Source organism: Pseudomonas chlororaphis subsp. chlororaphis (genome assembly GCF_003945765.1).
Lineage (GTDB): Bacteria > Pseudomonadota > Gammaproteobacteria > Pseudomonadales > Pseudomonadaceae > Aquipseudomonas > Aquipseudomonas chlororaphis.
Genome location: NZ_CP027712.1, coordinates 5,019,379 through 5,132,206 on the forward strand (window position 1 = coordinate 5,019,379; position 112,828 = coordinate 5,132,206).

The 112,828-nt window shown below is 62.7% G+C and carries 112 protein-coding genes, 4 tRNA genes and 1 riboswitch (2 of these 117 running past the window's edge); of the genes, 58 read left to right on the forward strand and 58 right to left on the reverse strand.

The window, feature by feature from the left end:
• Together C4K27_RS22485 and C4K27_RS22490 are read right to left on the reverse strand one after the other, a co-directional pair.
• Positions 1–119, reverse strand: partial view of a glutathione S-transferase family protein gene (locus tag C4K27_RS22485; RefSeq protein WP_053262219.1) — the 5' portion only. 484 nt of this gene lie to the left of the window's left edge; only the first 119 of its 603 coding nucleotides appear in the window; it begins with the start codon at positions 117–119; its stop codon lies beyond the left edge, outside the window.
• 12 nt (positions 120–131) lie between these two features.
• Entirely contained in the window at positions 132–1,298 is a 1,167-nt protein-coding gene (locus C4K27_RS22490) for an aminotransferase-like domain-containing protein (RefSeq protein ID WP_053262220.1), read from the reverse strand.
• Positions 1,299–1,379: 81 nt separating this feature from the next.
• On the opposite strand from C4K27_RS22490, the gene C4K27_RS22495 reads away from it, so the two are divergent.
• The 3 genes from C4K27_RS22495 (at position 1,380) to C4K27_RS22505 (ending at position 4,181) form a co-directional block, all read left to right on the forward strand.
• Entirely contained in the window at positions 1,380–1,814 is a 435-nt protein-coding gene (locus C4K27_RS22495) for a MarR family transcriptional regulator (protein WP_007932281.1), read from the forward strand.
• A 327-nt stretch (positions 1,815–2,141) separates the two neighbouring features.
• Complete coding sequence (locus C4K27_RS22500; protein WP_009045053.1) at positions 2,142–3,491, forward strand: NCS2 family permease; 1,350 nt, start codon at positions 2,142–2,144, stop codon at positions 3,489–3,491.
• A gap of 63 nt (positions 3,492–3,554) precedes the next feature.
• On the forward strand, positions 3,555–4,181 hold the full coding sequence (locus C4K27_RS22505; protein ID WP_007921780.1) for a LysE family translocator: 627 nt from the start codon (positions 3,555–3,557) through the stop codon (positions 4,179–4,181).
• 184 nt (positions 4,182–4,365) lie between these two features.
• On the opposite strand, the gene uraH is transcribed toward C4K27_RS22505, so the two are convergent.
• Complete coding sequence (uraH, locus tag C4K27_RS22510) at positions 4,366–4,719, reverse strand: hydroxyisourate hydrolase (RefSeq protein WP_023966464.1); 354 nt, start codon at positions 4,717–4,719, stop codon at positions 4,366–4,368.
• A 420-nt stretch (positions 4,720–5,139) separates the two neighbouring features.
• On the opposite strand from uraH, the gene puuE reads away from it, so the two are divergent.
• The 10 genes from puuE (at position 5,140) to C4K27_RS22560 (ending at position 14,308) form a co-directional block, all read left to right on the forward strand.
• Positions 5,140–6,066, forward strand: coding sequence for an allantoinase PuuE (puuE, locus tag C4K27_RS22515; RefSeq protein ID WP_053262221.1), 927 nt, complete (start codon positions 5,140–5,142; stop codon positions 6,064–6,066).
• Entirely contained in the window at positions 6,063–6,578 is a 516-nt protein-coding gene (gene uraD / locus C4K27_RS22520; RefSeq protein WP_009045056.1) for a 2-oxo-4-hydroxy-4-carboxy-5-ureidoimidazoline decarboxylase, read from the forward strand. The genes puuE and uraD overlap by 4 nt, the downstream gene beginning before the upstream one ends.
• 77 nt (positions 6,579–6,655) lie before the next feature.
• A complete protein-coding gene (gene alc, locus C4K27_RS22525; RefSeq protein ID WP_053262222.1) occupies positions 6,656–7,651 on the forward strand; it encodes an allantoicase in 996 nt (331 codons plus the stop codon).
• A 147-nt stretch (positions 7,652–7,798) separates the two neighbouring features.
• On the forward strand, positions 7,799–8,302 hold the full coding sequence (locus C4K27_RS22530) for an ureidoglycolate lyase (protein ID WP_007921785.1): 504 nt from the start codon (positions 7,799–7,801) through the stop codon (positions 8,300–8,302).
• Positions 8,303–8,353: 51 nt separating this feature from the next.
• Positions 8,354–9,673 carry a urate hydroxylase PuuD gene (locus tag C4K27_RS22535; protein WP_053262223.1) on the forward strand — a complete coding sequence of 440 codons (1,320 nt, stop codon included), beginning with the start codon at positions 8,354–8,356 and terminating at the stop codon, positions 9,671–9,673.
• 178 nt (positions 9,674–9,851) lie between these two features.
• Positions 9,852–11,210 (forward strand): nucleobase:cation symporter-2 family protein, encoded by a 1,359-nt coding sequence (locus C4K27_RS22540; RefSeq protein WP_053262224.1) that lies wholly within the window; start codon positions 9,852–9,854, stop codon positions 11,208–11,210.
• Positions 11,211–11,355: 145 nt separating this feature from the next.
• Positions 11,356–12,141, forward strand: a complete 786-nt coding sequence (locus C4K27_RS22545) for an outer membrane protein OmpK (protein WP_053262225.1) — start codon at positions 11,356–11,358, stop codon at positions 12,139–12,141.
• 1 nt (position 12,142) lies between these two features.
• Complete coding sequence (locus C4K27_RS22550; RefSeq protein ID WP_124298129.1) at positions 12,143–12,529, forward strand: hypothetical protein; 387 nt, start codon at positions 12,143–12,145, stop codon at positions 12,527–12,529.
• Complete coding sequence (locus tag C4K27_RS22555; RefSeq protein ID WP_053262226.1) at positions 12,526–13,311, forward strand: outer membrane protein OmpK; 786 nt, start codon at positions 12,526–12,528, stop codon at positions 13,309–13,311. Before C4K27_RS22550 ends, C4K27_RS22555 begins: the two co-directional genes overlap by 4 nt.
• A gap of 142 nt (positions 13,312–13,453) precedes the next feature.
• Positions 13,454–14,308: a pirin family protein gene (locus tag C4K27_RS22560; RefSeq protein ID WP_053262227.1), complete on the forward strand. Its 855-nt coding sequence runs from the start codon at positions 13,454–13,456 to the stop codon at positions 14,306–14,308.
• Positions 14,309–14,336: 28 nt separating this feature from the next.
• Here C4K27_RS22560 and C4K27_RS22565 read toward each other — a convergent pair whose 3' ends face one another.
• Positions 14,337–15,509: a patatin-like phospholipase family protein gene (locus tag C4K27_RS22565; RefSeq protein ID WP_009045063.1), complete on the reverse strand. Its 1,173-nt coding sequence runs from the start codon at positions 15,507–15,509 to the stop codon at positions 14,337–14,339.
• Between the two features lie 193 nt (positions 15,510–15,702).
• On the reverse strand, positions 15,703–16,635 hold the full coding sequence (locus C4K27_RS22570) for a lipid A biosynthesis lauroyl acyltransferase (RefSeq protein WP_038576968.1): 933 nt from the start codon (positions 16,633–16,635) through the stop codon (positions 15,703–15,705).
• Between the two features lie 121 nt (positions 16,636–16,756).
• Between C4K27_RS22570 and minC the strand changes: the two genes are divergently transcribed.
• From minC to C4K27_RS22610, 9 genes are all read left to right on the forward strand, one after another.
• Complete coding sequence (minC, locus tag C4K27_RS22575) at positions 16,757–17,494, forward strand: septum site-determining protein MinC (protein WP_009045065.1); 738 nt, start codon at positions 16,757–16,759, stop codon at positions 17,492–17,494.
• Between the two features lie 166 nt (positions 17,495–17,660).
• Positions 17,661–18,473, forward strand: coding sequence for a septum site-determining protein MinD (minD, locus tag C4K27_RS22580; RefSeq protein WP_007928664.1), 813 nt, complete (start codon positions 17,661–17,663; stop codon positions 18,471–18,473).
• A complete protein-coding gene (gene minE / locus C4K27_RS22585) occupies positions 18,473–18,727 on the forward strand; it encodes a cell division topological specificity factor MinE (protein ID WP_007928666.1) in 255 nt (84 codons plus the stop codon). Before minD ends, minE begins: the two co-directional genes overlap by 1 nt.
• A 103-nt stretch (positions 18,728–18,830) precedes the next feature.
• On the forward strand, positions 18,831–19,466 hold the full coding sequence (locus tag C4K27_RS22590) for an RluA family pseudouridine synthase (RefSeq protein WP_007928667.1): 636 nt from the start codon (positions 18,831–18,833) through the stop codon (positions 19,464–19,466).
• A gap of 157 nt (positions 19,467–19,623) precedes the next feature.
• Positions 19,624–20,460 carry a hypothetical protein gene (locus tag C4K27_RS22595; protein ID WP_007928668.1) on the forward strand — a complete coding sequence of 279 codons (837 nt, stop codon included), beginning with the start codon at positions 19,624–19,626 and terminating at the stop codon, positions 20,458–20,460.
• Between the two features lie 105 nt (positions 20,461–20,565).
• Complete coding sequence (locus tag C4K27_RS22600; RefSeq protein WP_053262228.1) at positions 20,566–21,855, forward strand: M18 family aminopeptidase; 1,290 nt, start codon at positions 20,566–20,568, stop codon at positions 21,853–21,855.
• Positions 21,856–22,053: 198 nt separating this feature from the next.
• On the forward strand, positions 22,054–22,230 hold the full coding sequence (locus C4K27_RS31300) for a hypothetical protein (protein ID WP_007927853.1): 177 nt from the start codon (positions 22,054–22,056) through the stop codon (positions 22,228–22,230).
• 78 nt (positions 22,231–22,308) lie between these two features.
• The gene (locus tag C4K27_RS22605; protein WP_009045069.1) at positions 22,309–24,465 is read left to right on the forward strand and encodes a mechanosensitive ion channel family protein; all 2,157 of its coding nucleotides are present in this window, start codon (positions 22,309–22,311) and stop codon (positions 24,463–24,465) included.
• Between the two features lie 108 nt (positions 24,466–24,573).
• A complete protein-coding gene (locus C4K27_RS22610; RefSeq protein ID WP_053262229.1) occupies positions 24,574–25,920 on the forward strand; it encodes an amidohydrolase in 1,347 nt (448 codons plus the stop codon).
• Positions 25,921–25,974: 54 nt separating this feature from the next.
• Here the strand turns inward: C4K27_RS22610 and phnR are convergent, their stop codons facing one another.
• Complete coding sequence (gene phnR / locus C4K27_RS22615; RefSeq protein ID WP_009050226.1) at positions 25,975–26,688, reverse strand: phosphonate utilization transcriptional regulator PhnR; 714 nt, start codon at positions 26,686–26,688, stop codon at positions 25,975–25,977.
• A 352-nt stretch (positions 26,689–27,040) separates the two neighbouring features.
• On the opposite strand from phnR, the gene C4K27_RS22620 reads away from it, so the two are divergent.
• The 6 genes from C4K27_RS22620 (at position 27,041) to C4K27_RS22645 (ending at position 32,345) form a co-directional block, all read left to right on the forward strand.
• The gene (locus C4K27_RS22620; RefSeq protein WP_053262230.1) at positions 27,041–28,108 is read left to right on the forward strand and encodes an ABC transporter substrate-binding protein; all 1,068 of its coding nucleotides are present in this window, start codon (positions 27,041–27,043) and stop codon (positions 28,106–28,108) included.
• A gap of 124 nt (positions 28,109–28,232) precedes the next feature.
• Entirely contained in the window at positions 28,233–29,039 is an 807-nt protein-coding gene (locus C4K27_RS22625; RefSeq protein WP_053262231.1) for an alkaline phosphatase family protein, read from the forward strand.
• Positions 29,018–29,881: an ABC transporter permease gene (locus tag C4K27_RS22630; RefSeq protein WP_164523771.1), complete on the forward strand. Its 864-nt coding sequence runs from the start codon at positions 29,018–29,020 to the stop codon at positions 29,879–29,881. Before C4K27_RS22625 ends, C4K27_RS22630 begins: the two co-directional genes overlap by 22 nt.
• Entirely contained in the window at positions 29,868–30,668 is an 801-nt protein-coding gene (locus tag C4K27_RS22635; RefSeq protein ID WP_053262232.1) for an ABC transporter permease, read from the forward strand. Before C4K27_RS22630 ends, C4K27_RS22635 begins: the two co-directional genes overlap by 14 nt.
• On the forward strand, positions 30,665–31,654 hold the full coding sequence (locus C4K27_RS22640; RefSeq protein WP_053262233.1) for an ABC transporter ATP-binding protein: 990 nt from the start codon (positions 30,665–30,667) through the stop codon (positions 31,652–31,654). Before C4K27_RS22635 ends, C4K27_RS22640 begins: the two co-directional genes overlap by 4 nt.
• 37 nt (positions 31,655–31,691) lie before the next feature.
• On the forward strand, positions 31,692–32,345 hold the full coding sequence (locus tag C4K27_RS22645) for an HAD family hydrolase (protein ID WP_009045076.1): 654 nt from the start codon (positions 31,692–31,694) through the stop codon (positions 32,343–32,345).
• Between the two features lie 111 nt (positions 32,346–32,456).
• Here the strand turns inward: C4K27_RS22645 and C4K27_RS22650 are convergent, their stop codons facing one another.
• The gene (locus C4K27_RS22650) at positions 32,457–33,419 is read right to left on the reverse strand and encodes a zinc-binding dehydrogenase (RefSeq protein ID WP_053262234.1); all 963 of its coding nucleotides are present in this window, start codon (positions 33,417–33,419) and stop codon (positions 32,457–32,459) included.
• Positions 33,420–33,557: 138 nt separating this feature from the next.
• Here C4K27_RS22650 and C4K27_RS22655 point away from each other — a divergent pair, with 138 nt between their 5' ends.
• Positions 33,558–35,642, forward strand: coding sequence for a carboxy terminal-processing peptidase (locus C4K27_RS22655; RefSeq protein WP_164485204.1), 2,085 nt, complete (start codon positions 33,558–33,560; stop codon positions 35,640–35,642).
• A 133-nt stretch (positions 35,643–35,775) separates the two neighbouring features.
• The gene (locus C4K27_RS22660; protein WP_053262235.1) at positions 35,776–37,602 is read left to right on the forward strand and encodes a bifunctional diguanylate cyclase/phosphodiesterase; all 1,827 of its coding nucleotides are present in this window, start codon (positions 35,776–35,778) and stop codon (positions 37,600–37,602) included.
• Here the strand turns inward: C4K27_RS22660 and C4K27_RS22665 are convergent.
• From C4K27_RS22665 to C4K27_RS22685, 5 genes are all read right to left on the reverse strand, one after another.
• Positions 37,538–37,969 carry an SEL1-like repeat protein gene (locus C4K27_RS22665; RefSeq protein ID WP_053262236.1) on the reverse strand — a complete coding sequence of 144 codons (432 nt, stop codon included), beginning with the start codon at positions 37,967–37,969 and terminating at the stop codon, positions 37,538–37,540. The two genes, C4K27_RS22660 and C4K27_RS22665, sit on opposite strands and share 65 nt — an antisense overlap.
• Positions 37,970–38,341, reverse strand: coding sequence for a hypothetical protein (locus tag C4K27_RS22670; protein ID WP_007927825.1), 372 nt, complete (start codon positions 38,339–38,341; stop codon positions 37,970–37,972). It abuts the gene before it with no gap.
• Complete coding sequence (locus tag C4K27_RS22675) at positions 38,338–38,679, reverse strand: helix-turn-helix domain-containing protein (RefSeq protein WP_081002342.1); 342 nt, start codon at positions 38,677–38,679, stop codon at positions 38,338–38,340. The genes C4K27_RS22670 and C4K27_RS22675 overlap by 4 nt, the downstream gene beginning before the upstream one ends.
• Before the next feature lie 106 nt (positions 38,680–38,785).
• Positions 38,786–39,241, reverse strand: coding sequence for a YkvA family protein (locus tag C4K27_RS22680; RefSeq protein ID WP_053262237.1), 456 nt, complete (start codon positions 39,239–39,241; stop codon positions 38,786–38,788).
• A 289-nt stretch (positions 39,242–39,530) separates the two neighbouring features.
• Positions 39,531–40,244, reverse strand: coding sequence for a BamJ family beta-barrel-assembly machinery protein (locus C4K27_RS22685; RefSeq protein ID WP_007927823.1), 714 nt, complete (start codon positions 40,242–40,244; stop codon positions 39,531–39,533).
• A gap of 259 nt (positions 40,245–40,503) precedes the next feature.
• Here C4K27_RS22685 and C4K27_RS22690 point away from each other — a divergent pair, with 259 nt between their 5' ends.
• Positions 40,504–42,312 (forward strand): di-heme-cytochrome C peroxidase, encoded by a 1,809-nt coding sequence (locus C4K27_RS22690; protein ID WP_053262668.1) that lies wholly within the window; start codon positions 40,504–40,506, stop codon positions 42,310–42,312.
• A gap of 28 nt (positions 42,313–42,340) precedes the next feature.
• Positions 42,341–43,477, forward strand: coding sequence for a catalase family protein (locus C4K27_RS22695; protein ID WP_053262238.1), 1,137 nt, complete (start codon positions 42,341–42,343; stop codon positions 43,475–43,477).
• Between the two features lie 129 nt (positions 43,478–43,606).
• Here C4K27_RS22695 and C4K27_RS22700 read toward each other — a convergent pair.
• The 4 genes from C4K27_RS22700 to C4K27_RS22715 all read right to left on the reverse strand — a co-directional run bounded on the left by C4K27_RS22700 (position 43,607) and on the right by C4K27_RS22715 (position 44,136).
• Positions 43,607–43,683: transfer RNA gene (locus C4K27_RS22700), tRNA-Asp, on the reverse strand.
• Positions 43,684–43,702: 19 nt separating this feature from the next.
• Positions 43,703–43,778 (reverse strand) — tRNA-Val (locus C4K27_RS22705).
• Positions 43,779–43,964: 186 nt separating this feature from the next.
• Positions 43,965–44,041 (reverse strand) — tRNA-Asp (locus C4K27_RS22710).
• Positions 44,042–44,060: 19 nt separating this feature from the next.
• Positions 44,061–44,136, reverse strand: a tRNA-Val gene (locus C4K27_RS22715).
• A 160-nt stretch (positions 44,137–44,296) separates the two neighbouring features.
• Between C4K27_RS22715 and rdgC the strand changes: the two genes are divergently transcribed.
• The 3 genes from rdgC (at position 44,297) to sugE (ending at position 46,744) form a co-directional block, all read left to right on the forward strand.
• Positions 44,297–45,217: a recombination-associated protein RdgC gene (gene rdgC / locus C4K27_RS22720; RefSeq protein ID WP_009045083.1), complete on the forward strand. Its 921-nt coding sequence runs from the start codon at positions 44,297–44,299 to the stop codon at positions 45,215–45,217.
• Positions 45,218–45,342: 125 nt separating this feature from the next.
• Positions 45,343–46,308, forward strand: coding sequence for a bile acid:sodium symporter family protein (locus C4K27_RS22725; protein ID WP_053262239.1), 966 nt, complete (start codon positions 45,343–45,345; stop codon positions 46,306–46,308).
• A 118-nt stretch (positions 46,309–46,426) separates the two neighbouring features.
• Positions 46,427–46,744 carry a quaternary ammonium compound efflux SMR transporter SugE gene (gene sugE, locus C4K27_RS22730; protein WP_007927818.1) on the forward strand — a complete coding sequence of 106 codons (318 nt, stop codon included), beginning with the start codon at positions 46,427–46,429 and terminating at the stop codon, positions 46,742–46,744.
• Between the two features lie 64 nt (positions 46,745–46,808).
• Here sugE and C4K27_RS22735 read toward each other — a convergent pair whose 3' ends face one another.
• The 3 genes from C4K27_RS22735 to C4K27_RS22745 form a co-directional block, all read right to left on the reverse strand.
• On the reverse strand, positions 46,809–48,683 hold the full coding sequence (locus C4K27_RS22735) for an MFS transporter (RefSeq protein WP_053262240.1): 1,875 nt from the start codon (positions 48,681–48,683) through the stop codon (positions 46,809–46,811).
• Between the two features lie 84 nt (positions 48,684–48,767).
• Positions 48,768–49,916: a TDT family transporter gene (locus C4K27_RS22740; protein WP_053262241.1), complete on the reverse strand. Its 1,149-nt coding sequence runs from the start codon at positions 49,914–49,916 to the stop codon at positions 48,768–48,770.
• A 151-nt stretch (positions 49,917–50,067) separates the two neighbouring features.
• Positions 50,068–51,273, reverse strand: coding sequence for an MFS transporter (locus C4K27_RS22745; RefSeq protein WP_053262242.1), 1,206 nt, complete (start codon positions 51,271–51,273; stop codon positions 50,068–50,070).
• A 91-nt stretch (positions 51,274–51,364) separates the two neighbouring features.
• Between C4K27_RS22745 and C4K27_RS22750 the strand changes: the two genes are divergently transcribed.
• Together C4K27_RS22750 and C4K27_RS22755 are read left to right on the forward strand one after the other, a co-directional pair.
• Complete coding sequence (locus tag C4K27_RS22750) at positions 51,365–51,910, forward strand: TetR/AcrR family transcriptional regulator (RefSeq protein WP_053262243.1); 546 nt, start codon at positions 51,365–51,367, stop codon at positions 51,908–51,910.
• 199 nt (positions 51,911–52,109) lie between these two features.
• Positions 52,110–55,580: a hybrid sensor histidine kinase/response regulator gene (locus C4K27_RS22755; protein ID WP_009045089.1), complete on the forward strand. Its 3,471-nt coding sequence runs from the start codon at positions 52,110–52,112 to the stop codon at positions 55,578–55,580.
• A 15-nt stretch (positions 55,581–55,595) separates the two neighbouring features.
• Here the strand turns inward: C4K27_RS22755 and rmuC are convergent, their stop codons facing one another.
• Entirely contained in the window at positions 55,596–56,963 is a 1,368-nt protein-coding gene (gene rmuC, locus C4K27_RS22760; protein WP_162235141.1) for a DNA recombination protein RmuC, read from the reverse strand.
• A gap of 175 nt (positions 56,964–57,138) precedes the next feature.
• Positions 57,139–57,462, reverse strand: a complete 324-nt coding sequence (locus tag C4K27_RS22765) for an SEL1-like repeat protein (RefSeq protein ID WP_009045091.1) — start codon at positions 57,460–57,462, stop codon at positions 57,139–57,141.
• Between the two features lie 937 nt (positions 57,463–58,399).
• Between C4K27_RS22765 and C4K27_RS22775 the strand changes: the two genes are divergently transcribed.
• The 3 genes from C4K27_RS22775 to C4K27_RS22785 all read left to right on the forward strand — a co-directional run bounded on the left by C4K27_RS22775 (position 58,400) and on the right by C4K27_RS22785 (position 60,813).
• Positions 58,400–58,624 carry a hypothetical protein gene (locus C4K27_RS22775; protein WP_007927809.1) on the forward strand — a complete coding sequence of 75 codons (225 nt, stop codon included), beginning with the start codon at positions 58,400–58,402 and terminating at the stop codon, positions 58,622–58,624.
• 274 nt (positions 58,625–58,898) lie between these two features.
• The gene (locus tag C4K27_RS22780) at positions 58,899–59,381 is read left to right on the forward strand and encodes a hypothetical protein (RefSeq protein WP_007927808.1); all 483 of its coding nucleotides are present in this window, start codon (positions 58,899–58,901) and stop codon (positions 59,379–59,381) included.
• A gap of 145 nt (positions 59,382–59,526) precedes the next feature.
• Positions 59,527–60,813: an OmpP1/FadL family transporter gene (locus tag C4K27_RS22785; protein ID WP_053262245.1), complete on the forward strand. Its 1,287-nt coding sequence runs from the start codon at positions 59,527–59,529 to the stop codon at positions 60,811–60,813.
• Positions 60,814–60,886: 73 nt separating this feature from the next.
• Here C4K27_RS22785 and C4K27_RS22790 read toward each other — a convergent pair whose 3' ends face one another.
• The 14 genes from C4K27_RS22790 to cobO form a co-directional block, all read right to left on the reverse strand.
• On the reverse strand, positions 60,887–61,438 hold the full coding sequence (locus C4K27_RS22790; protein WP_053262246.1) for a glutathione peroxidase: 552 nt from the start codon (positions 61,436–61,438) through the stop codon (positions 60,887–60,889).
• 30 nt (positions 61,439–61,468) lie between these two features.
• Positions 61,469–61,630 carry a hypothetical protein gene (locus C4K27_RS31305; protein WP_007927805.1) on the reverse strand — a complete coding sequence of 54 codons (162 nt, stop codon included), beginning with the start codon at positions 61,628–61,630 and terminating at the stop codon, positions 61,469–61,471.
• Positions 61,627–62,829: an MFS transporter gene (locus C4K27_RS22795; protein ID WP_053262247.1), complete on the reverse strand. Its 1,203-nt coding sequence runs from the start codon at positions 62,827–62,829 to the stop codon at positions 61,627–61,629. Before C4K27_RS22795 ends, C4K27_RS31305 begins: the two co-directional genes overlap by 4 nt.
• Before the next feature lie 51 nt (positions 62,830–62,880).
• Entirely contained in the window at positions 62,881–63,285 is a 405-nt protein-coding gene (locus C4K27_RS22800) for a MarR family winged helix-turn-helix transcriptional regulator (RefSeq protein WP_007927803.1), read from the reverse strand.
• A gap of 82 nt (positions 63,286–63,367) precedes the next feature.
• Positions 63,368–64,099 carry an adenosylcobinamide-GDP ribazoletransferase gene (locus tag C4K27_RS22805; protein ID WP_053262248.1) on the reverse strand — a complete coding sequence of 244 codons (732 nt, stop codon included), beginning with the start codon at positions 64,097–64,099 and terminating at the stop codon, positions 63,368–63,370.
• Between the two features lie 2 nt (positions 64,100–64,101).
• On the reverse strand, positions 64,102–64,677 hold the full coding sequence (gene cobC / locus C4K27_RS22810; RefSeq protein WP_053262249.1) for an alpha-ribazole phosphatase family protein: 576 nt from the start codon (positions 64,675–64,677) through the stop codon (positions 64,102–64,104).
• Complete coding sequence (cobT, locus tag C4K27_RS22815; protein WP_053262250.1) at positions 64,674–65,729, reverse strand: nicotinate-nucleotide--dimethylbenzimidazole phosphoribosyltransferase; 1,056 nt, start codon at positions 65,727–65,729, stop codon at positions 64,674–64,676. The genes cobC and cobT overlap by 4 nt, the downstream gene beginning before the upstream one ends.
• Positions 65,726–66,247, reverse strand: coding sequence for a bifunctional adenosylcobinamide kinase/adenosylcobinamide-phosphate guanylyltransferase (cobU, locus tag C4K27_RS22820; protein WP_053262251.1), 522 nt, complete (start codon positions 66,245–66,247; stop codon positions 65,726–65,728). Before cobU ends, cobT begins: the two co-directional genes overlap by 4 nt.
• 61 nt (positions 66,248–66,308) lie before the next feature.
• Complete coding sequence (locus C4K27_RS22825; RefSeq protein ID WP_053262252.1) at positions 66,309–67,760, reverse strand: cobyric acid synthase; 1,452 nt, start codon at positions 67,758–67,760, stop codon at positions 66,309–66,311.
• Positions 67,757–68,749, reverse strand: a complete 993-nt coding sequence (gene cobD / locus C4K27_RS22830) for a threonine-phosphate decarboxylase CobD (RefSeq protein WP_053262253.1) — start codon at positions 68,747–68,749, stop codon at positions 67,757–67,759. Before cobD ends, C4K27_RS22825 begins: the two co-directional genes overlap by 4 nt.
• The gene (cbiB, locus tag C4K27_RS22835) at positions 68,742–69,650 is read right to left on the reverse strand and encodes an adenosylcobinamide-phosphate synthase CbiB (protein ID WP_007927792.1); all 909 of its coding nucleotides are present in this window, start codon (positions 69,648–69,650) and stop codon (positions 68,742–68,744) included. Before cbiB ends, cobD begins: the two co-directional genes overlap by 8 nt.
• Complete coding sequence (bluB, locus tag C4K27_RS22840; RefSeq protein ID WP_053262254.1) at positions 69,647–70,297, reverse strand: 5,6-dimethylbenzimidazole synthase; 651 nt, start codon at positions 70,295–70,297, stop codon at positions 69,647–69,649. The genes cbiB and bluB overlap by 4 nt, the downstream gene beginning before the upstream one ends.
• Entirely contained in the window at positions 70,294–71,619 is a 1,326-nt protein-coding gene (locus C4K27_RS22845; protein WP_053262255.1) for a cobyrinic acid a,c-diamide synthase CobB, read from the reverse strand. The genes bluB and C4K27_RS22845 overlap by 4 nt, the downstream gene beginning before the upstream one ends.
• Positions 71,616–72,227 carry a cob(I)yrinic acid a,c-diamide adenosyltransferase gene (gene cobO / locus C4K27_RS22850; RefSeq protein ID WP_053262256.1) on the reverse strand — a complete coding sequence of 204 codons (612 nt, stop codon included), beginning with the start codon at positions 72,225–72,227 and terminating at the stop codon, positions 71,616–71,618. Before cobO ends, C4K27_RS22845 begins: the two co-directional genes overlap by 4 nt.
• A gap of 80 nt (positions 72,228–72,307) precedes the next feature.
• Positions 72,308–72,543, reverse strand: a riboswitch (cobalamin riboswitch).
• A gap of 163 nt (positions 72,544–72,706) precedes the next feature.
• Here cobO and C4K27_RS22855 point away from each other — a divergent pair.
• Positions 72,707–73,288, forward strand: a complete 582-nt coding sequence (locus C4K27_RS22855) for a hypothetical protein (protein ID WP_053262257.1) — start codon at positions 72,707–72,709, stop codon at positions 73,286–73,288.
• 72 nt (positions 73,289–73,360) lie between these two features.
• On the forward strand, positions 73,361–74,680 hold the full coding sequence (locus C4K27_RS22860; protein ID WP_053262258.1) for a PQQ-dependent sugar dehydrogenase: 1,320 nt from the start codon (positions 73,361–73,363) through the stop codon (positions 74,678–74,680).
• A gap of 2 nt (positions 74,681–74,682) precedes the next feature.
• Here C4K27_RS22860 and C4K27_RS22865 read toward each other — a convergent pair whose 3' ends face one another.
• From C4K27_RS22865 to C4K27_RS22890, 6 genes are all read right to left on the reverse strand, one after another.
• Entirely contained in the window at positions 74,683–75,345 is a 663-nt protein-coding gene (locus tag C4K27_RS22865) for an O-methyltransferase (RefSeq protein ID WP_053262259.1), read from the reverse strand.
• A gap of 29 nt (positions 75,346–75,374) precedes the next feature.
• The gene (locus C4K27_RS22870) at positions 75,375–75,908 is read right to left on the reverse strand and encodes a C40 family peptidase (RefSeq protein WP_007927778.1); all 534 of its coding nucleotides are present in this window, start codon (positions 75,906–75,908) and stop codon (positions 75,375–75,377) included.
• A 165-nt stretch (positions 75,909–76,073) separates the two neighbouring features.
• Complete coding sequence (locus tag C4K27_RS22875; protein WP_025805656.1) at positions 76,074–76,697, reverse strand: C40 family peptidase; 624 nt, start codon at positions 76,695–76,697, stop codon at positions 76,074–76,076.
• Between the two features lie 213 nt (positions 76,698–76,910).
• Positions 76,911–77,615 (reverse strand): DnaA regulatory inactivator Hda, encoded by a 705-nt coding sequence (gene hda, locus C4K27_RS22880; protein WP_007898944.1) that lies wholly within the window; start codon positions 77,613–77,615, stop codon positions 76,911–76,913.
• A gap of 228 nt (positions 77,616–77,843) precedes the next feature.
• On the reverse strand, positions 77,844–78,917 hold the full coding sequence (locus C4K27_RS22885) for an AI-2E family transporter (protein ID WP_007927776.1): 1,074 nt from the start codon (positions 78,915–78,917) through the stop codon (positions 77,844–77,846).
• A 36-nt stretch (positions 78,918–78,953) separates the two neighbouring features.
• On the reverse strand, positions 78,954–79,985 hold the full coding sequence (locus tag C4K27_RS22890; RefSeq protein WP_037004936.1) for a DUF2066 domain-containing protein: 1,032 nt from the start codon (positions 79,983–79,985) through the stop codon (positions 78,954–78,956).
• Positions 79,986–80,373: 388 nt separating this feature from the next.
• Here C4K27_RS22890 and purM point away from each other — a divergent pair, with 388 nt between their 5' ends.
• From purM to C4K27_RS22910, 4 genes are all read left to right on the forward strand, one after another.
• Entirely contained in the window at positions 80,374–81,432 is a 1,059-nt protein-coding gene (gene purM, locus C4K27_RS22895) for a phosphoribosylformylglycinamidine cyclo-ligase (protein WP_007927774.1), read from the forward strand.
• Between the two features lie 11 nt (positions 81,433–81,443).
• Positions 81,444–82,094, forward strand: coding sequence for a phosphoribosylglycinamide formyltransferase (gene purN, locus C4K27_RS22900; RefSeq protein ID WP_053262669.1), 651 nt, complete (start codon positions 81,444–81,446; stop codon positions 82,092–82,094).
• 8 nt (positions 82,095–82,102) lie between these two features.
• Entirely contained in the window at positions 82,103–82,816 is a 714-nt protein-coding gene (locus C4K27_RS22905; RefSeq protein ID WP_007927772.1) for a DUF3108 domain-containing protein, read from the forward strand.
• A gap of 329 nt (positions 82,817–83,145) precedes the next feature.
• Entirely contained in the window at positions 83,146–83,334 is a 189-nt protein-coding gene (locus C4K27_RS22910; protein WP_016702508.1) for a hypothetical protein, read from the forward strand.
• Between the two features lie 94 nt (positions 83,335–83,428).
• On the opposite strand, the gene C4K27_RS22915 is transcribed toward C4K27_RS22910, so the two are convergent.
• The 7 genes from C4K27_RS22915 to C4K27_RS22945 all read right to left on the reverse strand — a co-directional run bounded on the left by C4K27_RS22915 (position 83,429) and on the right by C4K27_RS22945 (position 91,762).
• Positions 83,429–83,968: a DUF2058 domain-containing protein gene (locus tag C4K27_RS22915; protein WP_007927770.1), complete on the reverse strand. Its 540-nt coding sequence runs from the start codon at positions 83,966–83,968 to the stop codon at positions 83,429–83,431.
• A 27-nt stretch (positions 83,969–83,995) separates the two neighbouring features.
• A complete protein-coding gene (gene mazG / locus C4K27_RS22920) occupies positions 83,996–84,829 on the reverse strand; it encodes a nucleoside triphosphate pyrophosphohydrolase (protein WP_053262260.1) in 834 nt (277 codons plus the stop codon).
• Between the two features lie 112 nt (positions 84,830–84,941).
• Positions 84,942–87,185, reverse strand: coding sequence for a GTP diphosphokinase (gene relA, locus C4K27_RS22925; RefSeq protein ID WP_053262261.1), 2,244 nt, complete (start codon positions 87,183–87,185; stop codon positions 84,942–84,944).
• Positions 87,186–87,305: 120 nt separating this feature from the next.
• Positions 87,306–88,658, reverse strand: coding sequence for a 23S rRNA (uracil(1939)-C(5))-methyltransferase RlmD (gene rlmD / locus C4K27_RS22930; protein ID WP_053262262.1), 1,353 nt, complete (start codon positions 88,656–88,658; stop codon positions 87,306–87,308).
• On the reverse strand, positions 88,658–89,560 hold the full coding sequence (gene cysM, locus C4K27_RS22935; RefSeq protein WP_053262263.1) for a cysteine synthase CysM: 903 nt from the start codon (positions 89,558–89,560) through the stop codon (positions 88,658–88,660). Before cysM ends, rlmD begins: the two co-directional genes overlap by 1 nt.
• 80 nt (positions 89,561–89,640) lie before the next feature.
• Positions 89,641–91,053, reverse strand: a complete 1,413-nt coding sequence (locus C4K27_RS22940) for a sensor histidine kinase (protein ID WP_053262264.1) — start codon at positions 91,051–91,053, stop codon at positions 89,641–89,643.
• The gene (locus C4K27_RS22945) at positions 91,040–91,762 is read right to left on the reverse strand and encodes a response regulator transcription factor (protein WP_053262265.1); all 723 of its coding nucleotides are present in this window, start codon (positions 91,760–91,762) and stop codon (positions 91,040–91,042) included. Before C4K27_RS22945 ends, C4K27_RS22940 begins: the two co-directional genes overlap by 14 nt.
• Positions 91,763–91,982: 220 nt before the next feature.
• Here C4K27_RS22945 and C4K27_RS22950 point away from each other — a divergent pair, with 220 nt between their 5' ends.
• From C4K27_RS22950 to C4K27_RS22965, 4 genes are all read left to right on the forward strand, one after another.
• A complete protein-coding gene (locus tag C4K27_RS22950; protein ID WP_053262266.1) occupies positions 91,983–94,736 on the forward strand; it encodes a response regulator in 2,754 nt (917 codons plus the stop codon).
• Positions 94,737–94,802: 66 nt separating this feature from the next.
• Positions 94,803–95,792, forward strand: coding sequence for a 2-hydroxyacid dehydrogenase (locus tag C4K27_RS22955; protein WP_053262267.1), 990 nt, complete (start codon positions 94,803–94,805; stop codon positions 95,790–95,792).
• A 90-nt stretch (positions 95,793–95,882) separates the two neighbouring features.
• On the forward strand, positions 95,883–96,320 hold the full coding sequence (locus C4K27_RS22960; protein WP_009050281.1) for a hypothetical protein: 438 nt from the start codon (positions 95,883–95,885) through the stop codon (positions 96,318–96,320).
• The gene (locus C4K27_RS22965) at positions 96,317–96,721 is read left to right on the forward strand and encodes an META domain-containing protein (RefSeq protein ID WP_053262268.1); all 405 of its coding nucleotides are present in this window, start codon (positions 96,317–96,319) and stop codon (positions 96,719–96,721) included. Before C4K27_RS22960 ends, C4K27_RS22965 begins: the two co-directional genes overlap by 4 nt.
• Positions 96,722–96,835: 114 nt before the next feature.
• On the opposite strand, the gene C4K27_RS22970 is transcribed toward C4K27_RS22965, so the two are convergent.
• Positions 96,836–97,300, reverse strand: coding sequence for a TlpA disulfide reductase family protein (locus tag C4K27_RS22970; RefSeq protein WP_007931800.1), 465 nt, complete (start codon positions 97,298–97,300; stop codon positions 96,836–96,838).
• Positions 97,301–97,428: 128 nt separating this feature from the next.
• Here C4K27_RS22970 and arsC point away from each other — a divergent pair, with 128 nt between their 5' ends.
• Genes arsC through C4K27_RS22985 form a run of 3 tightly spaced genes read left to right on the forward strand, consistent with a single transcriptional unit; the run spans position 97,429 to position 98,802 of the window.
• Positions 97,429–97,782 carry an arsenate reductase (glutaredoxin) gene (gene arsC / locus C4K27_RS22975; RefSeq protein WP_007931799.1) on the forward strand — a complete coding sequence of 118 codons (354 nt, stop codon included), beginning with the start codon at positions 97,429–97,431 and terminating at the stop codon, positions 97,780–97,782.
• Positions 97,779–98,384, forward strand: coding sequence for an NAD(P)H:quinone oxidoreductase (wrbA, locus tag C4K27_RS22980; protein WP_007931797.1), 606 nt, complete (start codon positions 97,779–97,781; stop codon positions 98,382–98,384). Before arsC ends, wrbA begins: the two co-directional genes overlap by 4 nt.
• Complete coding sequence (locus C4K27_RS22985; protein ID WP_053262269.1) at positions 98,377–98,802, forward strand: DUF2069 domain-containing protein; 426 nt, start codon at positions 98,377–98,379, stop codon at positions 98,800–98,802. Before wrbA ends, C4K27_RS22985 begins: the two co-directional genes overlap by 8 nt.
• A 96-nt stretch (positions 98,803–98,898) precedes the next feature.
• Here the strand turns inward: C4K27_RS22985 and C4K27_RS22990 are convergent, their stop codons facing one another.
• Both C4K27_RS22990 and ttcA read right to left on the reverse strand, forming a co-directional pair.
• A complete protein-coding gene (locus C4K27_RS22990) occupies positions 98,899–99,570 on the reverse strand; it encodes a DNA-3-methyladenine glycosylase I (RefSeq protein ID WP_009045127.1) in 672 nt (223 codons plus the stop codon).
• 76 nt (positions 99,571–99,646) lie between these two features.
• Positions 99,647–100,471, reverse strand: a complete 825-nt coding sequence (ttcA, locus tag C4K27_RS22995; RefSeq protein WP_007931792.1) for a tRNA 2-thiocytidine(32) synthetase TtcA — start codon at positions 100,469–100,471, stop codon at positions 99,647–99,649.
• Between the two features lie 279 nt (positions 100,472–100,750).
• Between ttcA and C4K27_RS23000 the strand changes: the two genes are divergently transcribed.
• A complete protein-coding gene (locus C4K27_RS23000) occupies positions 100,751–101,353 on the forward strand; it encodes a Yip1 family protein (protein ID WP_007931790.1) in 603 nt (200 codons plus the stop codon).
• Between the two features lie 144 nt (positions 101,354–101,497).
• Positions 101,498–101,989 (forward strand): SprT family zinc-dependent metalloprotease, encoded by a 492-nt coding sequence (locus C4K27_RS23005; RefSeq protein ID WP_053262270.1) that lies wholly within the window; start codon positions 101,498–101,500, stop codon positions 101,987–101,989.
• 15 nt (positions 101,990–102,004) lie between these two features.
• Here C4K27_RS23005 and C4K27_RS23010 read toward each other — a convergent pair whose 3' ends face one another.
• Together C4K27_RS23010 and C4K27_RS23015 are read right to left on the reverse strand one after the other, a co-directional pair.
• Entirely contained in the window at positions 102,005–103,186 is a 1,182-nt protein-coding gene (locus tag C4K27_RS23010; protein WP_053262271.1) for a CaiB/BaiF CoA transferase family protein, read from the reverse strand.
• A 151-nt stretch (positions 103,187–103,337) separates the two neighbouring features.
• Positions 103,338–104,672 (reverse strand): dicarboxylate/amino acid:cation symporter, encoded by a 1,335-nt coding sequence (locus C4K27_RS23015; protein WP_007931783.1) that lies wholly within the window; start codon positions 104,670–104,672, stop codon positions 103,338–103,340.
• Between the two features lie 346 nt (positions 104,673–105,018).
• On the opposite strand from C4K27_RS23015, the gene C4K27_RS23020 reads away from it, so the two are divergent.
• Complete coding sequence (locus C4K27_RS23020) at positions 105,019–106,017, forward strand: AraC family transcriptional regulator (RefSeq protein ID WP_053262272.1); 999 nt, start codon at positions 105,019–105,021, stop codon at positions 106,015–106,017.
• A gap of 9 nt (positions 106,018–106,026) precedes the next feature.
• Here the strand turns inward: C4K27_RS23020 and C4K27_RS23025 are convergent, their stop codons facing one another.
• From C4K27_RS23025 to C4K27_RS23035, 3 genes are all read right to left on the reverse strand, one after another.
• Positions 106,027–107,373, reverse strand: coding sequence for an ATP-binding protein (locus tag C4K27_RS23025; protein ID WP_007931779.1), 1,347 nt, complete (start codon positions 107,371–107,373; stop codon positions 106,027–106,029).
• On the reverse strand, positions 107,370–108,047 hold the full coding sequence (locus tag C4K27_RS23030) for a response regulator (protein WP_007931776.1): 678 nt from the start codon (positions 108,045–108,047) through the stop codon (positions 107,370–107,372). The genes C4K27_RS23025 and C4K27_RS23030 overlap by 4 nt, the downstream gene beginning before the upstream one ends.
• 118 nt (positions 108,048–108,165) lie before the next feature.
• Positions 108,166–108,768, reverse strand: a complete 603-nt coding sequence (locus C4K27_RS23035; RefSeq protein ID WP_007931772.1) for a hypothetical protein — start codon at positions 108,766–108,768, stop codon at positions 108,166–108,168.
• A gap of 144 nt (positions 108,769–108,912) precedes the next feature.
• On the opposite strand from C4K27_RS23035, the gene C4K27_RS23040 reads away from it, so the two are divergent.
• Both C4K27_RS23040 and C4K27_RS23045 read left to right on the forward strand, forming a co-directional pair.
• Complete coding sequence (locus tag C4K27_RS23040; protein ID WP_053262273.1) at positions 108,913–109,704, forward strand: dienelactone hydrolase family protein; 792 nt, start codon at positions 108,913–108,915, stop codon at positions 109,702–109,704.
• 103 nt (positions 109,705–109,807) lie between these two features.
• Complete coding sequence (locus C4K27_RS23045) at positions 109,808–110,533, forward strand: 4'-phosphopantetheinyl transferase family protein (protein ID WP_053262274.1); 726 nt, start codon at positions 109,808–109,810, stop codon at positions 110,531–110,533.
• 27 nt (positions 110,534–110,560) lie between these two features.
• On the opposite strand, the gene C4K27_RS23050 is transcribed toward C4K27_RS23045, so the two are convergent.
• Positions 110,561–112,171, reverse strand: coding sequence for an ATP-binding protein (locus C4K27_RS23050; RefSeq protein WP_007931766.1), 1,611 nt, complete (start codon positions 112,169–112,171; stop codon positions 110,561–110,563).
• Positions 112,168–112,828, reverse strand: partial view of a winged helix-turn-helix domain-containing protein gene (locus C4K27_RS23055; protein WP_053262275.1) — the 3' portion only. The gene runs 65 nt beyond the window's last position; the window shows 661 of its 726 coding nt (coding positions 66–726); the start codon falls outside the window, past its right edge; it ends in the stop codon at positions 112,168–112,170. The genes C4K27_RS23050 and C4K27_RS23055 overlap by 4 nt, the downstream gene beginning before the upstream one ends.

Below are 112,828 nucleotides of genomic sequence, written 5' to 3' on the forward strand. Positions count from 1 at the left end.
TGCGTATCCCCGTTCAAGATGTCCACGGCGTGCCACTCGTAAGGCAGGCCCAGCAGATTGAGCATCAGCTTGACCTTGTAGCAGTTGCCGGACCGGTAATCCCCATAAACCTTGTACATGGCCCTCTCCCCTTAGGCTGCCTGTGCAGCCTGTGCTTGACGTACCACGGTGGCCAGCCGCTTGAGACCTTCGTCCAGACGCGCCGGATCGATATGACTGAAATTCAACCGCAGGTGACCTGGATTGCGGTCCGGCTCGGAGAAGAAGGGTTCGCCCGGCATGAATGCCACGTCCTGCTCCAGCGCCGCTTTCAGCAAAGTGCGGGTGTCCAGCGGCTGTTTCAAGGTCAACCAGAAAAACAGCCCGCCCTGGGGCACCTGCCAATCGGCCAGATCGCCGAAATGACGTTGCAGGGCGGCCTGAAAACCATCGCGGCGCACCCGGTAGAAATCACGCAATTCGCCCAGGTGCCGCTGGTACTGCTCGGTACCTATCCATTGCAGCGCCTGCCATTGGCCGACGCGGTTGGTGTGCAGGTCCGCCGATTGCTTCAACCGCAGCAGATGGGGAAACAGGTCCGGGCTGGCGATCAGGTAACCGACCCGCAACCCTGGCAGCAGGGTCTTCGACACCGTGCCGGTGTAGATCCAACTGGCCTTGCGCAGGCGCCCGACAATAGGCGTGGCGTTGCCGCCATCGAACGTCAGTTCGCGGTAAGGCTCGTCTTCGATCAGGGTCACTCCGAACTCGTCGAGCAGCGCCGCCACGGCATCGCGCTTGGCCTCGCTGTAACGCACCGCCGAAGGATTCTGGAAGGTCGGGATCAGGTAGATGAACGCAGGACGATGCTGCTCCAGGCAGGCGCGCAATTGCGCCAGATCCGGCCCATCGGCCTGAAGCTGCACGGTCAGGCAATCGGCGCCGAACAGCTGAAAGATCTGCAGTGCCGCGAGATAAGTCGGCGCTTCCAGCATGATCTCGGTGCCCTTGTCGATGTACAGCTTGGCCGCCAGATCGAGGGTCTGCTGGGAGCCGCTGACCACCAGCACCTGGCTGGCCTCGCACGGCACGCCCAGCGCCCGGGCCTGTGCCGCCAGGGCCTCGCGCAGCTGTGGCTCGCCTTCACTCATGCCGTATTGGCCCATGGACACCGGCATCGCCTGCCAATCGATCTTCGGCAGCATCGCTTCGGCGGGCAGGCCTCCGGCGAACGACATCACTTCCGGACGCTGCGCGGCGGCAAGGATTTCACGGATCAGTGAGCTTTTAAGACGCGAAACACGTTCGGAGAAGGCCATGAGGTCACCGGTAGCAAAGGCGGAGGAAAATACGTCAAACTGCTTGACCGAAATTACGCCGACTTTCGCAGATACGTCAATATGCTTGACCTTAAAAACCAGACCACCCAACAAGCCGCCATGGAAGCCTTCTTCTTTGGTTACCAGGCGTTCACCGCCAAGGCCGACGAAATGCTCGAGCGTCGCGGCCTGAGTCGCGTGCACCAGCGCATCGTGTTTTTCATCGCCCGCTATCCGGGGCTGAGCGTGAAAGAACTGCTCACGGCACTGGGCGTGAGCAAGCAGGCGCTGAATATCCCACTGCGCCAATTGATGGAGATGCACCTGGTCAACAGCGTTGCCTCGCAGAGTGACAAGCGCAAACGCCTGCTGGAGCTGACAGAAGACGGCGCGCGCTTTGAGCAATCGCTGCGGCGCGAGCAGGTCAAGCTGCTGCAACGGGTATTCGCCGAGGCCGGCGAAGCGGCAGTGGATGGCTGGCTGGCGGTGAACAAGGCTCTGGGCGAAAACCGCTGACACCAAAGCCCGCGAGCACGCAACGGTCGTCAACCTGCATACCCGATACTTCTGCAGGACCGCGTCAGCCCCATTACGACCGCTGCGCGCTCGATCGCAGGCTGCGCCAGCGGCTACAGGGCATATAGCCTTTCTGGCGGACTTTTCGCACACAACCTAAAAAACATTATTTGCTTTCTTTGTATACAAAAGCATAATTCGCCACGTGCGAGTCCTGACCTAAAGGTCAATAAAAGCCCGCAAGCCTTACATGCCTCAAAGAGCCGCTGCCCACCCTCACGTGCCCGGCTCTGGAAAAAATAATAAAACTCTTGAGGAGTACTCGCTGTGGAAAGCCGCAAATCCGAAGCCCCTACGCTGGAACTCTCGCCGCCGCTGAACAGTGGCTGGCTGGAGCGCATCTTCAAACTCAGGTTGCATGGCACCACGGTGAAGACCGAGTTGATCGCCGGTCTGACGACCTTCATCACCATGGCCTACATCATCTTCGTCAACCCCAACATCATGGCCGACGCCGGCATCGACCACGGCGCGGCCTTCGTCGCCACCTGCATCGCCGCCGCCCTGGGTTGCCTGTTGATGGGGCTATACGCCAACTGGCCGGTAGGCCTGGCGCCCGGCATGGGGCTGAACGCCTTTTTCACCTACACCGTGGTCGGAACCATGGGTTACAACTGGGAAACCGCCCTCGGTGCAGTGTTCGTTTCCGGCGTGCTGTTCATGTTCCTGACCTTCTCGCGGATCCGCGAATGGCTGCTCAACAGCATTCCGGCCAGCCTGCGTTTTGCCATGGGCGCCGGCGTGGGTTTGTTCCTGGGGCTGATCGGTTTGAAAACCGCAGGCATCGTGGTCGATAGCCCGGCCACCCTGATCAAGCTCGGCTCCCTGCGCGAACCCGGCCCGCTGCTGGCGGCGGTCTGCTTCCTGATGATTGCCGTGCTCAGTTATCACCGGGTGTTCGGCGCGATCCTCATCAGCATCATCACCGTGACCCTGGCCGGCTGGGGCCTGGGCCTGGTGCACTACGAGGGCATCATGTCGGCCCCGCCGAGCCTGGCACCGACCTGGATGGCCATGGACGTGGCCGGGGTGTTCAACGTCAGCATGATCAGCGTGGTGCTGGCCTTCCTCTTCGTGCACATGTTCGATACCGCCGGCACCCTGATGGGCGTGGCCCAGCGCGCCGGCCTGGTCAACCCCGACGGCAAGATCGAGAACCTTTCCCGCGCCCTGAAGGCGGACAGCGCCTCCAGCGTCTTCGGTGCGGTGGTCGGCGTTCCGCCCGTGACCAGCTACGTGGAAAGTGCCGCGGGCGTTGCCGCAGGTGGTCGGACTGGTCTTACCGCAGTGACCGTAGGTGTGCTATTTATCGCAGCCATGTTTTTCGCACCGCTGGCTGGCATGATCCCCGCTTATGCCACCGCCGGCGCGCTGATTTATGTGGCGATGCTGATGATGGGCGGCATGGCCCACATCGATTGGGAAGAGGCCACCGACAGCATCCCGGCGATCGTGACCGCCATCATGATGCCGCTGACCTTCTCAGTCGCCGACGGTATCGCCCTGGGCTTCATCACCTACGTGGCCTTGAAGGCCGGGACGGGCAAGTACAAGGAAATCTCCATCAGCCTGTGGGTGCTGTGCGCGATCTTTATCGCCAAGTTCATTTTCTTGTAGGTACATCGGTTTCAAACGGCCTCACCCCGTCGGGTGAGGCTTTTGCGCATAAGGAGAAAGGCAATGAGCGTGGAAACCTGGCTGCTGTTCAGCGGCGCAGCACTGGTGGTGATCCTGATTCCGGGCCCGCTGTCCCTGCTGATGATCAGCAACAGCCTGAATTACGGTTTGCGCCGGTCCTACCCGGCGTTTCTCGGCGGCGTGTTTGCCTCGATCTGCCTGCTGAGCGCCTCGGCCCTGGGCCTGGGCGCCCTGCTGCTGGCCTCGGAACAGCTGTTCAGCGCCCTGAAAATCGTCGGCGCGCTGTACCTGTTCTATCTCGCCTGGCAAAGCTGGCAGCAATCGCGGCAGCCGTCTCATGGCGCCGAAGTGCCCGAGGCCGCACCGAAACCACGCTTTCGCGCACTGTTCGGGCGCGCTTTTGTGCTGGGTGCCAGCAACCCGAAAGACATTCTGTTCTTCGCCGCGTTTCTGCCGCAGTTTCTCAGCGCCGAGCAGCCCTTCCTGCCCCAGCTGCTGATCATGATCGCCACCTGGACCGTACTCGACCTGCTGTGCAAGCTGGCTTACGGCCTGGGTGCCCACGGTGCGGCGCGCTACCTGCGCAGCGGCAAGGGCCAGAGCTGGTTCAACCGGGTCAGCGCCGGGCTGTTCAGCGGCGCCGGTGCCGCGTCGCTGTTGAGCCGCTGAAAGCATTGCGGGCAAGCCTCGCTCCTACAGAAGCCAATCCTGTAGGAGCGAGAGGGCGGCGATCCGACTTGCCCGCGATAGCGTCCTCACAAGCACCACCTTTCTGGGGACGAAAAAAAGCCCGCAGTGTGAGCGGGCGAAAGACCAAAGAAGCTATTTGCGCAGGCTTCGTGGGGGGAAAGTCCTAGCTTCCTCTGTAGGTCGAATAGCTGTAGGGCGAGATCAGCAGCGGTACGTGGTAATGCTCCTGCTCGGCCGAGATGCCAAAGCGCAGCACCACCACATCGAGAAACGCAGGTTCGGGCAGTTGTACGCCGCGGGCACGGTAGTAATCACCGGCATGGAATTGCAGTTGGTAAACCCCGGTGCGGTAGTCATCACCTTGCAGCAGCGGCGCATCGCAACGGCCGTCGCTGTTGGTCAGGGCACTGGCGACCAGTTCCAGCTGCGTACCTTCGACCCGGTACAACTCGACCTTGATGGCGCTGCCTGGGCAGCCATGCGCGGCATCCAACACGTGTGTAGTCAAACGTCCCATTGATTCTGCGTGTCTGTGCGCGCTCACACGTCCAGACCTCGCGCCTCCTGAAGTCAGTTGATAAGGAGACCGCACCGTTTCGGAGCACGAAAGGATGCGGCGAGGAATTTATTAAGACACTTTTCAAAAAAATTGTACACAATAAAAATCACCCATTTCCGGGTACTTCGAGCAAGCCCCCGTATTCCCTTGATCAGCGGCTACACCATGAGGACAGAAGACTTTTCATCCATTAGCTGACCAACCAGGCAGGTTTCTTGCAGTACCCAGGCATGAACACAATCGATGAAAAATGCAAAAAATCGGGCTTACAAACCGAATGAAAAGTTGTATACAATCAGCCCATCGCTGTGACGCCAGCCTGTCCTTCCCCCCAGGCCCCGCCACGCCACCGTTATCACGATAAGAAGGAAGACTGCAGTGAGCGCTGACTACCCACGCGACCTGATCGGTTACGGCTCCAACCCTCCTCACCCTCACTGGCCGGGCAATGCCCGCATCGCCCTGTCGTTCGTGCTCAATTACGAAGAAGGCGGCGAGCGCAATATCCTGCACGGCGACAAGGAGTCGGAAGCCTTCCTTTCGGAAATGGTCGCCGCCCAGCCCCTGCAGGGCGAACGCAACATGAGCATGGAATCGCTGTACGAGTATGGCAGCCGTGCCGGCGTCTGGCGGATCCTCAAGCTGTTCAAGGAATTCGACATTCCGCTGACCATCTTCGCCGTCGCCATGGCCGCCCAGCGCCATCCGGACGTGATCCGCGCCATGGTCGAGGCCGGCCACGAGATCTGCAGCCACGGCTACCGCTGGATCGACTACCAGTACATGGACGAAGCCCAGGAACGCGAGCACATGCTCGAAGCGATCCGCATCCTCACCGAAATCACCGGTGAGCGCCCGCTGGGCTGGTACACCGGCCGCACCGGCCCGAACACCCGGCGCCTGGTGATGGAAGAAGGCGGTTTCCTCTACGACTGCGACACCTACGACGACGACCTGCCCTACTGGGAAGCCAACAACCCGACCGGCAAGGCGCACCTGGTGATCCCCTATACCCTGGACACCAACGACATGCGTTTCACCCAGGTCCAGGGCTTCAACAACGGCGACGACTTCTACCAGTACCTCAAGGATGCCTTCGACGTGCTGTACGCCGAAGGCGCCGAGGCGCCGAAGATGCTGTCCATCGGCCTGCACTGCCGCCTGATCGGCCGCCCGGCGCGCCTGGCCGCCCTGAAGCGTTTTATCGAGTACGTTAAAGGTCACGATCAGGTCTGGTTCACCCGCCGCGTGGACATCGCCCGCCACTGGCAGCAAACCCATCCGTTCCCGGGGGCGGCGAAATGAGCACCTTCCAAACCCTGAAACCCTCGACCCTGAGCCGCGACGCCTTCGTCAAAGCCTTCGCCGACATCTACGAACATTCGCCATGGGTTGCCGAAAAGGCCTTCGACCTGGGCCAGGATGCCTCGATCGACCGGATCGACGTCCTGCACCAGCGCATGAGCGACATCCTGTTGAGCGCCGACCACCAGAGCCAGTTGGCCCTGATCAACGCTCACCCGGACCTGGCCGGCAAAGCCGCCGTCCAGGGGCAACTGACCGCGGCCAGCACTGAAGAACAGTCTGGCGCGGGTATTCACCAATGCACGGCCGAAGAGTTCCAGCGCTTCACCGAGCTGAACGACGCCTACAAGGCCAAGTTCAAGTTTCCCTTCATCATGGCGGTAAAAGGCAGCAACCGGCATCAGATCCTCGCGGCGTTCGAAGCCCGCATCCACAACTCGGTGGACACCGAATTCAGGTGCGCGCTGGCGGAGATCAACAAGATCGCCCTGTTCCGATTACTGACTCTCTAGCAAGCCTGGCCCGAGTACAAAACGTGCCCAGGGCCCTGCAAGCATCCCAAGCCACTCTATAAAGGCAGACAAGAAGAATGAAAGCTTACGCCGTACCTTTCGAGAAGTTCGTCAACCTGGCCGACGCCCGCCTGGGCACCAAGATCATCTCGGTGACCGATGACTGGTTCGCTGACGCCAACCGTCTGTTCCAGCCGACCCCGGCCGTATGGAAGGAGGGCGTTTTCGATGACAACGGCAAGTGGATGGACGGCTGGGAGTCGCGCCGCAAGCGCTTCGAAGGCTACGACAGCGCGGTGATCCGCCTGGGTGTGCCTGGCCAGATCAAAGGCGTGGACATCGACACCTCATTCTTCACCGGCAACTTCCCGCCGTCGGCCTCCCTGGAAGCCTGCTTCCTGGCCCAAGGCGAACCGAATGAAAACACCCAGTGGGTGGAAGTGCTGTCGGCCGTCGAGCTGCAAGGCAACAGCCACCACTACCACGAGATCAGCAACGACCAGGCGTTCAGCCACCTGCGCTTCAACATCTACCCGGATGGCGGCGTGGCCCGCCTGCGCGTGTATGGCATTCCGTACCGCGACTGGTCGGCGGTCGGCGACAACGAGCAGATCGACCTGGCAGCCGCCCTCAACGGCGGCCGCGCCCTCGCCTGCTCCGACGAACACTTCGGCCGCATGAGCAACATCCTCAACCCGGGCCGCGGCATCAACATGGGCGATGGCTGGGAAACCGCACGCCGCCGCACGCCAGGCAATGACTGGGTGATCGTCGCCCTGGGCCATCCGGGCGAGATCGAGAAAATCATCGTCGACACCCTGCACTTCAAGGGCAACTACCCGGACAGCTGCTCGATCCAGGGCGCCTTCGTCAAGGGCGGTACCGACAGCCAGATCGAAACCCAGTCGCTGTTCTGGCGTGAACTGCTGCCGAGCCAGAAGCTGGAAATGCACGCCGAACATACCTTCGCCGAGCAGATCAAGGCCCTGGGCCCGATCACCCATATCCGCCTGAACGTGTTCCCGGACGGTGGTGTCAGCCGCCTGCGGATCCTGGGCAAGGTCGCTCGGTAATGCCGAGCCTGTAGGAGCGAAGCTGGCTCGCGATAGCGGTTGTCCGGTCGACACCTGCTGTCCGGTCTGACGCCATCGCGAGCCAGCTTCGCTCCTACAAAAAACATACTGACCGAAAAACCGAATTCACAGATTAAGAAGAACAGCATGCGCACATTGATGATCGAACCGCTGAGCAAAGAAGCCTTCGCCCCCTTCGGTGACGTGATCGAAACCGACGGCAGCGATCACTTCATGATCAACAACGGTTCGACCATGCGCTTCCATCGTCTGGCTACCGTGGAAACCGCCACGCCGGACGACAAGGCGATCATCAGCATCTTCCGCGCCGACGCGCTGGACATGCCCTTGACCGTCCGCATGCTGGAGCGCCATCCGCTGGGCAGCCAGGCTTTCATTCCGCTGCTCGGCAATCCCTTTCTGATCGTGGTCGCGCCACTTGGCGATGCACCTGTATCGGGCTTGGTCCGCGCCTTTGTCAGCAATGGCAGGCAGGGCATTAATTACCATCGCGGCGTCTGGCACCACCCGGTGCTGACGATCGAAAAGCGGGATGACTTCCTGGTGGTTGATCGCAGTGGCACAGGCAATAACTGCGATGAGCATTTCTTTGAAGAGGATGAGTGTTTGATCCTCGCCCCCCACCAATAAGAGAAGGTCTGATCACCCGAAAACAAGGGTGACAGGCGAGAGGTAAAGACTGTGGAAGCACATCTGTTGGAATGGCTCAACCTGAGCGTGCGTTGGGTTCACATGATCACTGGCGTGGCCTGGATCGGCGCGTCGTTCTACTTCGTCTGGCTGGAAAACAACCTCAATCGCGTCAATCCCAAGGACGGCCTGTCGGGCGACCTCTGGGCAATCCACGGTGGCGGCATCTATCACCTGGAAAAATACAAACTGGCCCCACCGTCCATGCCGGAAAACCTGCACTGGTTCAAATGGGAAGCCTACTTCACCTGGATGTCGGGGATCGCCCTGCTGTGCCTGGTGTTCTACTACAACCCGATGCTCTACCTGGTAGCGCCCGGCAGCGGCCTGACCGGCCCTGAAGGCGTGGCCATCGGCATCGGTTCGCTGATCGCCGGCTGGTTCGTCTACGACTTCCTCTGCGACTCGCCCCTGGGCAAGAAACCCGCCCTGCTCGGCTTCATCCTGTTCGTGCTGTTGATCGCCGCGGCCTATGGCTTCAGCAAGGTGTTCAGCGGTCGCGGCGCCTACCTGCACGTCGGCGCCATCATCGGCACCATCATGGTCGGCAACGTGTTCCGCATCATCATGCCGGCCCAGCGCGCGCTGGTGGCCGCCATCGCGGAAAACCGCACGCCGGACCCGACCCTGCCGGCCAAGGGCCTGCTGCGTTCGCGCCACAACAACTACTTCACCCTGCCCGTGCTGTTCATCATGATCAGCAACCACTTTCCGAGCACCTACGGCAGCCAGTACAACTGGTTGATCCTGGCCGGGATCGCGGTGCTGGCGGTGCTGGTGCGTCACTACTTCAACACCCGCCACGACAGCCACAAGTTCGCCTGGACCCTGCCGGTCGCCGCCCTGGGCATGATCTGCCTGGCCTACGTCACCGGCCCCGCGCAAATGGCCAACAGCCCGGAAGTGGCCAAGGCCCCAGCGAAGATCGAGTACCAGCCACTGCCGGAAACCGCCATCGGCGGCGGCGCCAAGCCTGAAACCGCAGCGGCTCCAGCAGCTCCGGCGACTCCCGAAGTGGCTCCGGCACAAGCGTCCACGGCGGCCCAGGGCCCGACCTTCGACAAGGTGCACAACGTGATCCAGGAACGTTGCACCGTCTGCCACTCGGCCAAGCCCACCAGCCCGCTGTTCAGTGCCGCGCCGGCCGGCGTGATGTTCGACACCCCCGAGCAGATCAAGCTCCAGGCCCCACGGATCCAGGCCCAGGCAGTCGCCAGCCAGATCATGCCGCTGGGCAATATCACCCAGATGACCCAGCAGGAACGTGACCTGATCGGCGCCTGGATCAACCAGGGGGCGCGCACCAACTAGTACCGCGGTGCCTGACGACCGCTATCGCGGGCAAGCCTCGCGCCTACAGCATGTGTGTTGCTTCTGTAGGAGCGAAGCTTGCTCGCGATCAACCGCCACGCGGTTGGCCTGCTGCAAAAAAGCTGTTCGCAACCACACAGCTTTCTAATCACAAGAATAAGAAGATCCGAGGTGTTGCATGTCCGCGTTAACCGAACCGCGCATCCCCGACGCACCCGCCATTGCGCGACTGCCTCTTTTGCAACTGATCCTGGTCGGGTTGCAGCATGTTCTGCTGATGTACGGAGGCGCCATCGCGGTGCCACTGATCATCGGACAGGCCGCGGGTCTGAGTCGCGAAGAAATCGCCTTCCTGATCAATGCCGACCTGCTGGTCGCCGGCATCGCCACCCTCGTGCAATCCCTCGGCATCGGCCCCATGGGCATTCGCATGCCAGTGATGATGGGTGCCAGCTTCGCCGCCGTGGGCAGCATGGTCGCCATGGCCGGCATGCCGGGCATCGGCCTGCAGGGGATCTTTGGTGCGACCATCGCCGCCGGTTTCTTCGGCATGCTCATCGCGCCCTTCATGTCCAAGGTGGTGCGCTTCTTTCCGCCACTGGTCACCGGCACCGTCATCACCTCCATCGGCCTGTCGCTGTTCCCGGTCGCGGTGAACTGGGCGGGCGGCGGTAGCCACAATGCCGAGTTCGGCTCCCCCATCTACCTGACCATCGCCGCGCTGGTGCTGGGCACCATCCTGCTGGTGCATCGGTTCATGCGCGGTTTCTGGGTGAACATTTCCGTGCTGATCGGCATGGGCCTGGGCTACGTGCTCTGCGGCCTGATTGGCATGGTCGACCTCAGCGGTATGGCCCAGGCGCCCTGGGTGCAGGTGGTCACTCCGCTGCATTTCGGCATGCCGCAGTTCCATCTGGCGCCGATCCTTTCGATGTGCCTGGTGGTGGTGATCATCTTCGTCGAGTCCACCGGGATGTTCCTCGCCCTGGGGAAAATCACCGGCCAGGAAGTCACCCCGCGCATGCTCCGCCGTGGCCTGCTGTGTGATGCCGGCGCCTCGTTTTTCGCCGGTTTCCTCAACACTTTCACCCACTCTTCGTTCGCCCAGAACATCGGCCTGGTGCAGATGACCGGCGTGCGCTGCCGCTCGGTGACCATAGTCGCCGGCGGCCTGCTGATCGTGCTGAGCCTGCTGCCCAAGGCGGCTTTCCTGGTGGCCTCGATTCCCCCGGCGGTACTGGGTGGCGCGGCTATCGCCATGTTCGGCATGGTGGCGGCGACCGGGATCAAGATCCTCCAGGAAACCGATATCGCCGACCGGCGCAATCAACTGCTGGTGGCGGTGAGCATCGGCATGGGCCTGATTCCGGTGGTCCGTCCGGAATTCTTCGCCCACCTGCCCCTGTGGATGAGCCCGATCACCCACAGCGGAATCGCCATGGCCACCCTCAGTGCGCTGGCCCTGAACCTGCTGTTCAACATTCTGGGCGGCACCGAACGGGCCGCCAGCAACGCCCGACACGCCCACCAGCATTGAAGCCTGGACGGGGCGGCCCGACAGCCGCCCCTGCTTGACCGTCGATACCCGAAATACACGCACGACAGGCAGACCCGGCACCGCGCCCGGTCGCAGTCGGCGGCTGCCTGCGCCTTGACAATAAAAACAAACAGGGAGCAACACGATGAGACATGCACACGCACGCCTGCTGCTCGGCAGCGCACTGCTGGCCACGACCCAGGTCATGGCCGGCGACCTGCTGCTGTGGCAGACCAACAGCCTGACGTACCTGTACGGCAAGAACTTCGCGATCAACCCGTCGATCCAGCAGACGGTGACCTTCGAGCACGCCGACCGTTGGAAATACGGCGACACCTTCCTATTCGTCGACAAGATTTTCTACAACGGCGAGGAAGACCGTAACAAAGGCCCCCACGCCTTTTACGGCGAGTTCAGCCCCAGGCTGTCGTTCGGCAAGATCCTCGACCGCTCATTCGCCTTCGGTCCGGTCAAGGATGTGTTGCTGGCCATGACCTACGAATATGGCGAAGGCGACAGCGAGGCCTATCTGATCGGCCCCGGTTTCGACCTAGCCCTTGCGGGCTTCAACTATTTCACCCTGAACTTCTATCGCCGCCAGACCGAAGGCCCGCGCCCCGGCGACGGTGTCTGGCAGATCACTCCCTCCTGGTCCTACAGCATCCCGCTGGGCCGTTCGAACCTGTTGATCGACGGCTATCTGGACTGGGTGGTGGACAACGACCGGAACGACCGCGGTACCTACCACGCCAACCTGCATATCAATCCGCAGATCAAATACGACCTGGGCAAGGCCCTGCGCCTGGGCGAAAAGCAGCTGTATGTCGGTCTCGAATACAGCTACTGGAAAGACAAATACGGCATTCAGGACAGCGCCAACCTGGACACCAATCAGAACACCGCCAGCCTGCTGGTGAAGGTGCATTTCTAGAATGACCGGCAAACGTGCCCCAAAGTTGTTTCAAGTGCGCTATTGCAGAGCACTTGAGCAAGGCCGTGGGAGTCAGTATTCTCCGCGGCCGCCTGAATCCGGTGAAAAAAAAAGCCCGGATTTAAAACCTGACCGGAAAGCCAACTTATCCCGGCCTCCGGAAAGTACCAAGGCGTACCGAGTTAAAACCGAATTCACTCTCGATCGACTGTATTCGTACAGGCGCGCGGGAGTTTTTGCGCTTTTTTTTCGCCTTGGCTCAGCTCTTGCTATCAGCAACAAAGCTGACCGATCGGATGATTTTTCAGCCACTAAAAGGTGCCACACCAGAGCACCGGCTTTTAAAGAAAAACGTGGAACCACTTACTTTTTGGGAGCAACCGAATGAACCGCATCTGTAAAGGCCTGATGCTTGCCGGATCCTTGCTGGCAGGGGCCCAGGCCACCGCCGGCGACCTGCTGCAATGGCAAAACAACAGCCTGACCTACCTCTACGGCAAAGACTTCACGATCAACCCGCAGATCCAGCAAACCGTGACTTTCGAACATGCCGATGCCTGGAAGTACGGCGACAACTTCCTGTTTATCGACAAGATCTTCTACAACGGTAAAAAGGACGGCAACGTCGGCCCGAACACTTATTACGGCGAGTTCAGCCCGCGTCTTTCGTTCGGCAAGATCTTCGATCAGAAGTTGGAGTTCGGCCCGATCAAGGATGTATTGCTGGCCATGACTTACGAGTTCGGCGAAGGCGATAACGAGTCCTACCTGATCGGTCCGGGCTTCGACCTGGCAATCCCCGGGTTCGATTACTTCCAGTTGAACTTCTACAACCGCCAGACCGAAGGCAGCCGTGCCGGCGACAATGTCTGGCAGATCACCCCGGTCTGGTCCTACACCATTCCCGTGGGCCGTTCGGACATCCTGATCGACGGTTTCATCGACTGGGTGGTGGACAACGACAAAAACTCCAAAGGCGAGTACCACGCCAACCTGCACATCAACCCGCAGATCAAGTACGACCTGGGCAAGGCGCTGAAACTGGGCGACAAACAGTTGTATGTGGGTATCGAGTACGACTACTGGAAGAACAAGTACGGGGTCAAGGACACCCCCTACTTCGACACCGACCAGAACACCGCCAGCCTGCTGCTCAAGTACCACTTCTGATGCAGTGAGCGCCGTTCCCGTGCGGGTCGCGGGAACGGATTACATCGAATAAATCGATAGCAACGCGCCGATATTCGCAACCATCGATCAGTTGAGCTGGCATAGCATGTCGCTCATCCCAACCTGATCAGGAGTTGCATCGATGACTCAATTTCGCACAGTACTCAGCGTCCATACCGGCCAGCCCGCTTCGGACGGCGCCGGCGTCAGACTGACCCGGGTCTTCGGTGGCCAGGGTGTCGAGCGCTTCGACCCGTTCCTGATGCTCGATGAATTCGGCTCGGAAAACCCCGACGACTACATCGCAGGCTTCCCGCCCCATCCCCATCGCGGCTTCGAAACCGTCACCTACATGCTCGAAGGCCGCATGCGCCACGAGGATCACCTGGGCAACGTCGGCCTGCTGGAAGGCGGTGGCGTGCAATGGATGACCGCCGCCAAGGGCATCATCCACAGCGAGATGCCGGAACAGGAAGAAGGCGTGATGCGCGGCTTCCAGCTCTGGCTGAACCTGCCGGGCAAGCACAAGCTGGACAAGGCCGGCTACCGAGACATTCAACCCCAGGACATCCCCCGCCTGACCACCGCCAATGGCGTGGAAGTGGTGGTGATCGCCGGCCGCTTCGATGACGGCCAGGCGCAGCAGACCGGCGCCGTCGAACGGCCGGACACCGAGCCCCACTACTTCGACCTGCGCCTGCCTGCGGGCGCCAGCATCAGCCCGCGGCTGCCTGCAGGGCATCGGGCCCTGCTGTATGTCTATGAAGGTCAGATCGACCTGCCCGGGCATCCGCAACCGGTCGCCAGCAGCAAGCTGGTGCGCCTGTCCGACCAGGGCGAGATTCAGTTGAGCAGTGCCGACGGCGCCCGTGTGCTGTTGATTGCCGGCAAGCCGCTGGGCGAGCCGATCGTGCAGTACGGACCATTCGTGATGAACACCCGGGAAGAGATCGAGCAGGCGTTGCGGGATTTTCGCGATGACAAGCTGACGGCCTGAGCATTGCCCTTAGAAACGCGATGTTCTTTCAGGCCGTCGCGACCTCTGCCGCCAACCCCAGGAACCGCCGCAGCTCGTCGCGCTTGGCCAAGGCATCGCTGCGCCCCAGCTCGATCAATTCGCTGCAATACCCCGCCTCGAACAGCAGGTAACTCAAGACCCCGGCACCACTGGTCTTGGTCGCCCCCGGCCCGCGCAGGAACAGGCGCAATGCCGCCGGCAGCTCATGCCGGTGACGCGCGGCGATCTCGTCGATCGGCTGGCTGGGGGCGATCACCAGCACCTCCACCGGCGCCACGCCCAGGGTACGGACGGGCGTGCCCGAAGGCAGCAGATGACTGAACTGGTTGAGTCGCTGCAAGAGCTCGATGTCGCTCTCCAGGCTATCAATGAACGTACTGTTGAGCATGTGGCCACCGATCTGCGCCAGCGTCGGCTGCTGCCCGGTGTAGCTGCGTTGCTGGGGCGCCTGCGGATCGATGCCACGGGGGTTGCCGCTGACCCCGACCACCAGCACCCGGCTGGCCCCCAGGTGCAAGGCCGGACTGATGGGCGCCGATTGCCGCACCGCGCCGTCGCCGAAAAACTCCTGGTCGATTTTCACCGGCGCGAACAGCAGTGGAATCGCCGAGCTGGCCAGCAAGTGTTCAACCGTGAGTTCGGTGGGCAGGCCGATACGCCGATGGCGCAACCAGGCCTCGATGGTGCCGCCGCCCTGGTAGAAGGTCACCGCCTGGCCCGATTCATAACCGAAGGCCGTGACCGCCACCGCCTGCAGATGCTTTTGCGCAATGGCATGACGAATACCGGACAGCTGCAATTTATCGTTCAACAACTGCCGCAGCGGCGAGCTGTTGAGCAACGCCACCGGCACTTGCGCGCCCAGGCCGAGCAGGCTGTGGCCAACGAACCGGGTGGCCTGGCGGATCACCCCGGGCCAGTCGCTGCGAATCACCTGATGGCTGCGAAAGCCCTGCCAGAACGCCGTGAGACGCTCGATGGCCGCGGTGAAATCCAGCGCGCCGCTGGCCAGGCTGACCGCATTGATCGCCCCGGCCGAGGTCCCGACTATCACCGGGAAGGGATTGCTCGCCCCCGCCGGCAGCAATTCGGCAATCGCCGCCAGCACCCCCACCTGATATGCCGCACGAGCCCCGCCGCCGGAAAGAATCAATCCTGTGACCGGTTCCGCTGGGCTCATCGCTACACTCCATGGCGCTGATAAAGGGCTTTCAATCTAGGCTCTGTACGAAAAGTGGCTACACTCGGCCATGCTGCGTTAAAAACAGGCTCGGAATGCTCATTTAGGCCCCTAAACTCCGCTTCCTCGCCTGTTTTTGCCTTGCCTGACCTTCGCTCGCCGACTTTTCGTCCTAGAGCCTAACGCGATAAATTCAACCGCGCTTCTTATACAGCTTCGGCTCGCCTGGCGGACGGCTCTTGAAGCGCCGATGCGCCCACAGATACTGCTCCGGACACTCGCGCAGCACACCTTCGATCCACTGGTTGATGCGCAGGCAATCGGCCTCTTCGGTCTCACCCGGGAAATCCTGCAACGGCGGGTGAATCACCAGCCGATAACCACTGCCATCGGCCAGCCGCTGCTGAGTGAAAGGCACCACCAGGGCCTTGCCCAGCCGGGCGAACTTGCTGGTGGCGGTGACCGTCGCCGCCTGGATGCCGAACAGCGGCACGAACACGCTCTGCTTGGCGCCGTAATCCTGGTCCGGTGCGTACCAGATGGCCCGCCCGGCGCGCAGCAGCTTGAGCATGCCGCGCACGTCTTCACGCTCCACCGCCAGGGAATCCAGATTGTGCCGCTCGCGGCCACGACGCTGGATGAAATCGAACAGCGGGTTCTTGTGCTCGCGGTACATGCCGTCGATGGTGTGCTGCTGGCCCAGCAAGGCGGCGCCGATCTCCAGGGTGGTGAAGTGCAGGGCCATGAGGATCACGCCCTTGCCTTCCAACTGCGCCTGCTTGAGATGCTCCAGGCCTTCGACATGGGCCAGGCGCGCCAGGCGCGGCTTGGACCACCACCAGCTCATGGCCATTTCGAAAAAGGCGATGCCGGTGGAGGCGAAGTTTTCCTTGAGCAGGCGCTTGCGCTCGGCGGCGGACTTTTCGGGGAAACACAGTTCCAGGTTACGCTTGGCGATCCGCCGACGCTCACCGGCCACCCGGTACATCAGCGCGCCCAGGGCACGGCCGATCCACAGCAGCAACGGATAAGGTAGCTGGACCACCAGCCATAGCAGGCCCAGGCCCAGCCACAGCGGCCAAAAACGGGGATAAAGAAATGCAGCTCGAAAACGCGGGCGATCCATTACAGATTCCGGACAGACAACAAGGTCGCGCATTCTACATCGGTTCGACCCGGCTTGCGGCCCGCGGGCGTTCTCGTTATAAGTCTCGGCACTTTTAGTGACAAGCCGCTTTATGCCGACCATGAGCCAAACCGAATCGCAAGACCTGGATCCTGTGTTCCAGTTGAAGGGCAGCATGCTGGCCATCACCGTGCTGGAACTGGCCCGCAACGACCTCGAGGGCCTCGATCGCCAACTGGCGGCGAAGGTCGCGCAAGCCCCGAATTTCTTCAGTAACGCCCCGCTGGTGCTGGCGCTGGACAAGCTGCCGGCCAGCGAAGGCGCGGTCGATCTGCCCGGCCTGATGCGCGTCTGCCGTCACCATGGTCTGCGCACCCTGGCGATCCGCGCCAGCCGCATCGAAGACATCGCCGCGGCGATCGCCGTCGACCTGCCCGTGCTGCCGCCTTCCGGCGCCCGGGAACGGCCGCTGGAACCGCAGGAAAACGAAGCCCGGAAAAAGCCTGAAAAGCCGCCTGAGCCGACCATCAAGCCCACCCGCATCATCACTTCGCCAGTACGCGGCGGGCAGCAGATCTATGCCCAGGGTGGCGATCTGGTCGTGACCTCCTCGGTCAGTCCGGGTGCGGAACTTCTGGCCGATGGCAACATCCATGTATACGGCCCGATGCGCGGTCGAGCGCTGGCCGGGGTCAAGGGAGATACCAAGGCACGGATTTTCTGTCAGCAATTGAGCGCTGAACTGGTGTCCATCGCCGGCCAGTACAAGGTTTCCGAGGACCTGCGGCGCGATCCGTTGTGGGGTGCCGGGGTCCAGGTCAGCCTGTCGGGTGACGTGTTGAACATCACACGTCTTTAACGGATACTGCCGCATTTTCCAAGCATCTCTAAAACGTAGCGAATACGGCTCAAACGAAGTAGGAGCAGGTGTTAACCGACCTCCAGCCAAGGCTGTCCGACTGCAGTAGTTTTCAAGAGATGTTTTTCAGGGGCTAAAAGTCCTTTTTCCTTAGGGGTGAAACACCTTGGCCAAGATTCTCGTGGTTACATCCGGCAAGGGTGGTGTGGGTAAGACCACCACCAGCGCCGCTATCGGTACCGGCCTCGCTCTGCGCGGCCACAAAACAGTCATCGTCGACTTCGACGTCGGCTTGCGTAACCTCGACCTGATCATGGGTTGCGAACGTCGCGTGGTGTATGACTTCGTCAACGTGGTCAACGGCGAAGCCAACCTGCAGCAAGCCCTGATCAAAGACAAGCGCCTGGAAAACCTCTACGTACTGGCCGCCAGTCAGACCCGCGACAAAGACGCGCTGACCCAGGAAGGCGTGGAAAAAGTGCTGATGGAGCTCAAGGAGACCTTCGAATTCGTGGTCTGCGACTCCCCGGCCGGTATCGAGAAAGGTGCTCACCTGGCCATGTACTTCGCCGACGAAGCGATTGTCGTGACCAACCCGGAAGTTTCCTCGGTACGTGACTCCGACCGCATGCTGGGCCTGCTGGCCAGCAAGTCCAAGCGCGCGGAGAACGGCGAAGACCCGATCAAGGAACACCTGCTGCTGACCCGCTACAACCCTTCGCGTGTCAGCAACGGCGAAATGCTTGGCGTCGAAGACGTCAAAGAGATTCTCGCAGTAACGCTGCTGGGCGTGATTCCAGAATCCCAGGCAGTACTCAAGGCTTCCAACCAAGGCGTTCCGGTGATTCTCGATGACCAGAGCGACGCCGGCCAGGCGTACAGCGATGCTGTCGACCGTCTGCTGGGTAAAACCGTGGAACACCGGTTCCTTGATGTTGAGAAGAAGGGATTCTTCGAGCGCCTGTTTGGAGGTAGGTAATGAATCTTTTTGACTTCTTTCGTGCCAGCAAAAAAGTAAGCACCGCGTCGGTAGCGAAAGAGCGTCTACAGATCATCGTGGCGCATGAACGCGGCCAGCGCACTACCCCTGATTACTTGCCTGCCTTGCAGAAGGAACTGGTGGAAGTCATCCGCAAGTACGTCAATATCGGGTCCGATGACGTGCATGTCGCCCTGGAAAACCAGGGCAGCTGCTCGATCCTGGAACTCAATATCACCCTGCCTGATCGCTGATCGATTCGGCTGGAGCCACGGCGGCTCGGTCCCTCGGTTTTTCTGCTCCTGTAGAAGCCGGGTCGATCGAGCCGCCGTTGGCGTTTGTTACGAGGCTGTTTTAATGCCGCTGTCGAATATCCGCATCATTCACCAGGACGCCGCCGTCCTGGTGGTGGACAAGCCCACCCTGCTGCTCTCCGTGCCCGGCCGGGCCGATGACAACAAGGATTGCCTGATCACCCGCCTGCAGGAAAACGGCTACCCGGAAGCCCGTATCGTCCATCGCCTGGACTGGGAAACCTCCGGCATCATCCTGCTGGCCCGCGACCCCGATACCCATCGCGAACTGTCCCGGCAATTTCACGACCGCGAGACCGAAAAAGCCTACACCGCCCTGTGCTGGGGCCAGCCGGAACTGGACAGCGGTAGCATCGACCTGCCACTGCGCTACGACCCGCCGACCAAACCGCGGCACGTGGTGGATCACGAATTCGGCAAGAACGCCCTGACCTTCTGGCGAGTGCTGGAACGCTGCGGCGACTGGTGCCGCGTCGAGCTGACCCCGATCACCGGGCGCTCGCACCAGTTGCGGGTGCATATGCTGTCCATCGGCCACCCGCTGTTGGGCGACGGCCTGTACGCGCATCCGCAAGCGCTGGCCGCCTGGCCACGCCTGTGCCTGCACGCCAGCATGCTCAGCTTCACCCATCCGCAGAGTGGCGAACGCCTGCGCTTCGAGTGCCCGGCACCATTCTGATCGAGAGCGGCCACCGTAGCGAAACGCCCCTCGATTGAGGGGCATACAGACGCGGAAAAATCTGATCAAAAATGAAGATTAATCTGAACAATTTGTTATGAATTTGTGAAAATAATATTAAAATAGTGGCTATTCGACATTAAGGCAGGAAGCCCTCGTGCTCAGCAGTCAGCCATTTCAACGCGATTACCCTTTCACCTTCTGCTTTCTGAATACCACCCTGCACCTTCGCGAAAAACCTTCGGCAGACGCCTGCACAGCCCTCGAACAACTCATCCGCCAACGTCACGCCCACAAACAGACCCGCGCCAGCACCCCCTTGGCGACCGGCGAGACACCGCTGTTCGCCAAGGTGCAGCCCCTGGATACGCTCAAGGCGAAAGTTCGCGTCACCCTGGGCAAGCCCCAGCGCAACGGCCGCTTCGACTGGCCGCTGGAAGAGCTGATCAACACCGTCGAAGCCCAGCGACGCGGCGTACAGATGTCCGACCTTGAAGGATTCGGCTATACCCGCGATCGCCTGGGGCTGGTACAGGAATACTTCATCATTACCCGCCTGCTGGATGATTACGTCGACGGCGTACAGTGGTTGCGCAACAACCCGGACAAGATCGAGCCTTTTATCCGCGATGCATTCGGCCTGCTGCACTCCCTCGCGCAAAAGAACATCACCCACATGGATTTCTGGGCTGGCAACATCATGATCAGCCCCCAGGCTCCGCTCAAGGCCATCGACTTCGAGAACTGCTTCGCGACCATCACGCCCCATGCCAGCGAAACCCTGGGTTTTCAGTTGGGGTTCTTCTATCGCCGCGAAGTCTACAAACTGATCACCGAAGCGCAGTACGACGCGCTGGTGGAGGAATACCTCGATCAACTGCCGGGCATTTGCGCAGAGAAATTCAATGAGGTTTACCAGGCCAGCAAGCATGAATATGTGGGTCGCAAGCAACGCCGCGAAGTGTTCCTCAAAGGCAACCTGATCACCGGTTGAGCCGTTTTCCCTGCCGCGATGAATGTTGTCTCCCTCAACGGCATTGCGCCTGCAATGCCGCGAGCCGATACGGTAAACTCGCGCCACTGCTGTCTGGAGTTACTTATGCGCGAAGAGTTGAACCAGGGCCTGATCGACTTCCTCAAGGCCTCCCCTACCCCTTTCCATGCAACCGCCAGCCTCGTACAACGCCTGGAGGCCGCGGGCTACCAGCGTCTCGACGAGCGCGAGCCGTGGACCACCGAAGCCAACGGTCGCTACTACGTCACCCGCAATGACTCCTCCATCGTGGCCGTCAAGCTGGGGCGGCACTCGCCTCTGCAAGGCGGGATCCGCATGGTCGGCGCGCACACCGACAGCCCGTGCCTGCGGGTCAAGCCGCAACCTGAGCTGCAACGCCAGGGCTTCTGGCAACTGGGCGTGGAAGTCTATGGCGGCGCCCTGCTGGCGCCCTGGTTCGACCGCGACCTGTCGTTGGCCGGCCGCGTCACCTTCCGCCGCGACGGCAGGGTTGAAAGCCAGCTGATCGACTTCAAGGCGCCCATCGCGATCATCCCCAACCTGGCGATTCACCTTAATCGCGAAGCCAACCAGGGCTGGGCCATCAATGCCCAGACCGAGTTGCCGCCGATCCTCGCGCAATTCGCCGGCGACGAGCGGGTCGACTTCCGCGCGGTGCTGACCGACCAGCTGGCCCGCGAACACGGCCTGAACGCCGATGTGGTGCTCGATTACGAGCTGAGCTTCTACGACACCCAAAGCCCGGCGGTGATCGGCCTGCACGGCGACTTCATCGCCGGCGCGCGCCTGGACAACCTGCTGTCCTGCTACGCCGGCCTGCAAGCCTTGCTCAACGCCGACACCGAGGAAACCTGCGTGCTGGTCTGCAACGACCACGAAGAAGTCGGCTCCTGCTCGGCCTGTGGCGCCGACGGCCCGATGCTCGAACAGACCCTGCGCCGCCTGCTGCCCGAAGGCGACGAATTCGTGCGTACCATCCAGAAGTCGCTGCTGGTCTCGGCCGACAACGCCCACGGCGTGCACCCCAACTACGCCGACAAGCACGATGCCAACCACGGCCCGAAACTCAACGCCGGCCCGGTGATCAAGGTCAACAGCAACCAGCGCTACGCCACCAACAGCGAAACCGCCGGTTTCTTCCGCCACCTGTGCATGGCCGAGGAAGTGCCGGTGCAAAGCTTCGTGGTGCGCAGCGACATGGGTTGTGGCTCGACCATCGGCCCGATCACCGCCAGCCACCTGGGCGTGCGCACCGTGGATATCGGCCTGCCGACTTTCGCCATGCACTCGATCCGCGAACTGTGCGGCAGCCACGACCTGGCCCATCTGGTGAAGGTCTTGAGCGCGTTCTACGCCAGCCGCGATCTGCCGTAAGCTCCATGTAGCCGCTGCCGCAGGCTGCGACAAGCCCGAAGGGCTTCAGCGATCCCAAGATCCTGCGCCTGTTTTTACAGGTGATCGCAGCCAGCGCCAGCGGCTACAGGGTGCCGAAGCATTTCTGATGCACATCAACCCGAACCTCGCCAAAGCCACCTAGACTTAGGACTATCCCCTTCCGACAAGGCTGTCGCCATGATCTCGATGTCTTCGTTCCACGCCATGCTCATTCCCATTCTCTCGGGAATGATCCTGTTGGCCATCGGCTACAACTTCCGCGACAAGAACGCCGGCATCTTCAGCATGTGGGCCGGTATGCTGCTGATCCTCGGCACCGTGATCTACAAGATCCTCGCCAAACTCGCCGAATAAATCCGCCGTCCAGGCTCGCATTGGTATTGGCTGCCTCGTACACTCGGTCGATCCGCTTTTTCTGAGGTTGACCGCCCAGTGTTTGCTCGTCTTTCCGTTCTGCCCTACTGCCTGTTTCTCTGTCTCCTGACACTGTTGCCGCTGTCATCGGCCCAGGCAGTGGGTTTACCGGGCCTGCTCAACAGCGGCAAAACCCAGCCGCAAGCCGAGCAGCCCCTGGGGCAGTCGCTGGATGAAGTGATCAAGTCCCTGGAAAACGACCAGCAACGCACCCAGTTGCTGACCGACCTGAAAAAACTCCGCGACGCCACGAAGAAGGCCCAGACGCCCGCCGAAGAAGGCGTGCTCGGCCTGATCGGCGGCACCCTGTCCAGCTTCGAAAAACAGTTCTCCGGCGCCGACAGCCCGATCACTCGCTGGTCGAACGAATTCGATCAGGCCCAGGATGAACTGGCGGCCCTGATGCTGCCGGCCAGCGAATGGCTGCCGATCATCTTCGCCTTCGCCCTGATCCTGATGGTCTGGAGCCTTCTCGCCGCGGCGCTGATCTGGCTCAGCCACCGCCTGCGCGAGCGTTTCGGCCTCACCGAAGAACTGCCGCAACACCCCAAGACCTGGGACCTGCTGCGCTTCGCCCTGCGCAAACTGGGGCCCTGGCTGATCGCGTTGATCATGACCGTGTACATGACCTACAAACTGCCGTCGTCCCTGGGCAAGGACCTGGCCATGGTCCTGGCTTATGCGCTGGTGGTCGGCACCTGCTTCTCGGCAATCTGCGTGATCGCCTTTTCCGTGCTGGACGGTCCGAACCGTCACCGCGCGCTGTACATCCTGCGTCGCCAGGCGTTCCGGCCGTTGTGGCTGATCGGCAGTTTCGCCGCCTTCGGCGAGGCCTTGAGCGACCCACGGTTGATCGCCAGCCTGGGCAGCCACCTGGCGCACACCGCAGCCACCTTCGCCAATGTGATGGCGGCCTTGTCCACCGGGGTGTTCATCCTGCGTTTCCGCCGGCCGATCGCTCACCTGATCCGCAACCAGCCGCTGTCCCGCCGCCTGACCCGCCGCGCCCTGAGCGACACCATCGAGATCATCGGCACCTTCTGGTACCTGCCAGCGCTGGTGCTGGTGGCCATTTCCCTGTTCGCCACCTTCATTTCCGCCGGCGACACCAGCACCGCCCTGCGCCAGTCGCTGATCTGCACCGTGCTGCTGGTGCTGTGCATGGTGATCAACGGCCTGGTGCGCCGCCATTCCCTCAAGCCCCAGCGCGGGCACAAGCGCCACGCCCTGTATTCCGAGCGTCTCAAAGGCTTCTTCTACACCCTCGCCCACCTGCTGGTGTGGCTGGTGTTCATCGAACTCGGCCTGCGGGTCTGGGGCATGTCGCTGATCCGCTTCACCGAAGGCGACGGCCACGAAATCAGCGTCAAGCTGTTCAGCCTCGGCGGTACCCTGCTGTTCGCCTGGCTGATCTGGATCCTCAGCGACACCGCGGTGCACCACGCCCTGACCCGCTCGCGCAAAGGCCTGGCCAATGCCCGGGCACAGACCATGATGCCGCTGATCCGCAACGTGCTGTTCGTGGCGATCTTCATCATTGCCCTGATCGTCGCCCTGGCGAACATGGGTATGAACGTCACGCCACTGCTGGCCGGTGCCGGGGTGATCGGCCTGGCCATCGGTTTTGGCGCCCAGTCGCTGGTGGCCGACCTGATCACCGGCCTGTTCATCATCATCGAGGACTCCCTGGCCATCGACGACTACGTGGATGTCGGCGGCCATCTGGGTACCGTCGAAGGCTTGACCATCCGCACCGTGCGCCTGCGCGACATCGACGGCATCGTGCACACCATCCCGTTCAGCGAAATCAAGAGCATCAAGAACTACTCCCGGGAGTTCGGCTACGCGATCTTCCGGGTGGCCATTCCGTACAACATGGACATAGACGAAGCCATCAAACTGATGCGCGATGTCGGCCAGAAGATGCGTACCGACCCGCTGCAACGGCGCAATATCTGGTCGCCGCTGGAGTTCCAGGGGGTGGAAAGCTTCGAGTCCGGCAACGCGATTCTGCGCGCCCGCTTCAAGACCGCGCCGATCAAGCAATGGGAAGTGTCGCGAGCCTTCAACCTGTCCCTCAAGCGTCACCTCGACGAAGCCGGAATGGACCTGGCCACGCCACGCATGAGCGTGCAGGTGATCACCGCCGGCGGCGGGCCCCAGCAAGAGGAGTAAGGCGTCCGGCCGCGTCTCGGCAAGGGCGCGGCCGCACTCTCCAGGGTTGGGGTGGTCACAGGTTCTGGCACCTGAGCAGCACAACACTAATCATGGAGAGAGTCCCCTATGCAGCTATCCGCTATCGCCCAAGCCTGCCTGATCGGCGTCCTGGCCTTGTCCGGCCAGGCCGCCAACGCTGTCGACGACAGCGCCATGGAACAGGCCCGCCAGCACATCGCCGAACAGGCCAAAGCCCTGGAGCCAGCACTGCTGGAAACCCGTCGCGATATCCACGCCCACCCGGAACTCGGCAACACCGAACAGCGCACCGCACAGCTGGTAGCCACGCAATTGCGCGCCCTGGGCCTGGAGGTCAAGACCGGCGTCGCCCGCACCGGCGTGATGGCGGTGCTCAAGGGCGCCCTGCCCGGCCCCACCGTGGCCTTGCGCGCCGATATGGACGCTCTGCCGGTCAAGGAAGTCGCGGACCTGCCGTTCGCCTCCAAGGCCAAGGGGCGCTACCTGGACAAGGAAGTGGACGTCATGCACGCCTGCGGCCACGACGCCCACACCGCCATCCTGCTGAGCACGGCGAAAATCCTCAGCGACATGCGCGAGCGCCTGCCCGGCACCGTGGTGTTCTATTTCCAGCCCGCCGAAGAAGGCCCGAGCGATTTCATCCCCGACGGCAAGAACACCTGGGGCGCGAAGATGATGGTGCAGGAAGGCGTGATGCAATCGCCCAAGCCGGACGCGGTGTTCGGCCTGCATGTCTGGGCCGGGATTCCGGCCGGACGCATCGCCTACCGCCCGGGCCCGACCCTGGCCAGCTCCGACGACCTGCGCATCAGGATTCTCGGCAAGCAGACCCACGCCGGCCGCCCCTGGGACGGCATCGACCCGATCACGGTCGGCGCCCAGACCGTCGTCGGGCTGCAAACCGTGGTCAGCCGCCGCACCGACATCTCGTCGTTTCCCTCGGTGGTCAGCATCGGCACCATCAACGGCGGCACACGCTACAACATCATCCCCGAGTCGCTGGACATGAGCGGCACCATCCGCTCATACGACTACGGCATTCGCCAAAAGCTGCACAGCGATGTGCGCCAGACCGTGGAAAAGATCGCCGAAAGCGGTGGCGCCAAGGCCGAGGTGAGCATCATCGAGAAGTACGACCCGACCATCAACGACCCGGCCCTGACCGAAAAGATGCTGCCGAGCCTGCGCTGGGCGGCCAAGGACGATGTGGTGCAGGGCCCGCTGGTGGGGGGCGCGGAAGACTTTTCCTTCTATGCCAAGGAGGTGCCGGGGCTGTTCGTGTTTCTCGGCGTGACACCGCGGGACCAGGACATGGCCAAAGCCGCGCCGAACCACAACCCGGGGTTCTTTGTCGATGAATCGGCGCTGGTGGTGGGCGTGCGTACCCTGGCGTCATTGACCACGGATTATCTGTTTGCCGGGGCCAAACCTTAAGGACTGGCCCCTGGCGTCATCGCGAACAAGCTCGCTCCCGCACCGGGAGCGGGCTCAGACCACATCGACACCGACATGGATCGCGTCGTGGCGCCAGAACTCCAGGTCGCAGTCGATCAGGCGCTGGTGCTGGTCGTAATTGACCCGGGCAATCCGCAACCCGGGGCTGCCGGCCGAAACCTTCAACGCCGCCGCGGCCTCCACCGGCAAGGAGGTCGGCACGATCTCGAAGCGCACCCGCCCGTAATGCAGGTCGTAGTGCCGGGCATACAGCTCGGTGATCGACTGGTTCAGGTCGAACTCGAGAATGCCCGGGAAGTACTGCGGATTGAGGTAGTGCTCGACATACAGCACCAGACGCTCGTCGATGCGTCGTACCCGACGGATCTGGATCACACTGGACAGCGCCGGCAGTTGCAGCCAGGCACAGACCGCCGCTGAAGCCGGTTGCAGGCGCGCCGAAATCATCTCGGTCGACGGCACGCGCCCCTGGGCGCTGACCATCGCGTGAAAATGACTGCGCTGCATCAGGTTGTAGGCCAGCCGTGGCGGCGAGACAAACCAGCCGCGCCGCTCCTCGCGGTAGATCTGGCCCTGGGCCTCCAGCTGCAACAAGGCTTCGCGCACGGTAATCCGCGTAGTGCCGAACAACTCGCTGAGCTTGCGCTCGGCCGGCAGCTTGCTACCGGGTGCCAACAACCCGTGATCGATCTGTTCCTGCAGGACCTGCCCAATGGCTGTCACCGCCTTGACTGCCTCTTCGCGCATCAACGTTACCTATCTGGACTAGACCAGCACTGTTTCAGGGCAAAACGTGCCTGGGAAAAAGGCACTCAACCTTCACCGAGAGCCTAGGCACTGCATATGACTGGCAGATGACAACGCCGCCAAATCGCTGTGCCAGACACCTGCAATTGGCTGGCCAAGTCCTTTCATATCAGCTGTTTAGCCCTGGGCTACGCTTATCTCGCAGACCCGTGCCTGACACTCGCAAACGCCTTGCAGGACTGATGCCGACATCAAAGTGTCATCCAGCCGGCTTAAATTGGCTCAGGTATTGCTGACCTAGACCAACAACGTTAGACAAACACAGCGTTGAACACGCCCAAAGGAGCTTCGGATGAAACAGTTTTTCCTGGCATCACTGTTAGGCTCGACCATCGCCCTGTGCACCGCCGCCATGGCCGCCGATACCGACTTGAAGACCCTGGAAGCCGCGGCGAAAGCCGAAGGCGCCGTCAACAGCGTCGGCATGCCCGACGACTGGGCCAACTGGAAAGGGACCTGGGAAGACCTGGCCAAGCATTACGGCCTCAAGCACATCGACACCGACATGAGCTCGGCCCAGGAGATCGCCAAGTTCGCCGCCGAGAAAGACAACGCCAGCGCCGACATCGGCGACGTGGGCGCGGCCTTCGGCCCGATCGCGGTCAAGCAGGGCGTGGTCCAGCCTTACAAGCCAAGCACCTGGGACCAGGTCCCGGACTGGGCCAAGGACAAGGACGGCAACTGGGCGCTGGCCTACACCGGCACCATCGCCTTCATCATCAACAAGAAGCTGCTGCACGGCTCCGAAGCCCCCAAAAGCTGGGCCGACCTGGAGAAAGGCAAATACAAGGTCTCCATCGGCGACGTGAGCACCGCCGCCCAGGCCGCCAACGGCGTGCTGGCCGCGGCCATCGCCAAGGGCGGCGATGAAAAGAACATCCAGCCGGCGCTGCTGATGTTCGCCGAGATCGCCAAGCAGGGGCGCCTGTCGCTGGCCAACCCAACCATCGCCACCATGGAAAAGGGTGAAGTGGAAGTCGGCGTGGTCTGGGACTTCAACGGCCTGAGCTACCGCAACAAGATGGTCAACAAGGACGACTACATCGTGCTGATCCCCTCGGACGGTTCGGTGATCTCCGGCTACACCACCATCATCAACAAATACGCCAAGCACCCGAACGCGGCCAAGCTGACCCGTGAATACATCTTCAGCGATGCCGGCCAGATCAACCTGGCGCGCGGCAATGCCCGTCCGATCCGCGCCGAACACCTGACCCTGCCCGCCGAAGTCCAGGCCAACCTGCTGCCCAACGAGCAGTACAAGAAAGTCACGCCGATCAAGGACGCCGACGCCTGGGAGAAAACCTCCAAGGGCCTGCCACAGAAATGGCAGGAAGAAGTGATCATCAACATGCAGTAATGCTGCATCCGTAGGAGCGAGCTTGCCCGCGATACAGGCACTGCGGTCTGTCTTAAACCGCAGTGAAGCCATCGCGGGCAAGCTCGCTCCTACAGGGCTGTTCTGTCTTGCGGAGTCCTCCCCCATGTCACACAACGTCATCCTTGTCGTGCTCGACGGCCTCAACCATGAGGTCGCCCGCCACGCCATGGGACACCTTCAGGCCTACGTCGGCGCGGGACGCGCAGCGCTATACAAGCTGGAATGCGAACTGCCGGCCCTGTCCCGACCGCTCTACGAATGCATCCTGACCGGGGTGCCACCGATCGACAGCGGCATCGTGCACAACAACGTCTCGCGCCTGTCCAACCAGCGCAGCATTTTCCACTACGCCAGCGCCGCCGGGCTCGGCACCGCCGCCGCGGCCTATCACTGGATCAGCGAGCTGTACAACCGCTCGCCGTTCAACCCGGCCCGGGACCGGCATACCGACAACAAGAAGCTGCCGATCCAGCATGGGCATTTCTACTGGAACGACCACTACCCCGATTCCCACCTGTTCGCCGACGCCGAACACCTGCGGTTGCGCCATGCGCCGAACTTTCTCCTGGTGCACCCGATGAACATCGACGACGCCGGGCACAAGCACGGCCTCGACAGCCCGCAGTACCGCAACAGCGCACGCTCGGCCGACATCATCCTCGCCGATTACCTGCAAGGCTGGCTCGACACCGGCTACCAGGTGCTGGTGACGGCCGACCACGGCATGAACAACGACCGTTCCCACAACGGCCTGCTGCCGGAGGAGCGGGAAGTGCCGTTGTTCGTTCTCGGCGATGCGTTCAGCTTCAGCCCCGTCGCCACGCCGGATCAGACCGAGTTGTGCGGCACCATCTGCGAGTTGCTCGGCGTGCCCCACGACAAACCTGTATGCCGGGAGTTGCTGAAGTGAATGCATTCACCCGCGGCAAATGGCTGGCAATCCTGTGCCTGCTGCCGTTTGCCCTGTTCTTCATCGTGTTCCAGATCGCCCCGCTGCTCTGGGTGCTGATCAACAGCCTGCAATCGGAAGAGTTCGGCTGGGGCCTGGCCAATTTCAACAAGATCTTCAGTTCCAGGTTCTATCTGCAAGCCATCCAGTACAGCCTGGAGATCAGCTTCTGGTCGAGCGTGTTCGGCATCGTCATCGCGATTCTCGGCAGCTACTCGCTGCGCCGGGTCGACTCGAAGCTGCGCAACTTCGTCAACGCCTTCGCCAACATGACCAGCAACTTCGCCGGCGTGCCCCTGGCGTTCGCCTTCATCATCCTGCTGGGCTTCAACGGCAGCATCACCATCATGCTCAAGCAGGCGGGGATCATTCAGGACTTCAACCTGTACTCCAAGACCGGCCTGATCATCCTCTACACCTACTTCCAGATCCCCCTGGGCGTGCTGCTGCTCTACCCGGCCTTCGATGCCCTGCGCGAAGACTGGCGCGAGTCCGCGGCACTGCTTGGCGCCAGTGGCTGGCAGTTCTGGCGCCACATCGGCCTGCCGGTGCTGACCCCGGCGCTACTGGGGACCTTCGTCATCCTGCTGGCCAACGCCCTGGGCGCCTATGCCACGGTCTATGCACTGACCACCGGCAACTTCAACGTGCTGCCGATCCGCATCGCCGCCATGGTTTCCGGCGACATCTCCCTCGACCCGAACATGGCCAGCGCCCTGGCCGTGGTCCTGGTGGCGCTGATGACCCTGGTGACCATCGTCCATCAGCTGCTGTTGAAGAGGAGCTACCATGTCTCGCGCTGAACCCGGCTCCGCCGCCCTCTATCACCGGGTCGTGGTGTACCTGCTGTTCGCCATTCTCCTGCTGCCTCTGGCCGGGACCCTGATCTACTCCATCGCCAGCAACTGGTCGGCGACCATCCTGCCCAGCGGCTTTACCTTCAAGTGGTACATCCAGCTGTGGAGCGACCCGCGCTTCCTGCACGCCTTCGGCCAGTCGCTGCTGGTCTGCGTCGGCGCCCTGATCCTGTCGGTGGTGCTGATCCTGCCGCTGCTGTTCGTGGTGCACTACCACTTCCCAAGGCTCGATGCGCTGATGAACATCCTGATCCTGCTGCCGTTCGCGGTGCCGCCGGTGGTGTCCTCGGTGGGCCTGCTGCAACTCTACGGTTCGGGACCGTTCGCCATGGTCGGCACACCGTGGATCCTCGTCGGCTGCTACTTCACCGTGGCCCTGCCGTTCATGTACCGGGCGATCACCAATAACCTGCAAGCGATCAACCTGCGCGACCTGATGGACGCCGCCCATCTGCTGGGCGCCAGTACCTGGCAGGCGGCTTTCCTGGTGGTGCTGCCGAATCTGCGCAAGGGCCTGATGGTGGCCCTGCTGCTGTCGTTCTCGTTCCTGTTCGGCGAGTTCGTGTTCGCCAATATCCTGGTGGGCACCCGCTACGAAACCCTGCAGGTCTACCTGAACAACATGCGCAACAGCAGCGGCCACTTCACCAGCGCGCTGGTGATTTCCTACTTCTTCTTTGTGCTGGTTCTGACCTGGGCCGCCAACATCTTGAACAAGGACAAAAGCCAATGAGCTTCGTCAGCGTCCAACACCTGCAGAAAAATTACAGTGGCACCCCGGTGTTCAGCGACATCAACTGCGAAATCCACAAGGGCGAATTCGTCACGCTGCTCGGCCCGTCCGGCTGCGGCAAGTCCACCCTGCTGCGCTGCATCGCCGGCCTGACCCCGGTGGACGCCGGCAAGATCCTCCTCGACGGCCACGACATCGTGCCCCTGAGCCCGCAGAAACGCGGGATCGGCATGGTGTTCCAGAGCTATGCGCTGTTCCCCAACATGACCGTGGAGCAGAACGTGGCGTTCGGCCTGCGCATGCAGAAGGTCAACGCCGACGAGAGCCACCAGCGCGTGCTCGAAGTCCTGCGCCTGGTGGAACTGCACGACTTCGCCAGCCGTTATCCCCATCAACTGTCCGGGGGCCAGTGCCAGCGCGTGGCCCTGGCCCGTTCGCTGGTGACCCGCCCGCGCCTGTTGCTGCTGGACGAGCCGCTGTCGGCGCTGGACGCGCGGATCCGCAAGCACCTGCGCGAACAGATCCGGCAGATCCAGCGCGAACTGGGGCTGACCACGATTTTCGTCACTCACGACCAGGAAGAAGCCCTGACCATGTCCGACCGCATTTTCCTGATGAACCAGGGCAAGATCGTCCAGAGCGGCGACGCCGAGACGCTCTACACCGCACCGGTGGATGTGTTCGCCGCCGGCTTCATCGGCAACTACAACCTGCTGGATGCCGAGAGCGCCAGCAAGCTGCTGCAGCGGCCGATCAACGGGCGTATCGCGATTCGCCCAGAGGCCATCGAACTGCGCAAGGACGGCGAACCCGACGCACTGATCCGCAGCCACAGCCTGCTGGGTAACGTGATCCGCTACCGGGTCGAGGCCCGTGGCGTGGAACTGGTGGTGGATGTGTTGAACCGCTCGCCGGACGATCTGCACCCCGACGGCCAACGCCTGGCACTTTCCATCGATCCCACGGCCCTCTGTGAGGTAGCCTGATGACTTTGACGCAGACGATTAAGAGAGAGCGGTACTAATGGCCCTGGCAATTTTTGATCTGGACGAGACCCTGATCCACGGCGACTGCGCCACCCTCTGGAGCGAACAGATGGGGCGCCTGGGCTGGGTCGACAGCGAGTCTTTCATGCGCCGCAACAACGAGCTGATGGACGCCTACAGCCACGGCAAGCTGGCCATGGAGGAGTTCATGGCCTTCAGCCTGGAACCGATGGCCGGACGCACCCCGGAAGAGGTCGGGCACCTGGTCGGCCCCTGGGTCGAGGACGTGATCGAACCGATCATTTTCAGCGACGCCTGCAAAGCCATCGCCGCCCACCGCAAGGCCGGCGACCGGATCCTGGTGATCTCGGCCTCGGGCACTCACCTGGTCCAGCCCATCGCCGAACGCCTGGGCATCGATGAAGTCCTGGGGATCGAGCTGGAGGTCCTGCACGGGGTCTACAGCGGCAATACCCTGGGCACCCTGACCTACCGCGAAGGCAAGGTCACCCGCCTGCTGGAATGGCTGGATGCCGAAGAAGAAAACCTCGAAGGCGCGAGCTTCTATTCCGACTCGCGCAACGACCTGCCATTGCTGCTGAAGGTCGACTACCCCCATGTGGTCAACCCGGACCCGGTGCTGCGCGAACACGCAGAAAAGGCCGGCTGGCCGATTCATCAGTGGAAATAAACGCCTCTGTAGCCGCTGCCGCAGGCTGCGATCGCCCACAACGTGGGCGCAAGATCTGAAGATCGCCGAAGCCCTTCGGACTTATCGCAGCCTTCGGCAGTGGCTACAAGATCATGCCAAGGTCTCGTCGATCAGCAGCACCAGCTTGCCCGACACCTGGTTGGTCGCCAGCTCGGCAAAGGCCGCTTCGGCGTCCTTGATCGGGAAGGTCATGGCCAGCTGCGGGCTCAGGCGCCCTTCGGCGAACAGTGGCCAGACATGCTGGCTGAGGTCGCTGAACAGATCGGCCTTGAACTGCTCGTCGCGGCTGCGCAAGGTCGAACCCAGCAACTGGATGCGCTTGCCGAGGATCTGCGCCAGGTCCAGTTGGGCCTCGCGCCCGCCCATCAAGCCGATCAGCACCCAGCGCCCGTCCAGGGCCAGCAGCTTGACGTTATGCGCGGCATAGTTGGCGCCGACCGGATCCAGGATCACATCGAACGGCCCGAAATCCCGCAGGCCTTCCAGGCCGTCGGTGCGCACCACGCCGCCCTGGGCCCCCAGCGCTTCACAGTAGGCCAGGCGGTCGCCGGAACCGACGCTGACCCAGCATGGGTTGCCAAACGCCTTGCACAACTGGATCGCGGCCGAACCGACACCACTGGCGCCGGCGTGCAGCAGGACCTTCTCCCCCGGCTTGAGGGCCGCCAGCTGGAACAGGTTCAGCCAGGCGGTGCTGTACACCTCGGGCAGCGCCGCCGCTTGCGCCAGGGACAGCCCTTCCGGCACCGGCAGGACATGACGGGCATCGACCACCACTTCCTCGGCCATGCCGCCCCCGGCCAGCAGCGCGCAGACCCGATCGCCGACCTGCCACGCAGAGCCCGGGCCGACCTCGCTGATCACCCCCGAGCACTCAAGGCCCAGCACCTTGCTGGCGCCCGGTGGCGGCGGATAGAGCCCGGCTCGTTGCAACAGGTCGGCCCGGTTCAGTCCCGCGGCCGCCACGCGGATTCGCACTTGTCCTACGTCGCACGTCGGACTGGGCTCTTCAACCCACTCCACATGACCTTCAACGCCTTGCAATGCTTTCACAGTGCCTCCATAGTGAGTCTGGACTGAGCCCGGAGCTGTAGCACCGGGCTTTTTGCATTATGCGACCGGTCCTTGTGGAACCGGCGACTTCAAAGACGGCCTAATATGCGTTATCAATTGCCCCCGCGTCGAATCAGCATGAAGCATTTGTTCCCCAGCACCGCCCTCGCTCTTTTCATTGGTCTCGGTCTGCTGCCGATGTCGACCAATACGTTCGCAGCCAATAGCTGGGACAAACTTCAGCCGGATCGCGACGAGGTAATTGCCAGCCTCAATGTCGTCGAGCTGCTCAAGCGTCATCACTACAGCAAGCCACCGCTGGACGACGCGCGCTCGGCGATCATCTATGACAGCTACCTGAAGCTGCTGGACCCGTCGCGCAGCTACTTCATGGCCAGCGACATCGCGGAATTCGACAAGTGGAAAACCCAGTTCGACGACTTCCTGAAAAGCGGTGACCTGAACGCCGGCTTCATCATTTACAAACGCTACCTGGACCGCGTCAAGGCGCGCCTGGACTTTGCCCTGGCCGAGCTGGGCAAAGGCGTCGACAAATTCGACTTCACCACCAAGGAGTCCTTGCTGATCGATCGCAAGGACGCGCCGTGGCTCAAGACCACCGCGGAACTCGACGACCTGTGGCGCAAGCGCGTCAAGGACGAAGTCCTGCGCATGAAGATCGCTGGCAAGGAACCCAAGCAGATCCAGGAAACGCTGACCAAGCGCTACAAGAATCAGCTCGCCCGCCTGGACCAGACCCGCGCCGAAGATATCTTCCAGGCGTACATCAACACCTTCGCCATGTCCTACGACCCGCACACCAACTATCTGTCGCCGGATAACGCGGAGAACTTCGACATCAACATGAGCCTGTCGCTGGAAGGCATCGGCGCCGTGTTGCAGAGCGACAACGACCAGGTCAAGGTCGTGCGCCTGGTGCCAGCCGGCCCGGCGGACAAGACCAAGCAGGTGGCCCCGGCGGACAAGATCATCGGCGTGGCCCAGGGCGACAAGGAAATGGTCGACGTGGTCGGCTGGCGCCTGGACGAAGTGGTCAAGCTGATCCGCGGTCCGAAAGGCTCGGTGGTGCGCCTGGAAATCATCCCGGCGAGCAACGCGCCGAACGACCAGACCAGCAAGATCGTCTCCATCACCCGCGAAGCGGTGAAGCTGGAAGAGCAGGCGGCGAAGAAGTCGATCCTCAACCTCAAGCAGGACGGCAAGGACTACAAGCTTGGGGTGATCGAGATCCCGGCCTTCTACCTGGACTTCAAGGCCTTCCGTGCCGGCGATCCGGACTACAAGAGCACCACCCGTGATGTGAAGAAACTGCTGACCGAGTTGCAGAAAGACAAGGTCGACGGCGTGGTCATCGACCTGCGCAACAACGGCGGCGGTTCCCTGCAGGAAGCCACCGAGCTGACCAGTCTGTTCATCGACAAGGGCCCTACCGTGCTGGTGCGTAACGCCGACGGCCGGGTCGACGTGCTCGAAGATGAAAACCCTGGCGCCTTCTACAAAGGGCCGATGGCGCTGCTGGTCAACCGTCTCTCGGCCTCGGCCTCGGAGATTTTCGCCGGTGCGATGCAGGACTATCACCGTGCCCTGATCATCGGTGGCCAGACCTTCGGCAAAGGCACCGTGCAGACCATCCAGCCGCTCAACCACGGCGAGCTGAAACTGACCCTGGCCAAGTTCTACCGGGTTTCCGGGCAGAGCACCCAGCATCAGGGCGTGCTGCCGGACATCGATTACCCGTCGATCATCGACACCAAGGAAATCGGCGAAAGCGCCCTGCCCGAAGCCATGCCATGGGACACCATTCGCCCGGCCATCAAGCCGGCGGTGGATCCGTTCAAGCCGTTCCTCGCGCAGCTGAAATCCGAGCATGACGTGCGCTCGGCCAAGGACGCCGAGTTCGTCTTCATCCGCGACAAGCTGGCACTGGCCAAGAAGCTGATGGCGGAAAAAACCGTCAGCCTCAATGAAGCCGAACGTCGGGCACAACACGCCGACATCGAGGCCAAGCAGCTGACGCTGGAAAACATCCGCCGCAAGGCCAAGGGTGAAGAGCCGCTCAAGGAGCTGAAGAAAGAAGACGAGGACGCCATCGCGGCCGCCGATCCGGACAAGACCAAGCCGGAAGACGACGCTTACCTCAGCGAAACCGGGCGAATCCTCCTCGATTACCTGAAGCTCAACACCGCGGTCGCCAAGCACTGAGATGATGGCAATTTAATGCTGACGCTCCTCGGAGCGTCATCAAACAGTCATCATTCTGTCGTGAAATAAAGGACCGGGCGCTGCTCTTGAATCAAGGGCGCGCCCGGTCCTTTTTTTATCGACAGAGATCGCCATGACCACGACCGAACAGCTGAGTGCCTTGAGCTCAATCCTGGCTCAAAGCGGTTTGCACAGTCTGTTCCAGCCGATCATCTGTCTCTCTAAACGGCGCATTCTCGGCTACGAAGCCTTGACCCGTGGTCCGTCCAACAGCCCGCTGCACTCCCCTGTCGCCCTGTTTGCAGTGGCCCGCCAGGTCGGACGCCTCAACGAGCTGGAAATCGCTTGCCGCCAGAGCGCCTGCAAGGGGTTCAGCGAGCAGCAGTTGCCCGGCAAACTGTTCCTCAACGTCTCCCCGGAATCGCTGCTGGAGGCTGCCCACCAGCCCGGGCGGACCCTGCAATTGCTGCAAGACTTCGGTATTCCGCCGAGCCAGGTGGTGATCGAACTCACCGAGCAGACGCCAATCGATGACTTCCAGCTGTTGCACAATGCGCTGCATCATTATCGGGACATGGGTTTCTCGATCGCCCTGGACGACCTCGGCGCCGGTTATTCGAGCCTGCGCCTGTGGTCCGAGCTGCGCCCGGACTACGTAAAGATCGACCGGCACTTTATCGACGGCATTCATCAGGATGCCCTCAAGCGCGAGTTCGTCGGCTCGATCCTGCAAATTGCCAAGGCCTCCCGGGCCCAGGTGATCGCCGAGGGCATCGAAGTGGCGGAAGAGCTGGAGGTGCTCACGGAAATGGGCGTGGACCTGCTGCAGGGTTACCTGCTCTGCCGCCCCCAGGAACATCCGCCCCGCGATGGCCGCAACCTGCTGCCCAAGCGCGAAAGCACTCCCGCGACGCTCAACGACGAAGGCAGCGACCTCAGTGCCCTGCTCAACGAACAACCGGCGGTAGCACGCGACATACCGACGGCCACGGTGCTGGAAGCCTTCCGTCGCCAGGCCAACCTCAACTCGCTGGCGGTGCTCGACGAACAGGGCCAGCCCTGCGGCATCGTGCACCGCCATTCGTTGTCCGATGCCCTGCTCAAGCCCTTTGCCACCGACCTGTTTGCCCGCAAGCCCATCAGCCGCCTGATGAACGATGACTTTCTCGCGGTAGAGATCAGCCAGTCGCTGCAACAAGTCAGCCGCCTGATCACCAGCCGTGCCCGGCAACGGATCGAAGAGGATTTCATCATCACCCTCAACGGTAGCTACCTGGGCCTGGGGCGGGTGATCGATGTGCTCAAGCTGATTACCGAGCTGAAGATCCAGCAGGCGCGTTATGCCAACCCGTTGACCCTGCTGCCTGGCAACGTGCCGATCCAGCAATGCCTGACCCACCTGCTGCAACAAGGACGGGAATCGCTGATCTGTTACGTGGACATCGACAGCTTCAAGCCCTTCAACGATATCTATGGCTACGGCCGTGGTGATGAAGTGCTGTTGTGCCTGGCGCAGTGCCTGAATGACCGGGTGGACCCCAGCCGCGATTTCGTCGGCCATATCGGCGGCGACGACTTTCTCCTGGTATTGGGCCCCGAGGACTGGCAAAAACGCCTGAACCAGCTGCTGGACGACTTCCATGGCCAGTGCCGGCGTTTTTATCGCAGCGAACACCTGGAAGCCGGCTGCTTCATCGCCCCCAACCGCCAGGGCATTCGCCAGGAGTTCGCCTTGCTGTCACTGTCCATTGGCGTGGTGCACCTGTATCCACAGGCCTGTGGACAACTCGATGCCAGCCAGTTGGCCGAGCTGGCCTCGCAAGCCAAGCACCACGCCAAGAATGTGCCGGGCTACAGCATCCATGTGATCGACAGCCGTCAGATGGCAGACGGCTTTACGGCTGACGCGGACCGGCTAGCGGATCCGGTGTACTCGACTGATTCAGCTGCGCCAGCTTGACCTCGGCCAGGGGATGCCCGGCTTTCGCCGCCAGGGTCCACCAACGGGCAGCTTGCGCCGCATCCGCGGCCTTGCTGGGCGAACCGGCCAGGCTGATGACGCCCATCTGATAGGCCGCCTTGGCGTCCCCGGCCAAGCCGGCAAGACGTAACAGGCGTATGCCTTCTTCGCGAGCCCCCAGCCCCTGGCCACGAAAGGTCAGGATATGGCCATAAAAGCTCTGTGCGTCGACGTCCCCCAGGTTCGCCATGCGCGCCAATTGCCCCTCCAGCCAATGCCAGCCCCGGGGTTGACGCACAAACCAGGGCCAATGAAACAACCGGCGAGCCAGCCAGTAGCCGGCTCGCGCCTTGAGGCGCCAGAACACTCAGGCCTCCACCGACTCGGGGTATTCGTACTCGAACACACGAACCACTTCCGAGGCGTGCCACGACGCGGCCGCGACCCCATCGGAAGGCCCGGAAAAACGCCCGAGGCGCTCCGCACACTCGAAAAAACCGGTGCGCGGCAATCGACTCGCCCCCTGGCTGATCACCAGCGAACTGCGCAACGGCTGCTCCGCACGCGCGTCCAGCGCGGCCAGGTGCTCAAGGGCCGCCGTCAGGGTCTGCATGGCGGGGCTGGGTAGCTGCAAGCGCTCAAGCAGAGCGCGATAGGTCAAAAGATGGCGTTGCCGACGGGCCTGGTCGAGTTCCCCCAACAGGCCATCCCAATGTTGACGACTGATCCTTACGCTCACGATTCATCCCTCCAACCCGGAACCGTCAATTCCCAGGCCAGGCTACGGCGTATAGCGGCGTCGGGTTGACGCTCACCGCTTTCAATCATGGCCAGATATGACGGACTGATACCTACCGTACGGGCAAGCGCCTCAATGGCGATGCCCTTGGCTTCACGCAAACTGCGAAGTTGATCCAGACCTGGAAGCGGCTGGTCGGCTGTGGTCGCGACAGGCCCCCTGGCTTCTCGCGGAGATTGTTCGGTAATACCTGCGGCTTTTAGCAAAGCCTGATACTGAGCCCATGGCAGAACCGCATATTCGGGCTCGCCATCGCGTGCAATTATCTGAATATCCATTACTACCCCGTAGGACGACACATAACGAGTCGGACTTTTCCTTATGAAGTGTAATCCTAACAGTCACTAAGGTCGCGGGGGCATCGTTGTATGGATCCGAATTCACTCAGTTTTTCTTCGGGCCTTCCAATTGCAGTTGTTCCGGGGTGTCAGGCAAACGTTCCACTACCGCCAGCTTCTCCGGTTGCTGGCGATTGCGCCAGGCGCGAAAGGCGTTGAGTTCGCCGTCCAGGGTTTTCATGATCCAGGCCAGAACGGCGATATCGTCGAGCATGCCGAACATCGGCAGGAAGTCCGGGATGGCATCCAACGGGCTGAGGAAGTACATCAGGCCCGCGACCACCGACAGCAGTGCCTTGGGGCTGATGGCGCGGTACTCGCCACGCCAGTAAGCCAGGCACAGGGCCTGCAGCAGGCGCAGATCGTCCTTGAGCTTGCCAAGACGGCCGCCTTGCAAGGCGCCTTTGCTGGCCACGGCGAACAACAGGGTCGGCAGTCGGCCACGGCTGAGCAAGCGGCCGGCCAGGGGCAGGAAGCGGGCAAAATTCCAGGGTGCTTTCATCGTCACTCCCACTGAAATGTTATCCACACAAATTGTGGATAACCTTGTGAACAGAGCCGCTTTTCACAGCTGAAAGCCCCGTTTTACAAGGGCTCGGCTCAGATCGGGCGTTTTTTACTCACATAAAAAAACCCATAATTTCATTGACTTGGCAGCCTCATGCGGCTAGCCGCAACACGTGCTGTTAAGACTATGCCTTATGCCGTGGGTTCGCATTTTTTCCCGGACCAACGACCAGATACGACAACGCCCCGTAAGGACGGGGCGTTGTCATTGAACCAGACGAAGATTACTTGGCGTCGTCTTGTTTCGCTGGATCCTTGATACCCAGCAGTTCCAGCTCGAACACCAGAACCGAGTTGGCCGGAATGGCCGGGCTCGGGCTCTGTGCGCCGTAGGCCAGATCGCTCGGGATGTACAGTTTGTACTTCTCGCCGACGTGCATCAGTTGCAGGCCTTCGACCCAACCCGGAATCACGCCGCTGACCGGCAGATCGATCGGGCTGCCGCGCTCGACCGAGCTGTCGAACACAGTGCCGTTGGTCAGGGTGCCGGTGTAGTGAACGGTCACCACGTCGGTCGGCTTAGGCTGGGCGCCATCGGCTTTTTTCAGCACTTCGTACTGCAGGCCGGAGGCGGTAGTGGTCACGCCAGCCTTCTTGCCGTTTTCTTCGAGGAATTTCTTGCCGGCTGCTGCCGACTCTTCGCTGATCTTGGCCATGCGCTCTTCAGCACGCTTTTGCAGCGCAGCGAAGGCTTCGACCAGTTCGTCGTCTTTCAGCTTCTGTTCTTTCTTGCCGATGGCATCTTCGATGCCCTGGGCTACCGCTTTGGAATCCAGGTCATCCATACCTTCCTGGGCAAGGCTTTTGCCCATGTTCAGGCCGATACCATAGGAAGCTTTCTGCGCCGGGGTTTTCAGCTCCACGCTGGTCTGCGAGTCACAACCCGCGAGTACCAGGCTAACCAGGGCTACCGCCGCCGCTAACCGATGCTGTTTCATGCTATTTCCTTGTTCATGCGCCTAAAGGGCAATCGAGTAAAGCCGCGAGCTTATCAGGCGGCCACGACCAATGGCTACCGGCATGAGAGCCGGATTAGCCCGATAAGTTCACGTGTTTAAAAGCATTTCGCCAGCCATTACAACAAGCGCGGGAAAGAACACCCCGACCGCAAAGTAACGACAGCGGACGTAATGGCCACTTGCCCGGCAGTTTGCCCTTGAGGCATAAGAGAGCCACAACTCGACAAGGATGTTTATCTTGCGCCTCTTATCCCGTGTTTTGCTCTTGATCCTCGCCCTGATCGGCGTCGCCCTGGCCGTGGTCCTGTATTACGTGGCCAATCCGAAATTGCCCGACTATATACCCGCCCGGCAGGTGCACTATCAGGATCAATGGAGCGCCGCCGACCGCCAGACCTATTACTTCACCCCCCAGGGCACTCAGGTGAAGGGCCTGCGTTATGAGTGGTTCGCCGCCCTGGAACTGCCCTTCTCCACGCAACGCTTCGCCGCGCCGCAGTACCTGGCCCGCTTCGGCTTCCTGGTGGATCCGGCGCAGCAGGCCAGCGCCGATAACCCGGAGAACCTGCCGGTCGGCTTCACCCGCCATCAGAACCCTGGCAGCCCGCAGCAGTACCTGGACATCACCTGCGCCGCCTGCCACACCGGCGAGCTGCGCTACAACCAACAGGCCCTGCGGATCGACGGCGGTTCGGCACAACATGTATTGCCCTCCAGCGTGCCCACCCTGCGCGGCGGCAGCTTCGGCCAGGCCCTGGTCGCCAGCCTGGCGTCGACCTATTACAACCCGTGGAAATTCGAGCGCTTCGCCCGCAACGTGCTGGGCCAGGGCTACGACGCCGAGCATGAACAACTGCGCAAGGACTTCAAGGCGTCGCTGGACACCTTCCTGCACGTCGCCTGGAACGACACTCACCGCGGCCTCTATCCCACCGAGGAAGGCCCCGGACGTACCGATGCCTTTGGCCGGATCGCCAATGCCAGCTTCGGCGACGCCATTTCCCCCGACAACTATCGGGTAGCCAACGCACCGGTGGACTATCCGCAGCTATGGGACATCTGGACCTTCGACTGGGTGCAGTGGAACGGTTCGGCCCAGCAACCCATGGCCCGCAATATCGGCGAGGCGCTGGGTGTAGGCGCCACCCTGAACTTCTTCGATGCCCAGGGCCAGCCGCTCAAGGGCGATGCCCGATACGCGTCGAGCGTTCGGGTGCGCGACCTCAACCGCATCGAAGAAACCCTGCAACGACTGAAACCGCCGACCTGGCCCGAAGATTTGTTCGGCAGCATCGACAAGCCCCTGGCGGCCAAGGGGCGAGCGCTGTTCGCGGAAAACTGTGCAGGTTGCCATGTCCCGCCGGTCACCGAGGTCAACGGGCGCCCGGTACAACAACTGAAGATGCTGCCAGTCGCGGTGATCGGCACCGACCCGAATACGGCCAACAATATTGCCGATCAGCGTTACGACCTGAGCGCGCTGCAATGGGACGCCACCGAACTGGCGCAATCGAATGTCCAGTTGCACCCCACACCCACTGAGCCGCTGGACATGCGCCAGCTGTCAGCGGCCAAGGGCCTGGCCTATGTCACCGCCTTCGTTGAGGAGCGCGCCTACCGGGATGCCCAGGTGACCCCGGCGGAACGCCCGCGACTCGACGGCTACGGCTTGCCGATCGGCGTCCGCGAACTGCGCGCCTACAAGGCCCGGCCGCTGGCCGGGGTATGGGCTACCCCGCCCTTCCTGCATAACGGCTCGGTGCCCAGCCTGTATCAGTTGCTTTCGCCTCAGGACGAACGCGCCAGCACCTTCTATAAAGGCACCTTCGAATACGATCCGAAGCATCTGGGCTATCGTACCGAGCCGTTCAAGAACGGCTTCCTGTTCGATACCAGGATCAGCGGCAATCACAACAGCGGCCATGAATTCCGTTCGGGCAAGCGTGGCGACGGGGTGATCGGCCGCCTTCTGCAACCCGAGGAACGCTGGGCCCTGCTGGAATACTTGAAAGTGCTGGGCGGGCCGCTGGAGGCGCAACTGCCATGACCCTGGCCCTCATCGAAAGGACGGTTTCATGCTGATCACCTTATGGCTGCGCATAGGGGCGCTGCTGCTCAAGACACTTCTGCTGCTGGTGCTGATCGCCCTGCTCGGCTGGGCGCTGAGCAGCGCCTGGTCGATCTGGCGCTACCAGGGGCCGGTTTCGACCGAAGAACAGGTCCCGCCCGGCGAAGCCGCCATGACCCAGGACATCATCCAGACCGCCGTGCGCATCGTCGATCAGCACCGGGATAACACCCGTTACCTGCGCGACGCCCACGCCAAGGCCCATGGCTGCGTAAAGGCCGAGGTCCAGGTGCTCGAGCAACTGGCGCCGCCGTTGCGCCAGGGCGTGTTCGCCGAACCCGGCAAGACCTGGCAAGCCATGGTGCGGCTGTCCAACGGCAATGCTTATCCACAGTTCGACAGCATTCGTGACGCGCGCGGGATGGCGATCAAGTTGTTGAATGTGCCCGGCACCCAGCTATTGAAGGAACAGCAGGGCCGTGGCGAGCAGGATTTCGTGATGTTCAATCATCCGAACTTCTTCGTCAGCGATGTCGCCGAGTACCGGCAGAATGTCGCCGCGCAGGCGGACGGAAAAAAGGTCGGAGCCTTTTTCCCCGGCTGGGACCCACGCACCTGGCAGGTCCGCCACCTGTTCATTGCCTTGGCCACCCTGTCACCGCCCCCGGCCAGCCCGACGCAAACCCGCTATTTTTCGGTTTCGCCCTACAAGTTCGGCAGCGCCAACGCCAAGTTCCGCGTCGCACCGGCCCCCGACAGCTGCCCGGTGTACAACCTGCCCGCACAAAACCAGGCCCAGCCCAACTTTCTACGCAACGCCCTGAACCAGCAGTTGTCGACCGATCGCGTGCCGGCCTGCTTGGTATTGCAGGTGCAGCGCCAGGACCCAAGCCACTACATGCCCATCGAAGACACCAGCATCGAATGGCGGGAAAGCGATGCGCCCTTCGAAACCGTGGCGCGGATCAAAATTCCTGCCCAGGACTTCGATACCCCGCGGCAGAACCTGCAATGCGACAACCTGTCCTTCAACCCCTGGTTCGGGCTGGAAGCGCACCGCCCCATCGGCGGCATCAACCGCCTGCGCAAGGCGGTGTACGAAGCGGTCAGTGACTACCGGCACAGCCGCAATGCCGAGCAGTGATCCAGAAACGAAAAAAGCGGCCCGCGGGCCGCTTTTTTGGGGAACATTTACATACTCCAGATAGCAAAAAGCCCGCGTGAGCGGGCTTTCTGTTATGAGCTGGCGTTCAGTGTTCCAGATCATCGAATATGGCGCAGCGGACGGGACTCGAACCCGCGACCCCCGGCGTGACAGGCCGGTATTCTAACCGACTGAACTACCGCTGCGCGTAGCGTTGAAAGCAAGTGGTGGGTGATGACGGGATCGAACCGCCGACCCTCTGCTTGTAAGGCAGATGCTCTCCCAGCTGAGCTAATCACCCTTTACCTTCGTTGCGGGGCGCATTATTACACATAAATTCATAACGTGCTGATTTAAATAACAAAATTATCAAAAAAAGCTGAATTTCAATGTATCGGGCGCCTCGCGCGGAACACAGGCACAAAAAAGCCCGCGTTAGCGGGCTTTCTGTGATGACCTGGCGTTCAGTGTTCCAGATCATCGAATATGGCGCAGCGGACGGGACTCGAACCCGCGACCCCCGGCGTGACAGGCCGGTATTCTAACCGACTGAACTACCGCTGCGCGTAACACTGAAAGCGAATGGTGGGTGATGACGGGATCGAACCGCCGACCCTCTGCTTGTAAGGCAGATGCTCTCCCGGCTGAGCTAATCACCCTTCACGTTCGGTGTGGCGCGCATTCTACGGAGCGCCCCCTACTCTGGCAAGCACTTTTTAAAATAATTTTTTCAGGCCTTCCAAAGGCTTAGCGGAGGGTTGGCCTATGGAGCTGCGCGGAGAATAATGCCCCCCTTTGTATAAAGGAGAGATTCACCCCATGTGGTTCAAGAACCTGCTTATCTATCGCCTGACCCAAGATCTGCCCTTTGATGCTGAGGCGCTGGAAACCGCACTGGCCACCAAACTGGCGCGTCCATGTGCAAGCCAGGAGTTGACCACTTACGGTTTCGTCGCGCCATTCGGCAAAGGCGAAGATGCGCCGCTGGTCCACGTCAGCCAGGACTTCCTGCTGGTCGCCGCGCGCAAGGAAGAACGTATTCTGCCTGGCAGCGTGGTGCGCGACGCGGTCAAGGAAAAGGTCGAAGAGATCGAAGCCGAGCAAATGCGCAAGGTCTATAAAAAGGAACGCGATCAGATCAAGGATGAAATCATCCAGGCATTCCTGCCGCGCGCCTTTATCCGCCGCTCCTCGACTTTCGCCGCCATAGCGCCGAAACAGGGCCTGATCCTGGTCAACTCGGCCAGCCCGAAACGCGCCGAAGACCTGCTCTCCACCCTGCGCGAAGTGCTTGGCACCCTGCCGGTGCGTCCGCTGACCGTGAAGACCGCGCCGACCGCGATCATGACCGACTGGGTGAAAACCCAACAAGCCGCCGACGACTTCTTCGTGCTCGACGAGTGCGAGCTGCGCGACACCCATGAAGACGGCGGCATCGTCCGTTGCAAGCGCCAGGACCTGACCAGCGAAGAGATCCAGCTGCACCTGAGTACCGGCAAGGTGGTCACCCAATTGTCCCTGGCCTGGCAGGACAAACTGTCCTTCATGCTCGACGACAAGATGACGGTCAAGCGCCTGAAGTTCGAAGACCTGCTGCAGGATCAGGCGGAGCAGGACGGCGGCGACGAAGCCCTCGGCCAGCTGGATGCCAGCTTTACCCTGATGATGCTGACCTTCGGCGATTTCCTCCCGGCGCTGTTCGAAGCCCTGGGTGGCGAAGAGATTCCACAAGGCATCTGACCTTGTAGCAGCCTGCTTGCTGGCGACGGGCCGCCTCCGGCCTTATCGTCAACCCGCTCGCTCCTGCAGGAGCACCACAGACGCCACCGCTTTCGGTGGCGTTTTCATATAAGAAGGAACAGGCCATGCGTGCACTGGCAGCATTAAGTCGTTTTGTCGGCAATACCTTTGCCTACTGGGTTCTGATTTTCGCGGTGGTGGCGTTCTTGCAGCCAGACTGGTTCATCGGCCTCAAGGGCGCCATCGTGCCGCTGCTGGGCCTGGTGATGTTCGGCATGGGCCTGACCCTGAAGCTCGAAGACTTCGCCGAAGTCGCGCGCCACCCGTGGCGTGTGGCCCTGGGCGTGGTCGCGCACTTCGTGATCATGCCAGGCGTGGCCTGGTTGCTGTGCCAGGTATTCCACCTGCCGCCGGAAATCGCCGTCGGCGTGATCCTGGTCGGCTGCTGCCCAAGCGGTACCTCGTCCAACGTCATGACCTGGCTGGCCCGCGGCGATCTGGCGCTGTCGGTGGCGATCGCCGCCGTCACCACCCTGCTGGCGCCGCTGCTGACGCCGGCCCTGATCTGGCTGCTGGCCTCGGCCTGGCTGCCGGTCTCGTTCATGGAGTTGTTCTGGTCGATCCTGCAAGTGGTACTGCTGCCGATCGTGCTCGGGGTGATTGCCCAGCGTGTGCTTGGCGACCGGGTACGGCATGCGGTGGAAGTGTTGCCGCTGGTATCGGTGGTCAGCATCGTGATCATCGTCACCGCGGTGGTGGCCGCCAGCCAGGCGAAAATCGCCGAGTCCGGCCTGCTGATCATGGCCGTGGTGATGCTGCATAACAGCTTCGGTTACCTGCTGGGCTACTTCACCGGCCGCCTGTTCAAGCTGCCGTTGGCGCAACGTAAATCCCTGGCCCTGGAAGTCGGCATGCAAAACTCCGGCCTCGGCGCCGCCCTGGCCAGCGCGCACTTCTCGCCGCTGGCGGCGGTGCCGAGCGCATTGTTCAGCGTCTGGCACAACATTTCCGGGGCGCTGCTTTCCACTTGGTTCCGCCGCATGAGCGAAAAGGACGACCGCGCACTGGTTGCCCAGCAGGCGAGCGACTGAGGAGAAACCTTGATCCCCGGATTAATGATGGGCACTATACTGCGCAACGCGGGGACGACCCCGCGGCTCGATCGAGTCATTAATCTGGGGACGACCCCGTCAATCGATGGAGGTCATCATGTCCTGGATCATTCTGTTTTTCGCCGGCCTGTTCGAAGTGGGCTGGGCCGTCGGCCTCAAGTACACCGACGGTTTCAGTCGCCCTCTCCCCACCGCCCTGACCATCGCCGCCATGGCGGTCAGCCTCGGCCTGCTGGGGCTGGCCATGAAGGAACTGCCGCTGGGCACTGCCTATGCCATCTGGACCGGAGTCGGCGCGGTCGGCACGGTGATCGCCGGGATCATTCTGTTCGGTGAGTCCATGGCGCTGTTCCGCCTGGCCAGCGTCGCACTGATCATTACCGGGCTGATCGGCTTGAAGGTCAGCGCGGCCTGATACAAGCAAACGCCCCAACAAAAACGCCCACAACTCTGTGGGCGTTTTTATAGGCGCTGGAAACCTAGCGCACGCTACCGCGCAGCTCACCGACCAGGGTTTGCAAACGGGCCGGTTCGGCACTGTCGGCGGTCACGGCCGAACCCGCCACCAGGGTCACTCGCGACCACAGGCGACGGAACAGTCCCTTGCTTGGATCGCGGCTGAAAAAGCTGCCCCACAGCCCCCGTAACGCCAGCGGAATCACCGGTACCGGTGTCTCTTCAAGAATCCGCGTCAGCCCGCCCTTGAACTCATTGATCTCGCCATCGGCGGTCAGCTTGCCTTCCGGGAAGATGCACACCAGCTCGCCATCCTTGAGGTAGCGGGCAATCTGGGTGAACGCCCTTTCGTAGATCTGGATATCCTCGTTGCGCCCGGCAATCGGAATGGTCCCGGCGGTACGGAAGATGAAGTTGAGCACCGGCAGGTTGTAGATCTTGTAATACATCACGAAACGAATCGGCCGCCGCACCGCGCCGCCGATCAGCAAGGCATCGACGAAGGACACGTGATTGCACACCAGCAACGCCGCACCTTCGTCCGGGATCGCCTCCAGGTTGCGGTGCTCGACCCGGTACATGGAATGGCTGAGCAGCCAGATCATGAAACGCATGCTGAACTCGGGGACGATCTTGAAGATGTAGGCGTTGACCGCGATGTTCAGCAGCGACACCACCAGGAACAGCTGCGGGATCGACAGCTTGGCCAGGCTCAGCAAGACGATCGAGACGATCGCCGATACCACCATGAACAGCGCGTTGAGAATGTTGTTCGCGGCAATCACCCGCGCCCGCTCGTTCTCCGGGGTCCGCGACTGAATCAGTGCATACAGCGGCACGATGTAGAAACCACCGAAGATGCCCAGGCCGAGAATATCGATCAGCACCCACCAGGCGTGGCCATAACCGAGTACCTCGAGCCAGCTGTACCCCGCCTCGCTTGGCGCAATCCCGCCGGAATGCCACCACAGCAGCAGGCCGAACACCGTCAGGCCGAACGAGCCAAAAGGCACCAGGCCGATCTCGACCTTACGCCCCGAGAGTTTCTCGCACAGCATGGAACCGGCGGCGATGCCCACCGAGAACACCGTGAGGATCAGCGTGACCACTGTCTCGTCGCCGTGCATCCACTCCTTGGCATAGGCCGGAATCTGCGTCAGGTAGATCGCCCCGACAAACCAGAACCACGAGTTGCCGACGATCGAGCGCGACACAGCCGGCGTCTGCCCCAGGCCCAAGCGCAGGGTGGCCCAGGACTGGCTGAAGATGTTCCAGTTCAAGCGCATGTCCGGGGTGGCCGCCGCGGCCCGGGGAATGCCCCGGCTGGCGAGGTAACCGAGCACGGCGACGGCAATGATCGCCGTCGAGACAATCGGTGCGTAATGGGCGGAGGACATCATGATCCCGGCGCCTATGGTGCCGGCGAGAATCGCCAGGAAAGTGCCCATTTCCACCAGGCCGTTGCCCCCCACCAGCTCTTCCTCCCGTAGCGCCTGGGGCAGGATCGAATATTTCACCGGGCCGAACAGCGCCGAGTGGGTGCCCATGGCGAACAGCGCCAGCAGCATCAGCGACAGGTGATCGAAGACAAACCCCACCGCCCCCACGGCCATGATCACAATCTCGCCGAGCTTGATCAGGCGGATCAACGCGTCCTTGGCGAATTTCTCGCCGAATTGCCCGGCCAGCGCCGAGAACAGGAAGAACGGCAGGATGAACAGCAAGGCGCAGAGGTTGACCCAGATCGAGCGGTCTCCCTCGATGGCCAGCTTGTAGAGAATGGCGAGGATCAGCGACTGCTTGAAGATGTTGTCGTTGAACGCACCGAGGGACTGAGTAATGAAGAATGGCAGGAAACGCCGCGTACGAAGCAAGGTGAACTGTGAGGGGTGACTCATCTTCCATGTCCCTGAGTGGCTTGGATGCTGTTATTGGATTATCGATCTTCGATCCAGGCCACAACCTTACCTAAAGTTCGCGGATTATTTCGCTAATCCTGCGATGCAAGGCGAAACGAACAACTCGCCACGATAAGCGCCCTGCAGCGTGCGCTTGCCCACCACCAGCCACATCAGTGCCAGCGCCAGGACCAACAGGCTGCCGAACACCGCGAAAAACGTCAGGTTCAGGGTGCTGGCCAGTTTCAAGGTGGTCAGGGCATAGACCCCCAGCGGGAAGGTGAACCCCCACCAGCCGAGGTTGAATGGAATGCCGTCGCGCAGGTAACGCAGGGTGATCAGCAGCGCCGTCAGCATCCACCACAGACCGAAACCCCACAGGGTGATACCGGCCACCAGGCCCAGGCCCTCGGCGATTTCGCCCATTGCGGCCATGCCGTTGGCGGCGAAGATCGCTGGAGCGTCCGCGCCCAGCAGCAACATGCCCAGGGCCCCCGTGCCGATCGGCCCCAGGGCCAGCCAGCTCGAGGCAGCCATGCTTTCGTGAGGCAGCTTATGCAAGGCCATGCGCAGCAGGAGAATGGTCAGGATGCTGAAAGCCACCGGTAGCGAGAAGGCCCAGAGCACATAGCTGGTCACCAGCATCACCAGTTGCGAATGCGCGTCTACCAGATGCGGCGCCAGCAGCCCGCCACTGGCGGCAGCGACTTCGGCCGCGACCACCGGCAATAGCCAGACCGCGGTCATCTGGTCGATACGGTGCTCCTGGCGGGTGAACATCATGTAGGGAATCAACACCCCGCAAGCCAGCGACAGCGCCACATCCAGCCACCACAGCAGCTCGGCCAGCTGCACCACGCCGTCACCCCAGCGCGGTACGCCGAACAGCAGGAAACCGTTGATGATGGTGGCCAGGCCCATGGGGATGGTGCCGAAGAACATCGAGACCGTGGAGTGCCCGAAAATCCGCCGGGCCTCGTCGAAGAACATTACCCAGCGTGCCGCATAGGCCGCGCTGAACACCACGAACAGCCCGATGGTGAACAGCCACAGCCCCTCGGCCAACAGGTGCAGGCCCGGGATCCGCAGCGGCAACTGGGCCAGCGCCAGGGCCAGCACGCCGGTGCCCATGGTGGCGGCGAACCAGTTGGGGGTGAAATGGCGGATGGCTTCGCGAGGATGTTGCAGCTGGCTCAAGGACCGTCCGGTTCTGAGGGTATTGGGGCATGTCATGGTGTGATCTCCTGTCCTCCGATGAGGTGGAGCCCATGGTAGAACCGAATCGAATATCTATATAACGAGTAATTTCTCTATCTGTTATCTATTTTGCAAATATAAGAGCTAGACACTGCCTGCGTTTCAACCACCGGCATCCGCGTCGCGCTCAACTCTCTTGCGCGACGCAGGCCTTGGCGGTTCGCTGACGCAGCAACCCCAGCAAAGCGCCTAGGGACAACAGGATCAACACCGCGCCATAACCATCGGTGGTCGCGATCAGGCCGAAACTGCGCGTCAGGTTTCCTGCCAGCAGGGATGGCAGGCAGAACGCCAGATAACTCAGGACATAAAACGCCGACATCAACCCTGCCCGCTCATGGGGCAAGGCCAGCGGCATCACACTGCGCAGAGCGCCGAGGAACCCGGAGCCAAAACCTCCGCCCGTGACCAGGGTGCCGAGGAAGAACAGCGGCAGGCTGGCGGTGTGCACGGCGATGAGGATCAGGCTGATGCCGACGGCCAACAGGCTCGCGCCCAACCGCAAAACCTTGTCGGCCGGACGATGGCGCAGGGAAACAATCATCAGGGCACCGCTCAGCGTCAGCACCGCCACCAGGCCGCCGCCGATCAGGTTCGAGGTCGAGCCCGTCGCAGCGCGCACCAGCGATGGCGCCAATGACAGAAAGAACCCACCCACGGCCCACACCGCCACATCCACCGGTAACGCCAACCACAGCGCCCGTCGCGCCTGGGGCGGTACATGCAGCGAGGGCCGCAGGGAAGCCCAGACACCGGCCTGGGCAGTGACCGTCTCCGGCAAACGCCAGACGTACAGCGCCTGGGCGACAAACAGCACCAGCAGCAACCAGTAGGCCAGTTGCAGCGGCAACGGCGCATATTCCACCAGCAAGCCGCTGCCCATCGCCCCGCACGCCATGCCCAGCAAGGGCGCCACGCTGTTGACCAACGGCCCCTGTTGGCGGTCGGTATCCAGCAGCGCCGCCCCCAGCACACTGGTGGCCATGCCGGTCGCGAAGCCCTGCATCACCCGGGCAGCAATCAGCCAGGCCACGCTGTCGGCCTGGATGAACAGCAGCATCGCCAGTATGTCCAGCAGCAGCGCCACAAAGATCACCGGCTTGCGCCCCAGATAGTCCGAAAGCGAGCCCACGGTCAGCAGCGCCGCCAACAGGCTCAAGGCGTAGACGCCGAAGATCAGGGTCAAGGTCGCCGACGAGAATTGCAGCACCTCCTGATACAGGTGATACATCGGCGTCGGCACACTGGAAGCGGCGAGAAAACTGAGTAAGGTGATCGCCAGAAACAACAGTCTGGAACGGTTTGACCGTGAAGAGTCGACACTACTGGACATGGGCACGCTCCATTAAAGCTAATTTTTTGCTTTTGCGGAGTGTGCTACCGCCTCGCTCTTAAAGCAAATTCTTTGTGTTAAGGTTCGATCCATGGCTATTAAAGAAGGTTTACGCCCGGGCGGGCGCAGTGCCCGGGTGCAGGAATCCATCCACTCGGCAGTCAGGGAACTCCTCGAAGAACAGGAGCGCTCGACCCTGACCGTGCCGCAAATCGCTACCCGCGCCGGCGTTACGCCCTCGACCATCTACCGGCGCTGGGGCGACCTGTCGGCACTGCTGGCGGATGTCGCCCTGGAACGCATGCGCCCGGACAGCGAACCGGCCGCCACCGGCAGCCTGCTCGGCGACCTGCGGGCCTGGGCCGAACAGTACCTCGATGAAATGAGCTCCGAACCCGGGCGCAACATGATGCGCGACGTGCAATGCAGCAGCACGCCCGGCTATTGCGTGAGCATTCTCAGCGGGCAATTGCAGATCATCCTCGACCGTCACCGGCACAGCGAGGCGGCCCTGCCCAGCATCGACCGGCTGTTGAACATGCTGGTGGCGCCAACGGTGTTCCGCATCCTGTTCGCCGCGCAACCGCTTGAAGTGCAGGAACTGCATGAACTGATCGACATCGCGCTGCGGCCTTGAGGCTGCCCTCGCGCCGACCGGTTCCGAGCCACCTTCCATAGGCGCGCGCCTTCCGCGATAAAATCTGACAGGCAGCCCTCTTCCCCCTGCGACACCTGGCCGCGCCAATACCTTGGTCGACACTGACGAACCCCGAACATCGTGCGAGACTGTCTGACCGGGCTGAAGCGCCCGGCGCGCCTTTATGTTCGGAGTTTCCATGTCGCTGTCCAGCGGGCTGATCGCCATCGTCGCCCTGGCCTATATGGCCATCATGTTCGCCATCGCCTTTTACGGTGACCGTCGCAGCGCGCCCTTGCCGCCGCGGGTGCGTGCCTGGGTGTACAGCCTGTCGCTGGCGGTGTATTGCACCAGCTGGACCTTCTTCGGCGCCGTCGGCCAGGCCGCCGAGCAACTCTGGTCGTTCTTGCCAATCTACCTGGGGCCGATCCTGCTGCTGGTACTCGCACCCTGGGTCCTGCAAAAGATGGTGATGATCAGCAAGCAGGAAAACATCACCTCCATCGCCGACTTCATCGCCGCGCGCTACGGCAAGTCCCAGACCCTGGCGGTGGTGGTGGCGCTGATCTGCCTGGTCGGCGTGCTTCCTTATATTGCCCTGCAGCTCAAGGGCATCGTGCTTGGCGTGGACCTGCTGATCGGCGCGGGTGCCGATACCATGGGCACCCGCGCCCAGGACACGGCGCTGATCGTGTCGCTGATCCTGGCGCTGTTCACCATCGTCTTCGGTACCCGCAACCTCGACGCCACCGAGCACCACCGCGGCATGGTGCTGGCGATTGCCTTCGAATCCCTGGTCAAGCTGCTGGCCTTTCTCGCGGTCGGCGCCTTTGTCACCTATGGCCTGTACGACGGTTTCGACGACCTGTTCAGCCAGGCCATGCTCGCCCCGCGCCTGGAGCAGTACTGGGAAGAAACCATCAACTGGCCGTCGATGGTGGTGCAGACCGGCGTCGCCATGATGGCGATCATCTGCCTGCCGCGGCAGTTCCACGTCACCGTGGTGGAGAACATCGAACCCCAGGACCTGCGCCTGGCCAAGTGGGTGTTTCCCGCCTACCTGGCCCTGGCCGCGCTGTTCGTGGTGCCGATCGCCCTGGCCGGGCAGATGCTGCTGCCCAGCTCGGTGCTGCCGGATTCGTTCGTCATCAGCCTGCCCCTGGCCCAGGCCCATCCAGCCCTGGCCGTGCTGGCCTTCATCGGTGGCGCGTCGGCCGCCACCGGCATGGTGATCGTCGCCAGCGTGGCCCTGTCGACCATGGTCTCCAACGACATGCTGCTGCCCTGGCTGCTGCGCCGGCAGAGTGCCGAACGGCCTTTCGAAGTGTTCCGCCACTGGATGCTCTCGGTGCGCCGGGTCAGCATCGTGGTCATCCTGCTGCTGGCCTATGTCAGCTACCGCCTGCTGGGCTCCACCGCGAGCCTGGCGACCATCGGCCAGATCGCCTTCGCCGCGGTGACCCAACTGGCCCCGGCCATGCTCGGCGCGCTGTACTGGAAGCAGGCCAACCGCCGCGGCGTGTTCGCCGGATTGGCGGCCGGTACTTTCCTGTGGTTCTACACCCTGGTCCTGCCGATCGCCGCCCACAGCCTGGGCTGGTCGCTGAGCAGCTTCCCGGGCCTGGCCTGGCTGCACGGCAACCCGCTGAACCTGCCGATCACACCCTTGACCCAAGGTGTGGTGCTGTCGCTGGCCGGCAACTTCACCCTGTTCGCCTGGGTCTCGGTACTGTCGCGTACCCGGGTTTCGGAGCACTGGCAGGCCGGGCGCTTCATCGGCCAGGAAATCAGCGGCCGCCCCAGCGCCCGCTCGATGCTGTCGGTGCAGATCGACGACCTGCTCAAGCTCGCCGCGCGATTTGTCGGGGAAGAACGGGCCCGCCAGAGCTTCATCCGCTTTGCCTACCGCCAGGGCAAAGGCTTCAACCCCAACCAGAACGCCGACGGCGAATGGATCGCCCACACCGAACGCCTGCTGGCCGGCGTGCTCGGCGCATCGTCCACCCGCGCGGTGGTCAAGGCCGCCATCGAAGGGCGGGAGATGCAGCTCGAAGACGTAGTGCGCATCGCCGACGAAGCCTCGGAAGTGCTGCAATTCAACCGGGCCTTGCTGCAAGGCGCGATCGAGAACATCAGCCAGGGCATCAGCGTGGTCGACCAGTCCCTCAGACTGGTGGCCTGGAACCGTCGCTACCTGGAGCTGTTCAACTACCCGGACGGGCTGATCAGCGTCGGCCGGCCGATCGCCGACATCATCCGCCACAACGCCGAACGAGGCCTGTGCGGGCCGGGCGAGGCCGAAGTGCATGTCGCCCGCCGCCTGCACTGGATGCGTCAGGGCCGCGCCCACACCTCCGAACGGCTGTTCCCCAATGGCCGGGTGATCGAGCTGATCGGCAACCCGATGCCCGGCGGCGGCTTTGTCATGAGCTTCACCGACATCACCCCGTTCCGCGAAGCCGAGCAGGCCCTCACCGAGGCCAACGAAGGCCTGGAGCAGCGGGTCGCCGAGCGGACCCACGAACTGTCGCAACTGAACGCCGCGCTGACCGAGGCCAAGGGCACCGCCGAGGCCGCCAACCAGTCCAAGACGCGTTTCCTGGCGGCGGTCAGTCACGACCTGATGCAACCACTGAATGCCGCCCGGCTGTTCTCTGCCGCCCTCTCCCACCAGGACGACGGTTTGTCCGCCGAAGCCCAGCAATTGGTCCAGCACCTGGACAGCTCCCTGCGCTCTGCCGAAGACCTGATCAGCGACCTGCTGGACATCTCCCGCCTGGAAAACGGCAAGATCAATCCGGAGCGCAAGCCGTTCGTGCTCAACGAACTGTTCGATACCCTGGGGGCCGAATTCAAGGTGCTGGCGCAGGAGCAAGGCCTGAAATTCCGCCTGCGCGGCAGCCGTCTCAGGGTCGACAGCGATATCAAGCTACTGCGCCGGGTTCTGCAGAACTTCCTGACCAATGCCTTCCGTTACGCCAAGGGGCCTGTGTTGCTGGGCGTGCGCCGCCGCGGCAACCAGCTGTGCCTGGAAGTCTGGGACCGTGGACCGGGGATTCCACTGGATAAGCAGCAAGTGATCTTCGAAGAATTCAAACGCCTCGACAGCCACCAGACCCGCGCCGAAAAAGGCCTGGGCCTCGGATTGGCGATCGCCGACGGGCTGTGTCGCGTGCTCGGTCACGGCCTGCAAGTACGCTCCTGGCCGGGCAAGGGCAGCGTCTTCAGTGTCAGCGTGCCTTTGGCCAAGGCGGCCGTCAGCGCACCGAGGCAGGTGGCCGAACTCAACGGCCATCTGCTGTCCGGCGCCCAGGTGCTGTGTGTCGACAACGAAGACAGCATCCTGATCGGCATGAACAGCCTGCTCAGCCGCTGGGGCTGCCAGGTCTGGACCGCGCGTAACCGCGAAGAATGCGCGGCGTTGCTCAATGATGGCGTGCGCCCGCAACTGGCATTGGTGGACTATCACCTGGACGATGGCGAAACCGGCACCGAGGTCATGGCCTGGCTGCGTACCCAGTTGGGTGACCCGGTGCCAGGCGTGGTGATCAGCGCCGACGGGCGCCCCGAGATGGTCGCCGAGGTGCACGCCGCTGGGCTGGACTACCTGGCCAAGCCGGTGAAGCCCGCGGCGTTGCGGGCGCTGCTGAGCCGGCACCTGCCGCTCTGATAGCCCGCTCTCGAATCAATCCGGCAGTTCAAGCAACGCGCCGTCGGCATCGGTCATCGCCCGCTCCAGCAGGTCCGCCGGCAGGCTCTTGCTGGCACGCGCCCCGAGCAACCGCAGTTGTTCGCTGCGGCTGACCAGGTTGCCACGCCCCTCGGTCAGCTTGTTGCGCGCGGCGCTGTAGGCCTTGTCCAGTTGCTGCAGGCGATTGCCGACTTCATCCAGATCCTGAATGAACAACACGAACTTGTCGTACAGCCAACCGGCGCGTTCGGCGATTTCCCGGGCGTTCTGGCTCTGCCGCTCCTGCTTCCACAGGCTGTCGATCACTCGCAGGGTAGCCAGCAAGGTGGTCGGGCTGACGATCACGATATTGCGGTCGAAGGCTTCCTGGAACAGGTTGGGCTCGGCTTGCAAGGCAGCGGAAAAAGCTGCCTCGATGGGCACGAAGAGCAAGACGAAATCCAGGCTGTGCAAGCCTTCCAGACGCTTGTAATCCTTACCGGCCAGGCCTTTGACGTGATTGCGCAAGGACAGTACGTGCTGCTTCAGCGCCGCCTGGCCGATCACTTCATCGTCCGCCGCGACAAACTGCTGGTAGGCGGTCAGGCTGACCTTGGAGTCCACCACCACCTGCTTGTCGCCGGGCAGCATGATCAGCACGTCGGGCTGGAAACGCTCGCCGTCGGGCCCTTTGAGGCTGACCTGGGTCTGGTACTCACGACCCTTCTCCAGGCCGGCATGCTCCAGTACCCGCTCGAGAATCAGCTCACCCCAGTTGCCCTGGGTTTTCTGGCCCTTGAGCGCGCGGGTCAGGTTAGTCGCCTCGTCGCTCAAGCGCAGGTTCAGCTGTTGCAGGCGCTCGAGCTCCTTGCCGAGGGAAAAACGCTCGCGCGCTTCAGCCTGATAACTCTCTTCGACCCGCTTCTCGAAGGACTGGATGCGCTCCTTGAGCGGGTCGAGCAATTGTCCGAGACGCTGCTGGCTGTTCTCGGCAAAACGCTGCTCACGCTCGTCGAAGATCTTGCCCGCCAGCTCGGCGAACTGCGCCCGCAGCTCGTCCCGCGATCCTTGCAGGTCGCTCAGGCGCTGCTGGTGGCTTTCCTGCTGCTCGCGCAACTCGGCATTCAATGACGCGGCCTGGGCGTCCAGGCGCCGCAGTTCGGCTTCCTTGTTGGCCCGTTCAAGGTTCCAGGCGTGGGCGGCATCATGGGCGTTGTCGCGCTCGATCTGCAACAACTCGACTTCCCGGCGCACCGCCGCCAGGTCGGCCTGCTTCACGGCATTGGCCTGGCCCAGGTCGCTGATCTCGTCGCGGCAGGCATCCAGTTGGGCGTTCAAGCCATCCTGCGCCAGCAACGCCGTGGCCAGGCGCTCCTCCAGCAGGGACAGTTCGGTTTGGCGGGAGCTCAGACGGCGTTGCAGTTGCCAGGCGAGCGCCACCAAGGGCAATGCCGCGCCTGCCAGACCGAGCAGTACGCTGGTCAAGTCCATAGCCATAGCCACTCCAGACAGTGAAATAAAGCTTGAAGGTTAACCAAGGGACCGAGGCTTGGACAGCTCAGTCTTCGATCTGGCCAAGCTCCAGCTGGGCGCGGCGATCGCCAGCCCGTGCCGCCTGGCGCAGCAGGTCATGGCCGATCCGCCGATCGCGGGCGTTGCCGCATTCGCGGCACATCAGTTGGCCAAGACGGCTCTGCGCCGCCACTACCCCTTCCCGGGCAGGCTGCTTGAGCAAACGCCCGGCAAAATGCTTGACGTTCCGGTTATCACCCAGGCGCGGGCTGTCGAGCAGCCACATGGCCACACGTAACGAAAAACGCTTGGGCTCGGTAACACTGGAAGAGGCAGAGGTAACAGAAGGTGACACTGAGCGAAACTTCATAAAGCACTGTAGGGCAGATCGGAGGGCGCGCCACTCTACTCCTTTTTTCACACGCGTAAAGTCGAAAAAACTCGGCACGCCCGTACTAGAGCAAGCGCTTGGGACAATCCACAGAAGCTGTGGATAACTCAGTGGACAACCACCCTACAAGTCTCCGAAAGCCGCATGGGACGGGGCCCGCAGTCAAACTGACGATTTTTTCACCAGTAAAAAAAACCGATGTTTTTCATTGACTTAAATTTTCATCGCAGGCATTGGAGGGCTCGACAGGTGAGGTGACAGGCCGGTGACAGTCCGCGCAACTATTGTGCACAAGTACCCTTGATCCGGTTATATCGGTGCACCTTTTTCGCCCATTCACGGGAGAACAGCAGCGAAGACCCAAGCTCCAGTAACAACTTTCTGCTCAACTACGGTGGAAAGGCCGGCCTCGTTCACGACCTCGCCCCTGTGACGCTCATAACCATTTTGCCTAACACACTTGCACCAGCTACATCAATCCGTTATCATCCACAGCGTTAGTACCAAGCTGAAAGTCAATTCTGGTCGAACAAGTCCCCCGGTTCAGCTTCCCTGAAGAGAAGTTTCTACCGACTACATGGGATCGACCACCTCGCTGGTTTCCAGGTAAAGCTTTCGCCGACACTGCCTTTGAACACATTGCAAAGGATGTCGCGAAGCCCTTTTTACTCTGACCGAACCAACCTGCAAATTGATCAGGATCTTCACCTGGGGCCCAGAACCTTAACCCCGGCTGTGATTGCCTGCCCTCCTAAGTACCTACCTGCCAGCCCTAGCGCGCACTTGATAAAGCGCTTCCAACTGGCTGCTTTGTTCCAGTCGGGTTCTTCGTTCGACCAATGGTGGTCGGCGTTACTGGAACGTTTTAACGTTGCACGGTTCTTAACCGTGTCATTTGTAGGAACACCCAATAACTATGTCTACTCAAATCCAGACTCAGGATGCCATTCGCACCCTTACCAATGCTTTTGCTCCAATGAACTGCCTGATCATGGCCGCTCGCAAAGGCTGCTTCAGCTTCACCCTGGTCAACGAACACGGTATCGCTCGTCACAGCGAACGCCTGTACCCCGATCAGTATTCCAGCGCCGAGCCGCTGCAAGCGGTGATCGAGCGCACCCGTCAGGCCCTGACCGCCTGAGACGCCAGAGCGCTGAAAAACCCGAAGCCCCGCCTGAATAGCGGGGCTTTTTATTACCTGTTATTTCGATTTTCCCGCCTTCGGCTAAAGCACCATCCGGTATAACGGTTATAACAGGAAGCCGGAAATATTTTAAAAACAGGCCTTTACAGCAACGATATGACACTACACTTCAACTCAAGCGGCATGATCCGCTTCCGGCGAGCCTGACCGATCCATCGCTGCCAAGCTCCCCCATCAGGCCTCGCCGGCCACTTCACGCTTCGAGGGCTTTATGGGTATTGCCGCCAGCGAACTGTGCCGCTACGTGATCCGCCCGACCCTGATCTATCTGGGCAATCACAGTCGCACCGCAGAATCATTGCTGCTAGGCATCGCCGCCAGTCAATCCGCCCTCGGCTCCGCCCTGCACGACCGCAGAGGCCACGGCCTCTACCGCATCGCCGAACCCCGCCACCAGGCACTCTGGGACCACTATCTGGCCCTGGACCCGGAACGCGCCAGCCTGGTTCGCGGCCTGGCCAGCCAGCATGCATTCCTCAGCGGGCCGCATCTGGAACTGACCGTCAACCTGCGTTATGCCACCGCCATCGCCTGGCTGCTGGTAGAAGAGCAGAACACCCCGCTCCCCGAAGCCGATGACCTGGTCGGCATGGCTCGTATCTGGAAGCAGATCTTCCAGCCACAAGGACGTCTGCGGGACTTCGCCGATGCCTGGCAGACCTGTGTTGCGCCACTGAATCAGGTCGCCTGCTGACCGGACTTTTTGCAAGATCGCGCAAACAACCGCAATTCTGGTCGGATTGTCCTACAAAACCGCTCTATCTCAAGCCATACAGCCTATAGCGTTGAGGAGGAAATGTTGGTAATTTTCGCTCCGGTGATCACCAGGAGTTCTAATAATGAAAAAAGTAATACTCAAAACCAGTCTTAGCCTTGCCGTTGCCATGGCATCCACCCAACTTTTCGCAAGCGGCTTTGCCCTGAACGAACAAAGCATCAGCGGCATGGGTACTGGTTTCGCCGGTCGATCCTCTGCTGCCGACGATGCAAGCACAGTTTTTGGTAACCCTGCCGGTATGTCGCGCCTGAAACGCCAGCAAGTCACTGGCGGCCTCGCGGCCATCGACGCGTCCACCGATATCAACGACGCCAGCGGTAGCCAGAGAGGGACCAACAAAGGCGATATGGTGCCGTTCACCGCCGTCCCAATGGCCTACTACGTCAAGCCTATCGATGACCAGTGGGCCTTCGGCCTGGGTGTCTACGCCCCGTTCGGTCTGATCACCGACTATGAAAACGGCTTCCAGGGCCGTAACTTCGGCAGCAAAAGCGAAGTTAAAATCGTCACCTTCCAGCCAACCGTCAGCTATGCCTTCAACGACAAGGTGTCGATCGGTTTCGGCCCGACCATCAACCGTATCTCCGGCACCCTGGAATCCGCGCTGACCACCCCTCTGTCGCCCAACGACGGCCGTGTGCAGATCAAGGGTGACGACATTGGCTACGGCTACAACATTGGGCTGCTGGTCCAGGCAACCGACACCACTCGCGTGGGCCTGACTTATCACTCGAAGGTCAAGTACAAGCTGGAAGGCCACACCGAAGTCAGCCCAGGCGCAGGTACTCCGGGCGCCCTGCTGCGCGGTGCTCGCTACGACGCCTCGCTGGACATCACCACCCCTGAGTCGGCCGACCTGTCGGTGACTCAGGACCTCAACGATGCCTGGAAACTCTACGCCGGTGCGACCTGGACCCGCTGGAGCCGCCTGAAAGACATCACCGTGCAAAACGAAGGCGTAACCGCCAGCGCCGGCGGTCTTCTGGCCCCAGGCGCGCTCAGCACCGTCAAGGAAGAGCAGAACTGGCACGACACCTGGGCCTACGCCATCGGTACCTCCTACCAGCTGAACAAGCAGTGGGTGCTGCGTACCGGCCTGACCTTCGACCAGTCGCCAGCCAACAACACCAACCGCTCGCCACGCATTCCTACCGGCGACCGGACCATCTTCAGCCTCGGCGCCGGCTGGAGCCCAACCGAAGACCTGACCATCGACGTGGCTTACTCCTACCTCAAGGAAGAGAAAGTCAAGGTCAACAACAGGAACCAGCAGCTCGGCCAGTCTTACAGCGCCGAGTACGAAAACAGCGCGAACGGTTTCGGCGTCGGTGCAACCTACCGCTTCTAAAGCCTGACGGCCTGAACGAAAAAGCCCCCGCATCCAAGGATGCCGGGGCTTTTTTATTGGCCGCGGATAACACTCAAGGCTTGGATGCCAGCGCCTGCTCCACAGCCTCGATCAATTCAGGACTGTCCGGTTTGGTCAGGCTGGAGAAATTGGCGATCACCTTGCCCTGGCGATCAACCACATACTTGTAGAAATTCCACTTCGGCGCGCTGCTCTGCTCGGCCAGGACCTTGAACAGATGCACCGCGTCCGGGCCTCGGACCTGCTGCGGCTCGGTCATGGTGAAGGTGACGCCGTAGTTCGCATAACAGACCTTGGCCGTCTCCGCACCATCCTTGGACTCCTGTTTGAAGTCATTGGACGGTACGCCTACCAGCTCCAGCCCCTGATCCTTGTAACGCTGGTACAACGCCTCGAGCCCCTTGAACTGCGGGGCGAAGCCGCAAAAGCTCGCGGTATTGACCACCACCAGCGGCTTGCCGGCAAAGCGTTGGCACAGGTCGATGGACTCCTTGGCGCGCAGCTTGGGCAGCGAGCCCTGCAACAGCGACGGGCATTCGCCCGCCCAGGTCGAACCGGCAAACACCATAAGTACAGCTGGAACAGCAAGCCAGCGCGCCAACATATTCAACTCCTTGAAAGTACCGTCAGGGAGTCAAACTACTCGCCCCGCGGACGCCCTAGCAAGCGCTTCCTGGCAGACGCCCATGCCCAACTGCATCAGCGCCAGCCCACCCTGGTGCCAGCCCCACCAGGCCACCGCCAACAGCGCGACGACAGCCACCAGACTGACCCAGCGCAAGCCTGTCCGGCTCATGCCGCGCTCGCCTGCAGACGGGCAACCGGACGCTCGCGCACCGGCCAGTTCAGGGCCGCGGCCAGCAGACTGAGGAGAATCGCCACCTGCCAGATCAAGTCATAACTCCCGGTTCGATCGTAGACCACCCCGCCGAGCCAGCCGCCGAGGAACGAGCCCAACTGGTGGAACAGAAACACGATGCCGCCCAGCATGGACAGGTTGCGCACCCCGAACAAGGTCGCCACCGTGCCATTGGTCAGCGGCACCGTCGACAGCCACAGGAAGCCCATGGCCATGCCGAACAGATACGCACTGACTTGCGTCACCGGCAGCCAGAGGAACAGGCAGATGACCACCGCACGCAACAGGTACAGGCCGGTCAGCAAGCGCGGTTTCGACATGCGCCCACCCAGCCAGCCAGCGGTGTAGGTACCGAAGATATTGAATAGGCCGATCAGCGCCAGCACCGTGGTGCCCACCGTGGCCGGCAAGTGCTGGTCCACTAGGTAGGCCGGCAAATGCACGCCGATGAACACCACCTGGAAACCGCAGACGAAAAAGCCGAACGCCAGCAGCCAGAACCCGGAGTGAGAGCAGGCCTCACGCAAGGCCTCGGAGAGGCTCTGCTCATGGCCCAGACTGGGCAGCGGCTTGTCCTTGAGCATGCTTACCAGCGGCACGATCAATGCCACCAGCAACCCCAGCACCAACAGTGCCGAGGACCAGCCAAGCCAGCCGATCAACCCCAGTGTGCCCGGCAGCATGGCGAATTGACCGAACGAACCGGCCGCACTGGCGACCCCCATGCCCATGCTGCGTTTCTCCGCCGGCAGCGCGCGCCCCACCACGCCGAGAATCACTGAAAACGAGGTCCCCGAAAGCCCGATACCGATCAGCAAGCCGGCGCTCAACGACAGCGACAGCGGCGAATCGGCCAACCCCATGAACAACAGGCCCACGGCGTACAGCACACCGCCGACCAGCACTACCTTCGCTGCGCCGAAGCGGTCGGCCAGGGCTCCAGTGAAGGGCTGGGCCAGGCCCCAGATCAGGTTCTGCAGGGCAATGGCAAAGGCAAACACCTCGCGCCCCCAGCCGAACTCCGCGCTCATGGGCGGCAGAAACAGCCCGAAGCCATGTCTTATCCCCAGGGATAAGGCCAGGATCAGCGCACTCCCGAGAAGAACCCAACCGCTGGTACGCCACATCGAAGTCATTTTATTCTCCATTTACGGGTATATACCCGCTTATCATCGAACGAAAGGCCTTCACGCCAGTTCGTTCAGCAAGGCCAGCAAGGTTTCGCGTTTTTCTGCACCCAGACGGTCGATCAAGCGCTGTTGCGCCGCTTCCCAGGCCGGCAAGGCCGCCAGCAGTCGCTGCTGGCCCTCATCAGTCAGCTGGACGATGCGATTGCGTTGATCCTCGCCTTCGGACAGCCGGACCAGGCCCTCGCCTTCCAGCACCCGCAGGTTACGGCCTAGGGTACTGCGGTCCAGGCCCATGGCCTCGGCCAGGCTGGAAATGCTCGGTTGGTCCAGGCGCTGCAAATTACTCAGCAAGGAATACTGGGCAACGTTGATCCCGAAGCCGTCGAGAGCGCCGTCGTAGAACCTGCTGACGCCACGGGCGGCGCGCCGCAGGTTGGTGCACAGACATTGAGAAGGAAGCATGGTGCGTGTATATACCCGCGATTAAGGGAATGCAAGAAATTTGCATAGTTCAGGGCGCGAATAAAACCCGCGCTCCGCCTTTCTAGAACAGCGCCAACCTTACCAGGACCGTCACCTCCAGCAGCTCCAGCAGGGCGCCCGCCGTATCCCCGGTGGTGCCCCCCAGGCGACGCAGCATCAGCTGACGCAAGCCAGCAAACACCAGACCCGCCAGCAGCAACGCCAACACCGCGCCCCAACCACCGAGCACAACACAGGCCAGCGCGGCGAGCGCCAACACCCACTTTCCGGCCAGACGTGGCAGATGATTCGCCAGCGCCTGCCCAAGGCCACCAGGGCGCACATAAGGCGTGCAAAGGAACAGCCCCAGCAAGGCGCCGCGACCGATCAGTGGCGCCAGCAGCAAGGCAACGCCGGCCTGCTGCTCGATCAGCGCCACCAGCGCGGCGAACTTGAGCAGCAACACCAGCCCCAGGGTGACCACGGCAATCGGCCCGCTGCGCGGGTCCTTCATGATCGTCAGCGTGCGCTCGCGATCGCCGAAGCCGCCCAGCCAGGCGTCCGCGCTGTCGGCCAACCCGTCCAGATGCAAGGCACCGCTGAGCAGCACCCAGACCGTCAGCAACAACGCCCCATGCAGCAACAGCGGCGCGCCCATCAACAACTGGTTCAGCCCCCAGAGCAGCAGCCCGAACAGCAGGCCGATCAACGGGTAGAACAGCAACGACCGGCCCATTTCCTCGGGCGACGGCATGCCCGGCAAACGCACCGGAAAACTGCTGAGAAATTGCAGGGCGATCCAGAATGGCAGCACGCTCAGACTCCTTCGCTCAATACCAGGCCAGCCTCGACAGTCAGGGCGAACAAGGCACCGTGAGCAACCTCGACATTCAGCAACTGCTCACGCGGCAAACCTCGGGCCCGGGCCAGCAACAAGCGCATCACTCCGCCATGACTGACCAGCAGCACCCGCTCGCCGGCATAACGCTGATGCAGACGTTCGACCGCCCCCAGCACCCGCGCGGAAAACGCCAGCACCGGCTCGCCCCGCGGCGGGGTAAAGGCATAGGGATCGGCCCAGAACCGCCCCAGCGCCTCAGCGTCGGTGGTCATCAGCGCCGCCGCGCTCTGCCCTTCCCAGGCACCGAAATGCAGCTCCTGCAGATCCGGGTCCAGGGTCACCGGCAGCGCCAGGCGCGCCCCCAGTTCCTCGGCAAAACGCGCGCAGCGTTGCAAGGGCGAACTTACCAGCCGATCCCAGGGCCCCCGGCCTGCGACAGCAGCACGCATCTGCTGCCAACCGGCGTCGGTCAGGGCATCGTCGAGGCTGCCGCGCAGGCCACCACCGAGCTCGGTTTCGCCGTGGCGCAGCAGGTCCAGGCGCAAGGTCATGCCGGACGATCCGCCACGGCCGCCTCGGCGAAAGTCGCCATCTGCGCGTGCAGGTCGCAGGCCAGGCGCAGCAACGGCACCGCCAGCGCCGCGCCGCTGCCCTCGCCCAGGCGCAGGCCGAGGTCCAGCAAAGGCTCGGCCTCGAGGGTTTGCAGGATATGCCGATGCCCCGGCTCGGCCCCACGGTGGCCAAACAGCAGCCACGGGCGGCACTCGGGGTTCAGCCGCACCGCCACCAGCGCCGCCACGCTGCAAATGAAACCATCGACCAGCACCGCGACGCCTTCCTGGGCACAGGCCAGGTAGGCCCCAACGAGCGCGGCGATCTCGAAACCGCCAAGGTTGAACAAAGTCTGCAAGGCATCGCCACGCTGGGCGGCATGCCGGCTCAAGGCGCGCTCGATCACCTGCGCCTTGTGGCTGACACCCGCCGCATCCAGGCCGGTGCCCGGCCCCGCGAGGTGCGCCACCGGAATATCCAGCAAGGCGCAGGCCACGGCGCTGGCCGCAGTGGTGTTGCCGATACCCATCTCGCCGCCGATAAACAGTTCGCTGCCCTGCTCGACGGCCCGCAGCACACTGTCACGTCCGGCCTGCAGAGCCTGCTCGCCCTGGGCCTGGGTCATGGCCGGCCCCTCGACGAAGTTCCGGGTGCCCGCCCCCAGGTTCAAATGCCGCACGCCGGGCAGGTTCAAGCCGGGCGTCACCGTGCCGAGATCGACCACTTCCAGGCGTGCCCGCAGCTGCCGCGCCAACACGCTGATGGCAGCGCCGCCGCTGACGAAGTTGTGCAGCATCTGCCCGGTGACTGCCTGCGGATAAGCCGAAACGCCCTCGGCCACCACCCCGTGGTCGCCGGCGAAAATCGCAATCCACAGCTGCTCCAGGCCAGGCTTGACCCGCCCCTGCAAGCCGGCCAGCTGTACCGCGACCCGCTCCAGCTGCCCCAGCGAACCCGCGGGCTTGGTCAATTGCTGCTGGCGCGACTGCGCCGCCTCCAGGGCTTGAGTGTCGAGCGCCTTGCACGGCCGCAGCCACCAGAAGTCATTCATAACGCAGTTCCTTTCAGAGTCAGGGGCAGGCCGGCCACCGTCAGCACTACCCGCTGACAACGCTCGGCCAGGGCTTGATGCAGCCAACCGGCTTCATCGACATAACGGCGAGTCAACTCGCCCAGCGGCACGACACCCATTCCAGTCTCGTTGCTGACAAAAATGATTTCGCCCGGCAGCAACGCCAGGCACTCCAGCAGCGCTTCGCGCTCACTGGCGAGCCGCTGGGTATCCTCCAGCAGCAACAGGTTGGTCAGCCACAAGGTCAGGCAATCCACCAGCAGGCAGCGCTCGGCGCTCGCGTTTTCGCGCAGCACCCGCGCCAATTCCAACGGCTCCTCGATCAATGCCCATTGGGCCGGACGCCGTTCGCGGTGATGGGCGATGCGCTGATTCATTTCGCCGTCCAGCGCCTGGCTGGTGGCGATATAGGTCACGGCCAGGCCGCTCTCGCCGGCGAGCTTTTCCGCCAGGCGACTCTTGCCGGAACGGGCACCGCCGAGGATCAGTTGCAACATGCTTGGAAACCCTTGAATTGAGGTAAAGCCACAGCGGCGCGGCAATGCCGGCGCCGACGCTCTAAAGCCCGCAAAGCTGGCGCAGGTACTCGGTGTCCAGGTGCTGCTCCACCAGATCGGCCAGGCGCTCGATATCACGCTCGCGCAGAGCGTGGTAGTCGACCGCCTGCACCTCGCGCAAACCCGCCCAGCGCAGCAACGCACTGCAGGCCGCCGGCGCCTCGAACAGACCGTGCAGGTAGGTGCCGAGAATCTGCCCGTCGTCGCTGCGCGCGCCGTCGCAGCGACCGTCGTCCAGGGTCACGGCGGCCAGTTCCAGCGCCGGCCCCGTCGTGACGCCGGCATGGATCTCATAACCGCTGACCTCGGCCTCCTCCAGCGCCAGACGTCCACGCACATTGCGCAACTGCTTCTCTTGTTCCAGCACCGTTTCGAACGCCAGCAGCCCCAACCCCGCGCTGGAGCCTGGCGCGCCTTCCAACCCCAAAGGGTCGTGCAGTTGCTCGCCGAGCATCTGCAAACCGCCGCAGATACCCAGCAACTTGCCGCCGTAGCGCAGGTGCCGGGCGATGGCTGTGTCCCAGCCCTGGGCGCGCAGGTACGCCAGGTCGCTGCGCACGCTTTTCGAGCCTGGCAGGATGATCAGGTCGGCCGGCGGAATCGCCTGGCCGGGACCGATGAATTGTAGGTCCACCTGGGGGTGCAGGCGCAGCGGGTCGAAGTCGGTGTGATTGCTGATGCGCGGCAATACCGGCACCAGTACTTTCAGCACCTGCTCGGCCTTGTCGGCCTGACGCTGGTCGATACCGTCCTCGGCTTCCAGATGCAGATCCAGCACATAGGGCAACACGCCGATCACCGGCTTGCCGGTACGCGCTTCGAGCCAGTCGAGGCCCGGTTGCAACAGGGCGATATCGCCGCGAAAACGGTTGATGATGAAACCTTTGACCCGCGCCTGCTCGCTTGGCGACAACAGCTCCAGGGTGCCCACCAGATGGGCGAAAACCCCGCCACGGTTGATGTCGGCGATCAGCAGCACCGGGCAGTCCACCGCTTCGGCAAAGCCCATGTTGGCAATGTCGCCGGCCCGCAGATTGATCTCCGCCGGCGAGCCCGCGCCTTCCACCATCACCACCGGATAGGCCGCGCTCAGGCGTTGATGAGAGGCCAGCACCGCCTGCATGGCGATGGCCTTGTAGTCGTGATAGGCCACCGCGTTCATGGTGGTCACTGCACGACCGTGAATGATCACCTGGGCCCCGGTGTCACTGTTGGGCTTGAGCAGCACCGGGTTCATGTCAGTGTGCGGCTCCAGGTGCGCGGCCTGGGCTTGTACTGCCTGGGCCCGACCGATCTCGCCACCGTCGGCGGTCACCGCGCTGTTGAGGGCCATGTTCTGCGGTTTGAAGGGCACGACGCTGACGCCCTGGCGCGTCAGCCAGCGGCAGAGCGCCGTCACCAGGGTGCTTTTACCGGCGTCGGAAGTGGTGCCCTGCACCATCAGGGTGGTCATGGATGTTCCTTGGTGTAGGCGACGAAGGCCTGTTCGAGACGCGACCAGTCGGCTTCATCGGCCGGCAAGCCAAAACGCAGGCTGCTGTTGTGGGTGAACAGCCGCAGCAGGATGCCCCGGCGCGCCATGAACTCATGCAACAGCTCGGCGCGATCGGTGATCAGCCACTGGAACAGCGCACAGCCACCCTGGGGTTTCAGACCGTGGCGCTCGAGCAGCTGCGCCAGGCGCAGGCTCGCCGCTTCACTGCGCAGCCGTTGCCGCCCATGGCCTTCACGGTCGCGCAGGCACACCTGGCCCAGCACCCGGGTCGGCCCACTGACGGCCCAGGGGCCGACCTGCTCGGCCAGCTGCTTGAGCAGCTTGAGCTCGGCCAGCACGAAGCCCAGGCGCACCCCGGCCAGGCCGAAAAACTTGCCGAAGGAACGCAGGACGATCAACCCCACCTGATCGGCCTGGGCCGCCAGGCTCAGCTGGGGAGTGTTGTCCATGAAGGCTTCGTCGACCACTAGCCAGCCACCGCGCTGCGCCAGGCGCGCATGCCAGTCCAGCAGGCGCTCCGGGGTCAGGCTCAAGCCCGTGGGATTGTTCGGATTGACCACCACCAGCACGTCCAGGCTGTCGAGGAAAAAGTCCACTTCCTGTTCCAGCACTTCCCGCACGATGTAGCCGCTGCGGCGCCAGGCTTCGGCGTGCTCGGCATAACAGGGCGACAGCACGCCGACCTTGCCGGCGCGGCGCAAACGCGGGAGCAGCTGGATCGCCGCCTGGGAACCGGGCACCGGCAACACATGGGCCGCGCCGTAGTAGTCGCGGGCCGCCTGCTCCAGGCCATCGTCGGTTTCCGGCAGGCGCGCCCAGGCCCGCATCCCGATCTCGGGAATCGGCCACGGCCAGGGTGCCAGGCCGCTGGACAGGTCCAGCCAGTCGGCCTCGGCGATGCCGTATTGCTCGGCCGCCTTGCGCAGGCGGCCACCGTGCTCAAGCATAGAACTCAGCTCCCACGCAGAGAATCAGCAGCCATAACCAGACCCCGCGCTGCACCAGTTGCCAGCCGCGATCGATGGACGAGGCATCGGCCGCCACGCCTTCGCCCAATTGCGGGCGCTGGTGCAGTTCGCCGTGATAGATCGCCGCGCCGCCCAGCTCGACGCCCAGGGCACCGGCCCCGGCCGCCATCACCGGCCCGGCATTCGGGCTGTCCCAGGTCGGCCCCTGGCGGCGCCAGCATTTCAGCGCCAGGCGGGTCTTGCCCAGCAACGCATAAGTCAGGGCTACCAGGCGGGCTGGAATGTAGTTGAGCAGGTCGTCGATCTTCGCCGCCGCCCAGCCGAAACGCTCGAAACGTTCATTACGATAGCCCCACATCGCATCCAGGGTGTTGCTCAGGCGATAGAGCACCACGCCCGGCGCGCCGGCCACGGCAAACCAGAACAAGGCGGCGAACACCGCGTCGCTGCCATTTTCCAGCACCGACTCGGTAGCTGCGCGGGCGACTTCGGTGGCATCCAGCTCGCTGGTCTGCCGGCTCACCAGATAGCCGACCCGCTGCCGCGCCTGGTCCAGGTCGTCGCTGCGCAAGGCCTGGGCCACCGGCTCGACATGCTCGCCGAGGCTGCGCAGGCCGAGGGCGCAATACAGCGCCAGGATCTCGAACAACCAGCCGATGTAGGGCAGCCAGGAAAACAGGGTTGCCAGCAGGGTCAGCGGCAGCACCGCGATGACCCAGGCGGTGACGCCATGACTGCGCCAGCCGCGGCCACCGGAGTTGAAGCGTTGCTCGATGCGATCGGCAAAACGACCGAACGCCACCAGCGGATGCCAGCGCTTGGGTTCGCCCAGCAACGCATCCAGCGCCACCCCGGCGACACTCAGTAACGCCACACTCATTGACTCACTCCCCAGTAATTTTCATACAGCAATTCACTCAGCGGACGCTCCCGCGCCCAGCCTTCGAGCACCAGCATCGGGGCCGGGTAAAACTCGCCGACCGGGCCCAGGCACAGCACCGCCAGCGGCTTGGCCCCGGCCGGCAGGCCGAGCAGCTCAGCCAAGGCAGCAGGCTCGAACAGCGACACCCAGCCCATGCCCAACCCTTCGGCCCGGGCCGCCAGCCACAGGTTCTGAATCGCGCAGGAAAGCGAGGCCAGGTCCATTTCCGGCAGGGTGCGGCGGCCGAAAATATGCCGCTCACGGTCGTCCATCAGCGCCGCCACCAGGACCTCGGCGCAGTCGTCGATGCCTTCGACCTTGAGCTTCATGAACTCATCGGAGCGCTCGCCCAAGGCCTCGGCGGTGCGTACCCGCTCCTCTTCCACCAGTTGCTGGATTTGCCCGCGCAACGACCGGTCACTGATACGGATGAACCGCCAGGGCTGCATCAGGCCGACGCTGGGCGCCTGGTGCGCCGCCTCCAGCAGGCGACGCAAGACCTGCGGCTCGACCGTGCCACCGACGAAGTGGCGCATGTCACGACGCTCGGCGATCGCGCGATAGACCGCGTCGCGTTCGGCCGCGGAAAAGGCGTTGTCGCTCATGGGCGCCGCGCGAGCACGCTCGCTCCTGCCGGCGCCAGCAGGGCCGCCACCGCTTCGGGGTTGGACGGAAAATAGAAATGCACATAAGAGGCGGTCATCCGCCCTTCGCGGTAAACCGCTTCCGCGCCGCGCCCGCCATTCGGGCTCAGGCCGCGGGCGATCGGCGCAAGCTCGGTGCTGGTCAACGAATGGTGGTAGGTATGCCCGCGCAACGAGCCTTCCGACAACTCCACCGCCTGCAAGGCCAGGGCCGCCAGGCGCTTTTGCATCACCGCGTCGCCGGGCAACAGGCCTAGCAGTTCGGCGCGCTCGCCGTCGACGTCGGTCAAGGAATCCAGCAGATACAACATGCCGCCGCACTCGGCGAGCAAGGGCTTGCCTGCGGCGTGATGCGCGCGGATCGCGCTGAGCATCGAGCCGTTCGCCGCCAGCGCCCGGTGATGCAGCTCCGGGTAACCGCCCGGCAGGTACAGGCTGTCCGCCTCCGGCAGCGTCGCGTCATGGATCGGCGAGAAAAAGACCAGCTCGGCGCCCATGGCCCGCAACAGATCCAGGCTCGCGCCATAGGTAAAGGCAAAGGCTTCGTCACGGGCCACGGCAATGCGCACGCCGGCCAACAACGGTTCGACGGCAACCACCTGGGGAGCGGCGAACGCCACGGCGGGCGGCAAGGCCACTTCGCAGCTGTCAGCCAAGGCGGCCGCGGCGGCGTCGAGACGCAGATCCAGATCGTTGAGTTCGCTGGCCTGCACCAACCCCAGATGGCGGCTGGGCAGTTCGATGCCGGTCTCCCGGGACAGCGCGCCGTACCAGCGCAGGCCTTCGGTCAGGCTGCCTTCGAGCAACTGCGCATGCCGCAGGGTGCCGACGCGGTTGGCCAGCACGCCGGCGAACGGCAAGTCCGGCTGATAACGCGCCAGCCCCAGCGCCAGGGCGCCGAAGGTCTGGGCCATGGCGGTGCCATCGATCACCGCGAGCACCGGCACCCCGAAATGCCGCGCCAGGTCGGCGCTGGACGGCGTGCCGTCGAACAACCCCATCACGCCTTCGATCAGGATCAGGTCCGCCTCGCCGGCGGCCTCCCACAACAGGCGGCGGCTTTCCTGTTCGCCGACCATCCACATGTCCAGTTGATACACCGGCGCACCGCTGGCGCGCTCGAGGATCATCGGGTCGAGAAAATCCGGGCCGCACTTGAACACGCGCACCTTGCGCCCCTGATTGCGATGCAGGCGAGCGAGCGCGGCGGTCACGGTGGTCTTGCCCTGACCGGAAGCCGGCGCGGCAATCAATACCGCCGGGCAATGACGGGCATCACTCACAGTTCGACGCCTTTTTGCGCTTTGATCCCGGCCTGGAACGCATGCTTGACCATGCCCATTTCGGTGACGGTGTCGGCCAGTTCGATCATCTCTGGCTTGGCGCCACGTCCGGTGACCACCACATGCTGCATCGGCGGTCGCGCCTGCAGGTCGCTGAGCACCTGATCCAGGTCCAGATAGCCGTGTTTGAGGGCAATGTTCAGCTCATCGAGCAGCACCAGGCCGATCGTCGGATCGCTCAGCAGTTCGCGGGAAACCGCCCAGGCCGCTTCGGCCGCGGCGATGTCGCGCTGGCGGTCCTGGGTTTCCCAGGTGAAGCCTTCGCCCATGACATGGAAACGCACCTGCTCCGGGAAGCGCCGGAAGAACAATTCCTCGCCAGTGCTGTTGCGGCCCTTGATGAACTGCACCACGCCGCATTGCATGCCGTGGCCCATGGCCCGCGCGAGCATGCCGAAGGCCGAGCTGCTTTTGCCTTTGCCGTTGCCAGTCAGCACCAGCAGCAAGCCGCACTCGTTCGGCGAGTTGGCGATGCGTTCATCGATCACGGCTTTTTTGCGCAACATGCGCGCCAGATGGCGTTCGTCACGATCGGGGGATTCAGTCATGGGGCAGCTCTCCGTTGGGGCTGGATAACGGGGGGCAGGAATAGGAATAGACGGCGCAAGCCTGGCATCGCCCACCGTGATGCCGTTGGATGGATCAGGCCGGTCTCCGGGCTTGTGAGTGGCTGGAATGCCCAACTGCGCGCCTTCCCATGTCGACAGTCGACACAGTGGCATCAGGCGCAGTCTTGACTCACTTACCGTTGCGGGGGCAGCGCCGGAATCGTCGTGCGTGCGCCTTCGGCACGCGTACTCACCGGCTTCCCTGTTTCACTCTGTCGACCCAAGGCCACAGAGCACCTGAAACAAGTCGCGAAGGTTAGAGGGTTGGGGGTGGAGCGTCAATTAAAGCCCCGCAGATCGGCGAATGCTGCATATCGGAAAAATGACGCCAATCTTGTGCCACACTCAGCGCAGTGATATCAAATAGCCATAATCGCGTTAAAAAACTCCAATATCTCAACAATAATAGGAAAAGTCCTATGCAAGGCATGATCATCAGCAATCCGAAACTGGAATTCCTGCGCCCTGCCCTGGAACGCTGGTTCGATTGCATCGACCGCTACAACGCCGTGCGCGGCGATAACGAAAGCCCGTACTGGTTCGACGAAAAAGCCAACCTGGGAATGCTCTCGGCGGCAGCCTGGATGGCGGAGATGGTCACCCTGGAACACGCACCGAGCCAAAAACAGCTCGAGGACGGCGACCGCAACGGCCGCACCGACCTGTACATCGCCACGCAGGAGGAACGCATCTACATCCAGGCCACCCAGCGCTGGCCCCGGGTCAACAGCCTGCACCTGACCCAACCGTTGCTGGATGTCGCCAGCGACGCGAAAAAAGCCAGCTACCCCAGCGACCTGAAACTCGGCTGCCTGTTCGTCACGCCCCAGAAAACCCAGCACAGCGCCACCCCGGAAGAACTGCAGGACATGGTCGACGACCTGCAAAAGGAACATTGCTGCGCCGTGGCCTGGTACTTCCCCTACGCGTACCGCAAATTGCGCAATGAAGCCGGCAACTATCACCCCGGCGTTGCCGTGCTGTTCAAGGAAGCGCGCTGAACGGGTTGAACCATCGCCGACCTGTGCTTCTCTATGACTACACCGACGTCGTGCATACATAGGGAAATCAGCATGCTCAAACTTCGATACGCAATCCTTATCGCCGTCGCCGCAGGCCTTGGTGCCTGTGGCGAAACCTCCACCCTCCAGGTCTCCGACGGCACCGGCCCCTCGCCAAAACTCCCCGAACCGAACAAGACCCTGTTCCCGACCGTGAACATCGCGCCCGCGATCGGCTGGCCGCAAGGCGCCAAACCGGTGGCCGCCGCCGGCACCCAGGTCGCCGCATTCGCCGAAGGCCTGGACCATCCGCGCTGGTTGTACGTGCTGCCCAACGGCGACGTACTGGTGGCGGAGACCAACGCCCCGCCCTCCCCCGATGACAGCAAGGGTATTCGTGGCTGGATCGCCAGCAAGATCATGAGCCGCGCCGGGGCCGGCGTGCCCAGCCCGAACCGCATCACCCTGCTGCGGGACAAGGATCACGATGGCGTGGCGGAAACCCGCACGGCATTCCTGGAAAACCTCAACTCGCCGTTCGGCATGGCCCTGGTGGGCAATGATCTGTACGTCGCCGACACCGATCGCCTGCTGCGCTTCCCCTACAAGGACGGCGACACCAAGATCAGCGCCCAGCCGACCAAGGTGGTGGACCTGCCTGGCGGCAAGCTGAACCACCACTGGACCAAAAATGTGATTGCCAGCAAAGACGGCAGCAAGCTGTACGTCACGGTCGGTTCCAACAGCAACGTCGGCGAAAACGGCATGGATCAGGAGGAAGGTCGCGCCGCCATCTGGGAAGTCGATCGCGCCAGCGGCAAGCAACGGATTTTTGCCTCAGGCCTGCGCAACCCCAACGGCATGGCCTGGGAGCCGCAAAGCGGCCAGTTGTGGACCGCGGTCAACGAGCGCGACGAGATCGGCAGCGACCTGGTGCCGGACTACATCACCTCGGTCAAGGACGGCGCCTTCTATGGCTGGCCATTCAGCTATTACGGCCAGCATGTGGACGTGCGAGTCACTCCGCAGAACCCGGACCTGGTGACCAAGGCCATCGCCCCGGATTATGCCGTCGGCCCGCATACCGCCTCCCTGGGCCTGGCATTCGCCGAAGGCAGCAAGCTGCCGGCGCCGTTCACCCAAGGCGTGTTCATCGGCCAGCATGGCTCGTGGAACCGCAAGCCCCACAGCGGCTACAAAGTGATCTTCGTACCCTTCGCCAACGGCAAGCCGGTAGGCCAACCGGTGGACGTGCTGACCGGCTTCCTCAACGCCGACGAGAAAGCCATGGGCCGCCCGGTCGGCGTAGTGATCGACAAGCAAGGGGATCTGCTGGTAGCCGATGATGTCGGCAACAAAGTCTGGCGCGTGTCAGCAGCCAAGGCGCAATAGGTTCAGCGCTTGCGGCACAGGGTCAAGCCGTCCCCCAGGGGCAGCAGCGACAGGTCGACACGCGGGTCATCCTTCAAGGCGCGATTGAGTGCCTGGATGGCCCGAGTGTCTTCACTCTGGGGATTTTCCTCCAGCACCCGACCGCTCCACAGCGTGTTATCGAACACCGCCAACCCGCCCACGCGTAGCAGGCGCAGGGCACTTTCCAGGTAAGCCGGGTAATTGGCCTTGTCGGCGTCGATGAAGACCAGGTCGAAACCACCCTCGCCCTCCTCCTGCTCGATCCTGGCCAAGGTCTCCAGGGCCGGTGCCAGGCGTAACTCGATCCGTCCGGCGACACCTGCTTCCTGCCAGTAACGGCGCGCGGTGGCGTTGTAGTCGCCCGGGATGTCACAGCAGATCAGTTGACCATCCTCCGGCAAGGCCGCGGCCATGGACAAGGTGCTATAGCCGGTGAAGGTCCCCACCTCCAGCACACGCCGGGCACCGATCAGCTTGATCAGCAACGCCAGGAACTGCCCCTGCTCGGGCGCTACCTGCCAGCGCGCCATGGGCAGCGCCTGGGTTTCGTCACGCAGACGGCGCAGCAGCGGCGTTTCGCGCAGGGAAACATCGAGCAGGTAGTGATAGAGGGCGTCGTCGAGGTTGAGGGTACGAGCGGTCATGGCAACCTCGACGCAGAGACAGGAAGAACCTAAGGATTGTGCGCCAGATGCTCTGGCTGCAGCACGCGTTTGGCGCTCAGGTAGGCTTTTTGCCAATAGGCCTTGGACAGACTGTCCAGCTTCACCGTGCCGCCGGTGGCCGGCGCATGGACGAAGCGGCCTTCGCCGACATAGATGCCCGCGTGGCTGACCTGGGAACCGCCATTGGTGGCAAAAAATATCAGGTCGCCGGTCTGCAAGGCATTCTTGCCGACATTCGGTGCCCGCATGCCGATCATTTCGCGGGTCGAGCGCGGCAGCGAGATACCGGCGGCGTCGCGATAGACGTAGCCGATCAGGCCGCTGCAATCGAAACCGGAGTCCGGTGTGTTGCCGCCCCAGCGATAAGGTGTGCCCACCAGGCCCAACGCACGAAACAGCACGTCTTCGGCAGCCGGCGAGAAGGTCTGGGGAGTGTTGAATACGGGAGCACGTACCACGGGCGCAGGTGGCGGGGTACGACTGGCGCACGCGCTGAGCAGCGCGGCGAGAACGATCAATGCAAGGCGGGCCGACGTCGACATATGCAGAACAATCCTGATCTGGATGCGGCTTTCTCTGCCGTGAGGCCGAAAACAAAACCGCGTAAGCAGGGCTTACGCGGTTAGTTTTCAACAATAGATCAGGATTCTAGCGCCTACGCGCCAAACTTCAAGTAAGACTTTAACTTCACCTTACAAAAAGTCCGCTTACTTGCGTGCGGTGACCACGGTCGGGGCCATGGCGAGGGCGCGCTTGGCTTCGATGAAGGTCTTGCTCCAGTAGCTGTCGCCCAGGCTGTCCACCCGCACGCCACCGCTGCGGCGGCTGCTGGAGTGGATGAACTGGTCATCGCCCAGGTAGATACCAGCATGGCTTACGCGACCGCGGCGGCCATTGGTGGCGAAGAACAGCAGATCGCCCGGCTGCAGCTTGTTACGCGCAACCAGCGGAGCATCAACGTTGATCATTTCACGGGTGGAGCGCGGCAGATTCATGCCGGCCTCTTCACGGAACAGGTAGCCGATGAAACCGCTGCAATCGAAACCGGCTTCAGAGGTACCGCCGAAACGGTAACGGGTACCGATCAGGGACATGCCACGTTCGAGAATACTGTCAGCCAGCACTGGCAGCTGGTAAGGCTTGCTGTCAGCGAACTCGGCGAGTTCTTTTTCGGTTGCCAGCTCTTCCTGGAAAATAGCGGAAGACTGGGCTTTTGAAGAGTTTTGAACCTGTTGTTGCTGCTCTTGTTGGCTCACCGGAGAGTGGGTGGCGCAACCAAACAACAGGGTAACGAGTGCAAGAGGCACGAGGGGTGCGAAGCGCTTCAGCATGGGCACGACCGTGGCTTAAAGTTATAAAGAAGCCGCGACTATGCCTTCTATCGCTCTAATTTGCAAATTCAATCGATTGAAATGTGACTTATCGGTTTCTACTCAACATCTAAGGCCTTAAGCCCATTTTAAACGCACGCGCCTCTGGAACCGCTTCCGGATGCGGGTTTTCTGGCGCTTGAATATACCAAAAAGCCACTACCGCCCGCGGCTTTACCAGCCCAGGGTTTCCTTGAGGAAGGGAATGGTCAGCTTGCGCTGAGCCTGCAAGGACGCCTGATCAAGGCGCTCCAGCAGCTCGAACAAGGCGCTCATGCTGCGGGTACCGCGCGTCAGGATAAAGTGCCCGACTTCGTCGGTCAGGTGCAGCCCGCGACGTGAGGCGCGCAATTGCAATGCACGCAATTTGTCTTCATCGGAGAGCGGGCGCATCTGGAAGATCAGCGCCAGGGTCAGGCGGGATTTGAGGTCCGCCAGCTTCACCGGCAGCTCCCGGGGAGAGGTCGAAGCCGCGATCAACAGGCGCCGGCCGCTGTCACGCAAGCGGTTGAACAGATGAAACAGCGCTTCTTCCCAGTCAGCCTTGCCCGCCACCGCTTGCAAGTCATCCAGGCAGACCAGTTCGTACTGTTCCAGGTTGTCGAGGATTTCGATGCCGCGGTCCAGCAATTCCGCCAGGGGCAAATAGACCGCTGGCTCCCCCAACTGCTCGAACCGCAGGCAGGCCGCCTGCAGCAAGTGCGTACGCCCTACCCCATCCTTGCCCCAGAGGTAGATCAGGCTTTCGGTCCAGCCGGCGTCGGCTTCGCAAAGCCGCTCGACATAGCCGAGTGCAGCGGCATTGGCGCCTGGGTAGTAGTTGATGAAGGTGGCGTCATCACGCAGACGCACACCTAGGGGCAGCTGAATCGGTTTCATGCTGACTGAACAGTTCCAAACGAACCGTTAGTGGCCTCTGTGTAAAGTTTGCAAAGTTTATACCCGTGACGCCGGGCGCACAATGTAGCAGACCACAAGCAAAATCAAAGGTTTGCGTTAGCCTGATGAAATCACGGGGGTTTCTTTGACGGTGGATGTGACAGCTGTAAACACTCTCGATGGCACCCACCTGAAACGCAGGCGCCCCGAAAGCGTTAACCGTGGACGTTACAGCTCGGACTCCTCTACACCGCTATAGATGTCCGAATCCTTGTACAAGTCGTGCACATGGCGCACCAGCACCATGATCACCGCCGCCACCGGCAAGGCCAGCAGGATGCCGGTGAAACCGAACAGCTCACCACCGGCGAGAATCGCGAAGATCACCGCCACCGGGTGCAGGCCGATCCGGTCGCCCACCAGCAAGGGGGTCAGCACCATGCCCTCCAGGGCCTGGCCGACCATGAACACGGCCACGATGCCGATCATCGGGTACAGGTCGCCACCGAACTGGAACAACCCAGCAATCAGCGCCGCGCCGATGCCGATGACAAACCCCATGTACGGCACGATGGCCGCCAGGCCGGCAATCAGACCGATCAACAGCCCCAGTTCCAGCCCGACCAGCATCAGGCCCGCTGCATAGATCATCCCCAGGGCCACCATCACCAGCAGCTGACCACGGACGAACGCCCCCAGCACTTCATGGCATTCCCCCGCCAGCGCCACCACACGCTCCTCGCGATCACGGGGCAACAGGCTGCGGATCTTCGCCATCATCAGGTCCCAGTCGCGTAGCAGGTAAAAGCTGACCACCGGAATCAGTACCAGGTTGGCCAGCCAGCCAATCAGCGCCAGGCTGGAGGCCGTTGCCTGGCTCAGGACCACGCCGACGATATCGGTGGTCTGCCCCATGTGCTCGCTGATCGCCGCCTTGACCTTGTCGAACTTCCAGAAACCATCGGACAAGCCCAGCTTGGACTGCGCCCAGGGCATTGCCGTGTGCTGCAGCCAATCGAGCATCTGCGGCGCCAGTTCATACAGGCGCAGCAGTTGCTTGGCGAGCATAGGCACCAGCACCAGCAACAACGCCATGACGATCAGGGTGAACAGGGCAAATACCGCCACCACGCCCCAGGTGCGCGACAACCCGAGCTTTTCCAGGCGGTCCACCAGCGGATCGAACAGATAGGCCAACAATAAGGCCACCAGGAACGGCGTCAGGATCGGATGCAACAGGTACACAAACCCACAGAGCAGGACCAACCCACCCAACCAGACCCATCGACGCGTATCAGCCATGAACCACTCCATTGCTTCTATATAAAGAAAGAAAACCTACCAGCGAAAACGCAGTTGCGCGGCCGGTGCAGGCGCAGGTGTCGCGCCTTCGACAGTCGGCTGGACAGGCACAGCGCCCGCCGGGACTTCCTGCAACCGAGCCAGATTCAACTGCGCACGCAGCTGCTCGGCGCTGCCGCTGACCCGGTACACCGAACGATCACCATCGACGCTCTGCAAACGCCCACCGAAGGGCTCGAGCAAACGGCCCAACGCCGCATAGCGCTCCAGGTTCATGCCCTGCACTTCCAGCAACTGCTCGCTGGATGCGCCCGGCTTGACCGCGAAACGCGGGGCCAGGCGCTGGCTGACCGCCAACAGCACGGCATCGGCCAAGGCCGGCACATCAGCTCCCTGGACGCTGCCCTGCTCCTTCTGGTCACCCAGCCACAGGCGCCATTTGGCCTGCCACTGACCGCCCTCTTCACTGGCATGCACCGCCAGCAGAGCGTCCGCGCCGTAACGCTCCGACGCGGCGCGCAATGGCGCCGGATCGGAACCTTCGAGATTCGGCGCCGTAGCGACAATCTGCTCATTCAGGTCACCCAGCGGCAAACGCAGCGGCAGGCCGCGATGCAGGGCCGCACGGCGCAACGGCGTGGCGCTGGCCTGGCCATCGCCCACCAGGCTGGAACCTTCACTGGAGTCGGTCAGCCACCAGCCGAGAATCGACGGGCGATTACTGCCCCACAGCGACAGGCCAGCCTGGCGCAACGCCCGGTCGGTGCTGGCCGGGTCGAAGTCGACCTGCAGGCTTTCGGGAGGACCGGCGTCGTAGCCGTACTGGCTGATGATCTGCTGCGGGTCCTTGCGGATCGCCGCCAGTCCCGGGTTCTGCAGGGCCTTGCTATCGCCGGTCAGGCGCAATACCAGGGTTTCCAGGGCCCGCTGGGTGGCCTGGTCGCGCTCGCCAGGGGCCTGGCTGCTGACCGGTTCGCGGACCTGATACAGGTTATTGAGGGTTTCGGCATGACTCGCCAGGCTGACCAATGACAAACAGCCCACAAAAAGAAATTTACCCAAACGCATGGAGGATTCCCGACGACAAAAGGCGGCTGGAACAGACCGCATGAACAGGATTGACCAAGGCTGTGACCACAAAGCCTGGACAAACATTCACCCGGTCGATGGAAGTTTTCGTGCTGTCATAACGATAGCGGGTACAAGGCTATACCTTATACAGCCCCGAGCGGCGCGATCGACACGCGCAATTGCGGTTTTTTTTTTAAGCGGATATGCCCTGCCCGTCGGCCCGAGGATGGCCGCTACACCTCAAGCCTGATAAAATCGCGCGCCTTCGCAGACCGGCAACAGCCGGGGTCGCTGAAATGATTGCGCGGCATTGCCGCCGCGACTGTTTCACTGGCCTCCCTGGACTCGGTCGATACCCCCTGAATCCCCCCTAAAGGCCTGGATCATGAGCAAGCAACCCTCCCTGAGCTACAAAGACGCCGGTGTAGACATCGACGCCGGTGAAGCATTGGTCGAACGCATCAAGAGCGTCGCCAAGCGCACCGCGCGCCCGGAAGTCATGGGCGGCCTGGGCGGTTTCGGCGCCCTCTGCGAAATCCCGGCCGGCTACAAGCAGCCAGTACTGGTCTCCGGTACCGACGGCGTGGGCACCAAGCTGCGCCTGGCACTGAACCTGAACAAACACGACAGCATCGGCCAGGACCTGGTCGCCATGTGCGTCAACGACCTGGTGGTCTGCGGTGCCGAGCCGCTGTTCTTCCTCGACTACTACGCCACCGGCAAGCTGAACGTCGACGTTGCCGCCACCGTGGTTACCGGTATCGGCGCTGGCTGCGAACTGGCTGGCTGCTCCCTGGTCGGCGGTGAAACCGCTGAAATGCCCGGCATGTACGAAGGCGAAGACTACGACCTGGCCGGCTTCTGCGTCGGCGTGGTGGAAAAAGCCGAAATCATCGACGGTTCCAAGGTTGCCACCGGCGACGCCCTGCTCGCCCTGCCATCGTCCGGCCCGCACTCCAACGGCTACTCGCTGATCCGCAAGATCATCGAAGTCTCCGGTGCCGATATCGAAACCGTCCAGCTCGACGGCAAGCCGCTGACCGAACTGCTGATGGCCCCGACCCGCATCTACGTCAAGCCACTGCTCAAGCTGATCAAGGACACTGGCGCGGTCAAGGCCATGGCCCACATCACCGGCGGCGGCCTGCTGGACAACATTCCGCGTGTCCTGCCAAAAGGCGCCCAGGCCGTGGTCGACGTGGCCAGCTGGCAGCGCCCGGCGGTATTCGACTGGCTGCAAGAGAAAGGCAACGTCGACGAACACGAAATGCACCGCGTGCTGAACTGCGGCGTGGGCATGGTGATCTGCGTGGCTCAGGAGCACGTTGAAAGCGCCCTGAACGTCCTGCGCGAAGCCGGCGAACAACCTTGGGTCATTGGTCAGATCGCTAGCGCCGCCGAGGGCGCTGCCCAGGTCGAGCTGAAAAACCTCAAGGCACATTGATGCAAGAGCCGATGCCAGCCACCTGTGATGTAGTGGTGCTGTTGTCCGGTACCGGCAGCAACTTGCAGGCCCTGATCGACAGTACCCGGGGCGACGACAGCCCGGTACGCATCCGCGCGGTGATTTCCAACCGCGCCGACGCCTACGGCCTGCAACGCGCCCGGGACGCAGGTATCGATACCCGCGCCCTCGATCACAAGGCATTCGAAGGTCGCGAGGCCTTCGATGCCGCGCTGATCGAACTGATCGACGCCTTCCAGCCCAAGCTCGTGGTGCTTGCCGGATTCATGCGCATTCTCAGCGCGGACTTCGTGCGGCACTATCAGGGTCGCCTGCTCAATATCCATCCTTCGCTGCTACCCAAATACAAAGGGTTACACACTCATCAGCGAGCGCTGGAGGCCGGAGACACCGAGCACGGCTGCAGCGTGCACTTTGTGACAGAGGAACTCGATGGCGGACCACTGGTCGTACAGGCAGTGATCCCGGTAGAGTTGCACGACTCGCCGCAAAGCCTGGCGCAGCGGGTCCACGTCCAGGAACACCGGATTTACCCAATGGCCGTACGCTGGTTTGCCGAAGGTCGACTCACACTCGGCGAACAGGGTGCTTTACTGGATGGTCAGTTACTGGCCGCCAGTGGCCACTTGATTCGTAATTAGGAGATTTTATGCGTCGCGCCCTGCTCTTCGCTTGTGCTCTGCTCGCCCTGCCCTTCGCGCAGGCTGCGGACCTTCAACCCTTCTCCGCCAGCTATACCGCCGACTGGAAACAGCTGCCGATGAGCGGTACCGCCGAACGCAGCCTGGAAAAGAAAGGCGACGGCACCTGGAAGCTGAGCTTCAAGGCTTCGATGATGATCGCCAGCCTGACTGAAGAAAGCACCCTGACGCTCGACAAGGACACCCTGCTGCCGCAGTCCTATCACTTCGAACGCGGCGGCCTCGGCAAAGCCAAGAAGGCCGACCTGGACTTCGACTGGAACGCCAAGATGGTCACCGGCACCGATCGCGGCGATGCAGTCAAGATCCCGCTCAATCGCGGCATGGTCGACAAATCCACCTACCAGCTCGCTCTGCAGCACGATGTAGCCGCCGGCAAGAAAAGCATGAGCTACCAGGTCGTCGATGATGGCGAAGTCGATACCTACGACTTCCGTGTCCTGGGCTCGGAAAAAGTCGACACCAAGGCCGGCCAGATCGACGCGATCAAGGTCGAGCGCGTGCGCGACCCGACACAAAGCAAACGCATCACCGTCATGTGGTTCGCCAAGGACTGGGATTACCTGCTGGTTCGCCTGCAACAGGTCGAAACCGACGGCAAGGAGTACAACATCATGCTCCTAAACGGCACCGTCAACGGCAAGACCGTCAAAGGCAGCTAAGCCGCACGACAATGAAAAAGCCCCGCCGATGCGGGGCTTTTTTTCGCCTGGTGTTTCCATTTAGCCGCTCAAGCACAGCCCTCCTGGCGACCCGGCAGGCTCACTCGCCGGGCCAAAACACCCAGTACGACAGCTGCCCAACATGAAACTTTTGTCATAAAACTCCGGCCCCTGCGACCGAATGCCACAGTTTCCGCGGCCTGCGGGACTGTTTCGAAATCTGCAAAAGATTGTTGCATTTGAAAGCAATTTACTTAGCCAGCTAACAAAATATATAACAGAGCCCTGCACACGCCTTGCTGCAGATCAATAGAGATTGGAGCTAGCAGATGACTGTAAAAGTAACTGAACGCGACGATTCACACATGTCCCATGAAGGCGTAGCCGCAGGTGTACGGATCTGGGACGTGCATCAACAAGACTTGCTGGTGGGAATGTTTCATTCCGAGAGCGATGCCCATAATTACAAGGCCGAACTGGAGAAGCTGGAGCAGAACCGCGCACCGCAAAGCTCCTGACCTCACAACGACTGCCGCGCCTGCCGCCACGCATCGGCAGGCGCTTCAGAAACAACAAACCCCGCTCATGGCGGGGTTTGTTGTTTCTGCGGGTTTACCACATCAGATCGTCAGGGATCTGGTAGGCCGCGTACGGATCGTCCTCGTCCGGTGCCTCGGTCGGCGTGTTGAGCTGAACGATGCGCCGTGGATCGCGCTCCTGGATCTTCAGCGCGGCTTCACGCGGGATGACCTCATAACCGCCGGCATGGTGCACGATGGCCAGCGAGCCGCTGCTCAGCTTGTTGCGCATCAGGGTGTTCACCGACAGGCGCTTGACCTTCTTGTCGTCGACGAAGTTGTAGTAATCCTCGGTGGTCAGCTTCGGCAGGCGCGACACTTCGATCAGTTGCTTGATCTGCGCGGCACGGGCCTTCTGCTCGGCCTTCTCCTGCTGCTGGCGGTTGAGTTCCTGGTCGCGCTTGACCTTCTCGGCCTGCGCCTCCTGGGCCAGGCGCGCCTGGGTATCGTCCGCCTCGACCTGCCCTTTATGGACCAGGCGTTGCTGCTTCTGTTTCTCTTTGCTGACCTGTTTGGCCTGCTTTTGGTTGACCAGCCCTGCTTTGAGCAACTGGTCGCGAAGGGAAAGGCTCATTGGTGCTCACTCACTTAGGCAACAGCCTCAGCCACAGCTGGGCAAATTCTTTTCCTGACGTTTGGCTTCGCCCCACAAGGCGTCCAACTCTTCGAGGGTGCAATCTTCCATGGGTCGGCGGGTATCGCGCAATGCCTGCTCGATAAATCGGAACCGTCGCTCGAACTTGGCATTGGCGCCACGCAGGGTGGTTTCCGGATCGACCTTCAGATGTCGGGCCAGGTTGACCACGGCGAACAGCAGGTCGCCCACCTCGTCGGCAATCGCCTGCGGGTCATTCTCGGACATGGCTTCGAGCACTTCATCGAGCTCTTCGCGGATCTTGTCCACCACCGGCAAGGCATCCGGCCAGTCAAAACCGACCTGGGCCGCACGTTTTTGCAGCTTGGCCGAACGGGACAGCGCCGGCAGCGCCGCGGGCACATCGTCGAGCAAGGACAACTGCAAAGGCTGCGCCGACTTCTCGGCACGCTCCTCGGCCTTGATCTCTTCCCAGCGCTGCTTGACCTGTTCTTCATCCAGCCGCGGAATATCCAGCGGCGCGTACAGGTCCCCGGTAGGGAATACATGGGGATGGCGACGGATCAGCTTGCGGGTGATGCTGTCGACTACGCCATCGAACTCGAAACGCCCCTCCTCCCGCGCCAGCTGGCTGTAATACACCACCTGGAACAGCAGATCGCCCAACTCACCCTGCAAGTGCTCGAAATCGCCTCGTTCGATGGCATCGGCCACTTCGTAGGCTTCTTCCAGGGTGTGGGGGACGATGGTGGCGTAGCTCTGCTTAATATCCCAAGGGCAGCCGTACTGCGGATCCCGCAGCCGCGCCATCAGGTGCAACAGGTCTTCAAGGCTGTACATCGGTCACTCTCATTGCCAAACCATGTTTTCTGTAGGAACGAGGGTTGCCCGCGATAGCGGTATGTCAGACAAATCGCCATCGCGGGCAAGCCTCGCTCCTACGCTCCGACTTTCAAGGGGTACGGTTACGGCGGGTCTCGATGATGTTCGGCAACTGGGAAATACGCCCCAGCAGCCGCCCCAACGCGTCCAGCCCCGGAATCTCGATGGTCAGGGACATCAGCGCGGTGTTGTCCTCCTTATTCGAGCGGGTGTTGACCGCCAGCACGTTGATCCGCTCGTTGAGCAGCACCTGGGACACGTCACGCAGCAGGCCGGAGCGGTCGTAGGCGCGAATGATGATGTCCACCGGGTAGGTCTGCACCGGCACCGGGCCCCAGCTGACCTGGATGATCCGCTCCGGCTCGCGGCCGGCCAGTTGCAGCACCGAGGCACAGTCCTGGCGGTGAATGCTCACCCCGCGGCCCTGGGTGATGTAACCGACGATCGCATCCCCCGGCAGCGGCTGGCAGCAGCCGGCCATCTGGGTCAGCAGGTTGCCGACGCCCTGGATCTGGATGTCGCCGCGCTTGCCGGGCTTGTAGCCGGTGGCCTTGCGCGGGATCAGTTCCAGCTGTTCGTTGCCGCGCTCCGGCTCCACCAGTTGCTGAGCCAGGTTGACCAGTTGCGCCAGGCGCAGGTCGCCCGCCCCCAGTGCCGCGAACATGTCCTCGGCGGTTTTCATGTTGGCCTTGTCGGCCAGCTTGTCGAAATCCACCTGCGGCAGGTCGAGGCGATTGAGTTCGCGTTCGAGCAGGGTCTTGCCCGCCGCTACGTTCTGATCCCGCGCCTGCAGCTTGAACCAGTGGACGATCTTCGCCCGCGCCCGCGAGGTGGTGACATACCCCAGGTTCGGGTTCAGCCAGTCGCGGCTCGGCGTGCCGTGCTTGCTGGTGATGATCTCGACCTGCTCGCCGGTCTGCAGGCTGTAGTTGAGCGGCACGATGCGCCCGTTGATCTTCGCGCCCCGGCAGTTGTGACCGATCTCGGTGTGCACGCGGTAGGCGAAGTCCAGCGGGGTCGCGCCTTTCGGCAAGTCGATGGCGTGGCCGTCGGGGGTGAAGATGTAGACCCGGTCTGGCTCGATATCCACCCGCAGCTGCTCGGCCAGGCCGCCGATATCCCCCAGTTCCTCATGCCACTCGAGCACCTGGCGCAGCCAGGAGATTTTCTCTTCGTAGTGGTTGGAACCGGATTTGACGTCGGTGCCCTTGTAGCGCCAGTGGGCGCAGACCCCCAGCTCAGCCTCTTCGTGCATCGCGTGGGTGCGGATCTGCACTTCCAGGACCTTGCCCTCAGGGCCGATGACCGCCGTGTGCAGCGAGCGGTAACCGTTCTCCTTGGGGTTGGCGATGTAGTCGTCGAACTCTTTCGGAATGTGCCGCCACAGGGTGTGGACGATCCCCAGCGCGGTGTAGCAATCGCGCATTTCCGGGACCAGCACGCGCACCGCGCGCACGTCGTAGATCTGGCTGAACTCCAGGCCCTTGCGCTGCATTTTGCGCCAGATCGAATAGATATGTTTGGCCCGGCCGCTGATGTCGGCGTCGACGCCGGTGGCCCGCAGCTCATTCTGCAGCTGATTCATCACGTCGGAGATGAAACGCTCGCGATCAAGGCGCCGCTCGTGCAGCAACTTGGCGATCTGCTTGTACTGCTCAGGCTCCAGGTAGCGGAAGGACAGGTCCTCCAGCTCCCATTTGATATGGCCGATACCGAGGCGATGCGCCAGCGGTGCATAGATGTCGAAGACTTCCCGGGCGACCCGGTTGCGCTTCTCGTCGTCGGCGTTTTTCACCGCCCTGATCGCGCAGGTCCGCTCGGCCAGCTTGATCAGCGCCACACGCACGTCATCGACCATCGCCACCAGCATCTTGCGCAGGTTTTCCACCTGGGCCTGGGTGCCGAGCACGAGGGATTGGCGGGGGCTGAGGCTGGCGCTGATCGCCGCCATGCGCAGCACGCCGTCGATCAGCTTGGCCACCACCGGGCCGAAGCGCTGGCTGACGGCTGGCAGCGGGATCTGGCCTTCCCGGACGCCACGGTAAAGCACCGCGGCCACCAGCGAATCCTGATCCAGCTTGAGGTCGGCGAGGATCTCCGCGATCTCAAGGCCAGTGCTGAAACTCGACATGTCCTCGCCGCTGAGATTCTTCGCCGCGATGTGTTGTAACTCTGCCTCACGAGCGAACTCGCAGGCTTCTTTCAAGGCTTCACGGTCCAGTGCCATGTCGACGCTGACCGCATGATCGAGCCACGCCTCGAGATTGATACTGCCGTCGGTGTTGATCGGCTGGTGCGCTCTCACCTGTACCATCTTGCTTTACCTTCCCTACGACGCACATTCAATGCGTCAAATCGCTGACCTTCACTGCCAGTATTTCCTCGCTGGGCCGGCGAGTGCTGCCTGACGGGCCAACGGATTAGACGAGCCATCCTAGCTCGCTTCAAATAACGCCATGGCCTCGACATGTGCCGTCTGAGGAAACATATCGAGGATCCCGGCACGTTTTAACCGGTAGCCCTGCCTGACCAGTTCGACTGTGTCACGCGCCAGAGTGGCAGGGTTGCATGACACATAAACCAGGCGCTTGGCGCCCAGGCTCGCCAGCTTGCGTACCACCTCCAATGCCCCGTCCCGAGGTGGGTCCAAGAGTACCGCAGAAAAGCCTTCGCGGGCCCACTCGGCGTCGCTCAGGGGCTGCGATAAATCGGCCTGAAAAAACCGGGTGTTATGCAAATTGTTGCTAGCAGCATTCTGCGCCGCACGCGCGACCATGGTCGCCACCCCTTCGACCGCCACCACTTCCCGTACGTTCTGCGCCAGCGGCAAGGCAAAGTTGCCCAAGCCACAAAACAGGTCCAGCACACGCTCATCGGCCTGTGGTGCCAGCCACTCCAGGGCCTGGGCCACCATCGCCTCGTTGACCCCGGCGTTGACCTGGACAAAGTCTCCCGGCCGATAGGCCAGCTGCAGATTCCAGGGCTCCAGGCGATAGCCCAGGGCCTGGTCCGGGTCCACCGGTTGCGGCTCGCCTTCGCCATGCAGCCACAACTGGGCCTCATGGAATGCGCAGAACACCTGGAGAATCTCCAGGTCGGCCGCGGACAACGGCGCCATATGGCGCAGCAGCACGGCAATCGCCGAACCGCTGAACAATTCCACATGCCCCAGTGCCTGCGGTTTGCTCAGGCGCTGCAGCATGGCCGGCAAGCGGCTCATGATCGGTTGCAAGGGCTGTACCAGCACCGGGCATTCGTCGATGGCGACGATGTCCTGGCTGCCGGCGGCGCGAAAACCCACTTCGAGCTTTTTCGCCTTGGCGTCCCAGCGCACCGCGACCCGCGCCCGGCGCCGGTAGCCGAACTCCGGACCGCTCAAGGGTGCCGCCCACGCCTCTGGCTCGACACCGGCGACCCGCGACAACTGCTCGGCGAGCATGCGCTGTTTCAGGGCAAGCTGTTCGTCATGGGGCAGATGCTGCACGCTGCAGCCACCGCAACGGCCGGCATGGGCGCACGGGGCCGGGCGCCGCAAATCGCTGGCACTGAACACCCGCTCGGTACGGGCTTCCACCACTTTGCCGTGGGCGCCCAACACGCGCGCCTCGACCTCTTCGCCCGCCAATGCGCCAGCGACGAACCAGGTACGCCCTTCCAGGAAGGCAATGCCACGACCATCGTTGGCCAGGCGCTCGATGGTCAGGCGCTGTTTTTTACCGACGGGTATCTGCGCAGCCCGACTGCCGCCCGAAGGCTGGAAGCGCAGGCCTCTGACTGGCTTAGCCATCAGTTGGGCGCATCGAAGATGCCGGTCGACAGGTAACGGTCGCCACGGTCACAGATGATCGCGACAATCACCGCGTTTTCGACTTCGCGGGACAGGCGCAACATCGCCGCCACCGCACCGCCCGAAGACACGCCGCAGAAGATGCCTTCTTCGCGGGCCAGGCGCCGGGTCACCTCTTCGGCTTCGCTTTGCGCCATGTCGACGATGCGATCCACACGACTGGCCTGGTAGATCTTCGGCAGGTATTCCTGCGGCCAGCGGCGAATGCCGGGAATGGCCGAGCCTTCCATCGGTTGCAGGCCGATGATCTGCACGTTCGGGTTCTGTTCCTTCAGATAACGCGAGGTGCCCATGATGGTGCCGGTGGTGCCCATGGAGCTGACGAAATGGGTGATGGTGCCCTCGGTCTGCCGCCAGATTTCCGGGCCGGTGCCGGTGTAGTGCGCCTCCGGGTTGTCACCGTTGGCGAACTGGTCGAGCACCTTGCCACGACCTTCGGCCTGCATCTTCTCGGCCAGGTCGCGCGCGCCTTCCATGCCCTCTTCCTGGCTGACCAGGATCAGTTCGGCGCCATAGGCGGTCATCGCCGCCTTGCGCTCGGCACTGGAGTTGTCGGGCATGATCAGGATCATCTTGTAGCCCTTGATCGCCGCGGCCATGGCCAGGGCAATCCCGGTGTTGCCCGAGGTCGCTTCGATCAGCGTATCGCCGGGGTGAATCTGCCCACGCAGCTCGGCGCGGGTGATCATCGACAGCGCCGGGCGGTCCTTGACCGAACCCGCCGGGTTATTGCCCTCGAGCTTGAGCAGCAGGGTGTTGCTGGTGACGCCAGGCAGGCGCTGCAAACGGACCAGCGGGGTGTTGCCGACGCAATCGGCGATGGTGGGGTACTGCAAGGTCATGGCGTATTCGCAATCCGGACTGCGGGGGCGACTATCATACCGGCAAACGTTCGCAGGCCATATCACGCAAAGTGAGGGTCTTATGGCTTAACGATATAAGGCAGCGAATCAGCCTCGGGCGAAGGCGCTTCCATCACAACCGTAGCCCGCAGGCGCATGTTCAAACGCAGCCCACACCCGGTATTTTCCGCCCACAGCTGGCCGCCCTGACGCTGCACGGCGTTGCGCGCAATACTCAACCCCAGGCCAAAACCGCCATGGCCCGGGCGCGAGCCATCGAGGCGGGTAAAAGGATCGAAGATCCGCTGCAGATCGGCCTCGGCCACGCCAGGCCCTTCATCCTCCAGCCACAGCAACCAATGCTCGCCCTGGCGCTGGCCGTCCAGCAGCACACGACCGCCCGCGGGCGAATGGCGAATGGCATTGCGCAGAATGTTTTCCAGGGCCTGGGCCAGGGTATTGAGATTGCCCCGGACCCAGCACGAGGCGTCCAGCGCGCAATGCAGTTGCGTGGCGGACCAGGCGCTTTCGAAGCAGGCGTTTTCCGTGAGCATTTCCCACAGGGCCTGGATCTGGATGTCTTCCTCGGCCAGCGGTGCCCGCTCGGTGTCGAGCCAGGCCAGTTGCAAGGTGTCGTCCACCAGCCGCTGCATGCCATCGACTTCCCGCGCCAGCCGCTCGCGCAGTGCCGGCAGGCTCTGCTCGCCGTCACAGGCGACCCGCAGGCGACTCAGGGGCGTGCGCAATTCATGGGAAAGATCGCGCAGCAATTGTTGCTGCAAGGCCACCGTGCCCTGCAGGCGCTCGGACATCTGGTCGAACGCCCGGCCCAGTTCACCCAACTCGTCCTGGCGACTGGTGGTCTGGCTCGACAGCCGCGCATTCAGTTGATCGGCGCGCCAGGCGTTGGCCTGTTCGCGCAGCTGGTTCAGCGGCACCACCAGCAGTCGATACAGCCCGACACACAGCAGCAGGGTGAACAGGCCAGGAATCACCCCATTGGTCAGCACCCGCCAGAACACCCGGTAGCGCCCGGGCATGAAGCGCTGGGGCAACTCGATCACCAGGCTGCCGGCGGACGGGTCGTTGGGAAACGCAATCTTCAGCCAGGGCAAGCCACGAGTATGCCGACTGACCGGCCAATCCAGGCCGCGCAGGAACGTCAGGTGCTGGCTCTCGGCTTCGCTCAGCGGATAACTGCTCAGCGATTGCAGGTCGCGGCCGATGACCCCGACCCAATGACGCTCGCGCTCGGCCATGCCCTGCAGCCAGGCATCGACCCCGGCGCTCTGCCCCTGGTTCCAGGCCTGTTCGGCTTCGGCGGCGTAGCCGGTCAGCGTGCCGCGGGCCTCGTCGGAAAGGAACAGGTTCTTCTGTTCCATGTAGCGGCCCCAGGACCAGCTCAGCCAGATCATCAGCAGGCAGAACGCGACCAACAGGCAGGCCAGCTTCCAGAACAGCGAATGCCTGCCGGGCAGCTCAGGCCATTTCATCGACGGCACTCAGCACATAGCCCTTGCCCCAGATCGTGCGCACTTCCCGCGCGACATAACCGACGGCCTTGAGTTTGCGGCGGATCTGGCTGATGTGCATGTCCAGGCTGCGATCATGGGGCGCATAGCCGCGCTGCAGCACATGCTGATAAAGGAAGGGTTTGCTCAGGACCTCGTCGCCGTTGCGGTTGAGCGTCTCCAGCAGGCGGTATTCGCTGCGGGTCAGCCCGGCCCACTGTTGCCCGTAATGCACGTCGCACAGCTCGTCGTCGAAACGCAGGCCCTGGGCTTCCTGCCGGAGCGGCGCCGGGGCCGGCCGGCGATCCAGGGCCACGCGCCGCAGGATGGCTTCGATCCGTACCCGCAGCTCGGCCATGCTGAAGGGCTTGGGCAGATAATCGTCGGCCCCCAGGCGAAAACCGCTGATGCGATCGGCCTCGGCCCCCAGCGCCGACATCAGCAGCACCGGCGTGGAATGGCTCTGGCGAAAATGGGTGAGCACCGTCAGCCCGTCCATCCCCGGCAGCAGGATGTCCATCAGCACCACATCGAAAGGTTGCTGGCGAGCCATCGTCAGGCCTTCCTGGCCGTTCTGGCACCAGGTGACATCAAACCCACAACGACCCAATTGCTCGTGCACGTAGGCACCGAGCACCAGGTCGTCTTCGATACTCAGGATCCGGGGATGGCCGACAGATACGGGATTCATTAGCTTCTGCAAGTAATTCTCAGTTGGGCAATTATTCAAGATTGTCCGCGGCCGGGCAACCGACACCGGTCGACAAAGCGCTCGCTAACCCGCGGCACCTGAGCGGTTCGACGGTTAATTTTGCGGAGATTGCGGCAAAGCAAATGGCTACACTGCGCAGGTGGTGCGCACCGGATGTGCGCAGGGTTCATTCAAAACGGCGTGGTAGCAGGAGAGTTGCGTGCTTAAGAAACTGGGGATCAAAGGCCGCGTGCTGTTACTGACCTTGCTGCCAACCAGCCTGATGGCGTTGGTGCTGGGCGGTTATTTCACCTGGATGCAGCAGTCGGACCTGCAAACCCAGCTTCTGCAACGCGGCGAAATGATCGCCGAGCAACTGGCGCCCCTGGTGGCACCGGCCCTGGCCCACAAGAACACCGCCCTGCTGGAACGCATAGCCACCCAGTCCCTGGAACAGCAGGACGTGCGCGCAGTGACCTTCCTCGCGCCCGACCGCACGCCCCTGGCCCATGCCGGCCCGAGCATGCTCAACCAGGCGCCGACCGGTAACGGCAGCCAGATGCTGCAACGCACCGGCAGCGATGCCACCCGCTATCTGCTGCCGGTGTTCGGCCGCCACCGCAACCTGGCCGGCGACCTGATTCCCGACGAGTCCGACCGCCTGCTCGGCTGGGTCGAGCTGGAGCTGTCCCATAACAGCATGCTGTTGCGCGGCTACCGCAGCCTGTTCGCCAGCCTGCTGCTGATTATCGCCGGGCTGATCTGCACCGGCCTGCTGGCGCTGCGCATGGGGCGCACCATCAACAACCCGCTGAGCCAGATCAAACATGCCGTTACCCAACTCAAGGACGGCAACCTGGAAACCCGCCTGCCCTTGCTCGGCAGCCAGGAGCTGGACGAACTGGCCTCAGGCATCAACCGCATGGCCGGCACCCTGCAGAATGCCCAGGAAGAACTGCAACACAGCATCGACCAGGCCACCGAGGACGTCCGGCAAAACCTGGAAACCATCGAGATCCAGAACATCGAACTGGACCTGGCGCGCAAGGAGGCCCTGGAGGCCAGCCGGATCAAGTCGGAATTCCTGGCCAACATGAGTCACGAGATCCGCACGCCGCTCAACGGTATTCTCGGTTTCACCCACCTGTTGCAGAAAAGCGAACTGACCCCGCGCCAGCTGGATTACCTGGGCACCATCGAAAAATCCGCCGACAGCCTGCTGGGGATCATCAACGAAATTCTCGACTTCTCGAAAATCGAAGCCGGCAAGCTGGTGCTCGACAGCATTCCGTTCAACCTGCGCGATCTGTTGCAGGACACCCTGACCATCCTCGCCCCGGCCGCCCACGCCAAGCAGCTGGAACTGGTCAGCCTGGTGTATCGCGATACCCCGCTGTCGCTGGTGGGCGACCCGCTGCGCCTCAAGCAGATCCTCACCAACCTGGTGAGCAACGCCATCAAGTTCACCCGCGAAGGCACTATCGTCGCCCGCGCCATGCTCGAAGAAGAACACGAAGACAGCGTGCAACTGCGCATCAGCATTCAGGACACCGGCATCGGCCTGTCGAACCAGGACGTGCGCGCCCTGTTCCAGGCCTTCAGCCAGGCCGACAACTCGTTGTCGCGCCAGCCTGGCGGTACCGGCCTGGGGCTGGTAATTTCCAAGCGCCTGATCGAACAGATGGGTGGCGAGATCGGTGTCGACAGCACGCCCGGCGAAGGTTCGGAGTTCTGGATCAGCCTGCGCCTGCCGAAAACCCGCGACGACGCCGAAGACCTGCCCGCCCCGCCGCTGCTCGGCAGGCGGATCGCGGTCCTGGAGAACCATGAGCTGGCGCGCCAGGCCCTGCAGCATCAACTCGAGGACTGCGGTCTGGAAGTGACGCCGTTCAATACCCTGGAAGCCCTGACCAACGGCGTGACCGGAGTGCACCAGACCGAACAGGCGATCGATCTGGCGGTGCTCGGCATCACCAGCAATGACATGCCGCCGGAACGCCTCAACCAGCACATCTGGGACCTCGAACACCTGGGCTGCAAAGTGCTGGTGCTGTGCCCGACCACCGAACAGACGCTGTTCCACCTGTCAGTGCCCAACCCTCACAGCCAGTTGCAGGCCAAACCAGCCTGCACCCGCAAACTGCGGCGCGCCCTGGCCGACCTGGTCAACCCCAAGGTGGTGCGCAACGAGCCGAGCGAACCGATCGCCAGTCGCCCGCCACGGGTGCTGTGTGTCGATGACAACCCGGCCAACCTGCTGCTGGTGCAGACCCTGCTCGAAGACATGGGCGCCAAGGTGCTCGCGGTCGACAGCGGCTATGCGGCAGTCAAGGCGGTGCAGAACGAATCATTCGACCTGGTGATGATGGACGTGCAGATGCCCGGCATGGACGGCCGCCAGAGCACCGAGGCGATTCGTCAGTGGGAGAGCGAACGCAACTGCACGCCGCTGCCGGTGATCGCCCTCACCGCCCACGCCATGGCCAACGAAAAACGCGCGCTGCTGCAAAGCGGCATGGACGACTACCTGACCAAGCCCATCAGTGAGCGGCAACTGGCTCAGGTGGTGCTGAAGTGGACCGGTCTGGCCCTGCGCAACCAGGGGCCGGAACGCACCGGCGAACCGTCCGGCAACGGCCTCGAGCTGCAAGTGCTGGATCACGACGAAGGTTTGCGCCTGGCCGCCGGCAAGGCGGACCTGGCCGCCGACATGCTGGCGATGCTCCTGGCCTCGCTGGAGGCCGACCGTGAAGCGATTCGCGCCGCCCGTGCCGCCAACGACCACAATGCGCTGATCGAACGGGTCCACCGTCTGCACGGGGCGACCCGCTACTGTGGGGTGCCGCAGTTGCGCGCCGCCTGCCAGCGCAGCGAAACCCTGCTCAAGCAGGAAGACGTCAAGGCCTTCGCCGCCCTCGACGAACTCGAACGGGCCATCAACCGCCTGGCCACGGAGGCCCGCATCAACGCCTGACCCAGGGCAACGACAGGTTTGCCCCGAAGGTTCATGCTCGGAGCAACCTCCTACAAGGACGACGCCATGCGCACGATTCTCTTCAGCAGCCAGAACTATGACCGCGACAGCTTCCTCGGCACCGATCTGCCGCCGGGCATCGAGCTACAGTTCCAGGCCGCGCGCCTGAGCCTGGACACCGCGGCCCTGGCGGAGCACCACGAAGTGGTCTGCGCCTTTATCAATGACGACCTGAGCGCCCCGGTGCTGGAGCAACTGGCCGCCGGCGGCACGCGCCTTATCGCGCTGCGCTCGGCCGGCTACAACCATGTCGACCTGGCCGCGGCCAAACGCCTGGGCCTGAGCGTGGTCCGGGTCCCGGCCTATTCTCCCCATGCCGTGGCCGAGCACGCCGTGGCCCTGATCCTGGCGCTGAACCGCCGCCTGCACCGCGCCTACAACCGCACCCGCGAAGGCGACTTCAGCCTGCACGGCCTGACCGGCTTCGACCTGGTGGGAAAAACCGTCGGCATCGTCGGCACCGGGCAGATCGGCGCCACCTTTGCCCGGATCATGGCCGGCTTCGGCTGCCAGTTGCTGGCCCACGATCCCTTCCCCAACCCGCAAGTCGAGGCCCTGGGCGCACGTTACCTGAGCCTGCCGGAGCTGCTGGCCCAGGCGCAGATCATCAGCCTGCACTGCCCGCTCACCGCCGACAGCAAACACCTGATCAACCGCCAGAGCCTGGCCCGGATGCAACCGGGCGCAATGCTGATCAACACCGGCCGCGGCGGCCTGGTGGATACCCCGGCACTGATCGAGGCCCTGAAGAACGGCCAACTGGGCTACCTGGGGCTGGATGTCTACGAAGAGGAGGCGCAGCTGTTCTTCGAGGACCGCTCCGACCTGCCGCTACAGGACGACGTGCTGGCGCGGCTGCTGACCTTCCCCAACGTGATTGTCACCGCCCACCAGGCCTTCCTCACCCGCGAGGCCCTGGCGGCGATCGCCGACACCACCTTGCACAACATCGCCGCCTGGGCCGCCGGCGCGCCCTGCAACCGGGTGGAAGGCTGAATCGACGGACCGGCGGTAAGCGAAGGTCATCTGCCTGCAACCTGAGATATCGGGGTGCGTGCTAGCATACGCGCCAGATTTGGAGGACCCATGGTCGAACACGATTTCCGCTACAGCCTGATGAACCCGCAACACACTCTGATCGAATGCCGCGCCCTGGTGCCCGGCCGCTATCAGGTCACCGGCAACGGTGGTTCCATCCGCAACGACGACGTGCTGATCGTCACCCTCAAGGGCAGCAAGGACCTATCGATGCGCCTGACGGTGGAAACCGTGCGGCACCTGATCAACCCGGTCGGCCAGTGGGTCGCCGTGGCCCGTGGTCCGGTATTCGGCGAGCTGGCGATCCATCAGTGGCAGGTCAACTGCGACAGCTGCGCGGCCGAGCTGAGCTTCGAGTTCGCGGTGGACGCCAAGCTGGGCAGCAAGGCGCAAAAGCCCGCGGCCAGCGCGCGGATCGCCGAGCTGGGCTGGATCAGCGAAGGGGAAAAACACCTGTGCCCGAAATGCCAGCGAGCCGCCCAATGAAACGCCTGGCGTTGATCGCCGCGTTCGGCGCCGGCCTGCTGGGTTGCGCGGCGGAGCCGGTGAAACTGCAGCAGGATCGCAGCTACATCCTGGAGTGGATCGGCGAGCGTCCGCTGATCGACTACAGCCACCTGACCATCACCCTCGGTGAAGACGGTCGCGCCTACGGTAACGGCGGCTGCAACCATTGGTTCGCGCCCTATACCCTGGAGGGCGACAAGCTCAGCTTCGGCAAGGTCGGCAGCACCCGCAAGCTGTGCGCGCCAGCCCTGATGGAGCAGGAACGACGCTTCCTGCAGGCGTTGGAAACCGTCCAGCGCTGGGACATTTCCCCAATCGAGCAAGTGCGCTTCTGGCCGGCCGAAGGCAAGCCGTTGCGCTGGTGGCTCGAGGAAGGTTGATACCGCCCCCTGTAGCCGCTGCCGCAGGCTGCGATAAGGTACGCAGGACCTTCAGCGATCCCGAGATCGCAACGGCCTTGCAGGCCGATCGCAGCCTGCGGCAGCGGCTACAGATCAATGCCCGCGCAGGGCTTCCAGCTTCGCCATCACGCCCGCCGCGGTCTGTTCGCCCATCAGTTGCTCACGCACCTTGCCCTGGTCATCGATGATGTAGGTCACCGGCAAGCCTTCGCTGCGTGGCAAGTCGAAAATCTCCGCCGGGTTCTGCGCCAGCACGGTGAACTTGATCCCCAGTTTTTCACTGGCGCTCTTCAGTTCTTCGCCCTGGACGTTATCGAAATTGACCCCCAGCACACTCACCGGCTGGCCCTTGAGCCCTTCGGCCAATGCATTGAGCTCGGGAATCTCGGTGCGGCACGGCCCACACCATTCGGCCCAGTAATTGAGCACCAGCCACTGCTTGTCCACGCGCTCGGCGGCGACTTTCCGGCCATATTGATCGACCCCGTAATCGTTACCGCAGCCGCTCAGCAACAAAGTGCCGATGATCGCCAATGCCGCTGCCAGTTGCCTTGCCATGCCTTGATCCTTGTATTGAAAAAAACCGTCAAACCCGCTTTCTCGTGCGCCCCATCGCCTCGCAAGGTTCAGGACTGCCCGTCGCACAGGTAGAATAGCCGCCACCTTACGCAAGATGCGACCCGCCCATGACCGATCTGACGCTTTATCACAACCCGCGCTGCTCGAAATCCCGCGGTGCGCTGGAACTGCTGGAAGCCCGTGGCCTGACCCCGACCGTGGTCCGCTACCTGGAAACCCCGCTCGATGCCGCCCAGCTGCAAAGCCTGCTGGGCAAGCTCGGGATCGGCGCCCGCCAGCTGCTGCGCACCGGCGAAGACGAGTACAAGACCCTCAACCTGGCCGACGCCAGCCTCAGCGAAGCGCAGCTGATCGCCGCCATCGCCGCGCACCCGAAACTCATGGAACGGCCGATTCTCGAAGTCGGCGACAAGGCCATCATCGGCCGGCCGCCGGAGAACGTGCTGGAGATCCTGCCTTGAGTACGCCGTACATCCTGGTTCTCTACTACAGCCGCAACGGCTCGACCAACGAGATGGCCCGGCAGATCGCCCGGGGCATCGAACAAGGTGGCATGGAAGCGCGCCTGCGCACCGTGCCGGCGATATCCGCCGACTGCGAGGCCGTGGCCCCGAGCATCCCGGAAGACGGCGCGCTGTACGCCAGCCTCGACGACCTGAAGCACTGCTCCGGCCTGGCTTTGGGCAGTCCGACCCGGTTCGGCAACATGGCCGCGCCGCTGAAGTACTTCCTCGACGGCACCAGCAACCTGTGGCTGACCGGCGCCCTGGTGGGCAAGCCGGCCGGGGTGTTCACCTCCACCGCCAGCCTGCACGGCGGCCAGGAAACCACCCTGCTGTCGATGATGCTGCCGCTGCTGCACCACGGCATGCTGATCACCGGCCTGCCCTACAGCGAGTCGGCCCTGCTGGAAACCCGTGGCGGTGGCACGCCTTACGGTGCCAGCCACCATGCCGGCGCCGATGGCAAGAGCCCGCTGAACGAGCACGAGGTCGCCCTCTGTCGCGCCCTGGGCCTGCGCCTGGCCAAGACTGCCCTGCAACTGGAGAGCAGCCGTGGCTAAAAAGCCGAAGATCCTGCCGGCCATCGAATGGCTGGAGCCGCGCGTACGCATCACCCGGGTGCTGAGCCTGATCTGCTTTTTCGGCCTGGTCGGCCTGCTCTGCGGCTACTACCTGTTCGTCGCCGACCTGCATGGCGCCCGGCCCTGGGTGATCCTGCTGATCGAACTGGTGCCGCTGCTGCTGATGGCGCCGGGCATGCTGGTGGGCAGCGCCCGCGGGCATTCCTGGATGTGCTTTGTGGTGAACCTGTATTTCATCAAGGGCGCGCTGGCCGCCTACGACCCGAACCGGCAACTGTTCGGCATCCTGGAGATGCTGGCCAGCCTGGCAGTGTTCTGCTCGGCCCTGCTCTACGTGCGCTGGCGCTTCCAGCTCAACCGCAAGCTGGCGGGCGAAGGCCAGGTCAGCGCCGCCTGACGGCCCGCTATCGCGGGCAGGCCTCGCTCCCACAGAACACCGAATGCTTCTGTAGGAGCGAGGCCTGCCCGCGATGAACCCAACCCAATTGCCGGATCAGTGATTGACCGTATACGCCAGCATCATCGAGATCTGGCACAGCGGCCGGCCACTTTCGGCGTGCCACTGGTTGAAGGCGCCCTGCACGGTGGCCAGGTCCTTGAGGCTGCTAGGTACCTTGTCGATGATCTGCTGCGCATTCAGCGCCGCCACCACGTCATAGGTCGGCACGAAGGTGTCCTTGCCGACCATTCGCAGAAAGCGCGGGGCCGACAGGCCGCCCAACTGGTGACCGTGCTTGGCCAGGTACTTCCACAGGCCGACGATGTCGGTCACCGGCCAGTCGGCGATCAAGGCGCCGAAACTGCCCTTCTCCTTTTCCACGTCGAGCACCATCTGCGCATTGCGCGGCACGCTCTTGAGCTTGCCCAGGTGGCGAATGATCCGCGTGTCCTGCATCAGCCGCTCGAGGTGCTCGGCGCCCATCAGCACCACTTTCTGTGGGTCGAAGCCAAAGAACACCTCTTCGAAGGCCGGCCACTTGGCGTCCACCAGGCTGTGCTTCAAGCCGGCGCGGAATACCCGCAGGGCCAGGGTCGAGAGGTAACGGTCATCGCTGATCTTGCGCAATTGCGCCGGGGTTTTCGGCACCGGCAGATGGGCTTCCAGCTCGGCCGCCGAACCGAAGCGGTTCAGACAGTATTCGTGCAGCCACTTGTAATCGCGCATGCCCTCTCCTAATGACGATAAAGAAACGGCGCTCAGAGGAGCGCCGTGATTCCACGATACAGAGCCGCGAGACGACTCAGAGGTTCACCACATTGACGAAACGCGAAGCCGCGGTTTCATCGATCTTCAGGCTGGTGAAGTCGAACAGGTTGCGGTCCGCCAGCTGCGACGGCACCACGTTCTGCAGGCCGCGGAAAATGCTTTCGGTACGGCCCGGGGTCTTGCGTTCCCATTCCTGGAGCATTTCCTTGACCACCTGGCGCTGCAGGTTTTCCTGGGAGCCGCAGAGGTTGCACGGGATGATCGGGAACTGCTTGAGGTCGGAATAGGCCTGGATGTCCTTCTCGCTGCAATAGGCCAGGGGGCGGATCACCACATTACGCCCGTCGTCGGCCCGCAGCTTGGGCGGCATGGCCTTGAGCGAGCCGTTGTAGAACATGTTGAGGAAGAAGGTCTCGACGATGTCGTCCCGGTGGTGACCCAGGGCCATCTTGGTCGCGCCGATCTCGTCGGCGAAGGTGTACAGGGTGCCGCGACGCAGGCGCGAGCACAGCGAACAGGTGGTCTTGCCTTCCGGTATCAGTTCCTTGACCACCGAATAGGTGTCCTTCTCGACGATGTGGTATTCCACGCCCAACGTCTCGAGGTAGGCCGGCAATACGTGCTCGGGGAACCCGGGCTGCTTCTGGTCCATGTTCACGGCGACGATGTCGAACTTGATCGGTGCAACCTTCTGCAGGTGCATCAGCACATCGAGCATGGTGTAGCTGTCCTTGCCGCCGGACAGGCAGACCATGACCTTGTCGCCGTCTTCGATCATGTTGAAGTCGGCGACCGCTTCCCCGGCCTGGCGGCGCAAGCGTTTCTGCAGTTTGTTCTGGTTGACCGTAAGAGTGCCCATGGCGCTTGAAATCCGCGGTGTGTGACGAAAAGCCGGTCATTTTACGCAAAAACTGCGCGCGGGCGAAGCGCCGGGCGCCAGTCGACCGATCAAATCGCCGAATGCGATTACCAGCCGCGCCGACAGCGCGATTTGCTCTAACACCCATGACCTTTGCAGGTCAGTCCTTTCTATACTGCGACATAAGGTCGCACACATATTCAGACCTTTACTTACTTGGCCGCTGGCCCGTAGGCGCTCCGTTGGGGGGCGATGGCAATAACAAAGGAGTGACTGACTATGATTCATCATGTCGTGGGACTCTTCACCCACCCCGATCAGGAATGGCGAGAAATACGTGGCGACGAAGAGGAAAGCATCAGCCACATGTACCTCACCCACACGCTGATTCTCGCGGCGATTCCGGCGATTTCGGCGTTTATCGGCACCACCCAGGTCGGTTGGGTCATCGGCAATCGGGCACCGGTCATGCTGACCATGGAAAGCGCGCTGTGGATGACCATCATGTCGTACCTGGCGATGCTGGGCGGGGTTGCGGTCATGGGTGCCTTCGTCCACTGGATGGCCCGCACCTACGACGCCAGCCCGAGCCTCGCGCGCTGCATCGCGTTCGCCACCTATACCGCGACGCCCCTGTTCATCGGTGGCCTGGCGGCGCTGTATCCGCACATGTGGCTCGGCATGATCGTCGGCACGGCCGCCATCTGCTACACCGTCTACCTGCTGTATGTCGGGTTGCCGACCTTCATGAACATTCCCTCGGACGAAGGTTTCCTGTTCTCAAGCTCCGTACTGGCCGTTGGGCTGGTGGTGCTGGTCGCGATCATGGCGTTCACCGTGATCGTCTGGGGTCTTGGCGTCGGCCCCGTTTACACCAACTGACGTCGCTCAAAAAACCAACACAATCTGCCAACACAGGCCGCCGCAAGGCGGCCTTCTAATCTGCGCAACGACCATTCGGCGCCTGGACGATTCGGAATGCATCGGCTTTGCGGCATACTCACCCGCTCTGGAGAGCCGTTAAGCATGCCCGAGCAACTCAATACCCGCGTCGAAGACTGTTTCCAACTCGCTGAATCCTTTTTCAAACGACCTTTCAAACGCCCGGTGGTCAGCCTCAAGTTGCGCGGCCAGAAAGCCGGTGTCGCCCACCTGCACGAGAACCTGCTGCGCTTCAACCCGCAGCTGTACCGGGAAAACACCGAAGACTTCCTCAAACAGACCGTGGCCCATGAAGTCGCGCACCTGATCGCCCACCAACTGTTCGGCGAGCGCATTCAGCCCCACGGCGAAGAATGGCAACTGATCATGCGCGGCGTGTACGAACTGCCGCCCAATCGCTGCCACACCTACGAGATACAGCGCCGCAGCGTGACCCGCTACATCTACCGCTGCCCCTGCGACAACGACTTTCCGTTTTCCGCCCAGCGCCATCGCCTGGTCACCCAGGGCCGACGCTATCTGTGTCGGCGTTGCCGGCACACCCTGGTGTTCAGCGGCGAGATGCGGGTGGAGTGAACCCGGCCCGGCGCCCTACAAGATGACCCGGCCCTGGCGCAGTTCGGCGATGCGCTGCACGCTGTAACCCAGCTCAGCCAGCACCTGGTCGCTATGGGCGCCCAGTTCCGCCCCGATATGCCGCGGCTCCGGCAGCCCCTGGGAAAACTTCAACGGACAGGCCATCTGCGCCTGGTAGCTGCCATCGCCACGCGGCACCTGGCTGACCAGTTGCCGCTCCTGCAACTGCGGATGCACCACCGCCTCCGCCAGGCCCAGCACCGGTTCGACGCAGGCGTCGACCCCAGCAAACAACTCGCAGAGCTTGGCAAAATCGTGCTTCTCGAACTCGACCTGCAAGGCCTGCTTGAGCGCCTGCTGTTGTTCCGGCTGCGGCGACAGCCCCTGGGCCGCCAGTTCCGGACGCCCCAGGGCCTTGCACAGCGCCTGCATGAACGGCGGCTCCAGGCTGCCCACCGACAGCCAGCGACCATCCCGACTGCGGTAATAGTCATAGAAGCTGCCGCCATTGAGCACCTGCTGCTCCGCCGCGGGCTCGATTCCGCACGCCAGGTAGCCGGCCCCGGCCATGGCGTTCAGGCTGAACACGCAATCGGTCATGCTCACGTCCAGGTGCTGCCCCAGGCCGCTGTGCTGGCGGGCAATCACCGCCGCCAGCAGGCCGATGACCCCATGCAGCGAACCGCCGGCGATGTCCGCCGCCTGGATGCCCAGGGGCAGCGGCCCGCTGTCCTTGCGCCCGGTGTAGCTGGCCAGGCCCGCCAGGGCCAGGTAATTGATGTCGTGGCCGGCGCGATCCCGGTACGGGCCGGTCTGGCCGTAACCGGTGATCGAGACATAGATCAGCTTCGGGTTCAGCGCCTTCAGCGCCTCGTAGCCCAGCCCCAGGCGCTCCATCACCCCGGGGCGGAACTGCTCCAGGACGATGTCGTATTCCAGCACCAGTTGGCGGATCACCTCCAGCGCCTCGGGCTGCTTGAGGTCCAGCGCCAGGCTGCGCTTATTGCGATTGAGGTAGGCATGGCTGGCGGAGACGCCCTGATCGTGGGGCGGCAGCACGCGCAGCAGGTCCATGCGGGTCGGCGATTCGATGCGCAGCACCTCGGCGCCCATGTCCGCCAGCAGCAAGGAGGCGAACGGCCCCGGCAGCAGCGTGGAGAAATCCAGTACCTTGAGTGACGCCAGTGGCCCTTGCATGAGCACCCTCCCTTGCCGATTGACTGCCCACAGAGTAGGCAGCGTCTCGAGGTCCGGCAATCACCGCAAGCGCCACCCGGGCTGACCGTTGCGCTCAAACTCCGGGCATGAAAAAACCCGCCGCAGCGGGTTTTTCATCGACGTGGTGAAGTTACTTCACGGACGTCGGGGTTGGGCCTTCGGCAACGCCCAGGTCATCTTCTTCGCGAGTGTCGCTGATAGCACGACCACCGGAAGCCAGCTCGGCCTGCAACTGGTCTTCGTCCAGCTCCTTGACCCACTTGGCGACCACTACGGTGGCTACCGCGTTACCCACCAGGTTGGTCAGCGCGCGGGCTTCGGACATGAAACGGTCGATACCCAGGATCAGCGCCAGGCCGGCCACCGGCAGATGCCCCACAGCCGACAGGGTCGCCGCCAGCACGATGAAGCCGCTACCGGTCACGCCCGCAGCACCTTTGGAAGACAGCAGCAGCACCAGCAGCAGGGTGATCTGGTGAGTGATGTCCATGTGGGTGTCGGTCGCCTGGGCGATGAACACGGCCGCCATGGTCAGGTAGATCGAAGTACCGTCGAGGTTGAAGGAGTAGCCGGTGGGGATCACCAGGCCCACTACCGATTTCTTCGCGCCGAGGCGTTCCATCTTGATCAGCATGCGTGGCAGGGCCGATTCCGAGGAGGAAGTACCCAGCACGATCAGCAGCTCTTCACGGATGTAGCGGATCAGCTTCAGCACGCTGAAACCGTGGGCGCGGCAGATGGCGCCCAGCACCACCAGCACGAACAGCACGCAGGTGATGTAGAAGCAGATCATCAGCTGGCCCAGCTGCACCAGCGAACCCACGCCATAGGCGCCGATGGTGAAGGCCATGGCACCCAGCGCACCGATCGGCGCGAGCTTCATGATCATGTTGATGATGTTGAACATCACATGGGCGAAACGGTCGATGAAGTCCAGCACCGGCTTGCCATAGGCACCCAGGCGGTGCAGGGCGAAACCGAAGATCACCGAGAACATCAGCACTTGCAGGATGTCGCCGTTGGCGAAGGCGCCGACGATGGTGTTCGGAATGACATTGAGGATGAAGCCGACGATGCTCTGGTCCTTGCCGGCGGTGACGTAGGCCGCCACTTTCGAGGCATCCAGAGTGGACACGTCGATGTGCATGCCGTTGCCCGGCTGCACCACGTTGACCACGACCAGGCCGATCAGCAGGGCGATGGTCGAAACGATTTCGAAGTACAGCAGCGCGTAGCCACCGGTCTTGCCCACCGATTTCATGTTCTGCATGCCCGCGATACCGCTGACGACCGTACAGAAGATGATGGGTGCGATGACCATCTTGATCAGTTTGATGAACCCGTCACCCAGGGGCTTGAGGGCCACACCGGTCTGCGGGTAGAAGTGACCGAGCAGGATGCCGATGGCGATGGCAACGATCACCTGGAAATACAGGGATTTGTACAGTGGCTGACGAGTCGTCATTGCAAAGTTCCTCAAGAGCACCGTTGCACACCATCCATCGATGCACACGACGCCTAAAGTGCGAACCCTCCTGCACTGGAGGGATTTGTTGTGTAGAGCTGCGGGGAACACCTTTCGTTGCTCCCTTCTCCTTACTCGCTATCGCAAAGCCCGTGCCAGCTTGCCCAGAATCCCTGAAGGTCTTTGGACATCAGGGTTTGCGCTAGCCTTCGCTCTCCCTGCCCCTACATGAAGTGGCGGATTTCCGCCCATCGCCCGACGCTCGTCCTACAATTTGGCGGATATCCGCCTTGCCTAGTCGTTGTCGGCTGTTAACATCCGCCACTTAATGGACGGATCAACCTTCATGCGCGAACGCACCATCGCCAGTCATTTCGCCCGCGCCGCCCTGGGCGGGGCGCGCCGGCGGGGCTACGACTATTCGGAGCTGCTGCAGACCCTGGGCATCAGCCTCGAACTGCTCAACGAACCCAAGGCCCGTATCGCCCCCGAGCAGTTCGCCAGCCTGCTGCAACAGCTCTGGCAAGTCCTGGACGACGAGTACCTGGGGTTTGGCGACGGCCCGAGCAAGCGCGGCACCTTCGCCATGATGTGCCACGCCCTGATCCACTGCAGCAACCTGGAAAAGGCCCTGCAGCGCGGCCTGCTGTTCTATAGCCTGTTCCCCCAGGCACCGCGGCTGAGCCTGACGCGCGAAGGGGACATGACCCGCCTGAGCCTGGACGACGCCGCGCTGTGGGACCCGGACCACTTTCTCAGCGAGAGCCTGCTGGTGATCTGGCATCGCCTCGGCAGTTGGTTGATCGGCCAGCGCATCCGCCTCGAGCAGGCCTGTTTCAGCTACCCGAAACCCGAGCACGGCAACGAATACGACCTGCTGTTCCCCTGCCCCCTGGTGTTTTCCCGCGACTGCAGCAGCCTGCTGTTCCACAGCCGCTACCTGAGCATGCCGCTGCTGCAGGACGAACGAACCCTCAAGCACTTTCTCGAGCGCTCCCCCGCCGACCTGCTGGCCCGCCCGGACGACGGCGACAGCCTGAGCAGCCAACTGCGCCGCCTGCTCAGCCGCGACAGCAACCATTGGCCGGACTTGGAAAGCATCGCCCAGCACCTGCACATCAGCCCACAGACCCTGCGCCGGCACTTGCGCGAAGAAGGTACGAGTTTTCAGGAATTGAAGGATCAGTTGCGGCGCGATATCGCCATCTACCACCTGCGTCGGGCCGACCTGTCGTTGCAACAGATCGCCGAGCAGACCGGCTTTTCCGAGCCATCGGCCTTTCACCGCGCGTTCAAGAAGTGGACCGGGCTGACCCCGGGCGCCTACCGCGCCCAGGAAACCTGAGCGCGCCGATCAAATCGCCGGGAAGTGAATGCGGAACGCCGCCCCGCCCAAGGTGGAATCGCCAAGGGTCAGTTGCGCGCCGTAGCTGTCGATGATGTCCTTGACCACCGCCAGGCCGATCCCCTGCCCCGGATGCTGGCGATCCAGCCGTTCGCCGCGCTGGAGAATCCGCGCCCGCTGGTCCGGCGGCACGCCCGGCCCATCGTCCTCGACACACAACTGCGCGCCGTGGAGGTCTTGGCGGACACTGATGCGCACCTCGCTCAGGCACAGGCGGTAGGCGTTCTCCAGCAGGTTGCCCAGCAATTCGAGCAAGGCTCCATGCTCGATCGGCACATAGCAGCGCTCCGGCAGATCGAACGAGACCCGCACCTGTTTGTCGCGATAGACCTTGTCGAGGGTGTCGCACAGGCTTTTCAGCACCGGGCGCAAGCGCACCTGGTGGCGCACCAGGCCGCTCTTGCGCAGGCTGGCGCGCTGCAGCTGGTAGCTGATCTGCTGGCTCATGCGTTCGATCTGGGTCTGCAGCACCCAGGCCTGTTCGCGGTCTTGAGGACGCAGGGCCATGTCCTCGCTGACCCCTTGCAACACCGTCAGCGGGGTCTTCAGGCTGTGGGCCAGGTCATCCAGGGAATCGCGATAACGGCTGCGTTGCTCGCGCTCGCTGTGCAGCAGGCGGTTCAACGAGCCGGTCAGGCGCAACAGTTCGCGTGGATGTTCTTCGCTGAGGCTTTGCCGGGTGCCACTCTCGATTTCGTCCAGCTCCTGGCTCAGCCGGCGCAATGCCTGCAAGCCCCAGGTCAGGCCGAGCCAGAGCAGCGCCAGGAGCACCAGCAACGCAGCGCCGAACCCGAGGTAGAGGTTTTCCCGCACTCCTTCCAGGGTCAGCTGGTACTCACGCACCGGCTGCAAGGCGACGATGCTGAACGCCGCGCTTTTACCGCCCAGCAGCTTGACCTCGACGTCGTAGACGAAAAACTCCTGGCCGTTGACCTCACGGATACGCGCGAACTCGTTGCCGCGCCCGTCATACCGTGGCTTGTAGTTGATGTTCTCTTCCTGGGTCGCCTTGGAGCGCCAGACCAGCCGCCCCTCCCGGTCGTAGATGTAACCCAGGAGACGGCTGTCGGTCAGGTTGAAGCGCTCGTCCGGCAGTTGCGCCGGCATTTGCAGGTGATTGTTCTCGACCCGGGCCGCCGAGATCAGCGTGGTCACGTCGGAGGCCAGGCGCTGCTCGATGGAATCCTGCAGCGCCAGGCTGAACGCGCCTTGCATGGCCGGCAACAACGCCAGCATGAACAGCACCGCCAGCGTCGTGGCCGCCAGCATCAGGCGCAGGCGTAACGATCGGATCATCGGCAGCGCTCGTTGAACAGGTAACCCAGGCCACGCACGGTATCGATGGGCTTGAAGCCCGATGGCCCTTCCAGCTTGCGCCGCAGGCGGCCGACCAGCACCTCGATCACGTTCGGATCGCGCTCGTCATCGTCCGGGTACAGCTGCTCCATCAGCCGGTCCTTGGCCACCACCTGCTGATGGTGGCGCATGAGGTACTCGAGAATCCGGTACTCATAGGCGGTCAACGCCAGCGGCTGTTCGTCGAGCGAAGCCTGCTTGCGATTGAGGTCGAGCAGCAGCGGGCCGGCGATGATGGTCGACTGGGTGAACCCGCTGGAGCGACGCAGCAGCGCATTCAGGCGTGCGTCCAGCTCCTCGAACTGGAAGGGCTTGACCACATAGTCGTCGGCGCCGGCGGCCAGCCCTTCGACCTTGTCCTGCCAGTTGCCGCGTGCCGTCAGGATCAGGATCGGAAACGCCTTGCCCCGCGAGCGCAGCTGGCGGATCAGGTCCAGCCCGCCCATGCCCGGCAAGCCCAGGTCGATCACCGCCAGATCATGGTTGAACTGCTCGGTCTGATACAGCGCCTCCTCGGCATTGGCCACGGACTCGACCACATGGCCGCTGTCCGTGAGGCGGGTTTGCAAGTGATGGCGCAGCAGCGCCTCATCTTCAACGACGAGCAGTTTCATGCAGCTCTCCCAGGCAAAATTCGACATCTCCAAGGGCGCTCAGGCGCCCTGATCGTATATATGGCAACGCCGGATCTTGCCTTGGCAGATCCGGCGCGCTCAGAACCAGGACAATATTTTAGAAAGCGTAGTTGGCCGACAGGTAGGTCTGGGCGCTGCTGGTCAGGCTCAGCGAACCCTGCTTGCTGCCACTGCGCTCGCTCATCTCGGTGCTGGCATTGCTGCGCAGGTAACGGTAACCCAGTTCGACCGAGGTGTTCTGTGAAACCTGCTGCAGGACACCGGCCTGCACGCCGACGGCATAACCGATATCGCTGTCGCGGCTGAAGCCTGGGGAATCCTGGGTCAGCTTGGTCAGGCCCGCGGTACCGCCGCCGAACAGCTTGGTGCTGCTGGTCACCGGCAGGAACACATCGTAGCTGCCGAGCAGGTTTTCCTGGCGCAGTTTAATGCCATTGTGCGAGCCGGAGACATTGTCGTAGGTGGCGTAGTAGCGGTGCTGGTCATTCTGCTGACCCAGGCGCACGCCCCAGGTGTTGTCCTTGCCGATCACACCGTCGGCGTTCGGGTTGTTCAGGTTGCTGTTGAGCAGGCTGGACTTCTTGACCTTGTCGCTGGTCTGGCCATAGGTAAGGCTGGCGAAGTTGCTGTCGGCGGCCTGGACGACAGCGCTGGCGCCGAGAACAGTGAAGGCCAGGATCATCTTCTTGAAAGTAGTCATGGGTGTTTCCTCATTCGCTATGTGTTTTTGGGTACGGGAGCCAGACTACCGACCCCGCCCTGAACTCCCCCTGAACACACTCTGAACCTCGGCTGAATCAAATCGACTAGGCTGTCTGGCAGTCTTTTAAAAGGAGAACGGACCATGCGCGCGCTTTTCGCTTGCTTGTTGTTGGCTTTCTGCGGCTTGAGCCAGGCAGCCATCAAGACCCAGGAAATCCCCTACCAGAGCCCCGACGGTACCCGGCTCATCGGCTACTACGCCTATGACGACGTGTTGAAAGGGCCACGCCCAGGAGTCGTGGTGGTGCATGAATGGTGGGGCCTGAACGACTACGCCAAACGCCGGGCCCGGGATCTCGCGGCCTTGGGCTACAGCGCCCTGGCCATCGATATGTACGGCGACGGCAAGAACACCGAGCACCCGAAAGACGCCATGGCCTTCATGCAGACCGCCTCGAAAGACAGTGCCGCCGCCAGCGCGCGCTTCAAGGCCGGGCTCGACCTGCTGAAGAAACAACCACAGACCGACCCGGCCAAGCTGGCCGCGATCGGCTACTGCTTCGGCGGCAAGGTGGTGCTGGACGCAGCGCGCCAGGGCCTGCCCCTGCTCGGCGTGGTGAGTTTCCATGGCGCCCTGGTCACCAGCACCCCGGCCACTCCCGGCAGCGTCAAGGCGAAAATCCTGGTGGAGCACGGCGCCCTCGACAGCATGGTCACCGCCGATAACGTCAGCGCCTTCAAGGCAGAAATGGACAAGGCCGGCGCCGACTACCGGTTCGTCAACCTCGAGGGCGCCAAGCACAGCTTCAGCAATCCGGATGCCGACCGCATGAGCCACGGCGAACATGGCGGGCTGGACATCGGCTACAGCAAGGCCGCCGATGAACGCTCATGGGCAGACATGCGAGAGTTCTTCAAAAAGCTGTTCGGCTGACCCCGCGTCGACCGCCCCGAGACTTCAATTCCCGGGGCGGCGGCATCGAGGCCGGTGCTTGCCAGGCTACCCTCCAGCCTTACAACCCGGCAAAATGCCTGGCATGAATCTCATCCCCACCCTCCCCGCCTGCTGCACCCCACTCGACGACCAGTGGCCGCTGCCCGACGCCCTGCCGGACGTCGTCCTGCTCGGCACCCATTTCGATGCCTCGCGCCTGGCCAGCGATGACTTCCAGCTCAGCGCCATCGAGCCGCCCGCGAGCATTCAACGTTCGGTGGCGAAACGGCAGGCCGAGTTTCTCGCCGGGCGTTTCTGCGCCCGCGCCGCCCTGCAACGCCTGGACGGCCTGGACTGCATTCCGCCGATCGGCGAGGACCGGGCGCCAATCTGGCCGACGCACATCAGCGGCTCGATCACCCACAGCACCGGGCGTGCCGCGGCAATTGTCGCGCGCAAGGAGCATTGGCGCGGGCTGGGCATGGACCTGGAGAACCTGCTCAACAGCGAACGGGCGGAACGCCTGGCGGGGGAAATCCTCATCCCGACCGAAATGCAGCGCATGGCCGCCGCCCCGCGGGAACAACTGGCGCTCTGGGTCACCCTGACCTTTTCGGTGAAGGAAAGCCTGTTCAAGGCGCTGTACCCGATCGTCCGGCAACGCTTCTATTTCGAACACGCCGAAGTGCTGGAGTGGACGGCCAGCGGCCAGGTTCGCCTGCGCCTGCTGACCGACCTGTCCAACGAATGGCGCAATGGCAGTGAACTGGATGCGCAATTCGCCCAGCAGGACGGGCAACTGCTGAGCCTGGTCAGCATCCGGGCTTGATGCCCGGACGAACCTGAGCGCAAGCCCTCAACCTTTATCCTGATGCCGTGGCCAGCTCAGGCTGAAGCAAGCGCCGCCGAGGGTCTTGCTCCTGCTGATCAACGCCCGGCCGTCGTGCCAGTGAATGATCCGCCGCACGATCGACAACCCCAGGCCGTGCCCACCCGAAGCGCGGGTACGGCTGTCATCCAGGCGCAGGAACGGGGTGAAGATCCGCTCCCAGGCGCTTTCCGGAACCCCCGGACCATCGTCCTCGACATCGACCCGGCAACGCATCTGCCCCACCTGGTAACTGACCAGCACCTGCGACTCGGCGTGGCGCATGGCGTTGCTCACCAGGTTCTGCAACGCCCGATGCAGGTAGCGCGGCTCGGCCTCGACCCAGGCGCCATCGCAATCCGCCGCGGACAGGCACGAACCACGCTGCACCTTGACCTGCGCCCGCAACGGCGCCAGCTCGCTGATCACCTGGTTGATCAGCGCGTCCAGGTCGATGCGCTGGAAGTTCAGCGCTGGCGAACCCTGCTCCAGCCGCGCATAGGTGAGCATTTCGTCCACCAGCCGGTCGAGGTCCTGGATATCGTTGTCCATGCCCTCCATGTACTTGTCCCGGGCCTGTGGGGTGGTCGCCGAGCCGATCATCTCCAGGCCAAAGCGCAGGCGCGCCACTGGCGTGCGCAACTCATGGGACACCGCACGCACCAGCTCGCGCTGGATCGCCAGCAAGCGCTGCAAATGCTCGGCCATGCCGTTGAAGGCCGCCGCCAACCGTCCCACCGAGTCGGCGCCACCGGCCGGCACCCGGGCTTCCAGGCTGCCCTTGGCAATACGCGTGGCCGCCGACTCAAGGCCACGCAAGCGTCGCTCCAGCTGGCGTACCAATAAATAGACGATCAGGCCGATCAGGCTCAGGCCCAGCACCGCGATCAACACCAGCCATTGCGGCGGGTAGGGATTCATCTGGTACAGCGGGCCGATTTCCAGCACCCAGGGCGTGCCCACCATCCCTGCGAACACACGGATCGAATCACCGCCCTTGCCCAGCGCCATCACCGTATCGCCCTCGGCAACCCGGCGACGCTGGTCCTCGTCCATGTCCGCGTCGTCCTGGGTGACCAGGTGCATGTCGAAGCCAAAGCCTTTGTTCTTTTTCAGTGCCGCCAGGCGTTCCGGCTGCTCGGCCACCGGAAAGCGCACCAGCTCGTCGGCCAGCAGATAGATAGTCGCCCGCGCCAGTTGCTCGCTGATCTGCTGCACTTCACCGGTCAGCAACAATTGCTCAGGTTCGCTGACCAGACGGTAGACCCGTGCCGCGTAAGGCCCGGTCTGCTCCACCAGGGCCTGGCCGCGCAGCACGCGGTTGCGCTGCCCGAGGTCGAGACCGGTCTGGGTGAAGGTTTGCAGGGTCAGCGGAATGCCCAACAGGCGCTCCCACACCGCCAGGGCTCGACGGCGCTCGATCTCGCTCATGGGTTGCAGGTTGTCGGCCATCAGCGAGAACGTGCCGTGGGCCAGGCGCTCGCGGTATTGCTCGCTGCGCACCTGATTGAGCAGGTGCAGCGCCAGTACGCCCAACAGCGCCACCAGAATCAGGGCGGCGCACATGCCGCCGTAGATGCGCAGGAATATGGAGTTCACGGCGACAGGTCGGCAGCGGCTTCAGGGACGAACAGATAACCCTTGCTGCGGATGGTCTTGATCAGCCGCGGGTGCTCCGGATCGTCGCCGATTTTCGGACGGATCCGCGAAATGCGCACATCAATGGAGCGGTCCTGGCCGTCATAGCCGATGCCGCGCAGGGCGGTGAAGATTTCCTCGCGGGACAGAATGCGCCCGGCGTTGGCCACCAGCAGCCAGAGCAGGTCGAACTCGGCGCTGGTCAACTCGATCCCGGCCTCGTGCAGCCAGGCCTCGCGCAAGGCGCTGTCCACCACCAGCGGGCCGAATTGCAGGCGCCGGGATTTCTCCGGCGCGCTGCTTTCCACGGGTTCGCTGCGCCGCAGCAGGGCCTGGATCCTGGCCAGCAACAGCCGCGGACGGACCGGCTTGCACACGTAATCGTCGGCACCGGTGTCCAGCCCCAGTATCTGGTCCATGTCGTCGGTGCGCGCGGTCAGCATCAGGATCGGCCCGTCGTAGCGATCGCGGACCTTGCGGCAAATGCTCAGGCCATCCTCGCCGGGCAGCATCAGGTCGAGGATCACCAGATCGGGTTGTTCGGCAATGATCCGCGCCGTGGCCAGGGCGCCATTACCTTCGATGGCGACACGCAATCCATTGCTCTGCAGATATTCA

Coding starts and splice junctions, on each gene's coding strand:
- C4K27_RS22490 (WP_053262220.1), bottom strand. CDS start 1,298: ATGGCCTTCTCCGAACGTGTTTCGCGTCTTAAAAGCTCACTGATCCGT.
- C4K27_RS22495 (WP_007932281.1), top strand. CDS start 1,380: ATGCTTGACCTTAAAAACCAGACCACCCAACAAGCCGCCATGGAAGCC.
- C4K27_RS22505 (WP_007921780.1), top strand. CDS start 3,555: ATGAGCGTGGAAACCTGGCTGCTGTTCAGCGGCGCAGCACTGGTGGTG.
- uraH (WP_023966464.1), bottom strand. CDS start 4,719: ATGGGACGTTTGACTACACACGTGTTGGATGCCGCGCATGGCTGCCCA.
- uraD (WP_009045056.1), top strand. CDS start 6,063: ATGAGCACCTTCCAAACCCTGAAACCCTCGACCCTGAGCCGCGACGCC.
- alc (WP_053262222.1), top strand. CDS start 6,656: ATGAAAGCTTACGCCGTACCTTTCGAGAAGTTCGTCAACCTGGCCGAC.
- C4K27_RS22530 (WP_007921785.1), top strand. CDS start 7,799: ATGCGCACATTGATGATCGAACCGCTGAGCAAAGAAGCCTTCGCCCCC.
- C4K27_RS22540 (WP_053262224.1), top strand. CDS start 9,852: ATGTCCGCGTTAACCGAACCGCGCATCCCCGACGCACCCGCCATTGCG.
- C4K27_RS22545 (WP_053262225.1), top strand. CDS start 11,356: ATGAGACATGCACACGCACGCCTGCTGCTCGGCAGCGCACTGCTGGCC.
- C4K27_RS22550 (WP_124298129.1), top strand. CDS start 12,143: ATGACCGGCAAACGTGCCCCAAAGTTGTTTCAAGTGCGCTATTGCAGA.
- C4K27_RS22555 (WP_053262226.1), top strand. CDS start 12,526: ATGAACCGCATCTGTAAAGGCCTGATGCTTGCCGGATCCTTGCTGGCA.
- C4K27_RS22560 (WP_053262227.1), top strand. CDS start 13,454: ATGACTCAATTTCGCACAGTACTCAGCGTCCATACCGGCCAGCCCGCT.
- C4K27_RS22565 (WP_009045063.1), bottom strand. CDS start 15,509: ATGAGCCCAGCGGAACCGGTCACAGGATTGATTCTTTCCGGCGGCGGG.
- C4K27_RS22570 (WP_038576968.1), bottom strand. CDS start 16,635: ATGGATCGCCCGCGTTTTCGAGCTGCATTTCTTTATCCCCGTTTTTGG.
- minC (WP_009045065.1), top strand. CDS start 16,757: ATGAGCCAAACCGAATCGCAAGACCTGGATCCTGTGTTCCAGTTGAAG.
- minE (WP_007928666.1), top strand. CDS start 18,473: ATGAATCTTTTTGACTTCTTTCGTGCCAGCAAAAAAGTAAGCACCGCG.
- C4K27_RS22590 (WP_007928667.1), top strand. CDS start 18,831: ATGCCGCTGTCGAATATCCGCATCATTCACCAGGACGCCGCCGTCCTG.
- C4K27_RS22600 (WP_053262228.1), top strand. CDS start 20,566: ATGCGCGAAGAGTTGAACCAGGGCCTGATCGACTTCCTCAAGGCCTCC.
- C4K27_RS31300 (WP_007927853.1), top strand. CDS start 22,054: ATGATCTCGATGTCTTCGTTCCACGCCATGCTCATTCCCATTCTCTCG.
- C4K27_RS22610 (WP_053262229.1), top strand. CDS start 24,574: ATGCAGCTATCCGCTATCGCCCAAGCCTGCCTGATCGGCGTCCTGGCC.
- phnR (WP_009050226.1), bottom strand. CDS start 26,688: ATGCGCGAAGAGGCAGTCAAGGCGGTGACAGCCATTGGGCAGGTCCTG.
- C4K27_RS22620 (WP_053262230.1), top strand. CDS start 27,041: ATGAAACAGTTTTTCCTGGCATCACTGTTAGGCTCGACCATCGCCCTG.
- C4K27_RS22625 (WP_053262231.1), top strand. CDS start 28,233: ATGTCACACAACGTCATCCTTGTCGTGCTCGACGGCCTCAACCATGAG.
- C4K27_RS22630 (WP_164523771.1), top strand. CDS start 29,018: ATGCCGGGAGTTGCTGAAGTGAATGCATTCACCCGCGGCAAATGGCTG.
- C4K27_RS22635 (WP_053262232.1), top strand. CDS start 29,868: ATGTCTCGCGCTGAACCCGGCTCCGCCGCCCTCTATCACCGGGTCGTG.
- C4K27_RS22640 (WP_053262233.1), top strand. CDS start 30,665: ATGAGCTTCGTCAGCGTCCAACACCTGCAGAAAAATTACAGTGGCACC.
- C4K27_RS22645 (WP_009045076.1), top strand. CDS start 31,692: ATGGCCCTGGCAATTTTTGATCTGGACGAGACCCTGATCCACGGCGAC.
- C4K27_RS22655 (WP_164485204.1), top strand. CDS start 33,558: ATGAAGCATTTGTTCCCCAGCACCGCCCTCGCTCTTTTCATTGGTCTC.
- C4K27_RS22660 (WP_053262235.1), top strand. CDS start 35,776: ATGACCACGACCGAACAGCTGAGTGCCTTGAGCTCAATCCTGGCTCAA.
- C4K27_RS22675 (WP_081002342.1), bottom strand. CDS start 38,679: ATGGATATTCAGATAATTGCACGCGATGGCGAGCCCGAATATGCGGTT.
- C4K27_RS22680 (WP_053262237.1), bottom strand. CDS start 39,241: ATGAAAGCACCCTGGAATTTTGCCCGCTTCCTGCCCCTGGCCGGCCGC.
- C4K27_RS22685 (WP_007927823.1), bottom strand. CDS start 40,244: ATGAAACAGCATCGGTTAGCGGCGGCGGTAGCCCTGGTTAGCCTGGTA.
- C4K27_RS22695 (WP_053262238.1), top strand. CDS start 42,341: ATGCTGATCACCTTATGGCTGCGCATAGGGGCGCTGCTGCTCAAGACA.
- rdgC (WP_009045083.1), top strand. CDS start 44,297: ATGTGGTTCAAGAACCTGCTTATCTATCGCCTGACCCAAGATCTGCCC.
- C4K27_RS22725 (WP_053262239.1), top strand. CDS start 45,343: ATGCGTGCACTGGCAGCATTAAGTCGTTTTGTCGGCAATACCTTTGCC.
- sugE (WP_007927818.1), top strand. CDS start 46,427: ATGTCCTGGATCATTCTGTTTTTCGCCGGCCTGTTCGAAGTGGGCTGG.
- C4K27_RS22735 (WP_053262240.1), bottom strand. CDS start 48,683: ATGAGTCACCCCTCACAGTTCACCTTGCTTCGTACGCGGCGTTTCCTG.
- C4K27_RS22740 (WP_053262241.1), bottom strand. CDS start 49,916: ATGACATGCCCCAATACCCTCAGAACCGGACGGTCCTTGAGCCAGCTG.
- C4K27_RS22745 (WP_053262242.1), bottom strand. CDS start 51,273: ATGTCCAGTAGTGTCGACTCTTCACGGTCAAACCGTTCCAGACTGTTG.
- C4K27_RS22750 (WP_053262243.1), top strand. CDS start 51,365: ATGGCTATTAAAGAAGGTTTACGCCCGGGCGGGCGCAGTGCCCGGGTG.
- C4K27_RS22755 (WP_009045089.1), top strand. CDS start 52,110: ATGTCGCTGTCCAGCGGGCTGATCGCCATCGTCGCCCTGGCCTATATG.
- C4K27_RS22765 (WP_009045091.1), bottom strand. CDS start 57,462: ATGAAGTTTCGCTCAGTGTCACCTTCTGTTACCTCTGCCTCTTCCAGT.
- C4K27_RS22775 (WP_007927809.1), top strand. CDS start 58,400: ATGTCTACTCAAATCCAGACTCAGGATGCCATTCGCACCCTTACCAAT.
- C4K27_RS22780 (WP_007927808.1), top strand. CDS start 58,899: ATGGGTATTGCCGCCAGCGAACTGTGCCGCTACGTGATCCGCCCGACC.
- C4K27_RS22785 (WP_053262245.1), top strand. CDS start 59,527: ATGAAAAAAGTAATACTCAAAACCAGTCTTAGCCTTGCCGTTGCCATG.
- C4K27_RS22790 (WP_053262246.1), bottom strand. CDS start 61,438: ATGTTGGCGCGCTGGCTTGCTGTTCCAGCTGTACTTATGGTGTTTGCC.
- C4K27_RS31305 (WP_007927805.1), bottom strand. CDS start 61,630: ATGAGCCGGACAGGCTTGCGCTGGGTCAGTCTGGTGGCTGTCGTCGCG.
- C4K27_RS22795 (WP_053262247.1), bottom strand. CDS start 62,829: ATGACTTCGATGTGGCGTACCAGCGGTTGGGTTCTTCTCGGGAGTGCG.
- C4K27_RS22800 (WP_007927803.1), bottom strand. CDS start 63,285: ATGCTTCCTTCTCAATGTCTGTGCACCAACCTGCGGCGCGCCGCCCGT.
- cobC (WP_053262249.1), bottom strand. CDS start 64,677: ATGACCTTGCGCCTGGACCTGCTGCGCCACGGCGAAACCGAGCTCGGT.
- cobT (WP_053262250.1), bottom strand. CDS start 65,729: ATGAATGACTTCTGGTGGCTGCGGCCGTGCAAGGCGCTCGACACTCAA.
- cobU (WP_053262251.1), bottom strand. CDS start 66,247: ATGTTGCAACTGATCCTCGGCGGTGCCCGTTCCGGCAAGAGTCGCCTG.
- C4K27_RS22825 (WP_053262252.1), bottom strand. CDS start 67,760: ATGACCACCCTGATGGTGCAGGGCACCACTTCCGACGCCGGTAAAAGC.
- cobD (WP_053262253.1), bottom strand. CDS start 68,749: ATGCTTGAGCACGGTGGCCGCCTGCGCAAGGCGGCCGAGCAATACGGC.
- cbiB (WP_007927792.1), bottom strand. CDS start 69,650: ATGAGTGTGGCGTTACTGAGTGTCGCCGGGGTGGCGCTGGATGCGTTG.
- bluB (WP_053262254.1), bottom strand. CDS start 70,297: ATGAGCGACAACGCCTTTTCCGCGGCCGAACGCGACGCGGTCTATCGC.
- cobO (WP_053262256.1), bottom strand. CDS start 72,227: ATGACTGAATCCCCCGATCGTGACGAACGCCATCTGGCGCGCATGTTG.
- C4K27_RS22855 (WP_053262257.1), top strand. CDS start 72,707: ATGCAAGGCATGATCATCAGCAATCCGAAACTGGAATTCCTGCGCCCT.
- C4K27_RS22860 (WP_053262258.1), top strand. CDS start 73,361: ATGCTCAAACTTCGATACGCAATCCTTATCGCCGTCGCCGCAGGCCTT.
- C4K27_RS22865 (WP_053262259.1), bottom strand. CDS start 75,345: ATGACCGCTCGTACCCTCAACCTCGACGACGCCCTCTATCACTACCTG.
- C4K27_RS22870 (WP_007927778.1), bottom strand. CDS start 75,908: ATGTCGACGTCGGCCCGCCTTGCATTGATCGTTCTCGCCGCGCTGCTC.
- C4K27_RS22875 (WP_025805656.1), bottom strand. CDS start 76,697: ATGCTGAAGCGCTTCGCACCCCTCGTGCCTCTTGCACTCGTTACCCTG.
- hda (WP_007898944.1), bottom strand. CDS start 77,615: ATGAAACCGATTCAGCTGCCCCTAGGTGTGCGTCTGCGTGATGACGCC.
- C4K27_RS22885 (WP_007927776.1), bottom strand. CDS start 78,917: ATGGCTGATACGCGTCGATGGGTCTGGTTGGGTGGGTTGGTCCTGCTC.
- C4K27_RS22890 (WP_037004936.1), bottom strand. CDS start 79,985: ATGCGTTTGGGTAAATTTCTTTTTGTGGGCTGTTTGTCATTGGTCAGC.
- purM (WP_007927774.1), top strand. CDS start 80,374: ATGAGCAAGCAACCCTCCCTGAGCTACAAAGACGCCGGTGTAGACATC.
- purN (WP_053262669.1), top strand. CDS start 81,444: ATGCCAGCCACCTGTGATGTAGTGGTGCTGTTGTCCGGTACCGGCAGC.
- C4K27_RS22905 (WP_007927772.1), top strand. CDS start 82,103: ATGCGTCGCGCCCTGCTCTTCGCTTGTGCTCTGCTCGCCCTGCCCTTC.
- C4K27_RS22910 (WP_016702508.1), top strand. CDS start 83,146: ATGACTGTAAAAGTAACTGAACGCGACGATTCACACATGTCCCATGAA.
- C4K27_RS22915 (WP_007927770.1), bottom strand. CDS start 83,968: ATGAGCCTTTCCCTTCGCGACCAGTTGCTCAAAGCAGGGCTGGTCAAC.
- mazG (WP_053262260.1), bottom strand. CDS start 84,829: ATGTACAGCCTTGAAGACCTGTTGCACCTGATGGCGCGGCTGCGGGAT.
- relA (WP_053262261.1), bottom strand. CDS start 87,185: ATGGTACAGGTGAGAGCGCACCAGCCGATCAACACCGACGGCAGTATC.
- rlmD (WP_053262262.1), bottom strand. CDS start 88,658: ATGGCTAAGCCAGTCAGAGGCCTGCGCTTCCAGCCTTCGGGCGGCAGT.
- cysM (WP_053262263.1), bottom strand. CDS start 89,560: ATGACCTTGCAGTACCCCACCATCGCCGATTGCGTCGGCAACACCCCG.
- C4K27_RS22940 (WP_053262264.1), bottom strand. CDS start 91,053: ATGAAATGGCCTGAGCTGCCCGGCAGGCATTCGCTGTTCTGGAAGCTG.
- C4K27_RS22945 (WP_053262265.1), bottom strand. CDS start 91,762: ATGAATCCCGTATCTGTCGGCCATCCCCGGATCCTGAGTATCGAAGAC.
- C4K27_RS22955 (WP_053262267.1), top strand. CDS start 94,803: ATGCGCACGATTCTCTTCAGCAGCCAGAACTATGACCGCGACAGCTTC.
- C4K27_RS22960 (WP_009050281.1), top strand. CDS start 95,883: ATGGTCGAACACGATTTCCGCTACAGCCTGATGAACCCGCAACACACT.
- C4K27_RS22965 (WP_053262268.1), top strand. CDS start 96,317: ATGAAACGCCTGGCGTTGATCGCCGCGTTCGGCGCCGGCCTGCTGGGT.
- C4K27_RS22970 (WP_007931800.1), bottom strand. CDS start 97,300: ATGGCAAGGCAACTGGCAGCGGCATTGGCGATCATCGGCACTTTGTTG.
- arsC (WP_007931799.1), top strand. CDS start 97,429: ATGACCGATCTGACGCTTTATCACAACCCGCGCTGCTCGAAATCCCGC.
- C4K27_RS22990 (WP_009045127.1), bottom strand. CDS start 99,570: ATGCGCGATTACAAGTGGCTGCACGAATACTGTCTGAACCGCTTCGGT.
- ttcA (WP_007931792.1), bottom strand. CDS start 100,471: ATGGGCACTCTTACGGTCAACCAGAACAAACTGCAGAAACGCTTGCGC.
- C4K27_RS23000 (WP_007931790.1), top strand. CDS start 100,751: ATGATTCATCATGTCGTGGGACTCTTCACCCACCCCGATCAGGAATGG.
- C4K27_RS23005 (WP_053262270.1), top strand. CDS start 101,498: ATGCCCGAGCAACTCAATACCCGCGTCGAAGACTGTTTCCAACTCGCT.
- C4K27_RS23010 (WP_053262271.1), bottom strand. CDS start 103,186: ATGCAAGGGCCACTGGCGTCACTCAAGGTACTGGATTTCTCCACGCTG.
- C4K27_RS23015 (WP_007931783.1), bottom strand. CDS start 104,672: ATGACGACTCGTCAGCCACTGTACAAATCCCTGTATTTCCAGGTGATC.
- C4K27_RS23020 (WP_053262272.1), top strand. CDS start 105,019: ATGCGCGAACGCACCATCGCCAGTCATTTCGCCCGCGCCGCCCTGGGC.
- C4K27_RS23025 (WP_007931779.1), bottom strand. CDS start 107,373: ATGATCCGATCGTTACGCCTGCGCCTGATGCTGGCGGCCACGACGCTG.
- C4K27_RS23030 (WP_007931776.1), bottom strand. CDS start 108,047: ATGAAACTGCTCGTCGTTGAAGATGAGGCGCTGCTGCGCCATCACTTG.
- C4K27_RS23035 (WP_007931772.1), bottom strand. CDS start 108,768: ATGACTACTTTCAAGAAGATGATCCTGGCCTTCACTGTTCTCGGCGCC.
- C4K27_RS23040 (WP_053262273.1), top strand. CDS start 108,913: ATGCGCGCGCTTTTCGCTTGCTTGTTGTTGGCTTTCTGCGGCTTGAGC.
- C4K27_RS23045 (WP_053262274.1), top strand. CDS start 109,808: ATGAATCTCATCCCCACCCTCCCCGCCTGCTGCACCCCACTCGACGAC.